At 53.8% G+C, this 109,602-nt stretch carries 116 protein-coding genes and 1 other annotated feature; of the genes, 97 read left to right on the forward strand and 19 right to left on the reverse strand.

What is annotated here, in order from left to right; translation table 11 throughout:
- Window positions 1–235 precede the first annotated feature (235 nt).
- Both ETR37_RS15840 and ETR37_RS15845 read right to left on the reverse strand, forming a co-directional pair.
- Window positions 236–1,393 carry an aminotransferase A gene (locus tag ETR37_RS15840; protein WP_129447505.1) on the reverse strand — a complete coding sequence of 386 codons (1,158 nt, stop codon included), beginning with the start codon at window positions 1,391–1,393 and terminating at the stop codon, window positions 236–238.
- A gap of 153 nt (window positions 1,394–1,546) precedes the next feature.
- Entirely contained in the window at window positions 1,547–1,774 is a 228-nt protein-coding gene (locus ETR37_RS15845) for an IDEAL domain-containing protein (protein WP_015374326.1), read from the reverse strand.
- Window positions 1,775–1,963: 189 nt separating this feature from the next.
- Between ETR37_RS15845 and corA the strand changes: the two genes are divergently transcribed.
- The 4 genes from corA (at window position 1,964) to ETR37_RS15865 (ending at window position 6,376) form a co-directional block, all read left to right on the forward strand.
- Window positions 1,964–2,962: a magnesium/cobalt transporter CorA gene (corA, locus tag ETR37_RS15850; protein WP_033005298.1), complete on the forward strand. Its 999-nt coding sequence runs from the start codon at window positions 1,964–1,966 to the stop codon at window positions 2,960–2,962.
- A gap of 76 nt (window positions 2,963–3,038) precedes the next feature.
- The gene (locus tag ETR37_RS15855; RefSeq protein ID WP_015374328.1) at window positions 3,039–3,689 is read left to right on the forward strand and encodes a glycoside hydrolase domain-containing protein; all 651 of its coding nucleotides are present in this window, start codon (window positions 3,039–3,041) and stop codon (window positions 3,687–3,689) included.
- Window positions 3,690–3,860: 171 nt separating this feature from the next.
- Entirely contained in the window at window positions 3,861–5,489 is a 1,629-nt protein-coding gene (locus tag ETR37_RS15860) for a diguanylate cyclase (protein WP_129447506.1), read from the forward strand.
- A gap of 119 nt (window positions 5,490–5,608) precedes the next feature.
- Complete coding sequence (locus tag ETR37_RS15865) at window positions 5,609–6,376, forward strand: hypothetical protein (protein WP_015374329.1); 768 nt, start codon at window positions 5,609–5,611, stop codon at window positions 6,374–6,376.
- Window positions 6,377–6,681: 305 nt separating this feature from the next.
- Here ETR37_RS15865 and ETR37_RS15870 read toward each other — a convergent pair whose 3' ends face one another.
- Both ETR37_RS15870 and ETR37_RS15875 read right to left on the reverse strand, forming a co-directional pair.
- The gene (locus ETR37_RS15870; protein WP_015374330.1) at window positions 6,682–7,116 is read right to left on the reverse strand and encodes a YkyB family protein; all 435 of its coding nucleotides are present in this window, start codon (window positions 7,114–7,116) and stop codon (window positions 6,682–6,684) included.
- Window positions 7,117–7,184: 68 nt separating this feature from the next.
- Window positions 7,185–8,054, reverse strand: coding sequence for a metallophosphoesterase (locus ETR37_RS15875; RefSeq protein WP_015374331.1), 870 nt, complete (start codon window positions 8,052–8,054; stop codon window positions 7,185–7,187).
- Between the two features lie 144 nt (window positions 8,055–8,198).
- Here ETR37_RS15875 and fadH point away from each other — a divergent pair, with 144 nt between their 5' ends.
- The 9 genes from fadH to ETR37_RS15920 all read left to right on the forward strand — a co-directional run bounded on the left by fadH (window position 8,199) and on the right by ETR37_RS15920 (window position 15,018).
- Window positions 8,199–8,966, forward strand: a complete 768-nt coding sequence (gene fadH, locus ETR37_RS15880; protein WP_013523307.1) for a 2,4-dienoyl-CoA reductase — start codon at window positions 8,199–8,201, stop codon at window positions 8,964–8,966.
- A gap of 356 nt (window positions 8,967–9,322) precedes the next feature.
- Window positions 9,323–10,540, forward strand: a complete 1,218-nt coding sequence (locus ETR37_RS15885; protein WP_015374332.1) for an EAL domain-containing protein — start codon at window positions 9,323–9,325, stop codon at window positions 10,538–10,540.
- A gap of 48 nt (window positions 10,541–10,588) precedes the next feature.
- Window positions 10,589–10,822, forward strand: a complete 234-nt coding sequence (locus tag ETR37_RS15890) for a hypothetical protein (protein ID WP_013145904.1) — start codon at window positions 10,589–10,591, stop codon at window positions 10,820–10,822.
- Window positions 10,823–11,009: 187 nt separating this feature from the next.
- Window positions 11,010–11,213 carry an antirepressor AbbA gene (gene abbA / locus ETR37_RS15895; RefSeq protein WP_013145903.1) on the forward strand — a complete coding sequence of 68 codons (204 nt, stop codon included), beginning with the start codon at window positions 11,010–11,012 and terminating at the stop codon, window positions 11,211–11,213.
- Between the two features lie 102 nt (window positions 11,214–11,315).
- Window positions 11,316–11,789, forward strand: a complete 474-nt coding sequence (cbpB, locus tag ETR37_RS15900; RefSeq protein ID WP_011230548.1) for a cyclic-di-AMP-binding protein CbpB — start codon at window positions 11,316–11,318, stop codon at window positions 11,787–11,789.
- A gap of 196 nt (window positions 11,790–11,985) precedes the next feature.
- Entirely contained in the window at window positions 11,986–12,696 is a 711-nt protein-coding gene (dapD, locus tag ETR37_RS15905; RefSeq protein ID WP_011230549.1) for a 2,3,4,5-tetrahydropyridine-2,6-dicarboxylate N-acetyltransferase, read from the forward strand.
- A 59-nt stretch (window positions 12,697–12,755) separates the two neighbouring features.
- Window positions 12,756–13,889 carry an N-acetyldiaminopimelate deacetylase gene (locus tag ETR37_RS15910; protein ID WP_015374334.1) on the forward strand — a complete coding sequence of 378 codons (1,134 nt, stop codon included), beginning with the start codon at window positions 12,756–12,758 and terminating at the stop codon, window positions 13,887–13,889.
- Window positions 13,890–13,944: 55 nt separating this feature from the next.
- Entirely contained in the window at window positions 13,945–14,187 is a 243-nt protein-coding gene (locus ETR37_RS15915; RefSeq protein ID WP_011230551.1) for a YkuS family protein, read from the forward strand.
- Between the two features lie 168 nt (window positions 14,188–14,355).
- The gene (locus ETR37_RS15920; protein WP_013145901.1) at window positions 14,356–15,018 is read left to right on the forward strand and encodes a potassium channel family protein; all 663 of its coding nucleotides are present in this window, start codon (window positions 14,356–14,358) and stop codon (window positions 15,016–15,018) included.
- A gap of 71 nt (window positions 15,019–15,089) precedes the next feature.
- On the opposite strand, the gene rnjA is transcribed toward ETR37_RS15920, so the two are convergent.
- From rnjA to ETR37_RS20045, 3 genes are all read right to left on the reverse strand, one after another.
- Window positions 15,090–16,757 carry a ribonuclease J1 gene (rnjA, locus tag ETR37_RS15925; protein ID WP_011230553.1) on the reverse strand — a complete coding sequence of 556 codons (1,668 nt, stop codon included), beginning with the start codon at window positions 16,755–16,757 and terminating at the stop codon, window positions 15,090–15,092.
- Window positions 16,754–16,969 carry a DNA-dependent RNA polymerase subunit epsilon gene (locus ETR37_RS15930; protein ID WP_013145900.1) on the reverse strand — a complete coding sequence of 72 codons (216 nt, stop codon included), beginning with the start codon at window positions 16,967–16,969 and terminating at the stop codon, window positions 16,754–16,756. Before ETR37_RS15930 ends, rnjA begins: the two co-directional genes overlap by 4 nt.
- A gap of 146 nt (window positions 16,970–17,115) precedes the next feature.
- The gene (locus ETR37_RS20045; protein WP_014195339.1) at window positions 17,116–17,250 is read right to left on the reverse strand and encodes a hypothetical protein; all 135 of its coding nucleotides are present in this window, start codon (window positions 17,248–17,250) and stop codon (window positions 17,116–17,118) included.
- A 176-nt stretch (window positions 17,251–17,426) separates the two neighbouring features.
- Here ETR37_RS20045 and ETR37_RS15935 point away from each other — a divergent pair, with 176 nt between their 5' ends.
- The gene (locus ETR37_RS15935) at window positions 17,427–18,209 is read left to right on the forward strand and encodes a Cof-type HAD-IIB family hydrolase (RefSeq protein WP_015374335.1); all 783 of its coding nucleotides are present in this window, start codon (window positions 17,427–17,429) and stop codon (window positions 18,207–18,209) included.
- Window positions 18,210–18,261: 52 nt separating this feature from the next.
- On the opposite strand, the gene def is transcribed toward ETR37_RS15935, so the two are convergent.
- Window positions 18,262–18,816 carry a peptide deformylase gene (gene def / locus ETR37_RS15940; protein ID WP_011230557.1) on the reverse strand — a complete coding sequence of 185 codons (555 nt, stop codon included), beginning with the start codon at window positions 18,814–18,816 and terminating at the stop codon, window positions 18,262–18,264.
- A 527-nt stretch (window positions 18,817–19,343) separates the two neighbouring features.
- Between def and pdhA the strand changes: the two genes are divergently transcribed.
- The 5 genes from pdhA to ETR37_RS15965 all read left to right on the forward strand — a co-directional run bounded on the left by pdhA (window position 19,344) and on the right by ETR37_RS15965 (window position 24,733).
- Window positions 19,344–20,453: a pyruvate dehydrogenase (acetyl-transferring) E1 component subunit alpha gene (gene pdhA / locus ETR37_RS15945; RefSeq protein ID WP_013523311.1), complete on the forward strand. Its 1,110-nt coding sequence runs from the start codon at window positions 19,344–19,346 to the stop codon at window positions 20,451–20,453.
- Window positions 20,454–20,456: 3 nt separating this feature from the next.
- A complete protein-coding gene (pdhB, locus tag ETR37_RS15950) occupies window positions 20,457–21,434 on the forward strand; it encodes a pyruvate dehydrogenase complex E1 component subunit beta (protein WP_011230559.1) in 978 nt (325 codons plus the stop codon).
- Window positions 21,435–21,506: 72 nt separating this feature from the next.
- Window positions 21,507–22,811, forward strand: coding sequence for a dihydrolipoamide acetyltransferase family protein (locus tag ETR37_RS15955; RefSeq protein ID WP_015374336.1), 1,305 nt, complete (start codon window positions 21,507–21,509; stop codon window positions 22,809–22,811).
- Window positions 22,812–22,815: 4 nt separating this feature from the next.
- The gene (gene lpdA / locus ETR37_RS15960; protein WP_013145896.1) at window positions 22,816–24,228 is read left to right on the forward strand and encodes a dihydrolipoyl dehydrogenase; all 1,413 of its coding nucleotides are present in this window, start codon (window positions 22,816–22,818) and stop codon (window positions 24,226–24,228) included.
- Between the two features lie 262 nt (window positions 24,229–24,490).
- A complete protein-coding gene (locus tag ETR37_RS15965; protein ID WP_011230562.1) occupies window positions 24,491–24,733 on the forward strand; it encodes a hypothetical protein in 243 nt (80 codons plus the stop codon).
- A gap of 25 nt (window positions 24,734–24,758) precedes the next feature.
- Here the strand turns inward: ETR37_RS15965 and ETR37_RS15970 are convergent, their stop codons facing one another.
- Window positions 24,759–25,139, reverse strand: a complete 381-nt coding sequence (locus tag ETR37_RS15970) for a DUF1885 family protein (protein WP_013145895.1) — start codon at window positions 25,137–25,139, stop codon at window positions 24,759–24,761.
- Window positions 25,140–25,336: 197 nt separating this feature from the next.
- Between ETR37_RS15970 and ETR37_RS15975 the strand changes: the two genes are divergently transcribed.
- Window positions 25,337–25,462, forward strand: coding sequence for a GapA-binding peptide SR1P (locus ETR37_RS15975; protein ID WP_025949695.1), 126 nt, complete (start codon window positions 25,337–25,339; stop codon window positions 25,460–25,462).
- Window positions 25,463–25,576: 114 nt separating this feature from the next.
- Here the strand turns inward: ETR37_RS15975 and ETR37_RS15980 are convergent, their stop codons facing one another.
- Entirely contained in the window at window positions 25,577–27,049 is a 1,473-nt protein-coding gene (locus ETR37_RS15980) for an aminotransferase class I/II-fold pyridoxal phosphate-dependent enzyme (RefSeq protein ID WP_011230565.1), read from the reverse strand.
- Window positions 27,050–27,206: 157 nt separating this feature from the next.
- On the opposite strand from ETR37_RS15980, the gene ETR37_RS15985 reads away from it, so the two are divergent.
- From ETR37_RS15985 to ETR37_RS15995, 3 genes are all read left to right on the forward strand, one after another.
- Window positions 27,207–28,166, forward strand: a complete 960-nt coding sequence (locus ETR37_RS15985; protein ID WP_015374337.1) for an NAD(P)H-dependent flavin oxidoreductase — start codon at window positions 27,207–27,209, stop codon at window positions 28,164–28,166.
- Window positions 28,167–28,398: 232 nt separating this feature from the next.
- Complete coding sequence (locus tag ETR37_RS15990; protein WP_013145893.1) at window positions 28,399–28,614, forward strand: hypothetical protein; 216 nt, start codon at window positions 28,399–28,401, stop codon at window positions 28,612–28,614.
- A 105-nt stretch (window positions 28,615–28,719) separates the two neighbouring features.
- On the forward strand, window positions 28,720–29,514 hold the full coding sequence (locus ETR37_RS15995; RefSeq protein WP_013523314.1) for an inositol monophosphatase family protein: 795 nt from the start codon (window positions 28,720–28,722) through the stop codon (window positions 29,512–29,514).
- Between the two features lie 50 nt (window positions 29,515–29,564).
- On the opposite strand, the gene ETR37_RS19240 is transcribed toward ETR37_RS15995, so the two are convergent.
- On the reverse strand, window positions 29,565–29,735 hold the full coding sequence (locus ETR37_RS19240) for a DUF5325 family protein (protein WP_014195347.1): 171 nt from the start codon (window positions 29,733–29,735) through the stop codon (window positions 29,565–29,567).
- 521 nt (window positions 29,736–30,256) lie between these two features.
- Here ETR37_RS19240 and typA point away from each other — a divergent pair.
- The 3 genes from typA (at window position 30,257) to ETR37_RS16015 (ending at window position 32,778) form a co-directional block, all read left to right on the forward strand.
- Window positions 30,257–32,101 carry a translational GTPase TypA gene (gene typA, locus ETR37_RS16005; RefSeq protein WP_013145890.1) on the forward strand — a complete coding sequence of 615 codons (1,845 nt, stop codon included), beginning with the start codon at window positions 30,257–30,259 and terminating at the stop codon, window positions 32,099–32,101.
- Between the two features lie 90 nt (window positions 32,102–32,191).
- Window positions 32,192–32,500: a YlaH-like family protein gene (locus ETR37_RS16010; protein ID WP_011230571.1), complete on the forward strand. Its 309-nt coding sequence runs from the start codon at window positions 32,192–32,194 to the stop codon at window positions 32,498–32,500.
- Complete coding sequence (locus ETR37_RS16015) at window positions 32,497–32,778, forward strand: hypothetical protein (RefSeq protein ID WP_013145888.1); 282 nt, start codon at window positions 32,497–32,499, stop codon at window positions 32,776–32,778. Before ETR37_RS16010 ends, ETR37_RS16015 begins: the two co-directional genes overlap by 4 nt.
- A 59-nt stretch (window positions 32,779–32,837) precedes the next feature.
- Here the strand turns inward: ETR37_RS16015 and ETR37_RS16020 are convergent, their stop codons facing one another.
- Together ETR37_RS16020 and ETR37_RS16025 are read right to left on the reverse strand one after the other, a co-directional pair.
- On the reverse strand, window positions 32,838–33,038 hold the full coding sequence (locus tag ETR37_RS16020; protein WP_013145887.1) for a YlaI family protein: 201 nt from the start codon (window positions 33,036–33,038) through the stop codon (window positions 32,838–32,840).
- 161 nt (window positions 33,039–33,199) lie between these two features.
- The gene (locus ETR37_RS16025; RefSeq protein ID WP_013145886.1) at window positions 33,200–33,799 is read right to left on the reverse strand and encodes a YhcN/YlaJ family sporulation lipoprotein; all 600 of its coding nucleotides are present in this window, start codon (window positions 33,797–33,799) and stop codon (window positions 33,200–33,202) included.
- 133 nt (window positions 33,800–33,932) lie between these two features.
- On the opposite strand from ETR37_RS16025, the gene ETR37_RS16030 reads away from it, so the two are divergent.
- A complete protein-coding gene (locus ETR37_RS16030; RefSeq protein WP_011230575.1) occupies window positions 33,933–35,264 on the forward strand; it encodes a PhoH family protein in 1,332 nt (443 codons plus the stop codon).
- A 185-nt stretch (window positions 35,265–35,449) separates the two neighbouring features.
- On the opposite strand, the gene ETR37_RS16035 is transcribed toward ETR37_RS16030, so the two are convergent.
- Window positions 35,450–35,956 (reverse strand): molybdopterin-binding protein, encoded by a 507-nt coding sequence (locus tag ETR37_RS16035; protein WP_011230576.1) that lies wholly within the window; start codon window positions 35,954–35,956, stop codon window positions 35,450–35,452.
- A 162-nt stretch (window positions 35,957–36,118) separates the two neighbouring features.
- Between ETR37_RS16035 and ETR37_RS16040 the strand changes: the two genes are divergently transcribed.
- From ETR37_RS16040 to pyc, 3 genes are all read left to right on the forward strand, one after another.
- Complete coding sequence (locus ETR37_RS16040; protein WP_011230577.1) at window positions 36,119–36,406, forward strand: Fpa/YlaN family protein; 288 nt, start codon at window positions 36,119–36,121, stop codon at window positions 36,404–36,406.
- Window positions 36,407–36,531: 125 nt separating this feature from the next.
- A complete protein-coding gene (ftsW, locus tag ETR37_RS16045; protein WP_013523316.1) occupies window positions 36,532–37,743 on the forward strand; it encodes a putative lipid II flippase FtsW in 1,212 nt (403 codons plus the stop codon).
- A 62-nt stretch (window positions 37,744–37,805) separates the two neighbouring features.
- Entirely contained in the window at window positions 37,806–41,249 is a 3,444-nt protein-coding gene (gene pyc, locus ETR37_RS16050; RefSeq protein ID WP_060788363.1) for a pyruvate carboxylase, read from the forward strand.
- A gap of 76 nt (window positions 41,250–41,325) precedes the next feature.
- Here pyc and ETR37_RS16055 read toward each other — a convergent pair whose 3' ends face one another.
- Window positions 41,326–42,279 carry a COX15/CtaA family protein gene (locus tag ETR37_RS16055; protein ID WP_015374340.1) on the reverse strand — a complete coding sequence of 318 codons (954 nt, stop codon included), beginning with the start codon at window positions 42,277–42,279 and terminating at the stop codon, window positions 41,326–41,328.
- A 380-nt stretch (window positions 42,280–42,659) separates the two neighbouring features.
- Between ETR37_RS16055 and cyoE the strand changes: the two genes are divergently transcribed.
- The 8 genes from cyoE to ETR37_RS16100 all read left to right on the forward strand — a co-directional run bounded on the left by cyoE (window position 42,660) and on the right by ETR37_RS16100 (window position 49,739).
- A complete protein-coding gene (gene cyoE, locus ETR37_RS16060) occupies window positions 42,660–43,589 on the forward strand; it encodes a heme o synthase (protein ID WP_015374341.1) in 930 nt (309 codons plus the stop codon).
- 78 nt (window positions 43,590–43,667) lie between these two features.
- On the forward strand, window positions 43,668–44,738 hold the full coding sequence (gene coxB, locus ETR37_RS16065) for a cytochrome c oxidase subunit II (RefSeq protein WP_020755433.1): 1,071 nt from the start codon (window positions 43,668–43,670) through the stop codon (window positions 44,736–44,738).
- A 22-nt stretch (window positions 44,739–44,760) separates the two neighbouring features.
- A complete protein-coding gene (gene ctaD / locus ETR37_RS16070) occupies window positions 44,761–46,632 on the forward strand; it encodes a cytochrome c oxidase subunit I (RefSeq protein ID WP_060788362.1) in 1,872 nt (623 codons plus the stop codon).
- Complete coding sequence (gene ctaE, locus ETR37_RS16075; protein ID WP_011230584.1) at window positions 46,632–47,252, forward strand: cytochrome c oxidase subunit III; 621 nt, start codon at window positions 46,632–46,634, stop codon at window positions 47,250–47,252. Before ctaD ends, ctaE begins: the two co-directional genes overlap by 1 nt.
- A gap of 4 nt (window positions 47,253–47,256) precedes the next feature.
- On the forward strand, window positions 47,257–47,589 hold the full coding sequence (ctaF, locus tag ETR37_RS16080; protein ID WP_013145877.1) for a cytochrome c oxidase subunit IVB: 333 nt from the start codon (window positions 47,257–47,259) through the stop codon (window positions 47,587–47,589).
- A gap of 102 nt (window positions 47,590–47,691) precedes the next feature.
- Entirely contained in the window at window positions 47,692–48,594 is a 903-nt protein-coding gene (gene ctaG, locus ETR37_RS16085; protein WP_020755436.1) for a cytochrome c oxidase assembly factor CtaG, read from the forward strand.
- 49 nt (window positions 48,595–48,643) lie between these two features.
- Entirely contained in the window at window positions 48,644–49,099 is a 456-nt protein-coding gene (locus ETR37_RS16090) for a DUF420 domain-containing protein (RefSeq protein WP_011230587.1), read from the forward strand.
- Window positions 49,100–49,433: 334 nt separating this feature from the next.
- Window positions 49,434–49,739 (forward strand): Asp23/Gls24 family envelope stress response protein, encoded by a 306-nt coding sequence (locus ETR37_RS16100; RefSeq protein ID WP_015374346.1) that lies wholly within the window; start codon window positions 49,434–49,436, stop codon window positions 49,737–49,739.
- 26 nt (window positions 49,740–49,765) lie between these two features.
- Here ETR37_RS16100 and ETR37_RS16105 read toward each other — a convergent pair whose 3' ends face one another.
- A complete protein-coding gene (locus ETR37_RS16105) occupies window positions 49,766–50,125 on the reverse strand; it encodes a YugN family protein (protein WP_015374347.1) in 360 nt (119 codons plus the stop codon).
- Window positions 50,126–50,300: 175 nt separating this feature from the next.
- Here ETR37_RS16105 and ETR37_RS16110 point away from each other — a divergent pair, with 175 nt between their 5' ends.
- The 7 genes from ETR37_RS16110 to ETR37_RS16140 all read left to right on the forward strand — a co-directional run bounded on the left by ETR37_RS16110 (window position 50,301) and on the right by ETR37_RS16140 (window position 53,850).
- Window positions 50,301–50,726 carry a CBS domain-containing protein gene (locus ETR37_RS16110; protein ID WP_020755440.1) on the forward strand — a complete coding sequence of 142 codons (426 nt, stop codon included), beginning with the start codon at window positions 50,301–50,303 and terminating at the stop codon, window positions 50,724–50,726.
- Between the two features lie 123 nt (window positions 50,727–50,849).
- Window positions 50,850–51,857, forward strand: coding sequence for a CAP domain-containing protein (locus ETR37_RS16115; protein ID WP_020755441.1), 1,008 nt, complete (start codon window positions 50,850–50,852; stop codon window positions 51,855–51,857).
- 80 nt (window positions 51,858–51,937) lie between these two features.
- Window positions 51,938–52,321: a YlbD family protein gene (locus ETR37_RS16120; protein ID WP_014195361.1), complete on the forward strand. Its 384-nt coding sequence runs from the start codon at window positions 51,938–51,940 to the stop codon at window positions 52,319–52,321.
- A gap of 12 nt (window positions 52,322–52,333) precedes the next feature.
- Window positions 52,334–52,567 carry a YlbE-like family protein gene (locus ETR37_RS16125; protein WP_129447507.1) on the forward strand — a complete coding sequence of 78 codons (234 nt, stop codon included), beginning with the start codon at window positions 52,334–52,336 and terminating at the stop codon, window positions 52,565–52,567.
- Between the two features lie 40 nt (window positions 52,568–52,607).
- Window positions 52,608–52,976, forward strand: coding sequence for a hypothetical protein (locus ETR37_RS16130; RefSeq protein ID WP_025949743.1), 369 nt, complete (start codon window positions 52,608–52,610; stop codon window positions 52,974–52,976).
- 140 nt (window positions 52,977–53,116) lie between these two features.
- Window positions 53,117–53,563, forward strand: coding sequence for a YlbF/YmcA family competence regulator (locus tag ETR37_RS16135; RefSeq protein ID WP_011230595.1), 447 nt, complete (start codon window positions 53,117–53,119; stop codon window positions 53,561–53,563).
- A gap of 17 nt (window positions 53,564–53,580) precedes the next feature.
- A complete protein-coding gene (locus ETR37_RS16140; RefSeq protein ID WP_025949744.1) occupies window positions 53,581–53,850 on the forward strand; it encodes a YlbG family protein in 270 nt (89 codons plus the stop codon).
- 58 nt (window positions 53,851–53,908) lie between these two features.
- Here the strand turns inward: ETR37_RS16140 and ETR37_RS16145 are convergent, their stop codons facing one another.
- A complete protein-coding gene (locus ETR37_RS16145; protein WP_013145867.1) occupies window positions 53,909–54,298 on the reverse strand; it encodes a DUF7147 family protein in 390 nt (129 codons plus the stop codon).
- A gap of 396 nt (window positions 54,299–54,694) precedes the next feature.
- On the opposite strand from ETR37_RS16145, the gene rsmD reads away from it, so the two are divergent.
- A complete protein-coding gene (gene rsmD, locus ETR37_RS16155) occupies window positions 54,695–55,291 on the forward strand; it encodes a 16S rRNA (guanine(966)-N(2))-methyltransferase RsmD (protein ID WP_129447509.1) in 597 nt (198 codons plus the stop codon).
- Window positions 55,257–55,751 (forward strand): pantetheine-phosphate adenylyltransferase, encoded by a 495-nt coding sequence (gene coaD / locus ETR37_RS16160; RefSeq protein ID WP_129447510.1) that lies wholly within the window; start codon window positions 55,257–55,259, stop codon window positions 55,749–55,751. Before rsmD ends, coaD begins: the two co-directional genes overlap by 35 nt.
- Window positions 55,752–55,890: 139 nt before the next feature.
- Here the strand turns inward: coaD and ylbJ are convergent, their stop codons facing one another.
- Window positions 55,891–57,126, reverse strand: a complete 1,236-nt coding sequence (gene ylbJ, locus ETR37_RS16165; protein ID WP_081212558.1) for a sporulation integral membrane protein YlbJ — start codon at window positions 57,124–57,126, stop codon at window positions 55,891–55,893.
- A gap of 130 nt (window positions 57,127–57,256) precedes the next feature.
- On the opposite strand from ylbJ, the gene ETR37_RS16170 reads away from it, so the two are divergent.
- On the forward strand, window positions 57,257–58,045 hold the full coding sequence (locus ETR37_RS16170; RefSeq protein ID WP_033005867.1) for a patatin-like phospholipase family protein: 789 nt from the start codon (window positions 57,257–57,259) through the stop codon (window positions 58,043–58,045).
- Window positions 58,042–59,061, forward strand: a complete 1,020-nt coding sequence (locus tag ETR37_RS16175) for a SepM family pheromone-processing serine protease (protein WP_033005868.1) — start codon at window positions 58,042–58,044, stop codon at window positions 59,059–59,061. Before ETR37_RS16170 ends, ETR37_RS16175 begins: the two co-directional genes overlap by 4 nt.
- Here ETR37_RS16175 and ETR37_RS16180 read toward each other — a convergent pair.
- Window positions 59,034–60,254 carry a nucleotidyltransferase gene (locus ETR37_RS16180; RefSeq protein WP_020755452.1) on the reverse strand — a complete coding sequence of 407 codons (1,221 nt, stop codon included), beginning with the start codon at window positions 60,252–60,254 and terminating at the stop codon, window positions 59,034–59,036. The genes ETR37_RS16175 and ETR37_RS16180 overlap by 28 nt on opposite strands.
- A gap of 308 nt (window positions 60,255–60,562) precedes the next feature.
- On the opposite strand from ETR37_RS16180, the gene ETR37_RS16185 reads away from it, so the two are divergent.
- The 48 genes from ETR37_RS16185 (at window position 60,563) to ttdB (ending at window position 109,467) form a co-directional block, all read left to right on the forward strand.
- On the forward strand, window positions 60,563–61,102 hold the full coding sequence (locus ETR37_RS16185) for a YceD family protein (RefSeq protein ID WP_020755455.1): 540 nt from the start codon (window positions 60,563–60,565) through the stop codon (window positions 61,100–61,102).
- Window positions 61,103–61,244: 142 nt separating this feature from the next.
- Window positions 61,245–61,418 (forward strand): 50S ribosomal protein L32, encoded by a 174-nt coding sequence (rpmF, locus tag ETR37_RS16190; RefSeq protein WP_011230605.1) that lies wholly within the window; start codon window positions 61,245–61,247, stop codon window positions 61,416–61,418.
- A gap of 161 nt (window positions 61,419–61,579) precedes the next feature.
- Window positions 61,580–62,335: an enoyl-CoA hydratase/isomerase family protein gene (locus tag ETR37_RS16195; protein WP_033005871.1), complete on the forward strand. Its 756-nt coding sequence runs from the start codon at window positions 61,580–61,582 to the stop codon at window positions 62,333–62,335.
- 69 nt (window positions 62,336–62,404) lie between these two features.
- Window positions 62,405–62,983, forward strand: a complete 579-nt coding sequence (locus tag ETR37_RS16200) for an RsfA family transcriptional regulator (RefSeq protein WP_020755458.1) — start codon at window positions 62,405–62,407, stop codon at window positions 62,981–62,983.
- A gap of 69 nt (window positions 62,984–63,052) precedes the next feature.
- A complete protein-coding gene (locus tag ETR37_RS16205) occupies window positions 63,053–63,973 on the forward strand; it encodes a 2-dehydropantoate 2-reductase (RefSeq protein WP_013145857.1) in 921 nt (306 codons plus the stop codon).
- Complete coding sequence (locus ETR37_RS16210) at window positions 63,966–64,352, forward strand: DUF3397 domain-containing protein (RefSeq protein WP_013145856.1); 387 nt, start codon at window positions 63,966–63,968, stop codon at window positions 64,350–64,352. Before ETR37_RS16205 ends, ETR37_RS16210 begins: the two co-directional genes overlap by 8 nt.
- Before the next feature lie 82 nt (window positions 64,353–64,434).
- On the forward strand, window positions 64,435–66,063 hold the full coding sequence (gene bshC / locus ETR37_RS16215; protein ID WP_129447511.1) for a bacillithiol biosynthesis cysteine-adding enzyme BshC: 1,629 nt from the start codon (window positions 64,435–64,437) through the stop codon (window positions 66,061–66,063).
- A 278-nt stretch (window positions 66,064–66,341) separates the two neighbouring features.
- A complete protein-coding gene (gene rsmH, locus ETR37_RS16220) occupies window positions 66,342–67,274 on the forward strand; it encodes a 16S rRNA (cytosine(1402)-N(4))-methyltransferase RsmH (RefSeq protein WP_033006876.1) in 933 nt (310 codons plus the stop codon).
- A gap of 96 nt (window positions 67,275–67,370) precedes the next feature.
- Window positions 67,371–67,727 carry a cell division protein FtsL gene (gene ftsL, locus ETR37_RS16225; protein ID WP_033006878.1) on the forward strand — a complete coding sequence of 119 codons (357 nt, stop codon included), beginning with the start codon at window positions 67,371–67,373 and terminating at the stop codon, window positions 67,725–67,727.
- 6 nt (window positions 67,728–67,733) lie between these two features.
- Window positions 67,734–69,944 carry a penicillin-binding protein gene (locus ETR37_RS16230; RefSeq protein ID WP_060787940.1) on the forward strand — a complete coding sequence of 737 codons (2,211 nt, stop codon included), beginning with the start codon at window positions 67,734–67,736 and terminating at the stop codon, window positions 69,942–69,944.
- A gap of 71 nt (window positions 69,945–70,015) precedes the next feature.
- Window positions 70,016–71,950: a stage V sporulation protein D gene (locus ETR37_RS16235; RefSeq protein ID WP_060787941.1), complete on the forward strand. Its 1,935-nt coding sequence runs from the start codon at window positions 70,016–70,018 to the stop codon at window positions 71,948–71,950.
- A gap of 113 nt (window positions 71,951–72,063) precedes the next feature.
- The gene (locus tag ETR37_RS16240; protein WP_020756474.1) at window positions 72,064–73,533 is read left to right on the forward strand and encodes a UDP-N-acetylmuramoyl-L-alanyl-D-glutamate--2,6-diaminopimelate ligase; all 1,470 of its coding nucleotides are present in this window, start codon (window positions 72,064–72,066) and stop codon (window positions 73,531–73,533) included.
- Entirely contained in the window at window positions 73,530–73,985 is a 456-nt protein-coding gene (locus tag ETR37_RS16245) for a hypothetical protein (RefSeq protein ID WP_021321508.1), read from the forward strand. The genes ETR37_RS16240 and ETR37_RS16245 overlap by 4 nt, the downstream gene beginning before the upstream one ends.
- On the forward strand, window positions 73,970–74,944 hold the full coding sequence (gene mraY / locus ETR37_RS16250; RefSeq protein WP_020756477.1) for a phospho-N-acetylmuramoyl-pentapeptide-transferase: 975 nt from the start codon (window positions 73,970–73,972) through the stop codon (window positions 74,942–74,944). The genes ETR37_RS16245 and mraY overlap by 16 nt, the downstream gene beginning before the upstream one ends.
- On the forward strand, window positions 74,945–76,300 hold the full coding sequence (gene murD, locus ETR37_RS16255) for a UDP-N-acetylmuramoyl-L-alanine--D-glutamate ligase (protein ID WP_129447512.1): 1,356 nt from the start codon (window positions 74,945–74,947) through the stop codon (window positions 76,298–76,300). It begins immediately after the preceding gene.
- 53 nt (window positions 76,301–76,353) lie between these two features.
- A complete protein-coding gene (spoVE, locus tag ETR37_RS16260) occupies window positions 76,354–77,454 on the forward strand; it encodes a stage V sporulation protein E (protein ID WP_060787945.1) in 1,101 nt (366 codons plus the stop codon).
- A 212-nt stretch (window positions 77,455–77,666) separates the two neighbouring features.
- Window positions 77,667–78,452 (forward strand): cell division protein DivIB, encoded by a 786-nt coding sequence (gene divIB, locus ETR37_RS16265; RefSeq protein WP_031205774.1) that lies wholly within the window; start codon window positions 77,667–77,669, stop codon window positions 78,450–78,452.
- Window positions 78,433–79,137, forward strand: coding sequence for a DUF881 domain-containing protein (locus ETR37_RS16270; protein ID WP_011230621.1), 705 nt, complete (start codon window positions 78,433–78,435; stop codon window positions 79,135–79,137). The genes divIB and ETR37_RS16270 overlap by 20 nt, the downstream gene beginning before the upstream one ends.
- 28 nt (window positions 79,138–79,165) lie before the next feature.
- Window positions 79,166–79,882 (forward strand): DUF881 domain-containing protein, encoded by a 717-nt coding sequence (locus ETR37_RS16275; protein ID WP_015374360.1) that lies wholly within the window; start codon window positions 79,166–79,168, stop codon window positions 79,880–79,882.
- Between the two features lies 1 nt (window position 79,883).
- Entirely contained in the window at window positions 79,884–80,246 is a 363-nt protein-coding gene (locus ETR37_RS16280) for a small basic family protein (protein ID WP_020756483.1), read from the forward strand.
- A gap of 195 nt (window positions 80,247–80,441) precedes the next feature.
- Window positions 80,442–81,710, forward strand: coding sequence for a cell division protein FtsA (ftsA, locus tag ETR37_RS16285; RefSeq protein ID WP_033006544.1), 1,269 nt, complete (start codon window positions 80,442–80,444; stop codon window positions 81,708–81,710).
- Between the two features lie 27 nt (window positions 81,711–81,737).
- Complete coding sequence (ftsZ, locus tag ETR37_RS16290) at window positions 81,738–82,871, forward strand: cell division protein FtsZ (protein WP_015374363.1); 1,134 nt, start codon at window positions 81,738–81,740, stop codon at window positions 82,869–82,871.
- Window positions 82,872–83,248: 377 nt separating this feature from the next.
- Complete coding sequence (spoIIGA, locus tag ETR37_RS16295) at window positions 83,249–84,163, forward strand: sigma-E processing peptidase SpoIIGA (RefSeq protein ID WP_129447513.1); 915 nt, start codon at window positions 83,249–83,251, stop codon at window positions 84,161–84,163.
- A 52-nt stretch (window positions 84,164–84,215) separates the two neighbouring features.
- Window positions 84,216–84,935 (forward strand): RNA polymerase sporulation sigma factor SigE, encoded by a 720-nt coding sequence (sigE, locus tag ETR37_RS16300; protein WP_013145838.1) that lies wholly within the window; start codon window positions 84,216–84,218, stop codon window positions 84,933–84,935.
- A gap of 119 nt (window positions 84,936–85,054) precedes the next feature.
- Window positions 85,055–85,834: an RNA polymerase sporulation sigma factor SigG gene (gene sigG, locus ETR37_RS16305; protein ID WP_011230628.1), complete on the forward strand. Its 780-nt coding sequence runs from the start codon at window positions 85,055–85,057 to the stop codon at window positions 85,832–85,834.
- A gap of 95 nt (window positions 85,835–85,929) precedes the next feature.
- Entirely contained in the window at window positions 85,930–86,172 is a 243-nt protein-coding gene (locus ETR37_RS16310) for a YlmC/YmxH family sporulation protein (RefSeq protein WP_013145837.1), read from the forward strand.
- 137 nt (window positions 86,173–86,309) lie between these two features.
- Window positions 86,310–87,134: a peptidoglycan editing factor PgeF gene (gene pgeF, locus ETR37_RS16315; protein WP_011230630.1), complete on the forward strand. Its 825-nt coding sequence runs from the start codon at window positions 86,310–86,312 to the stop codon at window positions 87,132–87,134.
- Window positions 87,131–87,805, forward strand: a complete 675-nt coding sequence (locus tag ETR37_RS16320; RefSeq protein ID WP_015374366.1) for a YggS family pyridoxal phosphate-dependent enzyme — start codon at window positions 87,131–87,133, stop codon at window positions 87,803–87,805. Before pgeF ends, ETR37_RS16320 begins: the two co-directional genes overlap by 4 nt.
- 13 nt (window positions 87,806–87,818) lie before the next feature.
- Complete coding sequence (locus tag ETR37_RS16325; protein WP_011230632.1) at window positions 87,819–88,247, forward strand: cell division protein SepF; 429 nt, start codon at window positions 87,819–87,821, stop codon at window positions 88,245–88,247.
- 3 nt (window positions 88,248–88,250) lie between these two features.
- Window positions 88,251–88,523 carry a YggT family protein gene (locus ETR37_RS16330; RefSeq protein ID WP_020755723.1) on the forward strand — a complete coding sequence of 91 codons (273 nt, stop codon included), beginning with the start codon at window positions 88,251–88,253 and terminating at the stop codon, window positions 88,521–88,523.
- 123 nt (window positions 88,524–88,646) lie between these two features.
- Entirely contained in the window at window positions 88,647–89,420 is a 774-nt protein-coding gene (locus ETR37_RS16335; protein WP_013145833.1) for a YlmH family RNA-binding protein, read from the forward strand.
- Between the two features lie 78 nt (window positions 89,421–89,498).
- Window positions 89,499–90,011 carry a DivIVA domain-containing protein gene (locus tag ETR37_RS16340; protein ID WP_011230635.1) on the forward strand — a complete coding sequence of 171 codons (513 nt, stop codon included), beginning with the start codon at window positions 89,499–89,501 and terminating at the stop codon, window positions 90,009–90,011.
- Window positions 90,012–90,108: 97 nt separating this feature from the next.
- Window positions 90,109–90,329 (forward strand) — a binding site (T-box leader).
- Window positions 90,330–90,381: 52 nt separating this feature from the next.
- Window positions 90,382–93,156 (forward strand): isoleucine--tRNA ligase, encoded by a 2,775-nt coding sequence (gene ileS, locus ETR37_RS16345; protein ID WP_129447514.1) that lies wholly within the window; start codon window positions 90,382–90,384, stop codon window positions 93,154–93,156.
- Between the two features lie 85 nt (window positions 93,157–93,241).
- The gene (gene lspA, locus ETR37_RS16350) at window positions 93,242–93,733 is read left to right on the forward strand and encodes a signal peptidase II (RefSeq protein WP_020755729.1); all 492 of its coding nucleotides are present in this window, start codon (window positions 93,242–93,244) and stop codon (window positions 93,731–93,733) included.
- Window positions 93,734–94,648, forward strand: a complete 915-nt coding sequence (locus tag ETR37_RS16355) for an RluA family pseudouridine synthase (protein ID WP_060787843.1) — start codon at window positions 93,734–93,736, stop codon at window positions 94,646–94,648.
- Window positions 94,649–94,901: 253 nt separating this feature from the next.
- On the forward strand, window positions 94,902–95,441 hold the full coding sequence (gene pyrR, locus ETR37_RS16360; protein ID WP_129447515.1) for a bifunctional pyr operon transcriptional regulator/uracil phosphoribosyltransferase PyrR: 540 nt from the start codon (window positions 94,902–94,904) through the stop codon (window positions 95,439–95,441).
- Between the two features lie 156 nt (window positions 95,442–95,597).
- Entirely contained in the window at window positions 95,598–96,899 is a 1,302-nt protein-coding gene (locus tag ETR37_RS16365) for a solute carrier family 23 protein (protein WP_060475730.1), read from the forward strand.
- Window positions 96,900–97,065: 166 nt separating this feature from the next.
- Window positions 97,066–97,992, forward strand: a complete 927-nt coding sequence (locus ETR37_RS16370) for an aspartate carbamoyltransferase catalytic subunit (RefSeq protein ID WP_129447516.1) — start codon at window positions 97,066–97,068, stop codon at window positions 97,990–97,992.
- On the forward strand, window positions 97,955–99,238 hold the full coding sequence (locus tag ETR37_RS16375) for a dihydroorotase (RefSeq protein WP_081133243.1): 1,284 nt from the start codon (window positions 97,955–97,957) through the stop codon (window positions 99,236–99,238). Before ETR37_RS16370 ends, ETR37_RS16375 begins: the two co-directional genes overlap by 38 nt.
- 1 nt (window position 99,239) lies before the next feature.
- Complete coding sequence (locus tag ETR37_RS16380; protein WP_129447517.1) at window positions 99,240–100,334, forward strand: carbamoyl phosphate synthase small subunit; 1,095 nt, start codon at window positions 99,240–99,242, stop codon at window positions 100,332–100,334.
- Entirely contained in the window at window positions 100,327–103,524 is a 3,198-nt protein-coding gene (gene carB, locus ETR37_RS16385) for a carbamoyl-phosphate synthase large subunit (protein ID WP_129447518.1), read from the forward strand. Before ETR37_RS16380 ends, carB begins: the two co-directional genes overlap by 8 nt.
- The gene (locus tag ETR37_RS16390; protein ID WP_129447519.1) at window positions 103,521–104,294 is read left to right on the forward strand and encodes a dihydroorotate dehydrogenase electron transfer subunit; all 774 of its coding nucleotides are present in this window, start codon (window positions 103,521–103,523) and stop codon (window positions 104,292–104,294) included. Before carB ends, ETR37_RS16390 begins: the two co-directional genes overlap by 4 nt.
- Complete coding sequence (locus ETR37_RS16395; protein ID WP_129447520.1) at window positions 104,291–105,232, forward strand: dihydroorotate dehydrogenase; 942 nt, start codon at window positions 104,291–104,293, stop codon at window positions 105,230–105,232. The genes ETR37_RS16390 and ETR37_RS16395 overlap by 4 nt, the downstream gene beginning before the upstream one ends.
- The gene (pyrF, locus tag ETR37_RS16400) at window positions 105,204–105,923 is read left to right on the forward strand and encodes an orotidine-5'-phosphate decarboxylase (protein ID WP_129447521.1); all 720 of its coding nucleotides are present in this window, start codon (window positions 105,204–105,206) and stop codon (window positions 105,921–105,923) included. The genes ETR37_RS16395 and pyrF overlap by 29 nt, the downstream gene beginning before the upstream one ends.
- Window positions 105,920–106,543: an orotate phosphoribosyltransferase gene (pyrE, locus tag ETR37_RS16405; protein ID WP_129447522.1), complete on the forward strand. Its 624-nt coding sequence runs from the start codon at window positions 105,920–105,922 to the stop codon at window positions 106,541–106,543. The genes pyrF and pyrE overlap by 4 nt, the downstream gene beginning before the upstream one ends.
- Before the next feature lie 358 nt (window positions 106,544–106,901).
- Window positions 106,902–107,645, forward strand: a complete 744-nt coding sequence (locus tag ETR37_RS16410) for a GntR family transcriptional regulator (RefSeq protein ID WP_129447523.1) — start codon at window positions 106,902–106,904, stop codon at window positions 107,643–107,645.
- Between the two features lie 314 nt (window positions 107,646–107,959).
- Complete coding sequence (gene ttdA / locus ETR37_RS16415) at window positions 107,960–108,859, forward strand: L(+)-tartrate dehydratase subunit alpha (RefSeq protein ID WP_129447524.1); 900 nt, start codon at window positions 107,960–107,962, stop codon at window positions 108,857–108,859.
- On the forward strand, window positions 108,856–109,467 hold the full coding sequence (gene ttdB, locus ETR37_RS16420; RefSeq protein ID WP_129447525.1) for a L(+)-tartrate dehydratase subunit beta: 612 nt from the start codon (window positions 108,856–108,858) through the stop codon (window positions 109,465–109,467). Before ttdA ends, ttdB begins: the two co-directional genes overlap by 4 nt.
- The last annotated feature ends 135 nt before the right edge of the window (window positions 109,468–109,602 follow it).

Genomic DNA, 109,602 nt, shown 5'->3' on the forward strand with positions numbered 1-109,602 from the left:
AAAAATCCTCCCGATTTTCGTTGGGAGGGTGCGAAATGTGAGGCAAACACAAAATATAGTGCGGAAGAATCGGTCAGTGCGTATATATAGAAACGAAAGAGGGTGTCCCGATCCTTTTGGGACACCCTTTTCTTGCATATTCCCCTAAAGCCAATGGTGAACAAAAGTCGAAAGAAAAGCAGCCTTTTTCTTATGGGGGCATGGCGGCCTAAACCGATACGATTTTTGAAAACCGTTACGGTCTGCGGCGCTTCGTTTGGATATACCGCTCGAGCCGGTCAAGCCCTTCTTTGAGCACATCGAGCGAATAAGCGTACGACAGGCGGACATGGCCTTCACCGTATTCAGAAAAGGCGCTGCCGGGAACGAGGGCGACGCCGGCGTTTTCGACGACATCGAGGGCAAAATCAAACGAAGACATGCCAAAGGCGGCGATTGACGGAAACAAGTAAAAGGCTCCATCCGGCTTCTCAACCGGCAGCCCCATGGCGGTGAGACGACTGTAGGCATACTCAAGCCGCTCGGCGTAGGCGGCGCGCATCACCTCGGCGTCGTTTTTGCCGGCGGTCAGCGCCTCCACCGCCGCTTTTTGGCTGATCGATGACGTGCACGAGACGCTGTATTGGTGCACTTTCACCATTTGTTCAACGGCGAACGCTGGAGCGAAGACAAACCCGATGCGCCAACCGGTCATGGAGTGCGATTTGCTTAAACCGTTGATGACGATCGTCTGCTCCGGCAGCCACTCGGCGATCGAGTGATGGCGTCCGTGGTAAACGAGCTCGCTGTAAATTTCATCGGAAACGATCCAAATTGGCCGTCCTTTCAAAAAGGAAGCGATGTTCTCAAGCTCTTCGGCTGACAGCGCCGTCCCGGTTGGATTTGATGGGTATGGAAGAACGAGGCAGCGCGTCTTTTCCGTCAAATAAGGCGCAATGAGCTCAGCCGAGAGACGGAAACCGTTTGGCCTTGTGTCGATGTACACCGGTTTCGCTCCGCACAGGCGGATGAGCGGTTCATAGCCAGGATAGACGGGTGCGGGAAGAAGCACTTCCGTCCCTTCCTCCAAAATCGTGCGAAATGCGATATCAAGCGCTTGGCTGGCGCCGACGGTGGCGATGACTTCGTCCGGCGTGTAGCGAAGGCCGTACTTGTCAGCGACGAATTGGCAAGCCGCCTGGCGCAGTTCCAGCAGGCCGGCGTTCGCTGTATACGTCGTGAAATCGGCGGCGATCGCCTCCTGAGCGGCTGCTTTGACATGATCGGGCGTTGGGAAATCAGGCTGGCCGATCGTCAAGGAAACAAGTCCCGGCCGGTCGGCGACAAGGTTGAAAAATTGGCGGATGCCTGATAACTGAATGGCTTGAACACGTGGTTGAATGAGGTGTTTCACGGTTGTCCACCTTTCTTTTTTGTTTCTATTGTACCATTGGCGAGGAAAACGAAAAAACAAAAATGAGCCCCTTTCCGTCCGGATGGTTCCCACAAACGGAAATGGGGCTCACTCGGTCATCGACGATTCACTTTCCAACTTCGTTCGCTCCTTTTACGCGCCGTATTTTTTCAACAGGTCGTTATATTGGGCGGAAAGCTTGAAAAACAACGGCTTGTCACCGGCCGCGAGCGCTTCATCAATTTGTTCCATCAGTTTTTTTCTTTGAAACTGGAAGATCGCTTCTTTCAGCACTTGTTCGGCCATCGGTCCGTAGCTGCTTTTTTCTTCCGGCTGGTTGAACAAAACGGTGCCTTCATTCGGGTATTGTTTTTCGTACATGATTCAGTCCCTCCCATATGGGAACGAAACAGTTCCCTTTCTTATATTATCGTCGTTTTTGATGCTAATGTAAAGAAAATTTAGATAAATATTTTTTGTCAATTTTTTCTCTACATGATTTTTATACCCGTTTTTTGTTGGGGCTTAACAGTTTTTCGGTTATGATAAGAGGAGAACAAGGCAAAGGTGATGGCGATGATTCGCACGTGTGTCGTGACAAAAGAATTTGAGATTTTGTATGATGTTGACGTAACGCTTGTCAACAGCCCGGATGTCTCATGGTATTGGGTTGACTTTCATGAGCCGACGGATGAGGAATCGGCGCTGCTCGCCTCCTTTTTCCGTTTTCACCCACTGGCGATTGAAGACTGTCTCGAATATGTGCAGCGGCCGAAGCTCGATTTTTATGACCGCTACTTGTTTGTTGTGCTTCATGCCATTGCCGGGATGACGCTGGAGGCTGAGGAAGTCGATTTGTTTGTCGGGCAAAACTTCATCGTTTCGTTTCATAAGTCGCCGATTCATGCCGTCGACGAGGTGTGGGAGCGATTGAAGCATGAAGAAGATGTTCAGCAGGGGCCGTTTCACGTCATGTACCGGCTGATCGACAAGCTTGTGGATGATTATTTTCCACCGCTTTACCATATTGAAGACGTGCTGAACGATTTAGAGGAGAATACGAACAATGAACCGATTCACGACATTATTGAAAAAGTGTTTGACATTCGCGGTGATTTATCGAAGCTGCGCCGAACGATCGTGCCGATGCGCGACTTGTTGTACCGCATCATCCACTCCGACCGGCTGCAGCGCATGAAAGAACGGCAGCTGTACTTTCATGACATTTATGATCATTTGCTGAAGCTGTCGGAAATGATTGAGACAAACCGAGAAATTACCGCGGATATCCGCGACAGCTATTTATCGCTCAACTCGAATCGAATGAACAATATTATGATGACATTTACAGCCATTACGACCATTTTCATGCCGCTCTCCTTTATTGCCGGCATTTATGGGATGAACTTTGATTATATGCCTGAATTGCACTGGAAGTACGGATACTTTGTTGTATTGGCCGCCATGGCGGTGATCGGCATGACGATGTTCGTCTGGTTTAAGCGCAACGGTTGGTTTCAGTTGTTGAAAGGAGACTGGGCGAAGGAGGAGCGAGAGCGCCGCCAGTAGCCGTATAAAACGGGCTGTTCCCCTCATATACATAATTACATCATGACGGCAGCGTAAGCGCGAAGGAGGGGAACCGATGGCAAGAGGAATTTGGGGCGTCGACTCGGCGCAAGCCGTAACGGATCAGCTGTTTCAATGCGTGCGGACGGAGCTTGGCTATCCGAAATTTTGGGGCCGTTATTTGTCGGAAGTGCCGAACGTGTCCGAAGGGTTGACACGCGACGAGATCGCCCGCATCCGCAACTATGGCGTGAAGGTGCTGCCGATTTATAACGCCTTCCGCGAAGCGGTCGGCTATGCGAACGGTCAGGTGGCGGCGCGCAACGCGGTGTTCCATGCGCGGCGGCTCGGCATTCCGAAAAATAAACTGCTGTTTGCCAACATCGAAGACTTTTTCGCTGTGGATGCCGCTTGGATCGCTGCTTGGGTGGAAACGCTCTATCCGACCGGATACCGGCCGGGGCTGTACGCGGACCCGACGAAAGGGGATTTCGCCGCTGCCTATTGCGAGGCGGTCAGCCGGAACAACCAAGTGGCGGTGCAGGCGGTCATTTGGAGCGCCGCACCAAGGCCGGGAACGACGAAAGAGCAGAAAGCGCCGCGCTATCAGCCGGCTGCCCCGCCTTGCAGCGCGAATGTCTGGGTGTGGCAGTACGGACGTGATGCAGAAGTCTGCCCGGTTGACACGAATTTAGCTGACCGACGCCTATTGGACTTTTTGTATTGAACAAAGCCGTTGCAAAAAGGCAGCGGCTTTTTTATGCGGCTAAAGAATTGTTGGCTGTTGCGCGTCTTTTCTTTTAATTTTTTTGCTTGGATTGATTATATTAGTAATAGGAAAAAAGGAGGATGTCAGTCGGTTGGGAAAAACGGAACGATGATCGAAAGGAGAGGGAATATGGATCGATCTGTCGCCTCGTTGTTGGATCGCATCCATGAACAATACGAACGATGGAGGGCGGGGCCGCCGCTTGACGGTGGGGAATTGGCCCGATTTTTCAATGCTGTCGGCCGGACGGCGGCGGTGATTGGTCGCAGCGACATCGCTGCTGAAGCAGAGCGGCTCATTCATCGATTGAACGGCCAAACAAAACGGCAATGGACAGCGGAGGAGGCGCTGATGGAGATGGTTTCTCTCCTTCGCTGCTTCTATGAAGCCGGGGAAGCGGCTTCTGCCGCCATTCCCTCTTCGCACCGCCAAGGGCCGAAAGCAGCGATTCTCCTCTGTGGAAATGATCCCCTGTTTTTTGCTTACGTCCGCGGCGCCCTGCAAACCGTGCCATGGCGTTTCACGACGATTCCCTCCCTTGAGCAGGCGGCCGCGTCGATGTTTCGTCTCAGCCCGGATTGCATCATCGTCAGCGTGAAGGAGGGAGAGTGGGAGAATCCGGACTTGACGGTTTTGCTTGAGCGCGCCGGACAGCGCCCCTATCTTCCTGTTGTCATTGTAAGGAGAGACGAGGGCAAAGAGGGGCGGTTGAAAGGTTATGAGCTTGGCGCGGATGATGTCATCACCACCCCAGCGGCAGATGAGCTGTTCGTTCGCGTTCGCCGGCTCATTGAAAAAAAACGAAAAATCGATGACCTTGTGCTCATTGACGAATTGACAGGTGTGTACAACCGGAAGTATTTGCCGCGGGTATACGCCCGCCTTCGGAGCGACCTCGAGCGTTACGGAGCGCCAAGCTGTTTGGCGTTGCTTGATTTGGACCATTTCAAACAAGTCAATGACCGTTTCGGCCACCTTGCAGGCGATGCGGTATTGCAAAAGCTGGCTGCCTTTTTGCGCCAACATACACGTGGAGTGGATACGGTCGTTCGCTTGGGGGGCGAAGAGTTTGTCGTTTGGCTGGCCAAAACGTCCAAAAGCGAGGCTCGTGCAGTGCTTGAGCGGCTGCAACGCCAGTTCGCCGCCGAAAAAGTCGAAGCGGATGGCGCACTCCTATCATGTACGTTTTCCGCCGGCCTGGTTGAGTGCGATGAACCGGATCGGCCGCTTGACTATTGGCTGCGTCTGGCCGACAAGGCGCTGTATGCGGCGAAACGAGGCGGCGGCAATCGGATCGAAGAGGCGGCGCGTGAGAAAAGCGGTTTTTCGGATGAGGCCCCAAGCCAAGCATCAACGGATCGGCGGCGATGGGCGATTGCCATCGTAGACGACGATGAACTCGTGCGGATGATGATTGCTGATCTTGTCCGCAAGCTCGTCAATGAACAGGGGAGGAAAGCAGACATTTACGAGTTTGGCGACGGCCTTTCGTTTCTCGAATCTCCGTTTTATCAAAGCGGGCGGCAATCTGTCGTCATTTTGGATCGGGTGATGCCAAAAATGGACGGCCTTGAAGTGCTGAACCGCCTCCGTCAAGAGCGAAAGCCATACAAGGTGATGATGCTGACGTCGCGCCAAGATGAGCGGGATATTGCCCATGCGCTGAACCGAGGAGCGGACGAGTATGTGACAAAGCCGTTTAAATGGCTTGAGCTTGAGGCGCGGCTGCGCCGGCTGTTGAAGGAGTTGGAGGAGTGATGGCGCTTTTTTCTGCCTTAGCCGCAACGATTGTTTTCCTTGCACTGTTAGTAAACCTCTTTCTCTATTTGGTGGTGCGAAAATGGAGGGAAAATAGACGCCAGGCAGAGATCAGGGTTTTGAAGAAGCGGTTCCATCTTCCGCTGTTTCGTTATGTGCTCGGCGAAGAGGAAGAGCTGCCGTTGCCGTCTTCGCCGCTTGAGCGTGAGGCGATGATGGAGCTTCTTGACCATTTCGCTTCGCTCTTGAAAGGAGAAAAGGTGCAGGAGAGAATCCGAACATTGGCGGAAAAGCATTTTCAAGGATGGCTGCGCCGCCGGTTGTCAAGCCGGGATTGGAGCGAGCGGATGAACGCACTGTTTCTGATCGAGGATTTGCAGATGAAGGCGATGCTGCCGGAGATGGAGCGGTTGTACCTCTCCGACCGGGTGACGAGAGGAGAAGAAGCAAAACTGTTGACGATTTTCGCCCGATTTGACTATAGCTCAGTGGTGGCCTACGTGCTTGAGCCGAAATATGAATTGACCGAGTTTGCGTACCGAGTTATTTTTGGCCATATGAGCGAGCGGCTGCTTCGACAGGTGGAACAGCGATTTGATGAGCTGACGCGGGCGGGGAAATGCGCGTTCGTGGATATGATCGGCATCCGCCGGCGCGAGGAGCGGTCGTTTTTGCTGGAGCTGTTGGCATCCGATGAGTTGGAGCTTCGCGTTCGCGCGCTCAAGGCGATGGCGGAAATCGGCATGCCGCTTGAAGCGGAGAGGCTCAAGCAGCATTTGTGCTCCTTTAGAGGACTGGTGATTGAACAGGGAAGGCGGCTCAATCCTGTTTTTCCTCAAACGGAGAAGCCTTACGGATATTGGCTCTTCACCACAACATGTACTTGACAAGCAATACGGTTTCCTGCACAAAGATGTGCAAAAATCACTGATTTGTTGATTTTCCCTCACAAGCGTAAATAGGGTATGTTCAGAAAAAATCAAGTACAACTTTTGGTGAAGAGCCACAAAAAAATTCGTCATCAGCAGAAGGATGAACATGTCCCTATATTGAGCGCTGCCACTTTACACATTTTGGAGTTCGGGTATTTTTAGGATTGGTGAAAAAACAGGGTGAAACAAAAGAGAGATCGATGTTTCTGCTGCCGGCTCGGTGCTAAGATGCCCCCCTTGTTGAAAAAACAGGCGTCCGCTTAATAGCGGTCGCCGAGTCGTTTAAATACGGGTTTTGTCAGCCGTTTCGGCTTTTGTTCCGGCTTTTCTTTTAATCCGGTGTAGGCCATGAGAATGGCTTTTGCCTCTGACAGCGGCATCCGAGCTGGAGGGTTGCGGTATGAATCGTTGAGAGCGCCAAGGTGCGGAAGGGCGGCGAAATCTTGTTTTGTCGGTGGGATGTGGAAGTAGTAGTCGCCGACGGCGACAAGCACGTCGGATTGTTGTTGGCTGTATTTCGGATTGCGGGAAAAATGGAGGCCCACTTTTTTCGCCTTCCCCTCCTCGAGCAGCTTTTCAATCGCCTTTTTCTTTAGAAGATAAAGGAATGCAGGATTCAACGCGGTTTTCGCATGGCGGTTGACGGTAAAAATCGCTTTGGCAATATTGTCGACCGTCAATTGCAACGGTTTCATCGGCATGTCTCCTTTTTTCTTTCTATTATAACATAGGAAGCAGCGTTGTTGGCCGGTTTGTCCTACTTCTAGCCGGGGGTAAGCGAAAAAACGGTCAACTCCGGCGGAGCGAAGAAGCGAAGCGGCACCCGCGTCGTGCCAAGGCCGCGGTTGACGTACAACAAGAGTCCGCCGACGTGGTAAAACCCTTCATAATACCGCTCAGACAACGGCGGCGTGATAAGCGGCCCGATAAACGGCAACTGAATTTGCCCGCCGTGGCTATGGCCAGACAGTTGAACGTGAATAGGGAAGCGGCGAGCCTCAATGGCACCGTCCGGCTCATGAACGAGGGCGATCGTATATGTCGCCCGCGGAATGCCGTTCGTCATTTTCGACCAGTCCGGGCGTCCGAGCATCATATCGTCGCTGCCGGCGATCGCGATCGCCCCGTGGCCGCGCCGGACGAGTGCATGCTCATTGACGAGAACGCGGAACCCGGCTCGTTCCATCAATCGACGGTAAATATCTGTTCCATAGCCGCCGTGATCATGGTTTCCGTAAATACAAAATTTCCCAAGAGGAGCGCGGACGCCGGCCAACGCCTCAGCGACCGCGTCGACGTGCGGATACCGGTTCGCCTCATGGAGCAGATCGCCTGTGAATACGACGAGATCGGGCCCGAGTTCGTTGATGCGGCCCATGATGCGGTAAAAGCGTTCCAAGCCGTAATAATGGCCGAGATGGAGATCACTGAACTGCAGCAGCTTGACGCCGGCAAACGACTTTGGGATCAGCGGATGCGACAGTGCATGGTGCGTCACGGTCAGCTCGGCTGGCTCAATCCAGCGGGCGTAGCCAGAGGCGGCTGCCATCGCCAGCGCTGCGCTGAAACTTGTGCGCGCCAGCTTTTTCAAAAAGGCGCGCCGGCTTAGTTTGGTTGTTTCGATATGGTGCATCGTTTCGCCGTCCTTTCACAAGTAGCTTTATTATAACGAAAAGGGGGAGAGAAGGACAATAGGGGAACAATAATGTTCGAATATTCCGCTATTTTATGATATGATAGAAATGAATGAGTAATCAGTCATTAGGAGGAGAAATGGATGAACGGAAAAGTGATCATTGTGACCGGCGGGTCGAGCGGAATGGGGAAATATATGGCGAAGCGGTTTGTTTCTGAGGGGGCCAACGTCGTCATTACGGGAAGGCGGGCCGAGGCGCTCGAAGAGGCCAAGCGGGAAATCGCCGCGCCGGATGGAGGGAAAGTGCTTACGATCCCGATGGATGTGCGCAACCCGGAACAAGTGGCGCACATGGTGGAGCGGACTGATGCGGAATTCGGCCGCATCGATGCCCTCATCAACAATGCGGCGGGCAATTTCATTTGCCCGGCGGAAAAGTTGTCGATCAACGGCTGGAACAGCGTCATTAACATTGTGTTAAACGGCACGTTTTACTGCAGCCGGGAAGTCGGCAACTACTGGATTCAGCGCGGCTTGAAAGGGAACATTATCAACATCGTTGCGACATATGCCTGGCATGCCGGCGCCGGGGTCATTCATTCAGCGAGCGCCAAGGCTGGAGTGCTGGCAATGACGCGCACGCTTGCTGTGGAATGGGGGAAAAAGTACGGCTTCCGCGTCAATGCGATCGCTCCCGGACCGATCGAACGGACCGGCGGGGCGGAGCGGCTTTGGGAATCAGAGGAAGCGGAGCGGATGACGTTGGAAAGCGTGCCGCTCGGGCGGCTCGGGACGCCGGAAGAAATCGCGGCGGTCGCCTCGTTTTTGCTTTCGGATGAAGCCGCTTACATTAACGGCGCTTGCATCACAGTCGACGGCGGCCAATGGCTGAACCGGCGGCCGTTTTAACATCTTTCCGAAAGAAGTCTCCCACTTTGAAACGAAGTGAAAGTGGGAGATGAATTCGGTTGGCGTTAGCCAACGAATAGGATAGAATATGGCTAGAANNAGCCCCCATCTCTAAGCGAAGCGTAGGTGGTGGGTAGTTCACTCAAATTTGCCGTAAAGAAAGATGGTCCTCACCCAAAAGGGATTGCAGGCGGTATTTCTTCATTTATCGCGGGCAACCGGCTCATTGCACGTAACGGCTTTTGTCACAAGCGGATTCCCTGCTGTCAGGGGAGCCGCTTTTTTTACGTCAGGAACGATTGGGCAATTATGCTATAATAAAGGCAAAGATGGTCGATGGGAATGAGGTGGGCACGATGGATGCATTAGACGTTATGGCCAACTTGCCGCAAGTGATTCCGCACTATCAACCGATTTTCAGCGCCGATGAGCATGGGGTCGTCGGCTATGAAGTGCTCGGTCGGTTTCAAACGGAAACAGGGCCGGTCAGCCTTGGGCCGTTTTTTCACGATGAAACCATTCCAGAAGAATTTCGCATCGAAGTGGATGATGTGGTTACGAAAAAGGCGCTCGACTATTTTCTGTCGCTTGATGATCAAACGTTGCTCATTTTTTTAAACCGTGATGCCAACTTGCTGATGCTTGACCGCGGCGAGTCGTTTTTGCAGCTGCTTCTCACCTACGAAGCGAAAGGGTTGGCGCTAAGCCGCATCGTTTTGGAAATCAACGAGCAGCATTTCAAGGGAGACGTCGATCAGCTCAGCCATTTATTGACGTATCTTCGTACATACGGCGTTAAAGTGGCGGTCGACAACATCGCCGAACATAGCATTCATCTTGAGCGAATCGGCGTCTTGTCGCCTGACATTTTAAAAATCGATTTGCGTGAATTGCGGAAAACGTCCGTTCATCAAGCATACCAGGAAATCGTTCACTCGATTTCGCTGTTGGCGCGCAAAATCGGAGCGACGCTCCTGTATGAGGACATCGAAACGTCATTTCAGCTTCAGTATGCTTGGCGGCATGGCGGCCGCTATTATCAAGGGTATTATTTGGCCAAGCCGGCGCCTGAGGTTGTGCCGCGCGATTTGTTGAAAGACTTGCTCCGCCAAGAGTGCCATCGCTTCATCCAGCAGGAAAAGAAAAAGCTTGAAACGCTGTATCAAATTGCTGAGCAGTTTCAGCAGCGGATCAGCGCGCTGCTTGGCAAATACAAAAAAGCCGCCGATTTTAACGAGCTCATTTCCCTGTTGGCCGGCGAGCTCGACGATGTTTGCTTCCGCATTTATGTTTGTGATGAGGACGGCTTCCAGCAGTCGGGCAATATGTTCAAGCGCGGCGGCCGGTGGGAGCTTCAGCCGCAATATTATATGAAAAACTGGAGCTGGCGCCCATATTTTTTGGAAAACATTATTCGCATGCGCTCGCGCCGAAGAGGGATTTTGTCCGATTTATACACGGATATTGAAACAGGGGAAACGATCCGGACGTATTCGTATCCGATCGATGAGCGCCATTACTTGTTTATTGACTTGTCGTACAGCTATTTGTTTGAGCATGACGCCCATTATTGACTGCATAAAATCGCCTCATTGCGGCAAAGTAAGCATGAGGTGAAACGTATGGCACAGCTGACTTTCGTATTATCTGTCCTTTCTGTATTGATTGCGGTGATTGGATTTATCTATACGGTCCGTCTCGGCCGCCAGCAGCGCTGGCAAGGAGAGCTTGACGGGCCGATCCCGAAAACGGTCGAGGAGCATGCCTATTTGCGCAACCCGATATTGCTTGCGTATGTGCTCGCCGTCTTGCTTGCTGTGTTTGCCATCGGTTATTTGGCGCTTCGATATTATTGAACGGAAGGTGTCCCAACAAGGCGGGACACCTTTTTTGATGGCCGCCATGCACAAAATATCACGCATCTGTCTGCTTTAAGGAGAGAAAACCGTTTTTTGGTCGCTTGGAAATGACGGTTTTTTCCATGACTTTTTTCCTTTGCCGGCGAATATATATGGAAGCGGAAGAGGCAAAGGGGGAATGGAGATGACGAAGCGGCTGCCGACAAGGCTGTCGGGCGAGGAAGCGGCGTTATTGCTTGACGTTTTGTTCAGCCAGCAATATGCACTCGAGCTCATCCGCTCCGAGCTGGCGGATATCGAAAACGGAGACAAGGAGGTCGATGAACACCGGTACCGGCAGCTGTTGCGTTTATACGACCGCCTGTTGACAGAGGAAGAGGAAGGATAAAAATTGTTGTGCACTATCGCTATCGCAGGAAGCGATAGTCTTTTTTATGGTATGATAACAGTGTGGAGAGGAGAAGATGCAGAAGAAAGGCGGAACATCGGCATGACATGGGAACACAATGAATTCATGCAAATGACTGTCAAGCCATTTCTGATTCCGGCGGATAAAGTGGCGCATGTGCAGCCGGGAAATTATTTGGATCATGCGCTGCTCGTCCTGACGAAAACCGGCTATTCGGCGATTCCGGTATTGGACACATCTTATAAGCTTCACGGGCTCATCAGCATGACGATGATGATGGATGCAATTTTAGGATTGGAGCGCATCGAATTTGAACGTCTCGAGACGATGAAGGTCGAAGAAGTGATGAACCGAAACATTCCGCGCCTGCGGCTTGACGACAGCCTGATGAAGGCAGTGGGGCTTATTGTCAACCATCCGTTCGTGTGTGTGGAAAATGACGACGGCTATTTTGCAGGCATTTTCACTCGACGGGAAGTACTGAAGCAACTGAATAAACAGCTGCACAGGCCTAATGGCGGCCGGAAGCTAGGCCGAAAAGAGGCTGAACAATGAGCAGAAAGGTAATCGTGTGCAATAACAAGAGCAGCTGGCTTTGGCTGATCAGTTCGGAAGCTGCGTGGCAACTTCCGCAAGTACAAGCCTTCGAGAAGATATTTACAGCATTTTGCTCGATGAATTTGTGCTTGTCACAATGATCTCTGTTTTGCTAAAGTAAAAAAGAATACAGGTGTAAAGGAGGATATCGCCCATGAAGATGATGGACGCCAATGAAATCATTTCCTTTATTCAAAACAGCAAAAAATCGACACCAGTCAAAGTATACATAAAAGGGGATCTCGAAGGCATCGATTTCGGCTCAAGCGCGAAAACGTTTATTACCGGCAACGTCGGCGTCGTGTTTGGCGAATGGCAAGACATTCAAGCGGCAATCGAAGCGAATCAAGACAAAATCGAGGACTATGTCGTCGAGAACGACCGCCGCAACTCGGCCATTCCGCTTTTGGATTTGAAAGGCATCAAGGCGCGCATTGAGCCGGGCGCTATCATCCGCGACCATGTCGAAATCGGCGACAACGCCGTCATTATGATGGGAGCGGTCATCAATATCGGCGCCGTCGTCGGCGAAGGAACGATGATCGACATGAACGCGGTGCTCGGCGGCCGGGCGACGGTCGGGAAAAACTGCCATATCGGCGCCGGCGCGGTGTTGGCAGGCGTGATCGAGCCGCCATCAGCCAAGCCGGTCGTCATTGAAGACGATGTGCTCGTCGGGGCGAATGCCGTTATTTTGGAAGGCGTCACGGTCGGCAAAGGAGCGGTTGTGGCTGCCGGCGCCGTTGTTGTCGAAGACGTGCCGCCGTATACGGTCGTGGCCGGCGTGCCGGCGCGCGTCATTAAGCAGATCGACGAGCAAACGCGGGCGAAAACGGAGATTAAGCAGGAGCTTCGCCAATTATAATCATCATAAAAGCTGTCCCTTCACACGAGGACAGCTTTTTTACCCATGGAGGAGAGACGATGTCTGCGATCAGCCCATTTGTCGCCATTCGCCGCGACTTGCATCAAATTCCGGAGCTTGGGTTTCAGGAGTTTAAGACGCAGCAATATTTGCTTCGCTATATCCAGTCCCTGCCGCAAGAGCGGCTTCAAGTCCGGACGTGGAAAACCGGGATTTTCGTCAAAGTCAACGGAACATCGCCGCGCAAAACGATCGGCTACCGCGCCGATATGGACGGGCTGCCGATTCGCGAGGAGACCGGCTTGCCGTATCGGTCGAAACATGAAGGGCACATGCACGCGTGCGGCCACGATGTGCATATGAGCATCGCTCTTGGCGTGCTCACCCATTTTGCTCATCATCCATTGGAAGATGATTTGCTGTTTGTGTTCCAGCCGGCCGAGGAAGGACCGGGCGGAGCAAAGCCAATGTTAGAAAGCGACATCATGCGGGAATGGAAGCCGGATATGATCGTCGCCTTGCATATTGCGCCGGAATATCCAGTCGGTACGATTGCAACGAAAGAAGGGTTGCTGTTTGCCAATACGTCGGAGCTGTTTATTGATTTGAAGGGAAGAGGTGGCCACGCGGCGTTTCCGCATTTAGCGAATGACATGGTCGTCGCCGCCTGCGCATTGGTGACGCAGCTGCAGTCGATCGTCGCCCGCAACGTCGATCCGCTTGACAGCGCGGTCATTACGATCGGGAAAATTGCCGGCGGGACGGTGCAAAACGTCATTGCGGAGCACGCCCGGCTCGAAGGAACGATTCGGACGCTGTCGACTGCAGCGATGCAGAAGGTGAAGCGGCGGATTGAAGCGATCGTGCATGGCATTGAAGTCGCGTACGAATGTGAAACATCCATCGATTACGGTGCCATGTACCATGAAGTGTACAATGATCCGGATCTGACAGCGGAATTTATGAAGTTTGCCAAGGCGCACGGCGGCGTGAATGTGATCCGTTGCAAAGAAGCGATGACTGGCGAAGATTTCGGCTATATGTTGGCGGAAATTCCTGGATTTATGTTTTGGCTCGGTGTTGATTCGCCATATGGGCTGCACCATGCAAAACTGGTTCCGAACGAGGAAGCGATCGACCGCGCCATCGCGTTTTTAATCGACTATTTTTCATGGAAAGGAAACGCAGAATGAAGTATAGTTCCGCCTCTAGCAACACACATTAATGAGTGTGAGGAGGTGGATTGTGATGGCGAAAATTGGTGTTGAGCCATCGTTGACGGATGTACAGGAAGCGTTGAAAGAGCGAGGATATGACGTTGTGCCGCTCCGAGGGGAGCAAGACGCAAGAGGCTGCGACTGCTGCGTCATTACCGGCCTAGACGCCAATATCGCCGGCATTCACAACATCGTGACGTCCGGTCCGGTCATTGAAGCGAGTGGGCTCACCGCAGAAGAGATTTGCCAAAAAGTCGAAGAAAAACTTCGCTGATGACGAACGTTCGGACTGTGTGCGCTGGCAGCCCGTTTTTGGCGAAATGGCGAAATCGCATAGCGTAAAGGAATGGTGGAAAAGGAACGAAGAACGTTTTCGTTCCTTTTTCTTTTTTGCTAAAATAAGGGGAAGAAACAATGCTTGATCAACGATGGAGGAGTGTCAATGAAAAAGAAACAGTTTGCCGTCATCGGCCTCGGGCGCTTTGGCGGCAGCATCTGCCGGACGCTGAGCGAACAAGGGATGGAAGTATTGGCCATTGATATTGATGAAGACCGGGTAAACGAATTTGCGTCGATCGCTTCGCACGCCGTCGTCGGCGACACGACCGATGAAAACGTGCTGAAAAGTTTAGGCATCCGCAACTTCGACCATGTCATTGTCGCGATCGGCGACAACATCCAGGCGAGCATTTTGACGACCCTGATTTTAAAAGAGCTCGGCGTCAACCATATTACGGTCAAGGCAACGAACGATTACCATGAGAAAGTGCTGAAAAAAATCGGCGCTGATCAAATCGTGCATCCAGAGCGCGACATGGGCGAGCGGATCGCTCACAATTTGATTTCCAACAACGTCCTAGATTATCTGGAGCTGTCGGACAAATACAGCATTGTCGAAATCGTGGCAAGCGAGCGGCTTGACGGCCATTCGCTTTTGGAGCTTGACATCCGCGCCCGCTATGGCATCAACATCGTCGCCATCAAGCGTGGAGCAAGCGTCATCGTCTCCCCGCTCGCTTCGGAAATCATCCGCAAAGGCGACGTGTTGGTCGTCATCGGCGCTGACAGCGACATTGACCGGTTTGAGGAAAAAGTGGTCGGTTGACGGCTGGCAGGCGGCCTGTGCATGATGATGACGGAAAAAGGGCATCCTTTTGCAAGGACGCCCTTTTTTCTTTAGATTTCCATGATGATCGGCAAAATCATTGGCCGCCGTTTCGTCCGCTCGTACAAGAACGGAGCGAGCGTTTCCGTAATTTCGTTTTTGATCTCCGACCATTGGTTCGTTTTCCGTTCCAGCACTTTTTCGAGATGCTTGGAGATCAACACTTGCGCTTCGCTGATTAAGTCACCTGACTCACGCATATAGACGAAGCCGCGAGAAATAATGTCCGGGCCGGCGGCGATTTTGAACTCTTTCATGTTGATGCTGACGACGACAATCACGAGCCCTTCCTCAGACAAAATGCGGCGGTCGCGCAAGACGATGTTGCCGATGTCGCCGACACCGCTGCCGTCGATGTAGACGGAGCCGGACGGGATCTTGCCGACGATGCGCGCTTCTTTGTCGCTGATGCCAAGCACTTCGCCGTTGTCCATAATAAAGCAGTTTTCCTCCGGCACGCCGCAGTCGATGGCGAGCTTGGCGTGCATTTTTTGCATGCGGTATTCGCCGTGGATCGGCATGAAATATTTCGGCTTCATCAGCCGGATCATCAATTTTTGTTCTTCCTGCCCACCGTGGCCGGACGTATGGATGTCGTTGAGCGGGCCATGGATGACTTCTGCACCGGCGCGGTACAGCATGTTGATTGTCCGGTTGACGCTCACCGTGTTGCCCGGAATCGGCGATGAGGAAAAGACGACCGTGTCGCCCGGGATGATTTGAATTTGCCGGTGCGTGCCGTTGGCGATGCGCGACAAGGCGGCCATCGGCTCCCCTTGGCTGCCGGTGCATAAAATCGTCACCCGGTTGGCCGGCAGGCGGTTGATTTCGTTCGCGTCGACGAACGTGCCTTTCGGACATTTGATATAGCCGAGGTCTTGTCCGATCTCAATCGCCGCTTCCATGCTTCGACCGAAGACAGCGATTTTTCGGTTGTTGGCGACGGCTGCTTCCGTCACCTGTTGGAGACGGTGGATGTTGGATGCAAATGTGGCGAAAATGATGCGTCCTTCCACCTTGCGGAAAATGTCGTGAATGCTTTCACCGACGCGCCGCTCCGACATCGTAAAATGCGGGATCTCGCTGTTCGTGCTGTCCGACAGCAGGCAAAGAACTCCCTCTTTCCCAATTTCGGCCATTTTTGTCAAATTGGCCGGCTCGCCGACCGGCGTAAAGTCGAATTTAAAATCCCCAGTGTGAACGATTTGCCCGACTGGCGTTTTCACAACAATACCGTAGCTGTCCGGAATGCTGTGTGTCGTCCGGAAAAAGGTGACGGCCGTTTTTTGGAAGCGGATGACATCGTCTTCGCGAATCTCAATGAGTTTCGCTTGGCGCAACAATCCATGTTCCTCAAGCTTATTGCGAATCAGCCCAAGCGCTAATTTGCCGCCGTAAATCGGGATGTTCACCTGCCGGAGCAAATACGGAATGCCGCCGATATGGTCTTCGTGCCCGTGGGTGATGAACAGTCCTTTCACTTTGTCCGCGTGCTTCACTAAATAGGAGTAGTCTGGAATGACATAGTCGATCCCAAGCAGCTCATCTTCCGGAAACTTAATGCCTGCGTCAATGACAATGATTTCGTCTTGGAATTGTACGCCGTATGTATTTTTTCCGATTTCACCCAGTCCGCCGAGGGCAAAAACGCCAACTTGCTGGTCTGTCAACAGCTTCATGATGAAATCTCCAATACTTGAAAGTTCGGGCTTTTCTTTTCGTATTCTAGATGCGCTCCCTCTAACGGCTGAATATACTCAATATTGATCGGACGGCCTTCGAGTTTTCGGCGTACATCCCGCTCTGATTCTGCTTCGATGTAGAGTGTTTTCGTTTTTTCTCTCACGGGCACCTCGTCTGCGTTTTCTTGGTAAAACACTTTGAAAATCATCGTGAAATCTCTCCTTATCGTACAATGGTTGCTCTATCTATTATATAAGAATGTAACGTTCTTTTCATGTATTTTGTTGCCAAAAGCAAAAAACAGGCGTGAGATGTGCCGACGATATGCATCATCTTTGATGAATGTTGCCCGCTTTATTCGCCAAAGTGGGAAAGAAGCCCTTCGAATGGAAGGGCTGTTGTTGTAACGGTCAGGCGATCAATTTTTTCCGGAGCAGGTCTTTCCACTGTTGAAGCAGCTTTTTTTTCAGCTTTTTCAACATGTTTCATCACTCCTTACCTTTTATTGTACTCATTTTGCGGTGAAAGTAAATGTTCTATTCTATATGATATGTAGGCGGAGGTTTGTTTTTCATGGGTAAAAATGGAACAGATCGTGCCTCTTGGTTGACATTCCGGGCGTTTTTCAGTACGGTAAACAATGAACAATTTTTTTACAAGGGGAAGTGAACGTGGGCAGAAAAATCGTCTTTTTCGACATCGACGGCACGCTTCTTGATGAGCAAAAGCAGCTGCCGTTGTCAACGATCGAAGCGGTTCGCCGCCTGAAGCAGTCGGGCGTTTATGTCGCCATCGCCACCGGACGCGCTCCGTTTATGTTTGAGCATGTGCGCAAACAGCTTGGCATCGATTCGTTCGTCAGTTTCAACGGCCAATACGTCGTTTTTGAAGGGAATGTGCTATACAAGCAGCCGCTCCGGCGCGAGAAAATCAGGGCGCTGACGGAGGAAGCCCACAAAAACGGCCATCCGCTCGTCTTTATGGATGCGGAGAAAATGAGAGCGAGCATCAGCGACCATCCGCACATCCACGTCAGCATGGCGAGCCTAAAATTCGCCCACCCGCCTGTCGACCCTCTTTATTATGAGAACAAAGACATTTACCAAGCGCTTCTGTTTTGCCGCGCCGAGGAAGAAGAACCGTATGTGCGCAACTATCCCGAATTTCGCTTCGTCCGTTGGCACGACGTCTCGACGGATGTGCTGCCGGCAGGGGGCTCGAAGGCGGAAGGCATCCGCATGATGATCGAAAAGCTCGGGATCGATAAGAAGGATGTGTACGCGTTCGGCGATGGATTGAATGATATTGAAATGCTGTCGTTTGTCGGAACCGGGGTGGCGATGGGCAACGCCCATGAGGAAGTGAAAAGGGTCGCCGACTTCGTTACGAAGCCGGTCGATAAGGAAGGCATTTGGTACGGATTGAAACAGCTGCAGCTCATCCGATAAAAAGCGGCCTTGGCCTTTTCGGCGAGGCCGCTCGCCATTGACAGCGGGCTTTTTAGCGCCCGATTGGAATCGCTCCGTCCGGCACTTGAAACGGGTCATCGGGGTTGATGCGGTCATAGAACATAATGCCGTTTAAATGATCGATTTCATGTTGGAAGACGATGGCCGGCAACCCTTTTAAGCGCAGTGTGACTTCTTCGCCGTCGATCGTCGTCCCAGTGACCGTGATGCGGGCATAGCGCGGCACATACCCCGGCACGTCGCGGTCGACCGACAGGCAGCCTTCCCCGGTCGTCAAGTAACATTGCTGGACGGAATGGCTGACGATTTTCGGATTGAACAAGGCGTAGCTGTACAGCGTCCCGTTTTCATCGGTGACATGGACGGCGATCATCCGCTTTGAGACGTTGATTTGCGGGGCGGCAAGGCCAATGCCGGGCCGCAGGCCGTATTTCGCTGCCAGCTCCGGGTCTTGGCTCATTTTCACGTAGTCAAGCAAGCTTTGCAAAATGCGCTTATCTTCCTCTGAAGGCGGCAACGGAACGGGTTCGGCGATTTTCCGCAATGTCGGATGCCCCTCTTTGATGATGTCCTTCATCGTGATCATTCGCTTCGTTCACTCCCTACGTTTGGCATCGCTGTCTATCGTTTAGTCTAACAAAATGAGCATCGATCGTAAATAAAAACGCAACCGCACGAATATATTATTCGAGTATAAGGAAAACAATAAGACAAATTCGAGAAAACGTTTTCATTATCTTGTCAAGCCACTGTGTGTTTTGTATTTTGTGAAAATATAATACAGGACTCATACAGATGGTGAGGGATGTAATATAACAGTTTGTGGGCGGAATATTACCAATTCCAATTTCACCCAAAAGATAAAGCGAAAAAACATGAGAAATCAAAGTCGTTGACGGTTGATCCAAGAACGTGTAAACTAAAACTTGCAAATGCGTATTGTACTAATTCAATCTTGAAAAATAGTGAAACAGATTTCGGCGCCTTTGTTGCTTGCGTTGGCGCCGGATGGCGGCCGTTTTTTATTTCTCTTTCATTTTGGGTACATTAATAGTATATGGGTGAATGTATTCTCATTTCTAAAATTTCTCATGAAAGGCAGAGGTGGATGACATGGGTGTGAAAACCTCCCAGTTTCGATTTGCGGAGCAGCTCGAGAAAGTAGCCGAGCAGTTTCCGACGTTTCAAATTTTGAATGAAGAAGGCGAAATCGTCAACGAAGAGGCGATGCCGGAGTTAAGCGATGAGCAGCTGAAAGAGCTGATGCGCCGCATGGTGTATACGCGCATCCTCGACCAGCGCTCCATTTCGTTGAACCGCCAAGGCCGACTCGGGTTTTACGCGCCGACCGCCGGGCAAGAAGCGAGCCAAATCGCCAGCCATTTTGCGCTTGAGAAAGAAGATTTCATTTTGCCGGGATATCGCGACGTTCCGCAAATCATTTGGCACGGGCTTCCGCTTTATCAAGCGTTTTTGTTCTCGCGCGGCCACTTTCATGGCAATCAAATTCCTGAAGGCGTCAACGTCTTGCCGCCGCAAATTATTATCGGGGCTCAATACATTCAAGCGGCCGGCGTGGCGCTCGGTTTGAAAATGCGGGGCAAAAAGGCGGTGGCCATTACATATACCGGCGATGGGGGCACATCGCAAGGCGACTTTTATGAAGGGATCAACTTCGCGGGGGCGTTTAAGGCACCGGCCATCTTTGTTGTGCAAAACAACCGCTTTGCCATCTCGACGCCAGTGGAGAAGCAAACGGTCGCCAAAACATTGGCGCAAAAAGCGGTCGCTGCCGGCATTCCGGGCATTCAAGTCGACGGCATGGATCCGCTTGCGGTCTACGCCGCGGTGAAAGCAGCCCGCGAACGCGCCATTAACGGCGAAGGGCCGACGCTCATCGAAACGCTTTGCTTCCGCTACGGTCCGCACACGATGTCCGGCGACGATCCGACGCGCTATCGTTCGAAAGAACTCGAAAACGAATGGGCGAAAAAAGACCCGCTTGTCCGCTTCCGCAAGTTTTTAGAAGCGAAAGGTTTATGGAGCGAAGAGGAAGAAAACCGCGTCATCGAGCAGGCGAAAGAGGACATCAAGGAAGCGATCAAAAAAGCGGACGAAACGCCGAAACAAAAAGTGACCGACTTAATCAGCATCATGTTCGAAGAGCTGCCGGCGAACTTAAAAGAGCAGTATGAAATTTATAAAGAGAAGGAGTCGAAGTAAGCCATGGCGCAAATGACAATGGTTCAAGCGATCACCGATGCGCTGCGCATCGAGATGAGAAACGATCCGAACGTGCTGGTGTTTGGCGAAGACGTTGGGGTCAACGGCGGCGTATTCCGGGTGACCGAAGGGCTGCAAGCTGAGTTTGGCGAAGAACGTGTGTTTGATACGCCGCTGGCCGAATCGGGGATTGGCGGTTTGGCGATCGGCTTGGCTTTGCAAGGGTTTCGCCCGGTGCCGGAAATTCAGTTTTTCGGGTTCGTCTATGAGGCGATGGATGCGATTTGCGGACAAATGGCGCGCATCCGCTACCGCACTGGCGGCCGCTACCATGTTCCGATTACGATTCGTTCGCCGTTTGGGGGCGGCGTCCATACGCCAGAATTGCACTCAGACAGCTTAGAAGGACTCGTCGCCCAACAGCCGGGCTTGAAAGTCGTCATCCCGTCGACGCCGTATGATGCGAAAGGATTGCTCATCTCGGCGATCCGCGACAACGACCCGGTTATTTTCCTTGAGCATTTGAAACTGTACCGTTCGTTCCGACAAGAGGTGCCGGAAGGAGAGTACACAATTCCGATCGGCAAAGCAGACATTAAGCGTGAAGGGAAAGACATTACGATTATCGCGTACGGGGCCATGGTGCATGAATCGTTAAAGGCGGCGGCAGAATTAGAGAAAGAAGGCATTTCTGCCGAAGTCGTCGACTTGCGCACCGTGCAGCCGCTCGATATTGAGACGATCATTGGTTCGGTCGAAAAAACGGGCCGCGCCATCGTCGTTCAAGAAGCGCAACGGCAAGCCGGCATCGCCGCCAACGTCGTTGCTGAAATTAACGAGCGCGCGATTTTAAGCCTTGAGGCGCCTGTATTGCGCGTCGCCGCGCCGGATACCGTCTATCCGTTCGCTCAAGCAGAATCGGTGTGGCTGCCGAACTTTAAAGACGTGATCGAGACGGCGAAAAAAGTGATCAACTTCTAATTTGGACAAGTCCGGGGGAGCGAAGCGCCTTCCCCCGCTCATTTTCGGCAAACGATAGGAGGTCGACCTACAGTGGCATTTGAATTTAAGCTGCCGGACATTGGCGAAGGCATTCACGAAGGCGAGATCGTCAAATGGTTCGTCAAGCCGGGCGATGAAGTGAACGAAGACGACGTGTTGTGCGAAGTGCAAAACGACAAAGCGGTCGTCGAGATCCCATCTCCTGTCAAGGGGAAAGTGCTTGAGATTCTCGTCCCGGAAGGAACGGTGGCGACGGTTGGGCAAACGCTCATTACGCTCGATGCGCCGGGCTATGAAAACATGACGTTTAAAGGACAAGAACACGAAGAAGTGAAAAAAGAGGAAAAAGCGGAAACGGTGTCGAAAAAGGAAATGGTTGAGACCGCTGCTCCGAGCGCACCGGCGGCCGAAGCGGAAGTCGACCCGAACCGCCGCGTCATCGCGATGCCGTCTGTGCGCAAATATGCGCGTGAAAAAGGCGTCGATATCCGCCTCGTCCAAGGCACGGGGAAAAACGGCCGCATTTTGAAAGAAGATATTGATGCCTTCCTCGCCGGCGGCGCGAAAGCCGCGGCTGAGCCGACGCCGCAAGCGGCGGAAGAGAAGGCAGCGCCGCAAGCGCCAGCGGCGAAACCGGTTATGCCGGAAGGCGAATTCCCGGAAACGCGCGAGAAAATGAGCGGCATCCGTCGGGCGATCGCCAAGGCCATGGTGCATTCGAAACATACGGCCCCGCACGTGACGCTGATGGACGAAGCCGATGTGACGAAGCTTGTTGCTCACCGAAAAAAATTCAAGGCCATTGCCGCGGAAAAAGGCATCAAGCTGACGTTCTTGCCGTATGTCGTCAAAGCGCTTGTTTCTGCGCTGCGTGAATATCCGGTGCTGAATACGTCGATCGACGATGCGACGGAGGAAATTATTCATAAGCATTACTACAACATCGGCATCGCCGCTGATACGGATCGAGGGTTGCTCGTGCCGGTCATTAAACATGCCGACCGGAAGCCGATTTTCGCGCTGGCGAAGGAAATCAACGAACTCGCTGAAAAAGCGCGCGAAGGCAAACTGATGCCAAACGAAATGAAAGGCGCATCGTGCACGATCACGAACATCGGCTCAGCCGGTGGGCAATGGTTTACGCCGGTCATCAACCATCCGGAAGTGGCGATTCTTGGCATCGGCCGCATTGCCGAAAAACCGATCGTCCGCGACGGTGAAATTGTCGCTGCTCCGGTCTTGGCGCTCTCGCTCAGCTTTGACCATCGGATGATCGACGGAGCGACAGCGCAAAAAGCGCTCAACCATATCAAGCAGCTGTTAAGCGATCCAGAATTATTATTAATGGAGGCGTAAAACGATGGTAGTTGGCGATTTTGCAATTGAAACAGAAACGCTCGTCGTTGGCGCCGGCCCTGGCGGCTATGTCGCCGCCATCCGCGCCGCACAGCTCGGCCAAAAAGTGACGATTGTGGAAAAAGGAAATTTGGGCGGCGTCTGCTTAAACGTCGGCTGCATCCCGTCCAAGGCGCTCATCTCGGCAAGCCATCGCTACGAGCAGGCGAAACATTCCGACGAGATGGGCATCAAGGCGGAAAACGTCACGGTTGATTTCTCGAAAGTGCAAGAATGGAAAGCGAGCATCGTCAAAAAATTGACGGGCGGCGTCGAAGGACTTCTCAAAGGCAACAAAGTCGACATTGTCAAAGGGGAAGCGTACTTCGTCGACGCCAATACGGTGCGCGTGGTCAACGGCGACAGCGCGCAGACGTATACGTTTAAAAACGCGATTCTGGCCACCGGTTCGCGTCCGATCGAGCTGCCGAACTTCAAGTTTTCCGGCCGCATTCTCGACTCGACCGGTGCGCTCAACCTCGGGGAAATCCCGAAATCGCTCGTTGTCATCGGCGGCGGCTACATCGGCATCGAACTCGGTACGGCTTACGCCAATTTTGGTGCGAAAGTGACGATTCTGGAAGGGGCCGGTGAGATTTTATCCGGCTTTGAAAAGCAAATGGTGTCCATCATTAAGCGCCGTCTGAAGAACAAAGGGGTCGAAGTTGTGACGAATGCGCTCGCAAAAGGAGCCGAAGAGCGTGCAGACGGCGTGACGGTCACGTATGAGGCGAACGGCGAAACGAAAACGATCGACGCCGACTATGTGTTGGTGACGGTCGGCCGCCGACCGAATACAGATGAACTTGGTCTTGAACAAATCGGCATCAAAATGACGAACCGCGGCTTGATTGAAGTGGACCAACAATGCCGGACAAGCGTGCCGAACATTTTCGCCATCGGCGACATCGTTCCAGGCCCGGCGCTCGCCCATAAAGCGTCGTATGAAGGGAAAGTGGCGGCGGAAGCCATCGCCGGCCATCCGTCGGTAGTGGATTACATCGCCATTCCGGCTGTAGTCTTCTCCGATCCAGAATGCGCCTCGGTCGGCTACTTTGAACAACAGGCGAAAGAGGAAGGCATCGACGTCATTACGGCGAAATTCCCGTTTGCCGCCAACGGCCGCGCTCTGTCACTCAACGATACGGACGGCTTCTTGAAGCTTGTCGTCCGCAAAGAAGACGGCGTTGTGATTGGAGCGCAAATCATCGGCCCGAACGCCTCGGATATGATCGCCGAGCTTGGGCTGGCCATTGAAGCCGGCATGACGGCGGAAGATATCGCCTTGACGATTCATGCCCATCCGACGCTTGGCGAAATCGCCATGGAAGCGGCGGAAGTGGCGCTTGGCACGCCGATTCATATCATTGCGAAGTAACGGAAAACGAAGGTGCCCCAAACACAGCGGGGCACCTTTTTCCTGCGGTGCAATAAGCAGGAAACATCATCCAGAAGCAAGATGATTGGCAGAAAAGAAATGAATCTGCGGCGGCAGCTGTATGTTCGCCTGTTGCTGCGCCCGGTCGACAGTCTTTTGTCCAAAGGAGCGGCCTGGTCCATTTCTTGTCCAATTTCCCATACTATTTTCCGCTCTCGCTTCATATCGTTATGGTAAAGAACAAGCGGGAGATGGAGTTGAAATGAAAGCTTACGTTGCATTTTTGATGCAGATGATGATTTGGAGCAGTTTCTCATTGATCGAGTGGCTGTCAGGAAGAGACCGCCTGTTTTTCCGCGGGCTGATGCTGTGCATCTTTATGTACATCGCGTTTTTGCTGGCCCGCCAGCTCGGCTTGGCGACGCGCAAGGCGGCGCTGACGACGATTGGGACGGCGGCGGTGTACTTTGCCGGTCAGCATGTCATTTGGCAGGCCGTTCAATAAAAAACAGCGGTCGAATGCCCGCTGTTTACGCGCTGCCAAACACCATCGTCCGGCCGCTGAACAAGTGCAGTTCACCGCCGAGCGTTTTCGCCAGCCATTTGCTGAATTCATTGGCCTTCCCTTTATCCCCATGCGTCGCCCCCGGCGGCAGTGCGATGTCAATGAATGTCTCTTCTCCAGCTGTTCGCACGGAAATCGCCATCCCTTTGTACAAACGGCCGTCGCCTTGCAAGTAGAGAACGGATTCGTGTATGCGGACCGTATACGGGAAAGCGGCCTGTTCATACGCCCAACCAAGCTGTTCCCCTGTCTTTTTGAGCGCCATCTGGTAGCGCTCGAGCAGCTGTTTGACGTCCTCGATGGTCATCGTTTTCCCCGCAGGCAGCTTTAGATCGGTGTTCATCATTCCTTCCCCTCCCACCATTTCCATTGCGTCTTTATCCTTATTGTACCATATGTTGGCGGACAATAAATGGAAAAAGAGCGGTTTCAAAAAAGTTCTTTTTTATTAAATGTGATATACAAATTAGGATTGACAATTGAAATGTGATATATTATTATGAAATCAACAAGCGAATTTATCATCACAAAGGGGTTTTGGGGATGGGCACGATCGTATGTCAAACGTGTGATGCGACGATTGCGTATTTCGAAGATGAAAAAGTGACGACGCTTTATGGGAAATGTGATTGCTGCGAGCATGACCATGAGGGCGGAGAAAAAGAATAAAACGGTCAAACCGATGGGGGAAAGGAACGGATAGAGGCGCGCATGTCGACAAGTCACATGCGCGCCGTTTATTTTGGCAAAAAAGCACAAGCCAGGCAAAACCGGCTTGTGCGATCAGCGGATCGGTTTATATTCCTTAATGACGCGCAACGTCTGCAGCGTGTCGTCTTCCGGCCCTTGGACAGGGAGGCCGGCAGCCAAGTTCGTCTCAATATACTTCAAGTTTTCTTCCGTGATGATTTCGCCTGGAATAAAAATTGGAATGCCAGGCGGATACACCATCACAAATTCGGCGATGATTCGGCCGGCCGATTCGTGAAACGGCACGACTTCCGTTTCGGCGTAAAACGCATCGCGCGGCGTCAAGGCTAAGGCCGGGATGTCCGGAAGGAGCACTTTCGGCTTGATCCCTTTCTCTGCCTGATGGCTGAACTGCTTCGACAAGCGGCGGAGCGCTTCAACGAGCAGGCTCGCCTCCCGTTCGGTATCGCCCGGGGTGATGATGCACAAAATGTTGTATAAATCGGAAAGCTCGACTTCAATGTTGTACGTTTCGCGCAGCCACCGTTCGACGTCATGGCCGGTCAGCCCGAGCTCTTTAACCGAAATGATGAGCTTTGTCGGATCGTAGTCGTACGTTGCTTCCGTGCCTAAAATCTCTTCGCCGACGCAGTACAAATATGGAATCTCGTTGATTTGCCGGCGCGTCCAGTCGGCGAGTCGAATGGCTTTGTCGATGAGTTCACGCCCTTTCGTCGCCAACTGTTTGCGGGCGACATCAAGCGAAGCGAGCAACAAGTACGACGTTGAAGTCGTCGTCAGCATGCTTAAAATCGCCTGCACGTGTTTCGCGGAGACGAGTCCTTCGCGCACATTCAAAATCGAGCTTTGCGTCAGCGATCCGCCGAGCTTATGGACGCTTGTCGCCGCCATATCGGCGCCCGCTTGCATCGCTGAGAGCGGCAAGTCCTCATGAAAATGAATGTGCACGCCGTGCGCTTCGTCGACAAGCACCGGAACGTTGTACGAGTGGGCGATATCGACGATTTTTTTCAAATCGCCGGCAATGCCAAAGTACGTCGGGTTGATGACGAGCACCCCTTTGGCGTCCGGGTGCTGGCGGAGCGCTTTTTCCACTGCTTGCGGCGTAATGCCATGGGAAATGCCAAGCTCCTTGTCGATTTCGGGATGAATGAAAATCGGCGTCGCTCCAGAAAAGACAATGGCCGACATGACCGATTTATGGACGTTGCGCGGCACGATGATTTTATCGCCCGGCCCGGCGACCGACATGACCATCGTCATGATGGCGCCGCTCGTTCCTTGCACGGAAAAAAACGTATAATCGGCGCCGAACGCTTCGGCAGCGAGCTCCTGCGCCCGTTTGATCATCCCTTTTGGATGGTGCAAGTCATCGAGCGGGCTGATGTTGATTAAATCAATCGCCAAGGCGTTGTCTCCGATGAAAGCGCGAAACTCCGGATCCATGCCGGCCCCTTTTTTATGGCCGGGAATGTGAAATTGAACCGGATTTTTTTTCATATGCTCCAACAAACCGGTAAACAATGGTGTCTCGAGTTGCGACAATGGTTTTTCACACCTCTTTATCTCGAGGATAAAACAAGTGCATTATAGCATGGATTTTTCCGTTTGCAAAGAAGAAATGAATGGACGCTGAAAAAGGAAAACAGCGGTTCAAGAGAGAAATAAAAGAAAGACAAAGCAAAAAGGGGGCGTTATCGAAATGAAATGGAGAACGAGGGTGACAGAGCTGCTCGGCATTACATATCCGATCATTCAAGGGGGGCTCGCTTACTTGGCGTACGCTGATTTGGCCGCAGCGGTCTCGAACGCCGGTGGGCTCGGACAAATTACGGCGATGTCGCTCGATGGACCGGAGCAACTGCGCGAGGAAATCCGCAAGGTGAAGGAAAAAACCGATCGGCCGTTCGGCGTCAATTTCGCCATTGGCCAGCACGGCCGCCCGTTTGCTCATATGCTTGAAGCAGCGCTTGATGAGGGGGTGCCGGTCGTTTCGGTCACCGGCGGCAATCCGGCGCCGTTTTTTGAACAATTGAAAGGAACGAACGTGAAAAAGCTCGTGCTCGTTGCCGCCGTCCGCCAGGCAGTGAAAGCAGAGGAGCTCGGTGCTGATGCGGTGATGGTCGTCGGTCAGGAAGGGGGCGGGCATCTCGGCAAATACGATACTGGCACGTTCGTCCTTATTCCGAAAGTCGTTGACTCCGTATCGATTCCGGTCATCGCCTCGGGCGGCATCGCCGATGGACGCGGGTTGATGGCGGCATTGGCGCTTGGAGCGGAAGGGATTGAGATGGGAACGCGGTTTATCGCCACGAAAGAATGCGTTCATGCTCATCCCGCATATAAAGAAATGATTCTCAACGCCACCGAAAACGATACGGTCATCATTAAACGGTCGCTCGGGGCGCCAGGGCGGGTGCTGGCCAACGCCTGGGCGGAAAAAATATTGGAAATCGAGCGCCAAGGCGGTACGTATGATGATTTAAAAGAATATATTAGCGGAGAAGCGAACCGGCGCTTCATTTACGAAGGAAAGGTGGACGAAGGATTCGCTTGGGCCGGGCAGGCGATCGGGCTCATTCACGACGTTCCGTCCGTCGCTGAGTTGTTTGCCCGCATGATGGAAGAGGCGGAACAAATTCGGCGCCGTTGGGCAAACTAACGGTGGAGGTGGAACAATGGGTTATTCCTATCCATTTTCCTACGACTGGTCAACACAAGAAATCATTGATGGTCATAGTTCCCCTGGGATTATCGCTGTGGTATCATTCGAGCCACAACGGAAGCGCGGTAGGTAAACGCACAAATTAGTTGCATACACCCCTTTTTCCACATAATATAATATAAAACAAAATGAAGCAGCACATTCGTGACGGGCGCCGGAAGTTTAGCGGATGATCGAGAAAGGGGTGCGGACGAATATGAAAAAAACCGCCAATTCGCTGAAGCGACCAGATGGAGACAAACGCATGGCGGTGTTGCGGCTCGAACTCGATTACGAATTAGCGACGCTGTACGAGGCCATGATGGAAAACGATGAAGAAAAGAAAAAAGAGTGCAAACGGCGGCTTGAAAAGCTGCGCCAAGAACTGATGCGCCTTCAAGTATGATTCTGATTCAAGGCGAACCATCTTTCCGGTTCGTTTTTTTCTTGAGCCGCATCCGCCCCCGTTCCGGTTGCGATCTATACATAACCGAAGGCAGGAGGAATCAATATGGCAGAAAAATGGGAAGAAATCGACCGATACGCCCGGCAATGGATCGACGAAGCAGGAAAGCGCATCCGCGCCTCGTTTGCCAAACAGCTGACGGTGGAAGCGAAAGAGAACCCGAACGACTTAGTGACGAATGTTGACCGCGCCATTGAGCAGTTTTTCGCCGAGCACATCCGTCGCCAGTTCCCTAGCCACCGCCTGTTGGGGGAAGAAGGATTTGGCGACCGGATCGATGCCTTGGACGGCGTTGTTTGGGTGATTGACCCGATCGACGGCACGATGAATTTCGTTCATCAGCGGCGCCATTTTGCTGTATCGATCGGCATTTTTGAAGATGGCATCGGGCAGCTCGGCTACGTGTATGACGTCGTGTTTGACGAACTGTATGCGGCGCAAAAAGGGCGGGGGGTGTTTTTGAACGGGGAGCCGCTCGGCCTCCTGCAGCCCGCGCCAGTGGCGGAGTCGATCATCGCCATCAACGGGACATGGCTCATGGAAAACAAGCGCCTCGACCATCGCCCGCTCATGAGGCTGGCGAAAGAGGCGCGCGGCACGCGCTCGTATGGTTCAGCGGCGCTTGAGCTCGCGTATGTTGCCGCCGGCCGTTTGGACGCCTACATTTCGCCGCGCCTGTCGCCGTGGGATTTCGCCGGCGGGATGATTTTGATTGAAGAAGCGGGCGGAATGGTGACGACCCTTGACGGGAAGCCGCTGGATCTGCTTGGCCGCAATTCGGTGCTTGCTGCGAAACCTGGGGTGCACGAAGAAATTTTGCGGCGCTATCTTCACGATTGATGAGGCGCGAAATCGCGAAAACGGGACAAGCATCCAGCTTGTCCCGTTTTTCAACGCGTCCGTTTTTTATGGGCGAACCCGGCGCCCATGGCGGCGATCAAGATGACCGTGGAAGCGGCGATGCCGATCAAACTTTGCTCGGCGATGAAGACGCCGATCGCCATGATGGCGGCGACGGCAAGAATGGCGAGCAACAGCGGTACAGGCTCGATCCGTTTCATCCTATTTCGCGCAGGAGACTCCCACTTCAACGACCAAAGGGAGTAAGTGGGAGAGGAATGCGCGTTCCCCCTTTCTTTTGTATATGATAGAATAAAGGCGTGGAGAAAACCGTTCAATAAAGGCACTCCAATAAACTGCTGCTCGATGTATGGAGTTGGTTGCAGGAAACGTTGCAACGTAAAACATCGAGCGTAGGTCCGTCTGTTGTGTGTGGAAGCCAAGTACTGCCAACAGACACACCGAGAGAATCGGCAACGATGCAGGCATGACCTGCGTCGTTGGGCAGTCGTCAACCTGCCCCCTGATGCAACCCCAAGTCAAGGAAGGAGGACGAAGTCCGTTTGCACTTCTGGGGAGTGGCAAGCCCCCACTTCAAGCGTTCGCGAAGTGGGGGTAGTTGACTGGGTTGACTCCTTTCTGGCAAAGTGGGCGTCTTTTTCTAGTGTACAGGAAAACATGCCGATTTTCTATCGGTTGTGATATAATAGACAAGCAGTTTGCCGAACAGGAGTGACCGACATTGACGAACAAACGAATCGATCTCCGCAATATCGCGATCATCGCTCACGTCGACCATGGGAAAACGACGCTCGTTGATCAGCTGCTTCGGCAGTCAGGGACGTTCCGCGAAAACGAACAAGTCGCGGAGCGGGCGCTTGACCGCAACGATCTGGAGCGGGAGCGCGGCATTACGATTTTGGCCAAAAACACGGCTGTCTTGTATAAAGGAACGCGCATCAACATTTTGGATACGCCGGGACACGCTGATTTCGGGGGGGAAGTGGAGCGGATCATGCGCCTTGTCGACGGCGTCTTGCTTGTCGTCGATGCGTATGAAGGCTGCATGCCGCAGACGCGGTTTGTGCTCAAAAAAGCGCTTGAGCAGCAGCTTGTGCCGATCGTCGTCGTCAACAAAATCGACCGCGAATTTGCTCGGCCGGCGGAAGTCGTTGATGAGGTGCTCGACCTGTTTATCGAACTTGGTGCTTCTGAGGAGCAGCTCGAGTTTCCAGTCGTGTACACATCGGCGCTGCGCGGGACGGCAAGCCTCGATCCGGATCGCCAGGACGGTGACATGACCGCCTTGTTTGAGACGATCATCGAGCATATTCCGGCGCCGGCGGACAACCGCAACGAACCGTTGCAGTTTCAAGTGGCGTTGCTCGACTATAATGAATATGTCGGACGCATCGGCATCGGCCGCATTTTCCGCGGCACGATGAAAACAGGCCAGCAAGTTGCTCTTTTAAAGCGCGACGGTGCCGTCAAGATGTTTCGTGTCACGAAGCTGTTTGGTTTTATTGGGTTGAAGCGGATTGAGATTGAAGAAGCGCACGCTGGCGACATCGTCGCGGTCGCCGGGATGGAGGACATCAATGTCGGTGAAACGGTTTGCCCGCCCGATCATCAAGAGCCGCTGCCGCCGCTTCGCATCGATGAGCCGACGCTCAAAATGACGTTTCTCGTCAACAACAGCCCGTTTGCGGGGCGCGAAGGCAAATACGTGACGGCGAGAAAGCTGGAGGAGCGGCTTCGCACCCAGCTGGAGACGGATGTCAGTCTGCGCGTTGAGCCGACCGAGTCGCCGGATGCGTGGATTGTCTCCGGCCGCGGGGAGCTTCATTTGGCGATTTTGATTGAAAGCATGCGCCGCGAAGGATACGAACTGCAAGTATCGAAGCCGGAAGTCATTCTAAAAGAGATTGACGGTGTCACGTGCGAGCCGATCGAGCGGGTCGTCATGGACATCCCGGAGGAATATACGGGAGCGATCATGGAGTCGCTCGGCAGCCGCAAGGGCGAGCTCGTCGATATGGTGCACGGCGACAACGGGCAAGTGCGTCTCGTCTTCCTTGTGCCGTCGCGTGGCTTGATCGGCTATCGGAGTGAATTTATGTCGTTGACGCGCGGATATGGAATTTTAAACCATTCGTTTGACCATTATGCCCCCGTGCAGCCTGGCGCAATCGGCGGCCGCCGCCAAGGGGTGCTCGTCTCGATGGAAACCGGAAAGGCGACGGCTTACAGCATTATGCAACTTGAGGATCGCGGCACCATTTTTGTTGAGCCGGGCACTGAGGTGTACGAAGGGATGATCGTCGGCGAGCATAACCGCGAAAACGACCTGGTCGTCAACATTTGCCGCGAAAAACATGTCACCAACATGCGTTCATCGACGAAAGAACAGACGGTGACGATGAAAAAGCCGCGTCTGTTGACGCTTGAAGAAGCGCTCGAGTATTTGAATGATGATGAATATTGTGAAGTGACGCCAGCCTCGATCCGGTTGCGCAAAAAAATCTTGAATAAAAGCGAGCGTGAAAAGGCGGAGAAGAAAAAGAAAGCGGTTGAGCAGGCGAAATAGCCGGAAGCGCCATGCGCGCGTCTTTGGTTTGCGAACAATCGAAAACGCCTTGGAGAAGGGCGCTATTAGGATGAACGGGAGGGGAATGGTGTGAATGTGCTCGAACGGCTCACGTTTTTCGCCTCGCTTTATAAGGTGCACGATCATCCCGAGCGCGGTATGTGGCTATTGTATGTGACAGTGTTGCTGCTTGCTGCGCTTGTGTATCGACTCGGTTTTGCCCGCCGCCTGCCGCTGTTGAAAAACGTCATCATTTACGTTTTGCTGGCGCTTGGCTGCACGGTTTTGACCTTTTTTGCTGTCTTTTTGCCGGTGGCAGAAGGATTGGCCGTCGCCGCCCTCGTATTAATCATTTATAAAGTGCGCCTGAAGCAGGCGAAAGAGGGAGAAAAGTCATGAAATCCGTGCAGGATGCCCTTTATAACTGGCTGACGATCCACATCGTCGCCAAAGCCCGTCCGCACGATGCGGCGGCGCGCGATACGGCCTCGTTTTTCCGCGCCATCTTGGAAAACGACTTTGGTGTGACGGCCGTAGACGCCGTCAAAGATGAAACGAATGGGCAATACATCGTCGAATATGTGCGCGGCGGGGAAACAAGGGCGGCGTGTTTCCCGCTTGAGCTGGCTGAGGCGATGTGGCGGCAGATCGAAGCCGAACCGGAAAAGTATGGATGATGACAACCAAAAAGGCGCGGAAAAGCGATCGCTCTTCCGCACCGTTTTTTTTTGTGGGATCACCAATCATCGTCTGCGCGGCGGCCGCGATAGAAGCGGAACTTTCCTGTTGCCAGCCGCTGTTTCGTTTTTTCGGTGATGCGGTCGTGGCATTCGCGGCACATGTACGTGTGGATCGGGCGGTTGCGCAGCCGCTTGGCGAGCGGCGATTCATCGTCGATCGTATCGATTTGGTCGCAAAGCACGCATTTGACTCTCATTGTTCACCTCAATACATCCAAACGCGAAATGGTAGAGTGTTCTTTCGTTCCCATTATACCACATTTCCCGCCATCGTTTGTTGATTCAAATGCATTTCACTCCCGCTTTCCTCGGAAATGAGCCGCGCTTTCTGTTCCATTATAACCCACACAGAAACCGTTTATCGATTTAAATGTTCATTCGATTGCTTGTTTTGCTGTTCGTTCAGTTGCCGCTCCTCCCGTTCGTTCAGCTGTCCGTCATTTTCTTCGGTCGGCTTCGGCGTCGTTTCAAATAGGTCGCTTGGCACTTCCGGCATCACTCGTCCGACGATGTCGGCGATTTCGTTCATGAACGCTTGCACCGGCCTCCCCTCATCGATTTGCCGGCCGATGTTGCGCACGCGGGTGTAAAGATCTGGGTCAGCGACAATAATAGCGTTCGCACCGTACGGATCTTTTTGCAATGCTTCGGCGACGGAATATTTGATGGTGCCGACGCGTGAGGCATCCATATTGGCGCCGACGTCAATGCCGACGATGGCATATTTGCCGACGACGATCGCGGCGGCATTGTGAACGTTTGGAACACGGTCGGCGATTTCTGCAAGCCGGCGGGCGATCTCTTGCCCGGATTTGTTCTCGACGCGTTCATCGACCGTATTTTTGACGCGCACGAGTGAACGATTGGGCTCGTTCGCTTCATGATCGTTTCCAAACGTGCAGCCGCTGAAAATCAAAAGGGGAAGGAAGAAAACGGCGAGCCAGCAGTTTCTCTTCATAATGGGCCACCTCGACTTTTTTTCTTTAGTTTGCAAATGTCCTTCTATCTTTATACATGTTTTCATATGTTGTATTACAGCCATTCCCATCCAACGGAAAAACGTGAAAAACTCACATGGGGGGAAGCGGAATTTGGGAAAAAAAATTTACGTGCTCGATACGAACGTGCTGTTGCAAGATCCGTATTCGATTTTCGCGTTTGAGGATAATGAGGTCGTCATTCCAGCGGTCGTGCTTGAGGAAGTGGATTCGAAAAAGCGGTATATGGATGAAATTGGTAGAAATGCCCGCCAAGTGTCAAAGCTCATCGACCGTCTGCGCGAAAACGGCAAGCTGCATGAAAAAATTCCGCTTGAAAACGGAGGGGCGCTGCGCATTGAGTTGAACCATCGTTCGTTTCATCAACTGCAAGAAATTTTTGTCGAAAAAACAAATGACAACCGCATTCTGGCGGTGGCGAAAAATTTATCGCTTGAAGAGCAGGCGAAGGAAGATGGACGCTCCGTCATTTTGGTGAGCAAAGATGCGCTCGTGCGCGTCAAAGCGGATGCCATCGGGCTGCAGGCAGAAGACTTTTTAAGCGACCGCGTCGTTGATGTCGACCATATTTACAGCGGATTTTTGGAGCTGTACATAGGAAAGGACCACCTGCAGCGGTTTTACGACAAAGGGGAGCTCGTGCTCGCTGATATCGCCGACCACCCGTTTTATCCGAACCAGTTCATCATTATGAAAGACGCGTTTGGCAGCTCGGCGTCAGCGATTGGCATTGTCGACCAAAACGGCAAAAAAGTGAAAAAGCTCATCTTCCATCACGAACATATATGGGGCATTCGCCCGCGCAACGTGCAGCAGACGATGGCGTTTGAGCTTCTCATGCGCGACGACATTCCGCTTGTGACGCTAATCGGCAAAGCCGGAACGGGCAAGACGTTGCTTGCCCTTGCCGCGGGGTTGATGCAAACGGAAGATTTGCGCACATACAAAAAATTGCTCGTCGCTCGGCCGATTGTGCCGATGGGGAAAGATCTCGGCTTTCTGCCGGGGGAAAAGGAAGAAAAGCTGCGCCCGTGGATGCAGCCGATTTTTGACAACTTGGAATACTTGTTCAACACGAAAAAACCGGGGGAGCTCGATGCGATTTTAGCCGGCATGAGCTCGATTGAAGTGGAGGCGCTCACGTACATCCGCGGCCGGAGCCTGCCGGAGCAGTTTATCATCATTGATGAGGCGCAAAATTTAACGAAGCATGAAGTGAAGACGATTTTGACGCGCGTCGGGGAGAAAAGCAAAATTATTTTAATGGGCGATCCGGAACAGATCGACCATCCGTATTTGGATGAATATAACAACGGGTTGACGTACGTCGTCGAAAAGTTTAAAGACCAAAAAATCGCCGGTCATATCCGGCTCGTCAAAGGGGAGCGTTCGGCGCTCGCCCAGCTTGCCGCTGATTTGCTGTAGCTAGGCGTTCCTCAGAGCATCCGCCGTTAAAGAACGGGTGCCAGGCGCGCGGCCCGCCGCCACGAACGTTTCGAAAGGCGCCCGCCGCCTGGGGCGCTGCGGAAAACATCTAGGTTCCAAGCGCTTGAGGCGGTTGAAGGCGTCAAAACCTCAAACACCGGGCCGCCCCTTCATGGGGCGGCCGGTCATCGGACGACGAGCCGACGCACATGAGTAATCGGCGCCTCACGGTTGGAGCCGTCGCCAAAATAAATGTGCACCGGACCGTCGTCGCGTAGCGGTTTTCCGTTTTGGGAAAAAGCGAAAATCAGGTCGTACGCCTTTTCCAGAGGGATCACGGTTTCTCCATGTTCCGTCTCAATGACAAGTTCAGACGCGTCTTCATGCGGCTCAGCGTTTCGCAAAAATGGGGCGAACGGCATGCCGAACGAGCCGGTGATGATTTTCTCCTTCAAAAAGCGCCGCTCCGTTTTCAACGTCGGCGGAAAAACCGCGCCCTCTTGAATTTCCCGGTCCCAAAATGCCGACAGCTTTTTGATTTCCTCGTCCTCTTGCTCCGCTTCCGTCGGCTGTGGAGCCGGCTCCGAAAAATACGCATCCATGTCCACTTTCCGGTCGTCGAAAATCCAGACGCCGGGGTCAAGCGTGATCGTAAACTTCACCTTTCCTGTCAGCACAATAATATCGTTCATGAAACACCTCTCCTCTGCATGTTCCCACCGTTTTTAGTATAATAATAATGAAAGAGCTTGTCATGTTCTAGGCCCGGTTGCTGTCAACGGTTTCAACTTGCAAAATGGCTTGTTTCACGTTAAGATGTAAAGAAGGATAGGGGAGAGAACGGAGGGATCGATGTGACGGACGAATCGATGAGCTATCGGGAGAAGGCGTACGCGCTTTTACAAGCGGATGCAGAGAAAATCATCCAACTCATCCGCGTGCAAATGGACCATTTGACGATGCCGCAATGTCCGGTGTATGAAGAAGTGCTTGACACGCAAATGTTCGGTTTGTCACGGGAAATTGATTTTGCGGTGCGCCTCGGGCTTGTGGAGGCGAAAGACGGAAAGGCGCTCCTTGACCGGCTTGAGCGCGAACTTTCCACGTTGCACGAGGCCGTGGCCAAAAAGCGCGTGCGATAAAGGATATATAAAACAACTCAAACGATTGGTTTCCCGTCGTTTGAGTTTTTCTGTTTTTCGGCAGGAAAACAGCGCGCCGCTGCGAATGATTTTATGTACATACATGTTCACAGGGAAGAGGAACGATGGAACGACAATTATGGAAAAAAGTATTGAAGTGCTATGATTATCCGCTGATCGCCGCGGTCATCATGCTGTCGTTGTTCGGATTGATTATGGTGTACAGCTCGAGCATGGTCACCGCCGTCATCCGCTTTGAAGTGCCAAGCGACTATTTTTACGAGCGGCAAAAACTGTGGCTGATTGCCGGATTCATCGCGTTCGCCATTATGATGGCGATTCCGTATAAAGTGTGGCGGGCGGAGCGATGGGTGAAACTTGTCTTTTTTGCTTCTCCATTGATGCTGATCGCCGTCGCTTTTCTCGGCCATACGGCCAACAACGCAACAAGCTGGTTTCGCGTCGGGGCGCTTTCGATCCAACCGGCGGAGCTCGCGAAGCTCGGTCTGATTTTATACTTGGCCGCAGCGTTCGCCAACAAGCGGAAGCGGCTGGCCGAGCCGGCGAAAAGCAATTTGTTCCCCATTTATTATACATTGGTGATTTGTTTCCTGATTGCCATACAGCCTGACTTCGGAACGGCGGCGATCGTGTTTGCCATCGCGATGTGCATCATTGTTTCGTCCGGTTTGCGCCTCGTGTTGCTTCTAAAGCAGCTGCTTTTTTTTACATTGATCGGGACGGTGCTGTCACCGTTTTGGCTCCCGGTTGCGGGCAAAAAAATTTTTTCTCCTGAACGGGTATCGCGTCTTTACAGCTTTTTGGATCCCTTTCAATACGCAAACGGCGATGGCTACCAGCTCGTGAATTCGTATTTGGCGATCGGGCTTGGCGGGCTGAAAGGAGTGGGGCTTGGCAAAGGCATTCAAAAATACGGCTACCTGCCAGAGTCGCACACCGATTTTATTATGGCGGTCATCGCCGAAGAGCTCGGCTTATTTGGTGTAGCGTTCACGCTTGGGTTATTGGCGTTTATCGTGCTGCGCGGGCTTTGGATTGCCCGCCGCTCCCACGATGCGTTTGGGAGCCTGCTTGCGATCGGCATCTCCGTCATGATCGGCTTTCAAACGTTCATTAACGTTGGTGGGGTCGTTGGCCTTATTCCGATTACAGGGGTGCCGCTGCCGCTCGTCAGCTATGGGGGAACGTCGCTTGTCCTGACCATGGCTTCGCTCGGTCTTTTGGTGAACATTTCGATGTTTGCAAAGTACGAACAACGGTATAAAAAAGCGGAAAAAACGATGGTCAGCAAACAGAAAAGAGGTCTGACTTTTTAGAAAGTGTATTTACAAATCGGCAAAACTTTTATACTTTTATTAAATAAAGGAGGAGGGACAGAATGAGGACAAGACGAATTCGCAAAGTGCTGGCAGCCAACCGGGGAGAGATCGCCATTCGCGTTTTCCGCGCCTGCACGGAGCTTGATATCCGCACCGTGGCGATTTATTCGAAGGAAGACACCGGATCGTACCACCGCTACAAAGCGGATGAGGCGTATTTAGTCGGGGAAGGGAAAAAGCCGATCGAAGCCTACTTGGACATCGAAGGCATCATTGAGATCGCCAAAGCCCACGATGTCGATGCCATCCACCCGGGTTATGGGTTTTTGTCGGAAAACATTCAATTTGCCAAACGGTGCCGCGAAGAGGGGATTATTTTCATCGGCCCGAACGAAGAACATTTGGATATGTTCGGCGATAAAGTGAAAGCGCGCCATGCGGCCATGAAGGCGGGCATTCCGGTCATCCCGGGCAGCGATGGACCGGTCGGCGGCCTTGAAGACGTCGTCCGTTTTGCTGAGACGCACGGATACCCGATCATCATTAAAGCGGCGCTTGGCGGCGGCGGCCGGGGCATGCGCATCGTCCGCTCAAAGTCGGAAGTGAAGGAAGCGTTTGAGCGGGCTAAGTCGGAAGCGAAAGCGGCGTTTGGCAGCGATGACGTTTATGTTGAAAAGCTGATCGAAAAGCCGAAGCATATTGAAGTGCAAATTTTGGGCGACCACGAAGGAAACATCGTTCACCTTTATGAACGCGACTGCTCGGTGCAGCGCCGCCATCAAAAAGTCGTGGAAGTCGCGCCGAGCGTCTCGTTGTCGGACGAGCTGCGCGAGCGCATTTGCGAGGCGGCGGTCCGGCTCATGAGAAGCGTCGGCTACGTCAACGCTGGCACGGTTGAGTTTCTCGTCTCCGGAGATGAGTTTTATTTCATCGAAGTCAATCCGCGCATTCAAGTTGAGCATACGATCACCGAAATGATCACCGGGATTGACATCGTCCAGTCGCAAATTTTAATCGCCGACGGATTTTCGCTCCACAGCCCGGAAGTCGGCATTCCAAAGCAGGAAGACATCCGCATCAACGGCTACGCCATTCAGTCGCGGGTGACGACGGAAGATCCGCTCAACAACTTTATGCCGGATACGGGAAAAATTATGGCGTACCGTTCCGGCGGCGGTTTTGGCGTGCGCTTGGACGCCGGCAATGGCTTCCAAGGGGCGGTCATTACGCCGTATTACGATTCGCTGCTCGTGAAAGTGTCGACATGGGCGTTGACGTTTGAGCAGGCGGCAAGAAAAATGCTCCGCAACTTGCGCGAATTCCGCATCCGCGGCATTAAAACGAACATTCCGTTTTTGGAAAACGTCGTTCAGCATCCGAAATTTTTGTCGGGGGAATACGATACGTCATTTATCGATACGACGCCGGAATTGTTTGTATTCCCGCGCCGAAAAGACCGCGGGACGAAAATGCTTACGTACATCGGCACCGTGACGGTCAACGGCTTCCCTGGCATCGGCAAAAAGAAAAAGCCGGTGTTTGACAAACCGCGCGTGCCGAAGGTGAGCCAAACGGAACCGATCCCAGCGGGAACGAAGCAAATTTTGGATGAACGCGGACCTGAAGGGCTTGTTCGCTGGATCCAAGAGCAGCCGCGCGTGCTCTTGACCGATACGACGTTCCGTGACGCTCATCAGTCGTTGTTGGCGACCCGCGTCCGCACGATCGACTTGTTGCGGATCGCTGAGCCGACGGCGCGTTTGCTGCCCAACTTATTCTCGCTTGAGATGTGGGGCGGGGCGACGTTTGATGTGGCGTACCGCTTTTTGAAGGAGGATCCGTGGGACCGCCTCCTGAAGCTGCGCGAGCGCATTCCAAACGTGCTGTTCCAGATGCTGCTTCGGTCGGCCAACGCCGTGGGGTATAAAAACTATCCCGACAACGTCATCCGCGAGTTCGTCGACAAATCAGCGCAAGCCGGCATTGATGTGTTCCGCATTTTCGACAGCCTAAACTGGGTGAAAGGGATGACGGTGGCGATCGATGCCGTCCGGCAAAGCGGCAAAATCGCCGAGGCGGCTATTTGCTATACGGGCGATATTTTAGACCCGAATCGGCCGAAGTACAATTTGGATTATTACAAAGCCTTGGCGAAAGAGCTCGAGCAAGCCGGAGCGCACATTTTAGGCATTAAGGATATGGCTGGTCTGTTGAAGCCGCAGGCGGCGTACGTGCTCATTTCCGCGCTTAAGGAGACGGTCAGCATTCCGATCCATTTGCATACGCACGATACGAGCGGCAACGGTATTTACACGTACGCCAAAGCGATCGAAGCCGGCGTCGATATCGTCGATGTCGCCGTCAGCTCGATGGCCGGCTTGACGTCGCAGCCGAGCGCCAATACGCTCTACTATGCCCTTGAAGGAACGGAGCGGGCGCCGGAGGTTGATATTTACGGCCTTGAGCAGTTGGCCCGCTATTGGGAAGACGTGCGCAAATTTTATCAAGAGTTTGAAAGCGGCATGAACGCGCCGCATACGGAAGTATACATGCATGAGATGCCAGGCGGCCAGTACAGCAACCTGCAACAGCAGGCGAAAGCGGTCGGCCTCGGCGATCGGTGGGATGAAGTGAAAGAAATGTACCGCCGCGTCAACGACTTGTTCGGCGACATCGTCAAAGTGACGCCATCATCGAAAGTCGTCGGCGACATGGCGCTTTACATGGTGCAAAACAATTTGACGGAGCAAGACATTTTTGAACGCGGCGAAACGCTTAATTTCCCAGACTCAGTCGTGGAGTTTTTCGAAGGCTATTTAGGCCAGCCGCATGGCGGGTTTCCGAAAGAGTTGCAACGCATTATTTTGAAAGGGCGCGAACCGATCACCGTTCGCCCGGGCGAGCTGCTTGAGCCGGTTGATTTCGAGCAAATCAAGCGGGAGCTGTATGACAAGCTCGGCCGCGAAGTGACCGACTTTGACGCCATTGCCTATGCGCTTTATCCGAAAGTGTTTTTGGAATATGCCGAAACGGTCGAAAAATACGGCGATATTTCCGTGCTCGATACACCGACGTTCCTGTACGGCATGCGCCTCGGCGAGGAAATTGAAGTGGAGATTGAGCGTGGGAAAACGCTCATCGTCAAACTCGTCTCCATCGGCCAGCCTCAGGCGGACGGCACACGCGTCGTTTACTTCGAGCTGAACGGCCAGCCGCGCGAAGTCATCATCCGCGATGAAAGCATCAAAGCGGCCGTTGCTGAGCGCATCAAGGCCGATCGGACGAATCCGAACCACATTGCCGCCACGATGCCGGGCACGGTGGTGAAAGTGCTCGTGGAGAAAGGGGAAAAAGTTGACAAAGGCGACCATTTGATGGTAACGGAAGCCATGAAGATGGAAACGACGGTGCAGGCGCCGTTTGCCGGCATTGTCAAAGACATTTACGTCAAAAGCGGCGACGCCATTCAGGCGGGCGATTTGCTGATTGAGCTGTCCAAATGAAACGGTCTATACCGAACAAAAAAAGGGGTGCCCAAGTTTTGGCGGGCATCCCTTTTTGTTTGCGGATGGATGGCCGTCATTTCAACGTGGCCGGCGCCGCTTCCTCGGCTGAGTGGTCGGCGGCTTTTACCGGCGCCCGGCGGGTGCGGAGCGCCAAGAGCAATAAATAGCTGAGCACGCCGAACAGGCAGGAAATGAAAAAGGCATGCGCCAAGGCAATGTATAAATTCAGCTGCGTAAAAACGACAAGCGCTCCGGTTGTCATTTGCGCGAGCACGAGCAAAAGAGCGATGAGCCATCCGTAGTAGATGACCGGCTGTTCGCGATAATGACGCACAGCGTGTATGGCGGCAGCAGCGATCCAAATGATGATGACAAGAGCGGCCAATCGATGACCCATCTGCACCCATTCATGAAACTGAGCCGGGAGGAGGCGCGTTTTCGCGCAAAGCGGCCAGCTCGGACAGGCGAGGCTGGCGTTCGTATGGCGCACGAGCGCCCCGGTGTAGACGACGATGTATGAGTATATGGTGATGCCGTAAATATGAAACCGCATTTTGCCGTCAAGCGAAAGGGAAGCGGCGGAAAACGTTTTGTCGATTTCAAAAATCAATAGCGTCAACAGCAACACAGCGGCAAACGAAATGAGCGAAATGCCGAAATGCAAGGCGAGGACGAAATCGGACTGCCCCCACACGACCGCGGCGGCGCCGATCAGCCCTTGCAAGACGAGAAAGACAAACGATATGACAGCTAAAAACTTTGTCTCCCGCACATGGCCAATGGCTCTCCACGCCCAGATGGAAAGGATGAGCACCATGATGCCGGCAAAGCCGGAAACGAGTCGATGGCTCAGCTCGATGATGAGCTCAGGCGTAATCTGATCCGGCACCCATTGGCCGTTGCACAGCGGCCATGATCGGCCGCACCCCATGCCGGAGCCGGTTTTGGTCACAAGCGCTCCACCAATTAAAACAAACAACATTGCCAACGTGGTTGCCGAGGCAAACCATTTCAGTGAACGTTGCAAAATCTTCACCTTCTTGTATTGAGAAACTGTGATTTTGTCCATATTAGTAAAGTGATGGATTTTATTGCAGCCAACCGTGCTGCCAAGCCAAATCTATTTTACACGATGGCGGCCGGAAACACAAAATGACGTTTGCATATTGAATAAGTCGATTAAGTTTGCTAGAAATATTAATGGGACAAGCGAATGAGCCGTTTTGGGTGCGCGCATTCAAAAATTTGACACAAATTATTCAAAAAAAGTTCACATGATGAGGAAAAAATGTGATTTAATATAAAGAGGAAACAGCCCGTTTTGGCTATTTGGCGTTGGAAAGAATTTCAGGCAACATCACGGCGCCGGCCGGGCAAGGAGCGGCGCAGCGAGGAGGAACAGGAGACATGGCCGAATTGAAAGCGGTGCACCAGGATGCGGCCGATGCCGGTCATCGCTCGCATGTGAGCGTCAAGACAGTTTGGAGAGAGTTATCGTCTGTTGTGAAAATCGGAATCGTCAATTCGAATTTGATTACGACGTTCGCCGGGATGTGGCTGGCGTTTTATTTTACTGGGGAACACTTTTTGGAGAACCTGCATCTTGTTTTTTTCACGCTGTTTGGGGCAGCGCTTGTCATCGCGGGTTCATGTGCGATCAACAACTACATTGACCGCGACATTGATCAATATATGGAGCGAACGAAAGCACGCCCGACCGTCACCGGGACGATGGATCCGCGGCGGGTGCTTTGGCTTGGGATTGGTCTTGTCGCAATCGGCGAGATGAGCCTGCTTATGACAACGGTTACGGCTGCTGTCGTTGGATTGATCGGTATGGTGACATACGTCTTTTTATATACGCTTTGGACGAAGCGCCATTACACGATCAACACCGTTGTCGGCAGCATTTCCGGCGCGGTGCCGCCGGTGATCGGCTGGACGGCGGTTGATCCGGATTTCCATATTGTTCCGTTCATCCTGTTTTTAATCATGTTTTTGTGGCAGCCGCCGCACTTTTTGGCGTTGGCGATGAAGCGGTGTGAAGAATACCGCACCGCCGGCATCCCGATGCTGCCGGTCGTCCATGGATTCGCCATGACGAAGCGGCAAATCATCGTTTGGGTGGCGTGTTTGCTGCCGTTGCCGTTTTACTTGTTCTCGCTTGGCGTTCCATTTTTAGTCGTGGCCACGCTGCTCAATGTCGGCTGGCTGCTGCTGGGATTGGCGGGTTTGAAAATGAAAGATGACATCAAATGGGCGAAGTGGATGTTCGTCTATTCGCTCAACTATTTGACCATTTTGTTCGTGGCAATGGTCATCGCTACGATTTGGTGAGCAGGTTAAAATTCTTTCTTTGTGAAAGAATTGACATACACATTTATCCATCAAAGGAAAGAGGGGTTTGATTAGGCTATGAACAAGGGGCTCTGTAACTGGCGCTTATTTTCCCTGTTCGGGATGATGGCGCTGTTGCTCGCCGGCTGCGGCAAGCCGTTTTTATCGACGCTCCAGCCCGCCGGTGAAGTAGCGGACATGCAGTATTCGCTCATGTTGTTGAGCACATCGATCATGGTGCTCGTCATTGTCGTCGTGGCGATCATCTTCGTTTACGTTGTCATCCGCTTCCGGCGGCGCAAGGGGGAAGAAAACAAAATCCCGAAGCAAGTGGAAGGAAGTCATAAGCTGGAAATTATTTGGACTGTCATTCCGATCATCCTCTTGCTCATTTTGGCTGTGCCGACGGTATTGACTACATTTAAACTCGCCGACGTCAAGGCGATGAACGACAAAAAACGAGATAAGGATACAGTTGTCGTCAATGTTCGCGCCAACCAATACTGGTGGGAGTTTGAATATCCGGATTACGGCATTATCACGAGCCAAGATTTGGTCGTGCCGACGAATGAAAAAGTGTATTTCAACTTGATTGCGTCGGATGTCAAACATTCGTTCTGGATTCCGGCGGTCGGCGGCAAAATGGATACGAACACCGACAACAAAAACCAATTTTGGCTTGTTTTTGATCAAAAAGCGACCGATAAGGCCGGCGGCGTCTTTTACGGCAAATGTGCGGAGCTTTGCGGTCCGTCCCATGCGCTGATGGACTTTAAAGTTCGGCCGTTGCCGCGCGACCAATTTGACGCCTGGGTGAAAAAGATGCAAAATGTGAAAAAACCGGTTGTCACCGATCCGGTTGCCAAAGAAGGCGAAGCGATTTTCAATAAAAGCTGTATTGGCTGCCATGCGGTGACGCCTGTGGACAAGCGTCCGGAACAGGCACGCACAGCGCCGAACTTGGCGAACTTTGGCGATCGCGAACGAATCGCCGGTATTTTGGAGCATAACGAAGAAAATCTGAAAAAATGGCTGAGAGACCCGAACAGCGTGAAGCCTGGAAATAAAATGGCGGGTACATATGGCCACTTGACGGAAGAGCAAATTGACGCATTGGCGAAATATTTGATGAGCTTAAAAGTGGAATAAAGCATGAGAAGGAGGTTTCACCGTGAGTACAATCGCGCGCAAAAAGGGTGTTGGCGCCGTTTTGTGGGATTATTTGACAACGGTCGACCATAAAAAAATCGCCCATCTGTACTTGATTTCCGGCGGGTTTTTCTTCCTGCTCGGTGGTCTCGAGGCGTTGTTCATCCGCATTCAGCTCGCGAAGCCGAACAACGATTTCCTTGTCGGCGGCTTGTATAACGAAGTGCTGACGATGCATGGAACGACGATGATTTTCTTGGCTGCGATGCCGCTTGTTTTCGCCTTTATGAACGCAGTCGTGCCGCTGCAGATCGGCGCGCGCGACGTCGCGTTCCCGTTTTTGAACGCTCTTGGATTCTGGATGTTTTTCTTCGGTGGTTTGTTTTTGAACTGTTCATGGTTTTTAGGCGGCGCACCGGACGCTGGTTGGACGTCGTATGCGTCGCTGTCGCTTGACTCAAAAGCGCATCATGGCATCGACTTTTATACGCTCGGGCTGCAAATTTCCGGCTTCGGAACGATCATGGGTGCCATTAACTTTCTTGTGACGATCATCAACATGCGCGCTCCGGGCATGACGTTTATGCGCATGCCGATGTTCACATGGGCGACGTTTGTGACGTCGGCGCTCATCTTGTTTGCGTTTCCGCCGCTTACGGTCGGCTTGATTTTCATGATGATGGATCGGCTGTTTGGCGGCAACTTCTTTAACCCCGCTGCCGGCGGCAATACGATCATTTGGGAGCACTTGTTCTGGGTATTCGGCCATCCGGAAGTCTACATTCTTGTTTTGCCGGCGTTCGGCATTTTCTCGGAAATTTTTGCGACGTTCTCGCGCAAGCGGCTGTTCGGCTATTCGTCAATGGTGTTTGCGACCGTGCTCATCGCGTTCTTAGGGTTCATGGTATGGGCGCACCATATGTTCACGGTCGGGATGGGGCCGATTGCGAACGCCATCTTTGCCGTCGCGACGATGACGATCGCCGTTCCGACAGGAGTCAAAATTTTCAACTGGCTGTTTACGATGTGGGGCGGAAGCATCAAATTCACAACGCCGATGCATTATGCCGTCGCCTTCATCCCGTCGTTCGTCATGGGCGGGGTGACCGGGGTCATGTTGGCGTCGGCGGCGGCGGACTATCAATACCATGACAGCTATTTCGTCGTTGCGCACTTCCATTACGTCATCGTCGGCGGGGTTGTGTTCGCTTTGCTTGCCGGCACGCATTATTGGTGGCCGAAAATGTTTGGCCGCATGCTGAATGAAACGCTCGGCAAAATGACATTCTGGCTGTTCTTTATCGGGTTCCATTTAACGTTCTTTATTCAGCACTTCCTTGGTTTGACAGGGATGCCGCGGCGCGTGTTTACGTATTTGCCGAACCAAGGATGGGAGACAGGGAACTTCGTCAGCACGGTCGGTGCGTTCTTTATGGCGGCTGCCACGATTATTTTACTTATTAACATTGTGGTAACGACAGCAAAAGGCGAAAAAGTGCCGGGCGATGCATGGGGCGACGGCCGCACGCTCGAATGGGCGATCGCTTCGCCGCCGCCGGTGTACAACTTTGCGCAAACACCGCTTGTCCGTGGCTTGGATGCTTTCTGGCTTGAAAAAATGGAAGGCAAAAAAGAATTGACGCCAGCTGAACCGCTTGGCGACATCCATATGCCGAATTCGTCGTTTTTGCCGTTTGTCATTGCGTTTGGTCTGTTTGTCGCCGCCTTCGGCTTTACGTATCATAATGACGCCGGATGGGGCTTGCCGGTCGGCATTCTCGGTCTGCTCATTACGCTCGGTTCGATGTTCTTGCGCTCGGTGATCGATGATCACGGCTTCCACATCCATAAAGAAGAAGTGCTTGAACTTGAGAAGAAGGAGGCGAACGCCTGATGCATGCAGAGGAAAAATTGACGGCCGAGACGTTTCCAGCCGCGCCGGAACGCGCCACCCTTGAGGGAAAAAATAAGTTTCTCGGCTTCTGGCTCTTTTTAGGCGGAGAGACGGTGCTGTTCGCCTCTCTCTTCGCCACCTATTTGGCGCTGAAAGATAAAACGAACGGCGGTCCTTCGGCGGAAGAACTGTTCCAAATGCCGGTTGTGTTCATGGCAACGATGCTGCTGCTAACCAGCAGCTTGACGAGCGTGTATGCCATTTATCATATGAAAAACTTTGACTTTAAAAAGATGCAGCTCTGGTTTGGCATCACTGTTTTGCTTGGCGCCGGCTTTTTGGGCTTGGAAATTTACGAGTTCAATGAATATGTGCATGAAGGCCATAAGTTTACGACCAGCGCTTTCGCTTCAGCATTCTACACGCTCGTTGGCACGCACGGAAGCCACGTCGCGTTCGGGTTGCTTTGGATTTTGACGCTCATGATTCGCAATGCTAAGCGTGGGTTGAATTTATACAACGCCCCGAAATTTTACGTCGCAAGCCTGTATTGGCACTTCATTGACGTTGTCTGGGTGTTCATTTTTACCGTTGTATATTTGATGGGAATGGTGGGGTGAACGTATGGCGAATCAAACGAATTCAGGAAATGAACGCGTCGATTTGGCGTATCGCCGGCGGAAAAACGCGGAAGAGATGCGCCATCAAATGATTGCATTCGTTTTGATGATTTTGTTGACGCTCATCGCCTTCGCCGCCGTTGGTTACGAAGAGTTTTCCCATTGGTTTGTCGTTCCGTTTATTTTGCTTTTAGCCGCCGTGCAGGTCGCATTTCAGCTGTATTATTTCATGCACATGAGCCATAAAGGCCACGAATTCCCGGCGATGTTTATTTACGGCGGTGTGGCGGTTATGCTTTTGCTCGTTTGGGCGTTTACAACAGTCATTTGGTGGTAAGAAAAGGGGGAATCGGTTTTGCGCCGGTTTCCCCTTTTTTGAATAGCTGTGGCGCGGCGTCTTGTAGTATAATGGGAAAGGACCAATCAGGAGGGGATTCGTATGTTTCAATCGCTGCAAATGTTTGGCCCCGTCGCCCTTTGGAGTCCGTTTTTTTTGCTTGTGTTAGTGGCGGTTGCATTGCTGTACATGGGGATCACCGGGCCATGGCGGCAGCGTTTCGGCCTCGGTGATGCCGTTTCGGGGAAGCAGAAAGCATATTTTTGGACCGGGATGGCGCTTCTTTATATATGCAAAGGGTCTCCGCTGGATTTGATGGGCCATTTGACGTTCACCGCCCATATGGTGCAAATGGCAGTGCTGTATTTGATCGTGCCGCAATGTTTTATTTTAGGCATTCCGGCGCCGCTTTATGAGCGAGCGTTCCGTTTCGCAGCGGTGCGCCGCGTGTTTCGGTTGTTGACAAAGCCGATTGTGGCGCTACTGCTGTTTAACGGTTTGTTTTCGCTTTATCACGTTCCATTCATTTTTGACGCTGTGAAAATGAATATGTGGCTGCATGCCTTTGTTACCTCGGTCATTTTCGTTGCTGCGTTTTGCATGTGGTGGCCGCTTGTTAATAAACTTCCTGAGTGGCAAACATTGTCCGGCTTAAAAAAAATGGGTTACATTTTCGCTGACGGCATGCTGTTGACCCCGGCTTGCGCGCTCATCATTTTTACCGATACGCCGCTTTATGCGACGTATACTGACCCGAAAGCATGGATGGCCGCGCTGGCTTTATGCGTTCCTCAAGGGACGCTGGCTTCGCTTGATTTGACCGGGCCGCAAATGTTTTTATCGATGTCGCCGCTCCATGATCAGCAGCTCGGCGGAGTGTTGATGAAAATCATCCAGGAAATCGTGTACGGGACGATGCTGTTCTTCATCTTCACCGAATGGTATCGGAAGGAGCGGGAGAAAGAGCCAAGCATGGATATGGAGCTGCGGCCGACCAAACTGTAAAGCGCGGTTGGCCGCTAAACGATGAACAAAGAAGAAAGGGAGAGAAGCGATGGCCGTTTTACCGACAATCAGCACGAGCTGCATCGTGATCAGCGCTTTGCTTGTTGCTTATGGGTGGTATTTGATCAGCCGCAGGCGGATCGAAGCGCATAAAAAGGTGATGCTGACGGCAGCGGTGTTTGCTTTGCTGTTTTTCACCATTTACATGTCGCGGACGTTGTTTATCGGCAATACGAGCTTTGGCGGGCCGGAGAACGTCAAAGTGTACTATACGCTGTTTCTTATTTTCCATATTGTGCTGGCGACAGTTGGCGCCGTATTTGGCCTTGTCACGATTTGGACGGGATTGAAAGACAAGAGGGCCCGCCATCGTCGGCTTGGGCCGATCACCAGCATCATTTGGTTTGGCAGCGCCTCAACCGGGGTCGTCGTCTACTGGTTGCTTTATGTCCTCTATCCAGGGGGCCAAACGACGTCGCTCATCAAGGCGGTGCTCGGTTTTTAACCGGCGGGCAAGGAGCAAGGGCAGGGATGGCTGCATATATATAGATGCAACCAAAACGTTTAACATATCTTGGATAGAAAAGCCACTTATCGATGTTTCGACTGTCGAGGGCAAGCCGCAGGCTTGCCCCCGTCACGCCTTGGCGTGACGGACGACCGAACAACGACTCGCTTCCCAAGACCCATTCATGGGTCTGAAAGCGGTGTTGTTCGGTCATTCGGCAGTCGGATGCAATGACCGGTAAAAACGAAAAATGTTAAAGCTTTAAATTGCATCTATATAGAATACAACACGCCTGTATAGACGTGATTTTGTGCAGCGGGAGGAGAAGGCGGTGAACACGTTTCGCTATCGGAAACGGAGCGCCGTAGAGGCGACGCTGTTGACCATTGTCATGATGTGTGTGCGCGGCCAGACGGAGGTCGCACTTGACGATTGTGAGGTGTTCATCACCGTTGCTCAAGGCGAGCGGTGCCGCGTCACGGTCAAGATGTCCATTCGATATGGGGCGCCGGTGATGGAAGTTTGCCGCCAGCTGCAACAGCATATTGCCGAGGAGATCGCCGCGATGACGCCATATGTCGCCGAGGCGGTCGACATTGTTGTCAAACGGCTTGTCATGCCGGAAAAAAACGCATGAGAACCGTGCTCTCATGCGTTTTTTGATTATTCTTTGATTTTTTCAAGCTCGCTTTTGACCTGCGCCAACACGTTTTGGCATTGGCTGACAAGAGAGGACGGAAAATGTTCATCATCGCCGTATTCGACGCCGTGTGGATAGTAATGTTTCCCTAAAATCGGCGTGAGCAGCTTAATGAGTGCATAGCGCGAATCGACATCTCCCTCAATGGCGTATCCTTGAACGCGCAAATAGTAGGTGCCTTCTTTGACGACGTATTTCCGGTCGTATGTGACCCGTTCATAATCCCATTGCGCTGCGCGGACAAAACCGTGGCGCTCCATAATGTCATCAAGGTGGGACAGTTCGACCGTCTGATTTTCCAGTCCAGTATTTTCAAACTTCATCTTTCTTCCTCCTAACAACACAATATGTAAAAGCGCCAAACAGGAAATCATCCCCTCATTTATAATAGTACGAAAACGGTTTGCTTTTCAACGAATTGTTTGCCATTGTTTCCGTTTCGCTCGCATTTTTTTGTGTGATCCGGCGCACAATACGGGTAGAAAGGAGAGACGAAGAATGCAAACGGTACGGGACGTCATGTCAACGGATGTGCAATATTGCACGCCCCTTGACAATCTCTACGAAGTGGCGGTAAAAATGCGCGATTTCAACGTCGGGGCGATTCCGATTGTCGATGACGGCCGCCTTGTCGGAATGATTACCGACCGCGATATTGTCGTGCGCGGCATGGCTGAAAAACGTCCCGGTTCGACTGCGGTGACGGAAGTGATGAGCCGCGATCTCGTCACGCTTTCCCCGGACGATTCGGTGCAAAAGGCAGCAGATATGATGGCACGTCACCAAATTCGCCGCCTCCCGGTCGTAGAAAACGGGCGTTTGGTCGGCATCATCTCGCTCGGCGATTTGGCGACGAACCGCTATTCTGATGAACGCGCGGGTCGTGCGTTAAGCGAGATTTCCGAACAAGACGCCATCCATTGACAAACGCAACGGACACGGCTTCTTTCGAGGAGGAGCGCTCTTTTTGGGTGTCCTCTTTTTTTGGCCTCTAAAAAACGGCTATAATGGCAATAAGGAGATTGCGCAGAAAGCGGGAGTTGCCGTGTGAAATGGTTTTTCCTTTTTTTGTTTTTCTTGATTGGATTGTATTATTTTGTGCCGAGTCCGCCGCCCCCGAGCCCCCCGGAGCAGCCAGAGACGAATCGATACATGTTGAAAGAGCCGAAGGCGACGGCCGGCATCGTTGCGTTGATCGGGCAATCGGCGCAAGAGGCGAAAAAACGGCTTGGCGCTCCAGACCGAATCGACCCGTCAGCTTACGGATATGACTGGTGGGTGTACAGCCGTCGACCCGAGTCGTACGTGCAGATTGGCATCTTGCGCGGTCGCGTCGTCACCGCCCTTGTCGGCGGAGAGAAGGTGAACGTTGAACCGTTTGCGGTCGGCCAGCGGTTGCAGACGATTTTTCAAACGATGCCGGTGCTATCGAACATTGAGATTAAGCTAGGCAGCGGGACATACCGGTTTGAGCTGTCTGAACAAGATTACTCATCAAGGCCGGTTGTCAAAGTTGGCAGCGTCTACGCTCAGCTGTATGTTGACCGCTTTACCGGCGAGGTGGCGGCGATCCGCCTGATGGATGCAGAAACGTTCGTCAAGTTGCGGCCGTACGAGCTCGTTTACCGCGGCAGCCTGCCGGCGGCCGCGCCGCTGTCGGAAGAAAAGCGACAGGCTGTTGATGCGGCCAACGCGAAGCAAATTTTTGACTGGACGAATTTGATCCGCCGTCGCCATGGGCTTTCCTCTCTCATGTGGGATGACAAGGCCGCTGCCGCCGCGGAAAAACATAGCCGAGATATGCATGATCACCGGTTTTTCTCCCATGAGTCGCCGCAGTATGGCGATTTATCGAAGCGGCTTGGCGCGCTTCACATTCCGTTCCAGCTTGCCGGGGAAAATATCGCCGCCCATCAAGTCGATGGCGTTGAGGCGACCATCGGATGGCTGAACAGCCAAAACCATCGGAACATGATGTTGAACGAAGAGTTCACTCACTTGGGCGTTGGCGTCTACGCCGATTACTATACGCAAAACTTCTTTACGCCGCTCTAAAAATTGGGCGCACCTCTCTGTGTTGGATGCGATATGATATGGCAGATAGGCATGAGTGGACGAAAGGGATGAGAACCGCCATGGTCAAGCCTCTGCATCCTTCCGTTGAACAGTTTAAACAGTTTGTGAAAAAACATCCAAAAATCATCCAGGAGGTGCGCAGTGGCAAAAAGACGTGGAAACAAGTGTATGAGGATTGGTATTTGTTCGGGGAAGACGATGACATATGGGAGCCGTATCGGGAAACAAACGGTGCGGCAAAAGAGGAGGAAAAAGGAACGAACAAATGGCTCGATAAGCTCGCGTCTATGCTTGGACAGATCGATGCAGCCGATGTGCAAAAACATTTGGCGAACGTCCAGCAGGCGATCGCGGCGATCCAAAGCATTCTTTCCGAATTTCAAGGGGCCGGTCAAGAACAAAGAAACAAAGAAGCGCATCCGTTTTCGTTCCGCAAAGATTAAAGGGTGGTGGCGATGAGGAAAGATGTATGGCAATACCTGCAAGGAACTCCGATGTTGCGCGCGTTTTTGCGCGAACAGCCGCGCTGGTACCGGCTCCTTGCCCGCCGTCCGCATGAACTGTCGACGTTCCAATTGGCCGCCTTGCGCCACTATGAGCTGACGATCCCTGACAAAGTGAAAAAAATCTCCCAATCGTTGCAAATGGCGTCGCTTATGTGGCAAATGTTTAAAGCCATGCGCGACTAATCGGGCGGCCAATGGCAAAGACTAGTTTCGAAAGGGAGTGATGTCTTTGCCAAAGTGGTTCGCATGGTTTGCGGCTGTCATATTGCTCGCGGCGTATGCCTTCTTTGAGCCGGCGTCGTCATCCTCCGCTCACGCCGAAGCAGTGGGCGGTCCGCTTCAGGTGAAGCATGAAGTGAAAGGAAGCGACGTATTCATTGAATGTGTTGCCGTCCACTTTCCGTTCCGCAAAGGGAGCGGCGGCGGACACATTCATGTCTATGTCAACGGGCAAAAAATGACGGAAGTATACACGGCCGCCTTTATCGTGCGCGGTTTGCCGAGCGGGAAACATACCATCCGTCTTGAGCTCGTCTACAATGATGGGAAAGCAACCGGCATGACGCACGAATTTGACGTCGCCATCCGATAGAGATGACGACGATCGTTTAAAAGGCGGACAGAGGCGATTCGGCACAGTCTGGATCGCCTTTTTTGTTTGCTTCTTTGCTATCTCTTTCCTTTTCCTTTTCTTTTCGTTCATGGTATGATGGGTAATGGAGGTGCCATTTGGTGAAGATTGCGACTCTCGAGCGCATCGAGATTTTAGATAAAGCAGAAGCGTTGGCCAAAATGATTGTCGAGTCGGACGTGGCGGACGAATACCGCCGCGCCTTTTGGCGGCTGAAGCAAGACCGCCGCGCCCAGCAGCTAATCGCTCGCTTTGTCAAGCTGAAGGAGCGCTACGAAGAAGTGCAGCGCTTCGGAAAATACCATCCTGATTACCGCGACGTGATGAAAGAAGTGCGCGAAGCGAAGCGGGAGCTCGATTTGCATGAGACGGTCGCCGCCTTTAAGGAGGCAGAGAAGGCGATGCAAGAGTTGCTTGATGAGATCAGCGTGCTGATCGGCAAAGCGGTGTCCGAACATGTGAAAGTGCCGACCGGAAATCCGTACTTTTTGTCGGCGGGCTGTTCCGGTGGCTGCGGGGCGGGCGGAAGCTGCGGCTGCCGCACATAAAAAAAGGGGAAGGGACTATGTTTCCAAAACGGCAAGGGATTATCGTTTGGCTTCATTCGCTGAAATATGGGAAACAGTTGCGCAGGTTCGGCAACATTCATTACATTTCCAAACGGCTGAAGTATGCGGTTCTGTATTGTGATATGGAGCAAGTCGACCATGTCATGAAAAAGCTCGCCTCGCTTCCGTTCGTCAAGCGGGTCGAGCCGTCGTACCGCCCATTTTTAAAACTGGAATTTGAATCGAAAGGGGAGAAGGAAAAAGACTCCCCGTATCCGCTTGGATGAAGGAAAACAGCGGGTCGAAAAAGGCCGACGCCGGCTTTTCGGCCCGCTGTTTCTTTGTTTACTGCAGCGGCGGGATGAAGCGATTCATCCGCATAATGCCGATCAAATGTTGGTAATATAAATCGAGTTCAGCGAACATCGTCGATGGCTTAACATCAAGGTGAATGACGTCCATGCCCAGCTCCTTTGCGGTTTCCATAAATAGTTCGTACCGTTTGTTTGGCTTGACGGACGGATCGGGAATGCCTTCACGGCAAATGTAAAGCGGCTGGAAATCGCCGGGGTCCGTCGGATGAAGGACAACGGCCAAGGAGACGACCGCCTGGCCTTTTTTCACCGTATGGAAGACAAAGAATCCGGACAAACGATGGCGGTTGGCCTTCGCCAATGCAATCAGCTCATATATATCCGAATATCCTTCGCCAAGTTCGATAAATCGTTGGATCATGAATCGTTCCCCCTTGCAAGCATCGTCCACCCTTAACTTTACCGGCCATCCTCGCGAATTGCAATCAAAAAAAAACCTTGCGGAAATGAACCCGCAAGGCCCTTTCCAGTTCCTTGCCTCCGCGCAGGGCGGAACAAGGATCGGAAAGAATAAAGAAAAGGGAGAGGAGAAACCGGAGGAAGAACTTATGGGGAAACGTAAGTCTTCTCCGTCACTGGCAACAACGCACGAAGCGTGTTGCCATTACTCATTATGGACCGTTTGCCGATTTCTATACATGAATGGCGAAAAAATTCCGTAGTTTGACGATCATCAACTTTATGGTAAGATTACCATGAAAACAACGAATCAAATGGATGACAAAGCCACCTTGAAACGGTGAATTGGGTGAAGGCGATGAGAGTGATTTCCGGGACATGCAAAGGACGGCGTCTGCAAGCGGTTCCAGGGATGTCGACACGGCCGACGACCGATAAAGTCAAAGAAGCGATCTTTAATATGATCGGGCCATATTTCTCAGGCGGCAACGGTCTTGATTTGTTTGCTGGCAGCGGCGGCTTGGGCATCGAGGCGCTCAGTCGAGGAATCGAGCGCGTCATTTTCGTCGATCATGACAAGAAAGCGGTGCAGACGGTCCGAAAAAACGTGGCGGCCTGCGGGCTTGAGAAGCGGGCGGAAATTTACTGCAACGACGCCGAGCGGGCGCTGAAGGCAGCAGCGAAGCGCGGCCTCCGCTTTGCGGTTATTTTCCTTGATCCGCCGTACAAAGAGAAACAGTGGCCGACGTTGCTGTCGTCGATCGCCGAGCGTCAGTTGCTGGAGCCGCACGGCGTCGTCGTCGCTGAACACTCGGCGGAGGCGGAGCTGCCGGAGGAGGTCGGCGGCCTGACACGATGGAAGCGGGAAACATACGGTATCACCGGTGTGACGATTTATAGATGGGAAGGGGATGGAAGCGATGGCGAGCATTGCGGTTTGCCCCGGGAGCTTTGACCCTGTGACGTACGGGCATTTGGATATTATTAAACGAGGGGCGAAAGTGTTTGATCAAGTGTATGTGGCGGTGTTGAACAACTCGTCGAAAAAGCCGCTGTTTACTGTCGAGGAGCGGATCGCGCTGCTTCGTGAGGTGACGCGGACGCTTCCGAACGTCCATGTCGAAGCGTTTCACGGCCTGCTTGTTGATTATGCCCGCAGCAAAAAAGCGAATGCCATTTTGCGCGGCTTGCGCGCTGTGTCCGATTTCGAATACGAAATGCAAATTACGTCGATGAACCGCGTTCTTGATGAAAACATTGAAACGTTTTTTATGATGACGAACAGCCAGTATGCGTTTTTAAGCTCGAGCATCGTCAAAGAAGTGGCGAAATACAACGGCGATATTTCCGAGCTCGTGCCCCCGGTTGTTGAGCAGGCGCTGAAGCGGAAATTTGCGTCCACGGCCGCTGATTGACGCTTCCTTATGAAAGCCGCTTAAGCGAACGTTGCAGTCGGCGCCGGCCCGGTTTTGCCGTCAAGGGCGGCTCACGGCCGAGACGACGCGAGCCGCCCCGATGGCTTTTTGCTGCCAAAAAGCTGGGCGCTCAAGCGTCTTATGAGCGCCCGCGCGGTTCACTGGCTGCCTTGATGACGAGCCATATATAAAGGCAAAGGAACAACAGTGTCAAGAGCGGCCCGTATTGCTGCAGCAACCGCCAGCCTTCATTCCAAGCGCCGTCTTTGGCGGCGTGAAGAAACGCTGGGATGTTAGTCGGCATTCCGCCGGCTGTTTTGATGTACAACGGTTTCCAAAGCAAGTATGTAAAGGAAGCGGCAAACACTCCGTGCAGCAAACGCGCGATGAAAAACGGCTGAAAGCGGATGTTCGCTTCGGCGAGAATGCTGGCGACTTGCGCTTGGACGGAAAAACCGCCGAAAGCGAGGACGAAGCTTGTGGCCACTGCTTTTTCCATCAGCATCGCCTCATCGGTTTGACTGATCATTTGGCTGCCGAGTGTAATTTCAAACAAGCCGGAAAACACTGGGATGTCAAGCTGCTCCGGCAGCTGGGCAAGGCGGAGCAGATGGCGCAGCAATGGGGCAAGCTGTTCGGTCAAATGCATCATATACAGCAGTTTATTCATAACCGAAAAGAGAATAATAAAACCGCCGATCATTAACAGTGTTTGGACAGAAGAACGCACGGCGTCGCCAAGAAGTTTGCCAAGCGGCTGTTCGTTTTTCAGTCGCGTGCGGTGCAGTGTGCGCAGCGCATACGGGAGCGAAAATGAGCGTGGCTGCCGCTTCGCTTGCCTCTGTTCTTTTCGGATGCCGTGAAAGCGCATGATCAGCCCAACGCTAATGTTTCCTAAATAGTGGGAAACGGCCAGCACAAGGCCGAGTTGCGGGTTGTTGAAAAATCCCGCTGATACAGCTCCAAAAATAAAAAGTGGGTTGGATGAATTGGTGAACGACGAGAGCCGTTCGGCTTCAATCGTCGTCAGCTGTTTTTCCTGGTACAGGCGGGCGGTCAGCTTGGCTCCAGACGGGTAGCCGGACGCCATTCCCATGGCCCAGGCGAATCCGCCGACGCCCGGGACGCGAAACAACGGGCGCATGAGCGGCTCGAGCAAGACGCCAAGGAAGCTGACGACGCCGAAGCTGATGAGCAGTTCCGAGACGATGAAAAACGGCAAAAGCGATGGAAAGACGACCTCCCACCACATATTTAAACCGCGAATGGACGCTTCAAGCGACTGTTTTGGATAGCAAATGAGCGAAAACGCAAACAAGGTGGCGGCGGAAGCGAGCAATACGGTTTTCCATTTCGCCCCCCAATTTTGTTTCACTTTTTTCCCCCCTTTTTTGCCGTGCGGTTTCTTGTAGTACAACCTCATATAACCTAATATACGAGCATAGGGGGGCGTTTTAGACCATAAGATGAAAGCGGATAGCGCTGCGACAAAGGGGGGAGGAGGCGTGCCGCCAAAAGTCGGATTGGCGCTCGGGTCGGGAGGAGCGCGCGGGTTCGCCCATCTTGGGGTATTGAAAGTGCTTGAGGAGGAGCATATTCCGATTTCCTATTTGGCCGGCAGCAGCATCGGCGCGCTTGTCGCCGTCCTTTACGCAAGCGGCCATGGCCTCCATCGTCTCTATCGGTTGGCTCAATCGTTTCGACGCAACGATTTTCTTGACTGGACGGTGCCGAAAATGGGGCTGATCGCTGGCGAGCGCATCACGCAGTTTCTTCGCTTGTTGACGAAAGGGAAACGAATCGAGGAGATGTCCCCGCCTGTGGCTGTTGTCGCCGCTGATTTGCGGACAGGAGAGAAAGTCGTGTTTCGGCAAGGGGAAGCAGCCCAGGCGGTGCGGGCGAGCATCTCAATTCCTGGCATTTTTGTGCCGGCGGAGGTGAATGGCAGACTGCTTGTCGACGGCGGCGTCGTCGACCGGGTGCCAGTGTCGGTCGCCCGAGCGATGGGAGCGGATATTGTCATCGCTGTCGATGTCTCTCCGCTCAACACAAAGGCGGAAATTGCGTCGATCGCCGATGTCATTTGGCAGAGCCTCGATATTTTGCAAGCGGAGCTGGTCGCTCACCGTCAGCTCGCCTCAGACGTTATGATCCGGCCGCGAGTCGAACAGTATAGCTCGCGGGCGTTCACAGATATTGAGGAAATCATCGCTCGCGGGGAAGAGGAAGCGCGGAAGCAAGTGGGAGCGATCCGTCAAGCGATCGAACAGTGGAAGGAGTCATCACACGAATGAAGAAACGGACGTATATTGCCCTGTTTTTCTTTGGCGCCGCCCTCATCTTTCTGCTCATTTTTATGAAGCTGCCGTATTATGTGACGATGCCGGGAAGCGCGCAAAGTTTGGAGCCGCTCGTTCACGTGGAAAACGGCGACCGCGATAAGGGAACGTTGATGCTTACGACGGTGCGGATGGGGCGGGCGAATGTGATGGCGTATTTGTTGGCCCATATCCGCCCGTTTTATGAGCTTCATCCGGTCGAGGAAATCAAGCAGGAAGGGGAGAGCGACAAGGAATATACGATGCGCCAGCTTGAGCTCATGGAACAGTCGAAGGAAGCGGCGATCATCGTCGCTTATCGCCACGCCGGAAAGCCGGTGTCGTATGAACCTCATGGCGTTTATGTCATGAGCGTCCTCCCGGATATGCCGGCCGCCGGCCGTCTAAAGACCGGTGATCGCATCGTCGCGATCGACGGAAAGCCGCTCGGCACATCGGAGCAGATGGTCAACTACATTCGCGGAAAACAAGCGGGTGATCGCGTCCGCGTCGCATTCATTCGCGGCCGGAAGCGGCAGGAAACAGAGCTCGAGCTCAAGCCGTTTCGACAGCACCCGAACCAAGTCGGCCTTGGGGTGACACTCATGACCGATTATGACGTCCGCACCGACCCGCCGGTTGACGTGGAGTCGGAACAAATCGGCGGACCGTCGGCTGGGCTCATGTTTTCACTTGAAATTTACAACCAACTTGTCGATGAAGATATTACAAAAGGTCATAAAATCGCCGGCACCGGGACGATTGATCTTGACGGAAACGTCGGGCCGATCGGCGGTGTTTCGCAAAAAGTCGTGGCCGCTGACCGCGAAGGAGCCGAGGTGTTTTTCGCCCCGAACGAACATGGTGCGCCGACGTCGAACTATCGCGAGGCGGTGCGGACGGCGAAAAAAATCGGGACGCATATGAAAATCGTCCCGGTCGATACGTTCGACGAGGCAGTTCGTTATTTGCGTTCGATGCCGGAAGCGTAAATCGGCGCCGTGGCGTATTCTTCTTTCAGCGCGGCGCTGTAGAGCGGCTCCGGAAAAGCGGCGGCGTACACAGCTGCCGCTCTTTTTTCTTGCTCATAAAGAGGGTCGCCATTGAGTTTGGATGCTCTGGCGACGAGCGGGAGCGCAGCGCTTTTTTTCACCTGCTTTAAGTAGCGGCGGCCGGTTTCACTCATGCCGAGCAGCCGGATATAGGTCGGGTTGGCCGCTTTGGCTTGCTCCTCTTTTGTGAAATTCGTCAACACATGCGCGCATAGGCGTTGCAGCCTTGTCCAGGTGTATCGCTTCGTTTTGACAGCGGCGATGAAGGCGGCAAACGTTTCGGCGTGGGCGATGTGTTGCTTCAGCCGGTGTTCGATCCCTTCCTCCACGCCGGCGATGCGGCGCAAGTCGGCCTCTGTGGCGGTCAACAGCCGATATTTTAGGAGCGGAAAATACACTTCCCAATCGTGAAAGCGCCCGTATGTCTCCCGGTATTGGCGGAGTTGTTCGAGCGCAGCGGGCGGAACGTACGCCGCGATCGACTCGAGACGACCGGTTTGTCGCAATGTTTTCCGCAGGCTGGTGGCGCTCGCAATCGACGGGTGGGAAAATGATTCGTCATGATAGCCGGCGGCCAGCCGCGGAATCGTGCGCGGCATCATCGCCAGCTTGTTTTGCCAAATGGCTTTCACATACGCGAAACCAAGCACGTTGTTTGGCTTGGACAAATCAAGCGGAGCGGCGCCGAACGTTTGCCACGCTTCAGCGGCGGCTTTCGGAAAGCTTTGTCCGCGCGAAAGCCCGGTGCGGATGAGGGAATCGAACGTTTCCTTCTGTTCAAGCCATGTTTTGGCCGCGGATAAAAAAGCGGAAATTTCCCCCGATTCGCTGCCAAAGCAAAGCTCTTGGCAGCCGATCGCCGCAAGCAGCTGCACCGCCCCATGTGCGAACTGTTCAGCCGCTTGCACAGCGAAGGCGTACGGCAGCTCGATGACCACATCTACGCCGGCGGCGAGCGCCATTTTAGCCCGCGCCCATTTGGAGACGATGGCCGGCTCACCGCGCTGCAAGAAGTTTCCGCTCATAACGGCGATCAAACAGTCCGCATCTGTCTTTTGCCTCGTTTCGTTCAAATGGTGGAAATGACCGTTGTGAAACGGGTTGTATTCCACGATCACGCCGACGGCTTTCACCTTTTTTCGCTCCTTTCATGGCGATTCGCGCGGCTTGGCCGCAACGAAATGGCTGTCTATTCTATCTGAACTTAGTATGGAATAGAAAGCGGCGAAGATCAACGGCAACATGCGGTGAGGACAGCAAAAGAAACGAAGCGGTCGACCGTTTTCCGATGTCCGCGCGCCGACCGTGCATGTTCGGAATGGCATTTGGACATGATGGGAGTATGCCGTTCTTTTCCAAGGAATGAGTGGTTGTAAAGAAAAAACATTGACAAAACTAGAAACGAAACGTATAATTTTATTCGTTGCCTTGAGGTGATGATATGAAATGGACGGTCCAACAGCTTCGCCGTTTTCAACATAAGGAAATGGCGATTGATGAGACGGTCGATGTGTCTGATTTAAAACAAATTGACACGTTGATCCGCGATATTTCGCCGGTGCACGTCCAAGGAAAAGCGGATGTCGGGTCGACAAAATTCACGTTTCATTTGACATTGTCCGGAACGATGGTGTTGCCTTGCTCGCGGACGCTTGTCGATGTGACGTATCCGTTTTCCATTCAGACGACGGAGACGTTTTTTGCGGATGGCAGCGGCATCGTGGAAACCGATGAGGACACCCATATGGTGGCGGGGGACACGATTGATTTGAACCCTATCATCCGCGAGTTGATTTTGCTTGAAATCCCGTTGCAGCTGATCGCCGAAGGACCGGTTGCCGGCGGCGCGCCGCAACATGGGGAAGGATGGGACGTTCTGTCGGAAGAAGAATGGGAGAAAGCGATGCAAGAGCGGGAAAAGAAAGTAGATCCTCGCCTTGCAGGGCTGGCCAAGTTTTTCGAGGAAAAACGAGAGGAATGATCGTGAGTCGGCGTTGCCGGCCGATGGCGCCTATGGCGCACCGTCCGGCAGCCGCCTTGTGTGCCGGCGGACGGCGGCCTCGAGGTTGACTGATCCGCCGGCATGGATATGCCAAAATGCGCCCGACAAGGAGGTGGGAATGATGGCAGTACCTTTTAGAAGAACATCGAAAACGAGAAAACGGCTGCGCCGCACGCACTTTAAACTGCAAGTGCCAGGCATGGTGCAATGCCCGAACTGCGGCGAATGGAAATTGGCGCACCGCGTCTGCAAAGCATGCGGAACATACAAAGGAAGAGATGTCGTCAACAAATAATGGCCGACATCGAACGACAGGCTGTCCGAAAAGAGGACAGCCTTTTTGATTGTCTGCAAAAAATCAACGCTGTTCGTCCAGGCGGCAGTTTTTTTCGTCGTGAGGCAGGAAATTGAAGAGAACGCGCCCAATTCATTGATGAAGAAAGGAGAGACGTGCTGATGGAAGCCATGTTGGAGCATCATGACGGCATTGCGCTGTTTACGATTTGCCGTCCAGAGAAACGGAATGCGATCAATTTTGCCGTGATGGGGGCGCTTGAGGAGGCGATGGAACAGGCGGCGGCTGATCCACAGGTGAAAGTGTTCGCCATTACCGGCGCCGGCAGCGAGGCGTTTTGCTCCGGCGGCGATTTGAGCGAGTTTGGGCATTTGCGCGGCACGGAGGCAAGACAGATGCTCATGCGCATGGGAGAGCTGCTGTACAGGCTGCTGACGTTTCCGAAGCCGACGGCCGCCCTTGTCAACGGAACAGCGATGGGGGGCGGCTGCGAGCTGGCGACCGCTTGCGATTTTCGCTTTGCCAAAGAAGGAAGCCGGATCGGATTTGTGCAAGGCCGGCTTGGCATTACAACCGGCTGGGGAGGAGCGTCGATGCTGTTTGCCAAACTTCCGTACGGGCGGGCGCTTGACTTATTGCTGCGCGCCGAGCCGATGACGGCGGAGGCGATGGAAGCGTGCGGTTGGGTTGACGCCATCCTACCAGCCGAACATTGGCGCGAACAATGGCGTGAACGGCTGGCGCCTTATGCGGAGCGATCGCTTTCCGTCTTGCAGGCATATAAGGCCGCAGCCGGCGAAAAATGGCGAACAGCTTGGTTTCGAGAGCAGTTCTTCGCCGAGATCGCCCGTTGCGCCGAGCTGTGGGGGTCGGCCGAACATGAACAGGCATTGCGTCCTTTTTTGCGTAAGAAGTAATTTTTTCCTTCTACCGTTTCTACTAGCCGCATACATATAATGACAAAGCGGCGATAAGGGGGGAAGGGGATGACGGGAGTGCGTCAAGACGCATGGACGAAAGAAGAGGATGAGTTGTTGGCGAATGTTGTGCTTCAGTATATTCGCGAAGGCGGCACCCAACTGGAGGCGTTTGCCGAAGTCGGGCGGCGCTTGTCGCGGACGGCGGCAGCGTGCGGATTTCGCTGGAATTCGTGCGTTCGCAAGCAGTACAAGGAGGAGATCGAGCAAGCCAAGCAAGAACGGAAGATGCGAAAAAAAGAAACCTCATCAACGAAGGAAAGCGAGGGGCAGGCGAAGGTGGAAGCGGCAGTCAAAAGCCATTTGTCATGGGCGGAAGTGCTGGCCTTTTTGCAAGCTGAGGAGCAAAAGGCGCGCGACGCCCGACGGACGGCCGATGAAAACCGGGCGCTCAAAAATGACATGGAGCAGCTGCAGCAAATGGTAACGAAGTTGCAAATGGAAAAAGAATCGCTGCAAAAACAACTAGCTGCGATCCAGGAGGAGTATAAAACGCTGCTTTCCATTATGGAGCGGGCGCGCAAAATGGTGACAGACAGCGGGAAACCGGCGCCGAATGCAGTGGCTGAAGGCGTCGACGAAGGGTAAAGGCTGGCTTTTCGCCGGCTTTTTTTCTTAACGGAAGAAGAAGATCTCTGCTAAAATAAGGCTAACGCCATGTTGCAAGAAAGCGGGGGAGAAGGATTGAACATTGGGATTGTCGGCGGCGGAGCAATCGGATTGCTGCTCGCCGCTTATCTTGGGCGGCGCCATGGGGTGACGGTCTATACGAGGCGTCCGTCCCAAGCAAGGCAGCTTGCCGAGCATGGTGTGGCGCTGAAAAAAGATGGCGAGACATCGGTCGTGGCGGTGCGCGCGCAGCCGTTTGCTGGAGCAGAGCTGGACGAGCCGCTCGTGTTTGTGACCGTCAAACAGTACGATCTCGCTTCCGTCTGTGCGCAAATCGACGCGTTTCGCCGCGTTCGCACGCTCGTTTTTTTGCAAAACGGCATGGGGCATCTCGAGCAGTTGACGATGTTTGCCGACAAAAATGTCCTCGTCGGCGTCGTGGAGCATGGTGCCATGAAGCTGGATGACCGGACGGTGGCGCATACGGGCGCCGGAAAGCTGACACTTGCTTCCCGCTATGGTTCATTTGGCGACGCCTGGGAGCTTCGGGAAGGGGAGCGCGGCTTTCCGATCGAATGGGCCGATGATTGGGAGCGCATTCTTGTGGACAAGCTTGTCGTCAACGCAGTCATCAATCCGCTCACCGCTCTATTGCAAGTGAAAAACGGGGCGCTGCTAGAAACGGCTCCGTACCGCGATATGATGAGGCAGCTGTTTGATGAGGTGCGGAACGTGCTGCCGCTTGAAGACGCCAATCGGGCGTGGGAGCGCGTCGTCCGCATATGCCAAAAAACAGCGGACAACTATTCGTCGATGTATATGGACTTGGCGAACGGGCGCCGGACGGAGATTGACGCCATTTTGGGCTATGTGTTGAAACAAGGGGAGGCGCGCGGCGCTATGCTGCCGGTCGTCCGCTTTGTCTTTTGCGCGGTGAAAGGGAAGGAAGGGGGAGAGACGGATGGGTGATTGGCTCGCTTCGACGCTGGCGACGTTTGTGACCGCGCCGCTTCTGCTGTTTTTGCTCGTCTACTTCGGAGCACGCTTGGTCGGCAGGCGGAGGCGGGCAGCGTTTTACGCCGCGGTCAACGCTGCGACTGCTTTTTTCATCGCCGCTGTCTATTTTTTGCTGACAGTGCTGTTTGGAAAATCGTACTTCGTTCCTCTTCTTCTCTTTTTGTTTGGTCTGCACGCGGCGATCGCGCTTGGCTATTGGCGGAAAACGGCGGACTTTCGTTTGCGGACGGTGTTCCGCGTCTTTTGGCGGGCGAGTTTTCTCATTTTTGCCTCTCTTTACGCCGGGCTGCTTGTATACGGAATGGCCATGCGCGTTGCGATGAGCCTTTAGTGTGGCCGAGCAAGCTTTTTTTCTCTTGGCCATAAACGTGCTATACTCATGAAAGAATACATAAGAAAGGGAGTTTTTCGCCATGGAAGTTCGCGAAATTCCGTTGCCAGCAGCGACGAAATTGGCGGCTGATTACATAACCGGCGCGTTTCCAGCAGAGAGCGGCTTCGCTTATGCCCAGGCGGACGATGAAGCGTTTTGTCGGCGGTTGGCCTATTTGCAAGGAAGAACCTATGACCGAGAAGGGCTTGCCGACTATTTGCGCGCTTATCACCGGCGCTTCTCGGCGAGTGTGGCTACGATGGCAAACATTGAGAAACTGCGCAACGAGCGAAGCGTCGTCATTGTCGGCGGGCAGCAAGCCGGGCTGTTGACTGGGCCGCTGTATACGATTTATAAGATCATCACCATCATCCAGCTTGCCAAAGAGCAGGAACGAAAATTGGGCGTCCCGGTCGTGCCGCTGTTTTGGATCGCCGGCGAAGATCATGACATCGCGGAAATCGATCATGTCTATGTCGTTGAGGAAGGAGAAGTAAAAAAAGCAGCGTACCCACACAAAACGAACGAAAAACGGATGGCTGCCGATGTGCTGCTGGACCGGATGGCTGCGAAAGAGTGGATCGAGCGCGTCGTCAAAACGTATGGGGAAACGGACGTGACGAATGAGCTGCTCTTCTTTTTGTCATCGTGTCTTGATGAGGCGCGCACGTTTGTCGACTTTTTTGCCGCCATTGTGCTCCGGTTGTTCGCTGATCACGGTTTAGTTGTTTTGAACGCTGGCGATGCGGCGGTGCGGCCGCTTGAGCGCCGCTTTTTCGCCGCGCTCATTGAACGCCATCGCGATGTGACGGCCGTGGTGCTCGCTCAGCAAGAGGCGTTGCGCGCGCTCGGATATGCGCCGCTGATTGAAATCGGTTGTGACGCGGCCAACTTGTTTTATTACGACGGCCGTGAACGTTCGCTTTTGCAGTATGATGAGGAACGCGGCCTGTTTCACAATAAAGCGGGAACTCTCGTTTGGACAAGAGAAGAGCTGCTTGAGCTTGCCGAAACGAATCCGGCCCGTTTCAGCAACAATGTCGTCACCCGTCCGCTCATGCAAGAGCATTTGCTGCCGACGCTCGCTTTCGTTGCCGGACCGGGGGAGATCGCTTATTGGGCGGAATTGAAAGAGGCGTTTCCGCTTTTCGACCTAGAAATGCCTCCGGTCGTGCCGCGTCTGCAGGCGACAATCGTCAGCCGTTCGCTGCAAACCGACCTGTCCGATATCGGCCTTGAGGTGGCTGATGTATTGTCCGGGCGGCTCGATGAAGCAAAGCGGGAGTGGCGGGAGGCGACCGCTCAAGCGCCGCTTGCTTCGGCGTTTGCCAAAGCGAAGGCGGACATTGACGCGGCGCACCGGCCGCTCCGTGAGCTTGGGGTGGCGATTGACCGCGGATTGGAGGGATTGGTGGCGAAAAATGCCGCCATCATTCAGGCGCAAATCGAGTTTCTTCAGCACGCGCTCGAGCGGGCGCTGTTGCGCAAACATGAGGCGGAGCGGCGGAAATTTTGGCGCATCGAGACGTCGCTTCGGCCGAACGGTGCGCTCCAGGAGCGGGTTTGGAACGTGTTTTATTACATCAACCGCTACGGATTTGATTTTGTAGAAAAACTTTTGGACATTCGCAGTCCTGGCAATGGAATGCATAAAATTGTATATATGTGAGGCTTTTTCAAAGAAAAAGTCGAAAAGAAACATCCTGCTTTGAGCAGGATTTTCTTTTTTGTGAAATGAATTGTAAAAAAACAATATTCACGAAATGGAAATAAAAGTAAAGGGGTGAAGCCGCCAGGATGGCCGTGATTGGTCCGTCCGACAAAAAGAAACAAAAAAGGACGTTTTTTTACAAAAAAAGCTAAAATTTTGTCCATCTTTGCGATATAATAAGGAGGCGGCCACTGGCCGATGTGAGTGTGGCTTTATGCAACGAAGGTGGTGGACATGTGTTTCAACATACAACCGTGTTGCTGAAAGAGGCAGTCGATGGGCTGAACATCCGACCTGACGGCATTTACGTCGATTGTACGCTGGGCGGCGGCGGCCATAGCGAGTATTTGCTCTCCCGTTTGTCGGCACGTGGGAAGCTGTTTGCCTTTGACCAAGACGAAGCCGCCATCATGCATGCGCGCGAACGGCTCGCCCGCTACGGCCGGCAAGTGCAGTTTGTGCACCGGAACTTCCGGTTTTTGCAAGAGGAGCTTTCGGCGCTTGGCGTCAAGTCCGTCGATGGCGTCTTGTTTGATTTGGGTGTTTCTTCGCCGCAGCTCGACGAACCCGAGCGCGGCTTCAGCTATCAGCACGATGCGCCGCTTGATATGCGGATGGACCGCAAGCAGCGGCTGACGGCGGCGGAGATTGTCAACCGCTGGCCATACGAGGAGCTCGTCCGCATCTTTTTCCGTTACGGCGAAGAGAAGTTTTCGAAGCAAGTGGCGCGCAAAATCGAGGAAGTGCGCCGCACGAGGCCGATTAAAACGACGGGGGAGCTCGTTGAGGTGATTAAGGAAGCGATTCCCGCTCCGGCGCGCCGCAGCGGCGGACACCCGGCCAAACGCATTTTTCAGGCGCTTCGCATCGCGGTCAACGACGAACTTGAGGCGTTTCGCGAGGCGCTCGAGCAGGCGATCGAACTGCTCGCCCCCGGCGGTCGGGTGAGCGTCATTACGTTTCATTCGCTTGAAGACCGCATTTGCAAAGAAACGTTTAAAAAGGCGAGCGAAAGCCCGCCATTGCCCCCGGGGCTTCCGGTTCTCCCCGACGACTACCGCCCCGTGCTGAAAATCATTACAAAAAAACCGATCGTTCCTTCCGAGGAAGAGCTCGAACGAAACCGTCGCGCCCGTTCGGCCAAACTCCGCATTGCCGAAAAGCTGTAGATGACGAAAATAGCGGGGAAACACAACCAAATTTCAATGCGGGCGCCGCCCATTGCGGCGAAAAACGAATGCATGGAGAAACAGGAGGGGAAAAATGTGAACGATGCAGCAGTCAAAGTCGCGCGCGAACAACGACATCCGGCGTCACCGCCAAGCCCGAAGACGCGGCGGAAGCAGCGCTTTCGCCTGTCGCTGGCTGAAAAGATGCTGTTTGTGTTGTTTTGCTTGTTTGTTTTCTATGCGGCGGTTCATATCGTCTCGAACCAAGTGCGCATTTACGAATTGAACAAAGGGGTGCAAAAGCTCGAGGCGTCGATTGACGAGCAGAAAAAGGAGAACAATGACCTATATATCGAGGTGCAACGGCTGAGCGCGTACGAGCGCATTTTGCAAAAGGCAAAAGAGCTCGGTTTGTCGCTCAACGAAAACCATGTGAAAGTTGTGCAGGAATGATCGGCGATGGAGGCAAGAAAGCATCGCAACACCCATCAGGGAGCGTTCATCCTGTTTTGCCTGTTCGGCTTTCTCTTTTCTCTGTTGTTCGCCCGCTTTGTGCAGCTTGAATGGACCGGCAAAGCGGACGGCCAAACGCTGGCTGTGATCGCGGAGCGGCAGCATCAACAAACGCGGACGATCAAGGCGAAGCGCGGAACGATTTTCGAACGCAACGGCGCCGTTTTGGCTGAAGATGTGCCGTCGTATACGGTTGTGGCCGTTTTGGATCCGAAGATGACAACCGATCCGGATCATCCGCACCATGTGGTCGATCCGAAAAAAACAGCGGAACAACTCGCCCCGTTGCTTGGCATGGACGTCGAGGCGATGGAGCGCATTTTGACCAAAAAAGCGAAGCAAGTCGAGTTTGGGTCCTACGGCCGCAACATCAGTTTTGAGCTGAAACGGAAAATCGAAGCGCTCCATTTGCCAGGCATCGCTTTCATCCGCGACACGAGCCGGTTTTATCCGAACGGCGTGTTTGCGTCGCACGTCATCGGCTACGCGCAAAAAAATGAAGCTAACGAAACGGTCGGCAAAATGGGCGTGGAAAAAGAACTTGACCGGTATTTGCGTGAAAAAGACGGCTATGTGTCGTTTGCCGGCGACGCAAACGGCTTCCGCCTCCCCGGGGGGGAAGAGCGCATTGTCAAGCCGGACAATGGGGCAAACGTCTATTTGACGATCGACGGAAAGATTCAATCGTTTTTGGAAGATGCGATGAGCAGTGTCGAGAAGCAATACAAGCCGAAAAAAATGATCGCCATCGTCGCTGATCCAAAAACAGGGAAAATTTTGGCGATGGCGACGCGTCCGAGCTTCGACCCAAACAAGCGTGATATTACGAACTTTTTAAATGACGCCATTTCCTATCCGTATGAGCCGGGATCGACGATGAAAGTGTTCACGCTCGCGGCGGCCATCAACGAAGGAGTGTATAACGGCAACGAAACGTATCGCTCCGGTTCCTACAAAGTGGGGCCGAACACGATCCGCGACCATAACGATGTCGGCTGGGGGACGATCACGTTTAATGAAGGGGTGCAGCGCTCTTCAAACGTCGCCTTTTCGATTTTAGTGAAAGAAAAGCTTGGTGAAGATCGGTTTTTGCAATATTTGCACCGTTTCCATTTTGACCGGAAAACGGGCATCGATTTGCCGAACGAAGCGGTCGGGCAAATCCGCTATCGCTACCCGATTGAACGAATTACGACCGGATTCGGCCAAGGGACATCGGTGACGCCAATCCAGCAAATCCAAGCGGCGACGGCGATCGCCAACGATGGGAAAATGATGAAGCCGTATGTCATCGAGAAAGTCGTCGACCCAGACAGCGGCAAAGTCGTGCTCGATCATGGGCCGACCGTGGTCGGCGAGCCGATTACGGCGGAAACCGCGCGCAAAGTGCGCGCCATTTTAGAGACGGTCGTCACGTCCGAGCACGGCACCGGCCGTCCGTACCAAATCAACGGCTACCGCGTCGCCGGCAAAACGGGGACGGCGCAAATTCCGTCGGCTTCCGGGGGCTATTTGACCGGACGGGAAAACTACATTTTTTCGTTTTTAGGCATGGCGCCGACGGATGATCCGAAGCTTCTCATGTATGTCGCGGTCCAACAGCCGCACCTCGATGTGACCGAAACCGGAGCGGCGCCGGTGTCGCAAATTTTTACGACGGTGATGAAAAGCAGTTTGCAATATTTGCATATTGAACCGAACGGGGAAAAACGAATGAAAGCAAAGACTGCAAAACCGCAGGCGCTTGATTCATGGATCGGCCAGCCGGCGGCTTCGGCAGCCAAGCAGCTGAAGGACAAGGGATATGTGCCGGTCGTGATCGGCCGCGGCAAATATGTTGAGCAGCAGCTTCCGCAAGGCGGCGATCACGTTCTTTTGGGCGAACGGGTCGTGTTAAAAACGGACGGGGCGGCAACGATGCCGGATTTGCGCGGCTTCTCGCTGCGCGACGCTATGAAAGTGGCTCATATACTCGGCTTGCGGCCGAGCACGAAAGGGACCGGCTATGTCGTCAGCCAAAACATTCGTCCGGGAGCGGAGGTGCGCAAAGGCGATTATTTAATTGTTGAATTGGCTCCGCCGCGCCAATGGGAGAAAGCGGCGGCGGAGAAGGAGAAAGAGGCGGCTTTACGGAAAGAAGCCGAGCCGCACGAATGATTTTTGCCGTTCTATAACGGGGCGTACAAGCATATAGTGGAACGAGCCCACCATGAAGGAGGTTCCGCCATATGCGCGTATCGTACGTTACCGTGCGCAAGCGGTTGACGATCGTGTTTTTGATCGGGATTTTGATTTTTGCCATTATCGATCTCCGTCTCGGCTACGTCCAATTTTGGCTCGGCGATCTATTAGCGGAACGGGCGAAAGGGCTATGGGGCCGGAACATTCCGTTTGAGCCGAAGCGAGGCGAAATTTTGGACCGCAACGGCGTCCCGCTGGCGACGAACATGAGCGCTCCGACGGTGTATGTCATTCCGCGGCAAGTCAAAAACCCGGCAGAGGCGGCGAAAAAGCTGGCAGGGGTGCTGGGCGGTTCGGTCGAATCCATCTATAAACAAATCACGCAAAAAACGTCGATCGTCCGCCTGAAAGAAGGGCGGAAAATTTCCGATGAAAAAGCGGCGAATGTGCGCTCCCTCGACTTGGATGGGGTGTATATCGCGGAAGATACGAAGCGCTACTATCCGTTTGGCAGCTATTTGTCGCACGTGCTCGGCTTCACCGGCATTGACAACCAAGGGCTCACCGGGTTGGAGCTGTATTATGACAAGGAACTGAGGGGCGAGCGCGGCTCCGTGCAGTTTTATTCCGATGCGAAAGGGCGGCGCATGCCCGATATCGCTGATGACTATACGCCGCCGACTGACGGCTTGAATTTGGTGTTGACGATCGATTCGCGCATTCAGACGATCATGGAGCGCGAACTTGACATCGCGGAGGCGAAATACAATCCGGACGGCATCATCGCGATCGCCATGGACCCGAACACCGGTGAAATTTTGGCGATGGCGAGCCGCCCGACGTTCAATCCAGCGGATTACCGGAGCGTTCCTCCGGAAATTTACAACCGCAACTTGCCGATTTGGAGCACGTACGAACCGGGATCGACGTTTAAAATCATTACGCTGGCCGCGGCGCTTGAGGAACATAAGGTGAATTTGCTGAAAGACCATTTCTTTGACCCGGGCTACGCCAAAGTAGCCGGCGCTACGCTTCGCTGCTGGAAAAAAGGCGGCCACGGAGATCAGACGTTTTTGGAAGTCGTGCAAAACTCGTGCAACCCGGGGTTTGTCGAGCTTGGCGAGCGGCTTGGAAAGGAGACGTTGTTTCGTTACATTAAGCAATTCGGTTTTGGTGAGAAAACGGGCATTGACTTGCAAGGCGAAGGAACAGGCATTTTGTTTGATTTGAAACGGGTTGGGCCGGTGGAACTGGCAACGACGGCGTTTGGCCAAGGAGTGTCGGTGACGCCGATCCAGCAAGTCGCTGCCGTGTCGGCGGCAATCAATGGCGGCATTTTGTACACTCCGTACATTGCCAAGCAGTGGGTCGACCCGGAAACAGGAGAGATCGTCCGCCGCAACACGCCAAAAGCGAAACGGCGCGTCATTTCCGAGGAAACATCGAAACAAGTCCGTTACGCACTTGAGAGCGTCGTCGCTCAAGGAACAGGGAAAAAGGCGTATGTCGAAGGGTACCGCGTCGGTGGAAAAACGGGAACGGCGCAAAAGGCGCAAGGCGGCCGCTATTTGCAAAACAACCATATCGTTTCGTTCATCGGCTTCGCTCCGGCGGATGACCCGAAGCTTGTCGTGTACGTCGCCGTCGACAACCCGAAAGGAACGGTTCAGTTCGGCGGCACGGTCGCTGCCCCGATTGTGGGGAAAATTATGGAAGATAGTTTGCGCACGTTGGGCGTGAAGCCCCGCAAAGACCAGCTCGAGAAGGAGCGCGACTGGAACGAGCCGAAAGTCATTGAAGTGCCAAACTTGATCGGAATGACAAAAAATGATTTGCAAGAGCAGCTTTTTGACTTAAAATTAGATGTTAGTGGCGAGGGAGATGTCGTTGTGGAACAATCCCCGAAGCCAGGGGCGAAAGTGAAAGAAGGCTCAACGGTCCGCATTTATTTGGCGAAACGCGAAGCGGCGGAAGAACGGTAAGACGAACGTGCAAGGGGCGACCGATGCGATGACACATCGGGTTGGTTGTGCCCCTTTTTCCGCTGTCTGCCTAACGGAGCGGACGATTTCGAAGCGAAAGGGATGAACGAAATATGAAACTGCTGACGCTGCTGTCACACTTGCCCGGTTTTTGGGTGCACCATGGAGGCAATCCCGATATCGTGGCGCTCGAAATGGACTCGCGCCGCGTTGCCCCCGGTTCTCTCTTTTTTTGCCTTAAAGGGTTTACAGTAGACGGACACGACTTTGCCGAGGAAGCGGTGGCGCGCAAAGCGGCGGCGATCGTGGCCGAGCGACCGCTTTCCGTTGATGTTCCCGTCGTTCTTGTGTCGGACAGCCGGCGGGCGATGGCGATTTTAGCGGACGCATTTTACGGACGGCCGACCCACCGCCTTCATTTAATTGGAGTGACAGGCACAAACGGCAAGACGACGACAACGTCGATCATCGAACAAATCGCGAGAAAAGCCGGCAAGAAAACAGGGCTCATTGGCACGGTTCACATCAAGGTCGGCGACCGCTCCTATCCGGCGGCCAATACGACGCCGGAGTCGCTCATTTTGCAGCGCACGTTTAAACAGATGGTCGATGAAGGAGTGGAGTTTGTCGCCATGGAAGTGTCGTCGCACGCGCTGCACCAAGGGCGGGTGCATGGCTGCGATTACGATGTGGCCGTCTTTACGAACTTAACGCAAGACCATTTGGATTATCACGGGACAATGGAAGAATATCGGAACGCCAAAGGGCTTTTGTTCGCCCAGCTCGGCAACCGCTACGACGAACGGCGGCCGAAATTTGCCGTTCTCAATCATGACGATCCGGTTTCGCAGTATTATAAACATATGACGGCCGCGCCGATCGTCACATACGGGATGAGGGAAAAAAGCGATGTGATGGCGGAACAGATCCGCATGACCGCCGGCGGCATGGCGTTTCGGCTGTGCACGCCGCACGGATCGGCGGCGGTCGAAACGAAACTTGTCGGCTCGTTCAATGTCTATAACATTCTCGCCGCTGCCGCTGCCTGCCTTGCCTCTGGCTTTTCGCTTGAAACGATCGCCGCGGCGCTTGCGGATGTCGAGCCGGTGCCGGGTCGGTTTGAAACGGTTGATGAAGGGCAAAACTTTACGATCATCGTCGATTACGCTCACACGCCGGACAGTTTAGAAAATGCCTTAAAAACGGTGCGCCAATTGGCGAAGCGAAACGTGTATGTCGTCATCGGCTGCGGCGGCGACCGCGACCGGTCGAAACGCCCGCTCATGGCGCAGGTGGCGGTGCGGTATGCGGATGTCGCTATTTTTACCTCCGACAATCCGCGCTCGGAAGACCCGCAGCAAATTTTGCGCGACATGGAAGCGGGAGTAAGCGCTGAGGTCGGAAAGCATGTGACGATTCCTGACCGTGAAGAGGCGATCCGCTACGCCATTGGCCAGGCGCAGGAAGGCGATGTTGTGTTGATTGCCGGCAAGGGGCATGAAACGTATCAAATCATTGGCAATGATGTGATTGAGTTTGACGATCGCGCTGTTGCCCGAGCGGCAGTGAAGGAGAGAGGATGACGATGATCGCATACAGGATGGTGCAATCGATGGCGGTGGAGGCGCGCGGCATTGTCGATGAAACGATTTGTTTTCATGCCGTGTTCGTCGATCCGATCCAGCAGGTGAAGAAAGGATTGTTCGTCCCGCTTGAGCGTGGGGCGGAAACATTGAAAACAGCGATTGAACACGGGGCGATCGGTTCGTTTTGGCCTCTTGGCGAACCGTTGCCGCGCTACATTCCTAACCAATTTCCACTTTTTTTCGTTCCGTCGCCGCTCGAGGCGGCCGCGGCATTGCTTGAACGGTATTTAGAGCAAGGCGGCGAGGGGGAGGCGCAGTTTTTCTTCGAGCTTCCCGAAGACAGCCCCATCGCTGGGGAGGCCGTGCGTCGCCGGCTGGCGAAATTGAAGAAGCGATGGCTGGACGCTCGGCCGTTTAAAGGATGTGACAATGCATGCGAGAACAAGTGATCATCATGGCCATGGCGGCTTCCTTTCTCATCACTGTCATTTTATCGCCGCTGTTCATTCCGTTTTTGCGGCGGTTGAAATTCGGACAAAGCATCCGCGAGGAAGGGCCGAAGTCGCATCAAAAAAAATCAGGCACGCCGACGATGGGCGGCATCATGATTTTGTTGGCGATTGTGGCGACGACCTTATGGATCACGCCGAAAATCGCCGGCTTGTCGACGAGGACGTATTTGCTGTTGTTGGTCACCGTCGGCTATGGGGTGCTCGGCTTCCTCGACGATATGATCAAAGTCGTGATGAAGCGAAATCTTGGCTTGACGAGCCGGCAAAAATTTATCGGCCAGCTCCTGATCGCAGCCATCTTTTTTGCCGTCTACCGCCAAAGCGGCTTTTCGACGGTGTTACATATTCCCGGCGCCGATTGGTCGGTCGACCTCGGATGGGCGTACGGCGTGCTCTTGTTGTTCATGCTTGTCGGCGGCTCGAACGCTGTCAACTTGACCGACGGGCTTGACGGGCTGCTTGCCGGAACGGCGGCGATCGCCTTTGGCGCTTATGCCGTCTTGGCTTGGAATCAAGGCCAGTACGATGTCGCTGTATTTTGCGTCGCTGTTGTTGGCGCCGTGCTTGGCTTTTTAGTGTTTAACGCCCACCCGGCGAAAGTGTTTATGGGCGACACCGGCTCGCTCGCACTTGGCGGGGCGATCGCCGCTGTCGCTGTCCTGACGAAGCTTGAACTGTTGCTTGTCATCATCGGCGGTGTGTTTGTCATCGAGACGCTGTCGGTCATCATTCAAGTGGCTTCGTTCAAAACGACGGGACGGCGCGTGTTCCGCATGAGTCCGCTTCATCATCATTATGAGCTTGTCGGCTGGTCAGAATGGCGGATCGTTGTGACGTTTTGGGCCGTCGGCCTTTTATTTGCGATGCTAGCAATTTATATCGAGGTGTGGATGTAATTGAAACCGACTCGTTTTTATCAACATCGTCGTGTGCTTGTCATTGGATTGGCGAAAAGCGGAGCGGCGGCAGCTCGGCTTCTTGCGGAGTTAGGCGCTAAGGTCGTCGTCAATGATCAAAAGCCGCTTTCGGAAAACATGGAGGCCAAGCAGCTTGAACCGCTCGGCATTCGCGTCGTTTGCGGCGGTCATCCGCTTGAACTGCTTGATGAGCCGTTTGACCTTGTCGTGAAAAACCCGGGCATTCCGTACACGAACCCGATGGTGAAAAAGGCGCTTGAGAAGGGGCTTCCGGTTGTGACCGAAGTGGAGCTTGCTTATCACATTTCCGAAGGGCCGTTTATCGGCATCACCGGGTCCAACGGAAAAACGACGACGACGACGCTCATTTACGAAATGTTAAAAGCGGATGGCCAAGATCCGCTGCTTGCCGGCAACATCGGCCTTGTCGCCTGCGAGGTGGCGAGGGAAGCGAAGCCGGGGCAATGGCTTGTCATGGAACTGTCTTCGTTCCAGCTTGCCGGCATTGACAAGTTTCGCCCAACCATTGCGGTTTTGCTCAATATTTTCGACGCCCACTTGGACTACCACGGAACGAAAGAGGCGTATGCAGCGGCAAAGGCGAACATTTTCCGCAATCAAACGGAGCGCGATTATGCCGTCGTCAATGCCGACGATCCGCTCGTGATGAACATTGCCTCCTCGGTTCGATCGCAAAAAGTGCTGTTTTCGGCGGCGAAGCTTCTTGGCGAAGGGGCGTACGTTCAAGATGGCGCCATCTATTGGAACGGTGATCCCGTTATCAGAATCGCTGACATCGTTCTTCCTGGACAGCACAATTTGGAAAACATTTTAGCGGCGGTGGCGGCCGCCAAGCTGGCCGGCGCCAGTGATGAGGCGATCCGCCAGGTGCTGGCGACGTTTTCCGGCGTGAAACATCGGCTTCAGTATGTGGCGGAAATTGACGGCCGGCGGTTTTACAACGACTCGAAAGCGACGAACATCTTAGCGACGCAAAAGGCGCTTTCAGCGTTTGCCGGCGAGCCGGTCATTTTGTTGGCCGGCGGGCTTGACCGCGGCAATGAGTTTGATGATCTTCTCCCGTATTTGCAACAGGTGAAGGCGGTCGTACTGTTCGGCCAGACGGCGGATAAAATCGGCCGCATCGCCCAAAAAGCGGGAATAGAAACGATCCGATATGTCGATAATGTGGAAAAAGCCGTCCCGGTTGCTTTCGAGCTTTCCGAGCCGGGCGACGTCATTTTGCTCTCTCCAGCATGCGCCAGCTGGGATCAATACAAAACTTTCGAGGAGAGAGGGGACATTTTTATCAATGCCGTGCATAAGTTGAAATAGAGGGAAAGGGACAGCCCTTCCCCTCTAGTTTACAAAAATAGAGGTGTTGGGCATTGCCGCGGAAAAAGTCTGCGCCAGATTTTTTGCTCATGATTTTGACGTTTTCGCTCTTGGCCATCGGACTTATTATGGTGTACAGCGCGAGCGCCATTTGGGCGGAATACAAATTCAACGATTCGTTTTTCTTCGCCAAGCGCCAGCTATTGTTTGCGGGCGTCGGCATTATCGCTATGTTTTTTGTCATGAACATCGATTATTGGGTGTGGCGCGACTGGTCGAAAGTGTTGCTTGGCGTCTGTTTTGTGCTGCTCGTTCTTGTGCTCATTCCCGGCATCGGCATGGTTCGCAACGGGTCGCGCAGCTGGATCGGCGTCGGGGCGTTTTCGATCCAGCCGTCCGAGTTTATGAAGCTGGCGATGATCGCGTTTTTAGCCAAATATTTATCGGAAAACCAAAAAAAAATTACGTCATTTAAACAAGGACTGTTGCCGGCGCTTTTGCTTGTGTTTGCCGCGTTCGGCATGATTATGCTGCAGCCGGACTTAGGAACGGGCACCGTTATGGTTGGTACGTGCGTGACGATGATTTTCGTCGCCGGCGCCCGTCTCAGCCATTTTGCCGGGCTTGGCGTTTTGGGGCTCGCTGGGCTTGCCGCCCTCATCCTGTCGGCTCCATATCGAATCAAGCGGATTACATCGTTTTTAAACCCATGGGAAGATCCACTTGGAAGCGGATTTCAAATCATCCAGTCGCTGTACGCCATTGGGCCGGGCGGCTTGTTCGGCCTTGGGCTCGGGCAGAGCCGACAAAAGTTTTTTTACTTGCCGGAGCCGCAAACCGACTTTATTTTCGCCATTTTAGCTGAAGAGCTCGGCTTTATCGGTGGTTCACTCGTTCTCCTGCTCTTTGCCCTTCTTCTTTGGCGCGGCGTGCGCATTGCCCTTGGCGCCCCTGACTTGTACGGAAGTTTTTTGGCGCTTGGCATTATTTCGATGATCGCGATTCAAGTGATGATCAATATCGGCGTTGTGACGGGACTGATGCCCGTTACCGGCATCACGCTCCCGTTTTTAAGCTACGGCGGATCGTCGCTGACGTTGATGCTGATGGCCATCGGCGTGCTGCTTAATATCAGCAGGCATGCCCGGTATTAGGCAAGCGGCGGATGTCCGCCGTTTTTTTGGCGTCTCTCGAACGCAGCCCATCGTCGAACGGTGCCGGCAAATGCGATAAAAACAGGCTCTCTCTTGCATTCATTTGTGATATAATGAAAATAAGTGCAAAAACAAAGAAACGGCAGCGGATGCCGTTTGTTTTTATACCGGTCGTTTCAGCGCGGGCGTTGAAGAAGAAAGCGGGGAATGCGATGGAAAAGGGAAAAGTCGTCGTCTTGGAGGACCGCGTGCCGAAACTGAAGGAGCGGCGCCGCCAGAAAGCGAACCGCCGGCTCATTGCGTACTTATCTTTCTTTTTTCTATTTATTTTGTGCGTCCTTTACTTCCAGTCGCCGCTTGGCGCTGTCGGGCATGTGGAAGTGAGCGGCAACCGTCATCTCACAGCGGAGCGCATCATCAGCTTAAGCGGCATTACGAAGCGGACAAGCTTTTGGAAAGTGAATGAACAAAACGTGGAAGAAAAGCTCACTCGCCATCCAGAAATTAAGGAGGCAACAGTGGAAAAACAGCTGCCGAACACGATCGCCATCCACGTCCGCGAATGGCGGCGAATCGCTTATGTGTATGACCGGCAAACGTTTTTTCCATTGCTTGAAAACGGGCGGCTGTTAAAGCAAGAAGGGACGAAGACGGCGCCAAGCGATGCGCCGGTGCTTGTCGGCTGGAAAGACGGCGACGCCATTGCTGAAATGACGGGGCAGCTCGCCGAACTGCCCGCGGCCGTGCTGGGCGCCATGTCGGAAATTCACTACAAGCCGACGAGGGAATATGAAGACCGCGTCATCGTCTACATGAATGACGGTTATGAAGTAAGCGCGACAATCCGGCAATTTGCGGACAAGCTGTCGCATTATCCGGCGATTGCCGCCGCGCTTGACCGAAACGTCAAAGGAGTCATTCATTTGGAAGTCGGCAGCTATTTTGTTCCTTACTCCCCCCCGAAAAAGGAGGATGGCGATGAAACGACAAGCCCGTAGCCGCCTCCTGCTGACGTTGATCTGCTTGATCTTCGGCGCCATGCTCGGGTTCTCGTACCAACATGCGAAAAACGAAGCATCCCGCCGCGAATGGAGCGACAGCGAGTGGAAAAAAGAGTACGAATATCGCTCGGCGCTTCTTGCTTTGCAAAAAGAAAACCGGTCGCTCAAGCAGCAGCTTGTCAAAAAGCAGGAGGAGCTGGCTGCGTGGGAGAAGAAGCTGGCCGAGGAGCAGGAGAACGAGGCCGGATTGGCAAAAGAAGCGGAACAGCTGCGCATGCATGTCGGAAAAGCGAGGGTGAAAGGGAAAGGTGTAGCAGTCACCCTTTCCGATTCCTCTTATATCCCCTCTGAAGCGAGCGCTACCAATTATATCGTTCACGAACAGCACGTATGGAAAGTTGTTCACGAGTTGCTCATTTCCGGCGCCGAAGCGGTCGCGATTAATGGGCAGCGCATTTCCCACCGTTCATACATCGTCTGCAACGGCCCAGTCATTGAGGTCGATGGAACGCAGCATGCCGCTCCGTTTGTCATTTCGGCCATTGGCAATCCGGACGTGCTCATGTCCGCTCTAGAGCTTCCCGGCGGCATCGTTGACGAACTTGTCGAAGACCATATCGACGTAAAAGTGGAAAAGCAAGGAGCGATCGTGTTGGATCCGGTGTTTGCGCCCGAGCCGTAAAACGGGCGGAAAGGGGCGGTGAAGCGCATTGGAACGGAAAAATCGATTCTATTTTGCCGGCGTAGCTGCCATATTCGGTGTGATGCTGGCCGTCGGGCTTCGGACGACGCTGCATCCGGAAGGACGCGACACGCGCGACATTTGGGAGTTGCGCGCCGATTTGACAAAAGAGCAGAAGCTTGAACAACGGCTGCTTGAGGAGCTAGAGAGTTACGAGGAAACATTGCGCCGCTACCGGCGGGAACACGAAGCGGGCGGCGCGACAGAGCTTGAAGCGACAGTCGCGAAGCTGAGGGAAGAAGCCGGGCTGACAGAAGTGAGAGGAAGCGGTCTCGTGTTGACGATCGCGCCGCTTTCGGCGGCCGGCTACGTTGGTCCGGCCGTTGCCGCCGTATCGCCCGAGCTATTGCAACGGTTAGTGAATGAGTTGAACAAATACGGGGCGAAAGAAATCGCCATCGACGGTGAACGACTGACGAACCGGACGGCCATTCGCGATGTCAATGGCGCAACGAAAGTCGGGAGCCGCTCAGTGAGGCTGCCAGTCGAAGTGAGAGCAATCGCCGATGATGCGGACAAGCTGTACAGCGGGCTCGCCGTTTCGCCGATCCGCGATGATTTCGCCGTGGAAAACTTGGAGCTGTCCATATCCAAGCCCCAGCCGCTCGTTGTCATTCCGCCCGCGGCTAGCCGCCCTGATGTGAAATACATGGAGACAGAAAACGGCGGCAAGGAGGAGAAATAGCATGTGGCTTCCGCTTCTCGGATTGCTTCTTGGGTTTGCCATCGGCGTTCTCGCCGGCTGGGAAGTTCCCGATGAATATTCCCATTATTTGTCGATTGCCATTTTGGCCGCCTTTGATACATTAATCGGAGGATGGCGCGCCCACCTGCAGCGGACGTACGACGAAACCGTATTTATAACCGGGTTTTTTTTCAACATTGTTCTGGCCGCAACTTTAACTTTTCTTGGGGTGCATCTTGGTGTAGACTTGTATTTAGCGGCTGTGTTCGCCTTCGGCGTCCGCTTGTTTCAAAACATTGCCATCATCCGCCGCCTTTGGCTTGCTGAGTGGGCCAAGCGGCGGTACAATCGCGAAAAAAGTTAGGAAAAAGACAGGGAAAGTGTTTTCGCGTGTTGAATTATATAGGGTAAAACAAAATATCGTGTTGTTGCGAAACTCGCAAACTAGACATAGACCAATAGACAAAGAGATGGGAAATTTCAGCCGAAAAAGGAGGTGTCGCTGCTTACTGAAACGCCGGCCGGCACCGGCGCGTTTTTAGTAGGCAGATGCCAAAAAATGAGCAGCAATGAGATCGTCGTTAGCCTGGATGTCGGAACATCGAGCGTGAAAGTCATCATCGGGGAAATGCTAGGCAGCTCCATCAATATTATCGGGGTGGGCAATGTCAAAGCGGAAGGGCTCAAAAAAGGGGCGATTGTTGATATAGATAAAACGGTGCAGTCGATCAGACGGGCCGTCGAGCAAGCGGAGCGGATGGTCGGTTTATCGATCCGCCGTGTGATCGTCGGGGTGGCCGGCAGCCATATTCAGCTCCATGACTGCCACGGCATTGTCGCCGTCGCGAGCGAAAACCGGGAAATCAGCGATGAAGATGTCGCCCGCGTCATCGATGCCGCGCAAGTTGTCTCTATTCCTCCCGATCGGGAAATCATCGGCGTCGTTCCGCGCCAGTTTATCGTCGACGGGTTGGACGGCATTCATGATCCGCGCGGCATGCTCGGCGTCCGCTTGGAAATGGAAGGCACTATGGTGACTGGTGCGAAGACGGTATTACATAATCTTCTTCGCTGTGTGGAGCGGGCAGGCTTGGAAATCAGCGATATTTGTCTTCAGCCGCTGGCGGCCGGTTCGCTCGTGCTGTCCGATGACGAACGGCATTTGGGGGCGGCGCTCGTTGACCTGGGAGGCGGCTCGACAACGGTCGCTGTCTTTGAGCAAGGGACGTTGCAAGCTGTCTCTTCGCTGCCGGTCGGCGGGGAGCACATTACGAAAGACTTGGCCATCGGATTGCGGACGACAACGGACGATGCCGAAAAAATCAAACTGAAGCACGGACATGCATTTTACGACTACGCTTCGGAGGAAGAAGTGTTCAGCGTGCCGATCATGGGCACCGATCAACACCAGCAGTTCAGCCAGCTGGAGATCGCCGATATTATTGAGGCAAGACTGGAAGAAATTTTGCAAATGGTTCAGCAGGAAGTGCGTCGTCTCGGGTTTCGCGATCTCCCCGGCGGCTATGTGCTGACCGGCGGCGTCGCCAATATGCCAGGGTTGCTTGAGCTGGCCCACGTCGTTTTAGGGACGAGCGTCCGCATTGCCATGCCGGATTATATCGGTGTGCGCGACCCGCAGTATACGATCGGCGTTGGCTTGCTCAAGTTCGCCTACCGGCAGGCGCAGCTGCAAGGGAAAACGGTCCCGGCTGCCGCTGCGGTGGAGCCGGTCGAGCGCTCCTCGCCAAAACAGCAGTCGAAACCGAAAAAGAAAGAAGACCATTTTGGGAAGAAGGTCAAGAGATTTTTTGGTTCTTTCTTTGAATAGAGATTGAAATTTTAGGAGGATTTGGCCATGTTGGAGTTTGAGACAACAGTCGATCAGTTGGCAACGATCAAGGTGATTGGAGTCGGGGGCGGCGGCAACAACGCCGTCAATCGGATGATTGAGCATGGGGTGCAAGGTGTAGAGTTTATTGCGGTCAATACGGATGCACAGGCGCTCAACTTGTCGAAGGCGCCGATCAAGCTGCAAATCGGGGCGAAGCTGACACGCGGCTTGGGCGCGGGGGCGAACCCAGAAGTTGGAAAAAAAGCAGCTGAGGAGAGCAAAGAGCAAATTGAAGAAGCGCTTCGCGGCGCCGATATGGTGTTTGTCACCGCTGGCATGGGCGGCGGCACGGGAACTGGGGCGGCGCCTGTCATCGCCCAAATTGCGCGCGAGTTAGGGGCGCTTACGGTCGGCGTTGTTACACGCCCGTTTACGTTTGAGGGGCGGAAGCGGGCGACGCAGGCCGCAAGCGGCATCGCCGCCATGAAAGAGGCGGTCGATACGCTCATCGTCATTCCGAACGACCGGTTGCTTGAGATTGTCGACAAAAATACGCCGATGCTTGAGGCGTTCCGCGAAGCGGACAATGTGCTGCGCCAAGGGGTGCAAGGCATTTCCGATTTGATCGCCGTGCCGGGGTTGATCAACCTTGACTTCGCTGATGTGAAGACGATCATGTCGAATAAAGGTTCGGCATTGATGGGGATTGGCATCGCCAGCGGCGAAAACCGAGCGGCTGAGGCAGCAAAAAAAGCCATTTCCAGCCCGCTGTTGGAGACGTCGATCGACGGCGCGCAAGGGGTGCTCATGAACATCACCGGCGGCATGAACTTAAGTTTGTACGAAGTGCAGGAGGCTGCCGATATCGTCGCTTCGGCGGCCGACCAAGAAGTGAACATGATCTTCGGCTCCGTTATTAATGAGGACTTAAAGGACGAGATCGTCGTGACGGTCATTGCGACCGGATTCAACGAAAACGTCGCTTCGCAGCCGCGGCCGCCGCGCATTGGCATCGGCACTGTGCCGAAAGCGGCGCCGGCGTCAAAGCGGGAAAAGCGCGAAGAGCCGATACAAGACTATGCGGCGCTCCGCTCGGGGCAAGCAGAAGATCCGCTTGACATTCCCGCTTTCTTGCGCAACCGCAACCGCCGCCGCTAGATGGCGAAACGAGGGTGTCCCAAAAGCAACGGGACACCCTTTCTTCATCACAAGATGCATGCACGAACGTGCACGAAGCACTTCGGTGAAACATATATTGTATCTCTCTTAAAGAAAGACGATCTTTTGAGACAGCCTCGCTTTTCCGATTAGGACCAAAAACTTCTCGCGTTGGCCGCCCGCTCTCTCGCAACGAAAGGGCGAAAAAGAGAAGGCGGGTTAGGCTTTCGTGCCGGCCGATTTGATCCGCCGTGGTTCCCCCTGTTTTGACAAAACATCCCCTTTTTCACCGCCACCGATTGACAGACTTTCCCCGAAGAGATGCTATATACTTGTTTCAGATAAAGCCGATGTGGGCGGGGGGAGGGGCTTGACGGTTGGTTGTCTATCTCGATGTCATTTGGCTGTTGAACGTCTGTTTTGACGCGTTGCTTCTTTGGCTGACGGCGCTCATGCTCAAGCGGCCGATCGTCTGGTGGCGCCTGTTGGCCGGGGCGTTGATCGGTTCGCTGCTCGTTGTGCTGCTGTTTACCCCGTTTTCCGCCATCGCCCAGCACCCGTTGATAAAAGCAGCCGTTTCCGTGTTGATCGTGTGGGCCGCCTTCGGCTTTAAGCGCCCGCGCTATTTGCTTGAAAATATGCTGGCGTTTTACTTTGCTACGTTCGCTGTCGGCGGCGGCATGCTGGCGGTTCATTATGTTTTCGCGCACCAACTGTCCGTCCGCCAAGGAATGCTTCTCATGCATCATCCCGGAGCGGGCGATCCGGTCAGTTGGCTGTTTGTTGTCATCGGGTTTCCGGTTTTATGGCTTTTTTCTCGCCGAAGGGTGGAGGCGATTCGCGAAAAAAAACTGCGGTTTGAATATATCATTGAGGTCAAGATCGTATGGGACGGGCGGTCGCTTATGCTGCGCGGCTTGATTGACAGCGGCAACCAGCTCGTCGATCCGTTGACAAAAACGCCGGTGATGGTAGTCGAACAGGAAAAAGCAAAGGCCGTGCTTCCTGAGGAGCTACTGGGTTGTCTCAGCTCTCCCATGATGCTGGCTTCCCCGCCGGAGCGGTGGGTCCATCGCCTCCGTCTCATTCCGTACCGTGCGGTCGGCAGCGGTCCACAAATGATGGCGGCGGTTAAGCCAGACCGCATTATGCTGCGGTACGAAAACGAATGGTTGGAAGTAGCGCAAGGGCTTGTGGCGCTAAGCGCTGATCCGCTGTCGACGGATGGGGAGTACGACTGCATCGTCCATCCGAAAATGGTGCAGGCGGGAAGAAAGCTGACCGCTTCGTAGGTTTTGTTAGTATATCATACTCGCTTTTGATCCGTTTAGAAGGGGGATTTTCATGAAAAAGTGGAAACTTCGTTTCATGTACTGGCTGTATAAGTTTTTGGCCAAGCTCGGCTTGAAGGCGGATGAAATTTATTATATCGGAGGCAGCGAAGCCCTCCCGCCGCCGCTGACAAAAGAAGAAGAGGAGCAGCTGATCGCCAGGCTCGCCGCCGGCGATGACACGGCGAGATCGCTTTTGATCGAACGCAATTTGCGTCTTGTCGTCTACATTGCGCGCAAGTTTGAAAACACCGGCATTCACATTGAAGATTTGATCAGCATTGGAACGATCGGCCTCATTAAGGCGGTCAACACGTTCAACCCAGAGAAGAAGATCAAGCTGGCGACATACGCGTCGCGCTGCATTGAAAACGAAATTTTAATGTATTTGCGCCGCAACAACAAAGTGCGGGCGGAAGTGTCGTTTGATGAACCGCTCAATATCGACTGGGATGGCAACGAGCTGTTGCTTTCCGACGTATTGGGAACGGAAGACGACGTGATTACGAAAGATTTGGAAGCGGATGTCGACCGGCGCTTGCTCTTAAACGCCTTGCGCCAGCTGAGCGACCGCGAGAAGCAAATTATGGAATTGCGTTTTGGCCTCTCCGGCGGCGAAGAAAAGACGCAAAAAGACGTCGCTGATTTGCTCGGCATTTCGCAATCGTACATATCGCGGCTCGAGAAGCGGATCATTAAACGGTTGCGCAAAGAATTCAATAAAATGATGTAGCGGGCGGCGGGAGCGAAATTCCGCCGCTTTTTCCGCGTCGGACAGGCTGTGCATATTTTTCCCTTCCAAGGAGATACTGAAAACTGACGACTTAGCATCTCCTGATGGGAGGGAACAACTTGACGAGGAACAAAGTCGAGATTTGCGGCGTAGACACTTCGAAGCTTCCCGTCCTCAAAAATGAGGAAATGCGTGAACTGTTTCGACGGATGCATGAGGGGGATTTGGAGGCGAGAGAGAAATTAGTAAACGGCAACTTGCGCCTCGTGTTGAGCGTCATTCAGCGCTTCAACAACCGAGGCGAATTTGTCGATGATTTGTTTCAAGTCGGCTGCATCGGACTTATGAAATCGATTGATAATTTTGACCTCAATCAAAACGTGAAGTTTTCCACTTACGCCGTGCCGATGATCATCGGCGAAATCCGCCGCTATTTGCGCGACAACAACCCGATCCGCGTTTCGCGCTCGCTGCGCGACATCGCCTACAAAGCGTTGCAAGTGCGAGAGCGGCTCATGAGCGAGACGGCGAAAGAACCGTCAACCGAGGAAATTGCCAAAGAACTCGGCGTCGCCCATGAGGAAGTGGTTTTTGCCCTCGATGCCATTCAAGATCCTGTTTCGTTGTTTGAGCCGATTTACAACGACGGCGGCGACCCGATTTATGTGATGGACCAGCTGAGCGATGAGCGCAACCGCGACAGCCAATGGATCGAAGAAATCGCCTTGAAGGAAGGGCTTCGGCGGTTGAATGAGCGGGAAAAAATGATCATCCGCAAACGCTTTTTCCAAGGAAAGACGCAAATGGAAGTGGCCGAGGAAATCGGCATTTCCCAAGCGCAAGTGTCCAGGCTCGAAAAAGCGGCGATCCGGCAAATGAATAAAAACATCCAAGTGTGACAGGCTGCAGGTGCAGCCTTTTTCTTTGGCACATAACTGCTCATTCGGCGTCATATAGATGAAAAAGAGGGAGAGGAAAGGCGGGGAGAAAAATCGTGATGAGAATTTCCGAATTTCAGACGAAAGATGTCGTCAATGTAGCCAATGGGAAGAAGCTTGGCAATATTGGGGACATTGATATTGATTTAGATACTGGAAAAATCCGCTCACTCATTATTTTAGGCGCCGGAAAGATGCTCGGGCTGTTCGGCCGCGAAGAGGCGGTCGTCATTCCATGGCAGAACATCGTCAAAATCGGAGCCGATGTGATTTTAGTCCGCCTTCATGATACGGATTGAATCCCGAGGATGGCCTAGGGTTGACAGCAATGTTTCGACAAAATCGCAAATAAAGGTTATCATGGACAAACAAACTATGATAAAATAGGAAAAAAAGTGATAAAAAACTACAAAAAGCAGCGTGAGGGTTGACGTGAATGCCGGACATTTTTCAACAAGAAGCCCGCGGCTGGCTCCGTTGCGGGGCGCCTCCGTTTGCTGGAGCCGTCGCTGGATTGACGACGAAACATGGCGGGGAGAGCAAAGGGCCGTTCGCTTCGCTGAATATGGGGCTGCACGTCGGCGACGATCGCACGGTTGTTGTCGCCAACCGCGGGCGTTTGGCGCAATGGCTCTCATTCCCGCTTGAGCGATGGGTATGTTGTGAACAAGTGCATGGCGCCGACATTCGGAAGGTGACGAAAAACGAACGGGGGAACGGAGCGCAAGATTTCGCCACGGCGGTTCCAGGGGTCGACGGGTTGTATACAGACGAAGCGGAGGTGTTGCTCGCGCTTTGTTTTGCCGATTGTGTGCCCATTTATTTTGTGGCGCCATCTGCTGGGTTAGTCGGCCTTGCTCATGCCGGGTGGCGGGGAACGGCGGGCGGCATCGCTGGTCACATGGTGCGGCTTTGGCAAACGCGCGAACACATCGCGCCGAGCGACATCTATGTTGCCATCGGACCTGCCATCGGTCCGTGCTGTTATACGGTTGACGACCGTGTCGTGGACAGTCTGCGCCCGACGCTTCCTCCGGAAAGCCCGTTGCCATGGCGGGAAACAAGCCCAGGGCAATATGCGCTCGACTTAAAGGAAGCCAATCGGCTTCAGTTGATCGCGGCTGGCGTTCCGAACAGCCATATTTATGTGTCGGAACGCTGTACAAGCTGTGAGGAAGCGTTGTTTTTTTCCCACCGCCGCGACCGCGGAACGACTGGAAGGATGTTGGCGTTTATCGGCCGAAGGGAGGAGACGGCATGACGGTGCGCGACAACTTGGCGGCCATTCGCCGAGAAATCGAGGCGGCCTGCGCTCGCGTCGGCCGCGATCCGGCCGGCGTGCGCATCGTGGCGGTCACTAAATATGTCGATGCCGAGCGGGCGATGGAGGTGCTTGACGCCGGCATTGCCGACCTCGGCGAAAACCGCTCCGACCAATTGATTGAAAAGCATGCACGGATCGGAAATCAAGCGACGTGGCATTTCATTGGGACGCTTCAGTCGCGCAAAGTCAAAGACATTATTGATAAAGTCGATTACATTCATTCACTCGACCGCTTGTCGCTCGCGAAAGAAATTGAAAAACGGGCGGTGCGGCCAGTAAAATGTTTTGTGCAAGTGAACGTGTCGGGGGAAGTGACCAAACACGGGCTCGCCCCCGAAGAAACGATTCCGTTTATTGAACAACTTCGCGCCTTTTCGCGCATCGAAGTCGTCGGATTGATGACGATGGCGCCGCACACGGACGACGAAGCGGTATTGCGCGCTTGCTTTCGCCAATTGCGGATGCTGAAGGAACGCGTTCAGGCGTTGGGAATGGCCCATGCCCCATGCACCGAACTGTCAATGGGCATGTCAAACGATTACACGATCGCCATCGAGGAAGGAGCGACGTTTGTGCGCATAGGCAGCGCGCTTGTTGGATCATTGTAGGAGGTGAAACCGGATGGGATTGATGAAAAAATTCCGTGATTATTTTTTAGAAGAAGACTACGAAGACTATGAAGAAGAATATGAGGCGCCACAGCCGGAAGAAGAGGCGCTGCCGAAGACGGCAGGCAAGGCGAACGTCGTCAGCCTGCAAAGCGTGCAAAAATCGGCGAAAGTCGTGCTTGCTGAGCCGAGGGTGTATGCGGAGGCGCAGGAGATCGCCGACCATTTGAAAAGCCGGCGCGCGGTCATCGTCAACTTGCAGCGCATCCAGCATGAGCAGGCGAAGCGGATCGTCGACTTTTTAAGCGGCACGGTGTACGCCATTGGCGGCGACATTCAGCAAGTCGGCACAAAAATTTTTTTATGCACCCCGGAAAACGTCGACGTCAGCGGCTCGATTTCGCTCGACGGCGAGGATGACAGACCGATGAAGAGGTGGTAGCCGTTGGATTATGTACTCACGTTTTTGACGACAGTGATTCAAGTGTACTCGTATGCGCTGATCATTTATATTTTAATGTCGTGGTTTCCCAATGCGCGCGAAACGCGGTTCGGACAGATGCTCGCCGCCATTTGCGAGCCGTATTTGGAGCCGTTTCGGCGCGTCATTCCGCCGCTTGGCATCATTGACGTCTCCCCAATCGTCGCGCTTATCGTTCTTGAATTCGCGACGAGAGGGCTTCACGCCCTGTTCGACATTCTTCAGTCGCAGTTTTAGGCTTCGTTTTGCGCGCACGGCGCCGCCGCTCTCCGTCTGGCAGGCAAAAAGGCGGAAGGGCGGAACTCGCAGAGAGGAATCCGTTGTGGGTTTCTTTCTTCCATGAAAGCAAGGTGACGTCGAGTGGAGCTGTATCAGCATTTTCGCAAAGAGGAACATCCGTTCATTGATCAAGTGCTCGAGTGGAAGGAGATGGTGAGCCGTCAGTACGCTCCGAAGCTGACCGATTTTCTCGATCCGCGTGAGCAGCAAATCGTGCAAAGCATCACGGGCGGCGATGGAGACGTGCGCGTGTTTTTTTTCGGAGGCGCCCCGTTTGTCGAGCGGAAGCGGGCGTTTCTCGCTCCGCCGTATATCGACCCTGAGGAAGAGGATTATGGCATTGTGCTGTTTGCCGTCCGCTATCCGGCGAAATTCGTTTCCCTTGAACATCGCGACGTGTTGGGGGCGCTGATGTCGCTTGGCTTGCGGCGCGGCAAGTTTGGCGATATTCTCGTTCGGGATGGGGAAATTCAGTTTTTTGTTGCTGCTGAGGTCGCCGACTACGTCCGCTTGCATGTCGAAACGATCGGCAAAGCTCCGGTTGCGCTTGAGCCGCTTCCGTTGTCGGCAGCCATGCCGCTTGCCGAAACGTGGGAGGAAGGAACGGTCACGGTGTCTTCTCTAAGGCTCGATGCTGTGCTCGCTCAGGCGTTTCGCCTTGCGCGCGAGAAAGCGCGTGCGCTTGTTGAAAGCGGGCTCGTCAAAGTGAACTGGAAGGTGGTGGACAAGCCGGATTTCCTCTGCGGACCGGGCGATGTCCTGTCGGCGCGCGGTTTTGGCCGCTGCAAGCTGTTTTCGGTGGAAGGGCCGACGAAAAAAGAGCGCTGGCTCGTTCAGATCGGCCGACAAAAATAAGCAAATGACGGCAGGAAATCGGCAAACCGTGTCGAATGAAAGTGAAGAAAAGGAATGATGGAGACGGAGGTGGCCGTTGTGCCGTTGACGCCATTGGATATTCACAACAAGGAATTCAGCCGCGGGTTTCGCGGGTACGATGAAGACGAAGTGAACGAGTTCCTCGATCAAGTCATTAAAGACTATGAAATGCTCATCCGTGAAAAAAAGCAGCTGGAAGAGAAAGTGGCCGAACTGACGGAAAAGCTGAACTACTTTGCGAACATTGAGGAGACGCTCAACAAGTCGATTCTTGTTGCTCAAGAAGCAGCGGAAGAAGTGAAGCGGAATGCGCAAAAAGAGGCGAAGCTGATCATTAAAGAGGCGGAAAAAAACGCCGAGCGCATCATCAGCGATGCATTGGCGAAATCGCGGAAAATCGCCCTCGAGATCGAGGAGCTGAAGCGGCAGTCGAAAGTGTTCCGCGCCCGTTTCCGCATGCTTGTCGAGGCCCAGCTTGATATGATCAACAGCCGCGATTGGGACGAGTTGATGGAGTATGAGGCGCCGGATTTGGAAGAAGGGGCGAGAGAACCGCTGTCACAGCCTTGACGAACCGAAGACGTTTCGGTTATAATAATTGGCAAAAATCGCCGCATCAGCCGCCGTGGGAGGCGGTTGGCTTTTTTCAGGATGAATAGCGAAATAGCCATCGACGATGAAAGGGACAGTAGCTCTTGTACGACCGGTCGCAGCGAGCCGGGGATGGTGGAAGCCTGGCATCGGCGCAAGAGTGAACATCACCCTGGAGTTCCATGCCGAACATCAAGTAGGCCATGGCGCGTCATTCCCGTTACGAATGAAAAGTGGGCTGTGCGTCGTTTGCATGGCCAAGAAGGGTGGTACCGCGAGACCGTTCTCGTCCCTTGCCGGGGGAGAACGGTTTTTTATTTGGAATCTATCGTTCGAAGGAGGAGCAAGGATGGATTACAAAGAGACGCTGCTTATGCCGCAAACCGAGTTCCCGATGCGCGGCAACTTGCCGAAGCGGGAGCCGGAGATGCAAAAAAAATGGGAGGAAATGGACATTTACCGGAAAGTGCAGGAGCGGACGAAAGGACGGCCGCTGTTTGTCCTGCATGACGGCCCGCCGTATGCCAACGGCGACATTCATATGGGCCATGCGCTGAACAAAATTTTAAAAGATATCATCGTCCGCTACAAATCGATGAACGGCTATTGCGCGCCGTACGTGCCGGGCTGGGATACGCACGGACTGCCGATCGAAACGGCGCTCGCGAAGCAAGGCGTCGACCGCAAATCGATGAGCGTCGCCGAGTTCCGCAAGCGGTGCGAGCAATACGCGTATGAACAAATCGACAACCAGCGCCGGCAGTTCAAGCGGCTCGGTGTGCGCGGCGACTGGGACAACCCGTACATTACGCTCAAACCGGAGTACGAAGCCCAGCAAATTAAAGTATTTGGCGAAATGGCGAAAAAAGGGCTCATCTACAAAGGGTTGAAGCCGGTCTATTGGTCCCCGTCAAGCGAATCGGCGCTCGCCGAAGCGGAAATCGAATATAAAGACAAGCGTTCGCCGTCGATTTATGTCGCCTTCCCGGTGAAAGAAGGCAAAGGCGTGCTTGAGGGCGATGAGCGAATCGTCATTTGGACGACGACGCCGTGGACGATTCCGGCGAACTTGGCGATCGCGGTTCATCCGGATTTGGATTACCATGTTGTCGATGTCAGCGGAAAACGGTATGTCGTCGCTGCCGCTTTGGCGGAATCGGTGGCGAAAGAAATCGGTTGGGACGCATGGTCGGTCGTCAAAACGGTCAAAGGAAAAGAGCTTGAATACGTCGTGGCGAGACATCCGTTTTATGAGCGCGACTCGCTTGTTGTGTGCGGCGAACACGTCACGACCGACGCCGGCACGGGCTGTGTCCATACGGCGCCGGGCCACGGGGAAGACGACTTTCTCGTTGGGCAAAAATACGGACTTCCGGTCCTTTGTCCGGTTGATGAACGCGGCTACATGACCGAGGAAGCGCCGGGATTTGCCGGGATGTTTTACGAAGACGCCAACAAGGCGATTACACAGAAGCTTGAGGAAGTCGGCGCTTTGTTGAAGCTTGGGTTTATCACCCACTCGTATCCGCACGACTGGCGGACAAAGCAGCCGACGATTTTCCGGGCGACAACGCAATGGTTTGCATCGATCGATAAAATCCGCAACGAGCTGCTTCAAGCGATTAAGGAAACGAAATGGATTCCGGAGTGGGGGGAAATCCGCATCCACAACATGGTGCGCGACCGCGGCGACTGGTGCATTTCCCGCCAACGCGCCTGGGGGGTGCCGATTCCGGTCTTTTACGGCGAAAACGGTGAACCGATCATCACCGATGAGACGATTGAGCATGTGTCGAACCTGTTCCGCCAATACGGGTCGAACGTCTGGTTTGAACGCGAGGCGAAAGACTTGCTGCCGGAAGGATTCACCCATCCGTCGAGCCCGAACGGCATCTTTACGAAAGAAACGGACATTATGGATGTCTGGTTTGACTCCGGTTCGTCGCACCAAGCCGTGTTGGTCGAACGCGACGATCTCGTGCGTCCGGCTGATTTGTACTTGGAAGGCTCCGACCAATACCGCGGCTGGTTCAACTCATCGCTGTCCACCGCCGTTGCCGTCACCGGCAAAGCGCCGTATAAAGGCGTGTTGAGCCACGGCTTTGTCTTGGACGGCGAAGGGCGGAAAATGAGCAAGTCGCTCGGCAACGTCGTCGTGCCGGCGAAAGTGATGGAACAGTTTGGCGCCGATATTTTGCGCCTTTGGGTCGCTTCGGTCGACTATCAAGCGGACGTGCGCATCTCCGACCATATTTTAAAACAAGTGTCGGAAGTGTACCGGAAAATCCGCAACACGTTCCGGTTTATGCTCGGCAACTTGTTCGATTTCGATCCGAACCAAAACGCCGTGCCGGTTGGGGAGCTTGGCGAAGTCGACCGCTATATGCTGGCGAAGTTGAACAAGCTGATCGCCAAAGTGAAAAAGGCCTATGACAGCTACGATTTCGCCGCGGTTTACCATGAGATGAACCATTTCTGCACCGTCGAGCTGAGCGCGTTTTACTTGGATATGGCGAAAGACATTTTGTACATCGAAGCGGCCGACTCGCGCGCCCGCCGCGCCGTGCAGACGGTGCTCTATGAAACGGTCGTCGCGTTGGCGAAGCTCATCGCGCCGATTTTGCCGCATACCGCCGATGAAGTGTGGGAGCATATCCCGAATCGAAGAGAAAACGTCGAAAGCGTCCAGCTCACCGATATGCCGGAGCCGATCGCGATCGACGGCGAAGAAGCGCTGCTGGCGAAATGGGATGCGTTTATGGACGTGCGCGATGATATTTTCAAAGCGCTCGAGAACGCCCGCAATGAAAAAGTGATCGGCAAATCGCTGACGGCCAGCGTCATCGTCTACCCGAAAGACGAGGTGCGGAAGCTATTGGCGTCGCTTGATGCCGACTTGCGCCAGCTTCTCATCGTTTCCGCCTTTTCGATCGCCGATGAGCCGTATGACGCCGCGCCGGCCGAAGCCGAGCGGCTCGACCACGTGGCCGTCCTCGTCCGCCCGGCGGAAGGCGAGACGTGCGAGCGGTGCTGGACGGTGACGAAAGAAGTCGGCGCCGATCCGTCGCATCCAACGCTTTGTCCGCGCTGCGCGCACATTGTGAACGAACATTATTCCGCGTAACAAAAAGCGGCAAGGCTGCCTTGGGGCGGCCTTGCCGCTTCATTTGTTTGCCATGGCGAATTATGCTACAATGCAAAAAGGATGAATGAGAAGGACAGGGGGACTTGGCACGGTGGCATACTATTGGATTGCAGCGGCGGTCGTCATCCTCGACCAATGGACGAAATGGCTTGTCGTCCGCTATATGCGGCTTGGGGAAAGCATCCCGATCATTGACAATGTGCTTTACATTACGTCGCACCGCAACCGCGGCGCGGCGTGGGGGATGCTCGAAGGGCAGTTTTGGCTCTTTTATTTGATTACAGTCGTTGTTGTGGCAGGTATCATCATCTATATCCGCCGTTTGAACCCTTCCGAGCGTTTGGCGGGCGTAGGGCTTGGGCTGATGCTCGGCGGGGCGGTCGGCAACTTTATCGACCGTGTGTTCCGGAAAGAAGTGGTTGACTTTATCCATACGTATATTGGCACGTACAGTTTTCCGGTGTTCAATGTCGCCGACTCGGCGCTGACCGTCGGCGTCATCTTGCTGTTTGTCCATATGTTTTTTTTCGCGACACCAGAGAAAGGGAATGAGTAGATGGACACGATCACGTTTCACATCGAAGACGAATATGACGGCGAGCGGATCGATAAAGTGATCGCGGCGCTAAATGACGAATGGTCGCGTTCGCAAGTGCAGCAATGGATCAAAAACGGGCTCGTGACGGTCAACGGCCGCACGGTGAAGGCCAATTACAAATGCGAAGCGGGCGACTCGGTCGCCATCTCGCCGCCCGAACCGGAGCCGCTTCATGTGGAACCGGAGCCGATTCCGCTGGACATTTATTATGAGGACGAGGATGTCCTTGTCGTCAACAAACCGCGCGGCATGGTCGTCCACCCGGCGCCCGGGCATATGCGCGGCACGCTTGTGAATGCGCTTCTCGCCCATTGCCGCGACTTGTCCGGGATCAACGGCGTGCTTCGCCCCGGCATCGTCCATCGCATTGACAAAGACACATCAGGACTGTTGATGGTGGCGAAAAACGACGCCGCCCACCGCTCGCTCGTCGAGCAGCTGGTGAACAAAACGGTGACGCGCCGCTACAAGGCGATCGTCCATGGCGTCATTCCGCATGATTACGGCACGATCGACGCTCCTATCGGCCGCGACAAACGCGACCGAAAAAAAATGGCGGTCACCGAAGAAAACGGCAAAGAAGCCGTCACCCATTTCCGCGTGCTCGAGCGGTTTCGCCAGTATACGTATGTCGAATGCCAGCTGGAAACGGGAAGGACGCATCAAATTCGCGTCCATATGAAATATATCGGCTACCCGCTCGCCGGCGACCCGCAATACGGACCGAAAAAAACGCTCGCCATCGACGGCCAGGCGCTGCACGCCGGGGTGCTCGGCTTCCGTCATCCAAGAAGCGGCGAGTATTTGGAATTCGAAGCACCGTTGCCTCCAGAGTTTGCCGAATTGCTCGAATGGCTGCGAAAAAACGATTGACAAACGGACGCAGCCGCTTTACAATGAAAACAAGTGAACAGGAACCTTTAAGTTCAGTCCTGTGAGGCTGAAAAGGGGTCGGAATGACAAAGAAGGGCGATGTATGCCCATCTTGTTTGGCGATAAGCGCGCCATCCCCCGCTTCACAGGCGGGGGATTTTTTTATGAAAACAGGCGGGAACGGCCTGGTTGGCGCGCCGCCTGCGGAAACACGCTGGCCGCGGCGTGCATGCGCTTTTAGGAGGTGGACGGAATGCAAAAGGCGGTCGTGATGGATGAACAGGCGATTCGCCGCGCCTTGACGCGCATCGCCCACGAAATCATCGAGAGGAACAAAGGCATTGAAAATTGCCTATTGGTCGGAATTAAAACGCGCGGCATTTACTTGGCGCGCCGCTTGGCCGAGCGGATCGAACAAATCGAAGGGGCGTCCGTTCCCGTCGGTGAGCTTGACATCACCTTGTACCGCGACGATTTGACCGTGAAGACGGACGACCATGAACCGCTTGTGAAAGGAACGAATGTGCCGTTTCCGGTGACCGAGCGGAATGTCATTTTAGTTGATGACGTGCTCTTCACCGGCCGGACGGTGCGGGCGGCGATGGATGCGGTCATGGATTTGGGCCGCCCGGCGCGCATCCAGCTCGCCGTGCTTGTTGACCGCGGCCACAGGGAACTCCCGATCCGCGCTGATTTCGTCGGCAAAAACGTGCCGACCTCTCGTTCGGAACTGATCGTCGTGGAGCTTTCGGAAGTGGACGGCATCGATCAAGTCTCCATTCATGAAAAATAGCGAAGCACCCTTTTAAGCGCAGTCCCGTGAGGCTGCAAAAGGGGCGGAATCGTTTCGGCTGTTTCTGCACCCTCTTTGTGCCTTCGCGGGCCAAGAGGGTTTTTTTGTGCACACTAGAAGATACATTCGCTTATATTGCGAAAGGAGTGGCGGAAAGTGAACAAACCGATATTGGATATTCAAGACCGCCCGACGGCCGGGCAATGGGTGACGTTAAGCTTGCAGCATTTATTCGCCATGTTCGGGGCGACGATTTTAGTGCCGTACTTAGTCGGGTTGGATCCGTCGATCGCCTTGCTCACAAGCGGGCTCGGAACATTGGCGTTTTTGCTCATTACGAAATGGCAAGTGCCGGCGTATCTTGGCTCGTCGTTCGCCTACATTGCGCCGATCATCGCGGCGAAAACGGCTGGCGGCCCGGGAGCGGCCATGATCGGCAGCTTCCTTGCCGGGCTTGTATACGGCATTGTTGCTCTCATCATTAAAAAAGCGGGCTATCGCTGGGTGATGAAACTGTTGCCGCCCGTTGTCGTCGGTCCGGTCATCATCGTCATCGGTCTCGGCTTAGCGGGCACGGCGGTCGGGATGGCGATGAACGGCCCGGACGGCAACTACAGTCTGCTCCACTTTTCCGTTGCGTTGGTGACGCTCGCCGCCACGATCATTTGCTCGGTGCTGGCGCGCGGCATATTGAGCTTAGTTCCGGTGCTTGTCGGCATTGTCGTCGGCTATGTTTACGCCCTCGCCGTCGGACTGGTCGACTTGTCGAAGGTGGCGACGGCGAAATGGTTTGAGTCGCCGGATTTCCTTCTCCCGTTTGCTGACTATCCGGTGCGCATCACCGCGGAGATTGTGATGCTCATGGTGCCGGTCGCCATCGTCACCTTGTCGGAACATATCGGCCACCAGCTCGTCTTAAGCAAAGTCGTCGGCCGCGACCTCATCCAAAAGCCGGGGTTGCACCGCTCGATTTTAGGTGACGGAACGGCGACGATGATTTCCGCGTTGCTCGGCGGGCCGCCGAAAACGACGTACGGGGAAAACATCGGCGTGCTCGCGATCACGCGTGTCTACAGCGTCTATGTGCTCGCCGGCGCCGCGGTGATCGCCATCGTGTTCGGCTTTGTCGGCAAAGTGACGGCGCTGATCAGCTCCATTCCGACACCGGTCATGGGCGGCGTCTCGATCTTGCTGTTCGGCATCATCGCCTCGTCCGGTTTGCGCATGTTGGTCGACAGCCGCGTTGATTTCGGCGAGACGCGCAACTTAGTCATCGCCTCGGTCATTTTGGTGATCGGCATCGGCGGAGCGGTGCTCAAAATCAGCGAGAGCTTCCAAATCACCGGAATGGCGCTCTCAGCGATTGTCGGCGTCCTGCTCAATTTAGTGCTGCCGGGGCGGCCGCAAGCGGCGGAAAACTTATTTGAAGAAGAAAAAAGCAGCGACCACGTCGCCTAATTCAATAAAAAACACCTTTTAATTGAGTCCCGCGAGGCTTAAAAAGGTGTGAAAAAGAAGGCGCATGGAGGGCCGTCGTCTATCCTCGGCCCCGCTATACGCCGATCATCACACCTTGCCTCGCCGGCAAGGTGTTTTTTGTAAAAAACGAAAAGGAGCGAGACCGATGACCCATCTGCTGACACTGGGAGAATTGCCTTTGACGGAAATCAACCGTTTGCTCGATGAAGCGGAAGCGTTTCGCAACGGGCGTCCGTGGCGTCCGGCGGCGCCGATGTATGTGGCCAACTTGTTTTTCGAACCGAGCACGCGCACGAAATGCAGCTTCGAGATGGCGGAACGAAAGTTAGGGCTTCACGTCATTCCGTTTGACCCCGAACACTCGAGCGTGCAAAAAGGGGAAACGCTGTACGACACGGTCAAGACGCTTGAGGCGATCGGTGTTGACGCTGTTGTCATCCGCCATCACGAAGATGCCTATTTCGAGGCGCTCCGCCATTCGGTCGGCGTTTCGATCATTAACGCCGGTGACGGCTGCGGGCACCATCCGACCCAATCGCTCCTCGATCTGCTCACGATTCGCCAAGAGTTCGGTGCGTTTGCCGGGCTGACGGTCGCGATCATCGGCGACATCCGCCACAGCCGCGTTGCCCGCTCGAATGCGGAAGTGTTGACAAGGCTGGGGGCAAACGTCCTGTTTTCCGGACCGGAAGAGTGGAAAGATGAAACGAATCCGCACGGGACGTACGTCGACATCGATGAGGCCATCGCCTGCGCCGATGTCGTGATGCTTTTGCGCATCCAGCACGAGCGCCATGGGGAAACAATGGGGCTGACGAAAGAGGAGTACCATGCGCGGTACGGGCTGACGCTTGAGCGGGCGCGGCGGATGAAATCGGGCGCCATCATCTTGCACCCGGCGCCGGTCAACCGCGGGGTCGAAATCGCGAGCGAGCTGGTCGAAGCGAAACCGTCGCGCATTTTCAAACAAATGGAAAACGGCGTCTACGTGCGGATGGCGGTCTTAAAACGGGCGATAGAAGGGAGAATCGAACATGGCCGTATGGTTGAAACATGGCATGTCGTTCAATAAAGAAGGGAAGCTCGTGCCAACCGATGTGAAAATCGAGGGCGGACGCATCGCCGCCATCGGCCGGGAGCTGCCGGTCGACGGGGAAGGGAACGTGGTGGACGTTCAAGGAAAGCTGATCGCCCCCGGTTTGATTGACGTGCACGTCCATTTGCGCGAGCCGGGCGGCGAAGCGAAAGAAACGATTGAAACAGGCACGCTCGCCGCGGCCAAAGGCGGCTTTACGACGGTGGCGGCCATGCCGAACACGAATCCGGTGCCGGATCGGAAAGAACAGATGGAGTGGCTTTCGCGCCGCATCCGCGAGACGGCGCACGTCCATGTGCTGCCGTATGCGGCGATTACGATCGGGCAAAAAGGGGAAGAGCTGACCGATTTTGCGGCGTTAAAAGAAGCGGGGGCGTTCGCCTTTACCGATGACGGCGTCGGCGTCCAGTCGGCCGGGATGATGTTCGAAGCGATGAAACGGGCCGCGGCCCTCGATATGGCGATCGTCGCTCACTGCGAAGACGATACATTGAAAAACGGCGGCGCGGTGCATGACGGCGATTTCGCCCGCCGATATGGGCTTGCTGGCATCCCGTCCGTCTGCGAGGCGGTGCACATCGCCCGCGATGTGCTGCTTGCTGAAGCAGCCGGATGCCATTATCACGTCTGCCATATCAGCACGAAAGAATCGGTGCGCGTCGTCCGCGATGCGAAGCGGGCCGGCATCCGCGTCACCGCCGAAGTGACGCCGCACCATCTGCTTTTGTGCGATGAGGACATTCCGGGGCTGGATGCGAATTACAAAATGAATCCGCCGCTGCGCAGCCGCGCGGACCGCGAGGCATTGATCGAGGGCCTGCTCGATGGGACGATCGATTTGATCGCCACCGACCACGCACCGCATACGGCGGCGGAAAAAGCAAAAGGGATCGAGGCGGCGCCGTTTGGCATCGTCGGACTCGAGACGGCGTTCCCGCTTCTGTACACCCATTTGGTCAAAAAGAACGTGTTTACGCTAAAGCAGCTTGTCGACTGGCTGACGGTGAAACCGGCGCAATGCTTCGGCCTAAACGCGGGCCGGCTTGCCGTCGGGGCGCCGGCGGACATTGCGGTCATCGATTTGGAAACAGAAGAAGCGATTGATCCCGAGACGTTTGCCTCAAAAGGAAAAAATACGCCGTTTGCTGGCTGGGTGTGCCAAGGCTGGCCGGTGATGACGTTTGTCGGCGGAACACTCGTATGGGAGAAAGGAAGGGCGTAACATGAAACGGCAGCTGATTTTGGAAGACGGTTCATTTTTTGTCGGGGATGCGTTTGGCAGTTTGAAAGAGACGACCGGGGAAGTCGTCTTTAACACCGGCATGACCGGATATCAAGAAATTTTGACCGACCCGTCGTATTGCGGGCAAATCGTGACGATGACGTATCCGTTGATCGGCAACTACGGCATCAACCGCGACGACTTTGAAGCGATCCGCCCGTACGTGCACGGGTTCATCGTCAAAGAAGCGTGCGTGAAGCCGTCCAACTGGCGCGGCGAAATGACGCTTGATGAGTATTTAAAAGAAAAAGACATTCCGGGACTCGCGGGCATTGACACGCGCAAACTGACGCGGATCATCCGCCAGCACGGAACGCTGAAAGGAATGATTTGCGGGCTGGATGTCGATCCGGCGGAAGCGGCAGCCAAGCTGCGAGCGATGGAGTGGCCGCGCGACCAAGTGCGGCGCGTCTCGACGAAAAGCGCCTATCCGAGCCCGGGGCGCGGCGAGCGCGTGGTCTTGATCGATTTTGGAATGAAGCACGGCATTTTGCGCGAGCTGAACAAGCGCCATTGCGATGTCATCGTCTTGCCGTACAACGCCACCGCTGAAGAGGTGCTCGGCTGGCATCCGGATGGGGTCATGCTTTCCAATGGACCGGGCGACCCGAAAGACGTGCCGGAAGCGATCGAGATGATCCGCGGGATTCTCGGCAAAGTGCCGCTCTTTGGCATCTGCCTCGGCCATCAGCTGTTCGCGTTGGCGTGCGGCGGGAATACGGAGAAAATGAAATTCGGCCATCGCGGCTCGAACCATCCGGTCAAAGACTTGCGCACCGGCAAAGTCGCCATCACGTCGCAAAACCATGGCTATACCGTCACGCACGAGTCGCTTTCTGGCACCCGGCTTGAGGTGACGCATATCGCCTTAAATGACGGCACGGTCGAAGGGCTGCGCCATCTCGATTTCCCGGCGTTTACGGTGCAATACCATCCGGAAGCGTCGCCGGGGCCAGAAGATGCCAATCCGCTGTTTGACGAGTTTTTGGCGCTCATCCGCCAGTTCAACAAGAAAGGAGAAGTCATCCATGCCTAAGCGCCGCGACATTGAAACGATTTTAGTCATCGGCTCGGGGCCGATCGTCATCGGCCAGGCGGCCGAGTTCGACTACGCAGGGACGCAAGCGTGCTTAGCCCTAAAAGAAGAAGGATACAAAGTCATTCTGGTGAACTCAAACCCGGCGACGATCATGACCGATACGGAAATCGCCGATAAAGTCTATATGGAGCCGCTGACGCTCGATTTTGTCGCCCGCATCATCCGCAAAGAGCGGCCGGACGCGATTTTGCCGACGCTTGGCGGCCAAACGGGCCTCAACTTGGCGGTTGAGCTCGCCAAGGCCGGCGTGCTTGAAGAGTGCGGCGTGGAAATTCTCGGCACGAAGCTCGAGGCGATCGAAAAGGCGGAAGACCGCGAACAGTTCCGCGCCCTCATGAACGAGCTTGGCGAACCGGTGCCGGAAAGCGCGATTATTCACAGCTTGGAAGAAGCGTACGCCTTTGTCGAACAAATCGGCTATCCGGTCATCGTCCGTCCGGCGTTCACGCTCGGCGGCACGGGCGGGGGCATTTGCACGAACGAAGAAGAGCTTGTCGAGATTGTGTCAACTGGCTTGAAGATGAGCCCGGTGCATCAATGCTTGCTCGAGCGGAGCATCGCCGGCTACAAGGAGATTGAATACGAAGTGATGCGCGACGCCAATGACAACGCGATCGTCGTCTGCAACATGGAAAACATCGACCCGGTCGGCATTCATACGGGTGACTCAATCGTCGTCGCCCCGAGCCAGACGTTAAGCGACCGCGAATACCAGCTTTTGCGGAACGCGTCCTTGAAAATCATCCGCGCCCTTGGCATCGAAGGCGGCTGCAACGTCCAGCTGGCGCTTGACCCGGACAGCTTCCGCTATTACGTCATTGAAGTGAACCCGCGCGTCAGCCGCTCGTCGGCGTTGGCGTCAAAAGCAACGGGGTATCCGATCGCGAAACTGGCGGCGAAAATCGCCGTCGGGTTGACGCTTGATGAAATGATCAACCCGGTTACCGGGAAAACGTACGCCTGCTTCGAGCCGGCGCTCGATTATGTCGTCACGAAAATTCCGCGCTTTCCGTTTGACAAATTTGAATCGGCGAACCGCCGCCTTGGCACGCAAATGAAAGCGACCGGCGAAGTGATGGCGATCGGCCGGACGTTTGAAGAATCGCTGTTAAAAGCGGTTCGTTCGCTCGAGATCGGCGTGCATCATCTCGAATTGAAGGAAGTGAAACACGCGGCCGACGACGTGATCGAAAAACGGATCCGCAAGGCGGGCGATGAGCGGCTCTTTTACATCGCCGAGGCGCTCCGCCGCGGGGTAACGGTCGACACCTTGCATGAATGGAGCCAAATTGACCGCTTTTTCCTGCATAAAATCCAGAACATCATCGAGATGGAAACGGTCTTGAAAAACCATCCGGGCGACCTTGACGTGCTAAAGAAGGCGAAAGCGCTTGGGTTTTCCGATGCGGCGATAGCGGCGTTATGGAACAAAACGGAGCGCGACGTTTACGCGCTGCGCCGCCAGGAAGGCATCGTGCCGGTGTACAAAATGGTCGATACGTGCGCGGCCGAGTTCACGTCGGAAACGCCGTACTACTACAGCACGTACGAGGAAGAAAACGAATCGATCGTGACGGAAAAACCGAGCGTCATCGTGCTTGGCTCCGGCCCGATCCGCATCGGCCAAGGGATCGAATTTGACTATGCGACCGTCCATTGCGTCTGGGCCATTAAGCAGGCCGGTTATGAGGCGATCATCATCAACAACAACCCGGAAACGGTCTCGACCGACTTCAGCACATCGGACAAACTGTATTTCGAACCGTTGACGGCTGAAGATGTGATGCATGTCATCGACCTCGAACAGCCGGTCGGCGTCATCGTCCAATTCGGCGGTCAGACGGCCATCAACTTGGCGGCGGAACTCGAAGCGCGCGGCGTCCGCTTGCTTGGGACGACGCTTGAAGATTTGGACCGCGCCGAAGACCGCGACAAATTTGAACAGGCGCTCTCAGAGCTTGGCATTCCGAAACCGGCCGGCAAAACGGCTGTTTCGGTCGAAGAAGCGGTTGCCATCGCCGAAGAAATCGGCTATCCGGTGCTCGTCCGCCCATCGTACGTGCTCGGCGGCCGGGCGATGGAAATCGTGTACAATCGCGGCGAGCTGCTTCATTACATGGAACATGCCGTGCGCGTCAATCCGCAGCACCCGGTGCTTGTTGACCGGTACATCACCGGCAAGGAAGTCGAAGTCGACGCCATCGCCGACGGCGAGACGGTCGTCATTCCGGGGATCATGGAACATATCGAACGGGCCGGCGTCCATTCCGGCGACTCGATCGCCGTCTATCCGCCGCAAACGTTAAGCGATGACGTCATCGCAAAAATTACGGACTATACGGTGAAACTGGCGCGCGGGCTGCATATTGTCGGGCTGTTGAACATCCAGTTCGTCGTCGCAGGAAGCGACGTCTACGTCTTGGAAGTGAACCCGCGCTCAAGCCGCACGGTGCCGTTTTTAAGCAAAATCACCGGCGTGCCGATGGCGAATCTCGCCACGAAAGCCGTTTTAGGGGCGAAGCTCGCCGACATGGGCTATGAGACGGGCGTCTGCCCGGTGCGCCCCGGCGTGTACGTGAAAGTGCCGGTGTTCTCGTTTGCGAAATTGCGCAACGTCGACATTTCGCTCGGCCCGGAAATGAAATCGACCGGCGAAGTGATCGGCAAAGACGTGACGTTTGAAAAAGCGCTCTATAAGGGGCTCGTCGCCTCCGGCATCCAGATCCAGCCGCACGGGGCGGTGCTGTTGACGGTGGCCGACAAAGACAAAGAAGAAGCCGTCGAGCTGGCGCGCCGCTTTGCCGACATCGGCTATCAGCTGCTGGCGACGAACGGCACGGCGGAAACGTTGAAAGCGGCCGGCATTCCGGTGACGGTCGTCAATAAAATCCACTCGGCGTCGCCGAACATTTTAGATGTCATCCGCCAAGGGAAGGCGCAAGTCGTCATCAACACGCTGACGAAAGGGAAGCAGCCGGAAAGCGACGGCTTCCGCATCCGCCGCGAAGCAGTCGAAAACGGCATCCCATGCTTGACGTCGCTTGATACGGCAAGGGCGATGCTGCAAGTGCTCGAATCGATGACGTTTTCAACGACGGCGATGACGGAAGGGCTGGTGCGGTCATGATCGGCCGCGAACGAATGACGGTCGCAAGCCAGCGGTTGATCGCCGAGCGGACGTATGAATTGACGCTTTCAGGCCGCCTCGTGCAAGAGATGCGCCAACCGGGCCAGTTCGTTCATGTGAAAGTGGCCGCATCCGCCGATCCGCTCCTGCGCCGCCCGCTCAGCCTTTGCCATATCGACCACAAGCAGGGGCAATGCACGATCATTTACCGCCAGGAAGGGAAAGGCACGGCGCTGTTGGCGCAAAAACAGCCGGGCGATGTGGTCGATGTGCTCGGCCCGCTCGGCAACGGCTTTCCGCTCGAGGCCGCGCCGGCGGGCAGCCGGGCGCTGCTAGTCGGCGGCGGCATCGGCGTCCCGCCGCTCTATGAACTGGCGAAACAGCTCACAAAGCGCGGCGTCAAAGTGGTGAGCGTGCTCGGGTTTCAAACGAAAGCGGCGGTCTTTTACGAAGAGGAATTTGCCGCGTTCGGCGAGACGCATGTCGCGACCGATGACGGCTCGCACGGAACGGCCGGGCGCGTCACCGATGTGATCGAAGCGCGCTCGCTCGAGTTTGACGTCTTGTACGCCTGCGGTCCGAAGCCGATGCTTCGGGCGCTTGCGGAACGGTTTCCGAACCGGCCGGTGTACTTGTCGCTCGAGGAGCGGATGGGCTGCGGCGTCGGGGCGTGTTTCGCCTGCGTCTGCCATGTGCCAGGGAGCGAGACGGCGTATAAAAAAGTATGCAGCGACGGCCCGGTGTTTCGGGCCGGGGAGGTGGTGCTATGAACCGGCTTGCGGTCGAACTGCCGGGTCTTTCGCTCAAAAACCCGATCATGCCGGCGTCCGGCTGTTTTGGATTTGGCCGCGAGTACGCCCGGTTTTACGATTTAAGCGTGTTAGGCGCCATGATGATCAAGGCGACGACAAAAGAGCCGCGCTTTGGCAACCCGACATCAAGGGTGGCAGAAACGCCGGGCGGGATGTTAAACGCCATCGGCCTGCAAAACCCCGGCCTTGACAAAGTGCTCGAAGAAGAACTGCCGTGGCTTGAACAGTTTGACGTACCGATCATCGCCAACATCGCTGGCTCGACGGTGGAAGAGTACGTCGAGGTAGCCGAAGCGATTTCCAAAGCGCCCAATGTCCATGCGTTAGAGCTCAACATTTCCTGCCCAAACGTGAAAAAAGGCGGGATTGCGTTCGGCACCGTGCCGGACGTGGCCGCGGAACTGACGCGGCTTGTCAAAGAAGTGTCCGCCGTGCCGGTGTACGTGAAGCTGTCTCCGAACGTCACCGACATCGTGGCGATGGCAAAAGCGATTGAACAGGCGGGCGCCGATGGCTTGACGATGATCAACACGCTCGTTGGCATGCGCATCGACGTGAAAACAGGCCGGCCGATTTTGGCCAACGGCACCGGGGGCTTATCCGGCCCGGCGGTCAAACCAATCGCCATTCGCATGATTTATGAAGTGAGCCAGGCGGTGTCGATTCCGATCATCGGCATGGGCGGCATTCAGACGGCGGAAGACGTGCTCGAATTTTTCTACGCCGGCGCGAGCGCGGTTGCCGTCGGAACGGCCAACTTCGTCGACCCGTTCGTCTGCCCGACGATCATCGCCGACCTGCCGGCGTTGCTCGATGAACTCGGGATCGGCCACATTTCCGAATGCATAGGAAGGAGCTGGAAGACCGGTGCACACGCCGTTCATTGTCGCGCTTGATTTTCCGTCAAAGCAAGAAGCCGCCGCCTTTTTGCGTCCATTTGCGGGAACGCCGCTGTTCGTCAAAGTCGGGATGGAGCTGTACTACCAAGAGGGCCCTGCCATCGTCGCGTTTCTCAAAGAACAAGGACATGCCGTCTTTTTAGACTTAAAACTGCACGACATCCCGAACACGGTGAAACAGGCGATGAAAGGGCTCGCCCGCGTCGGCGCCGATCTGGTGAACGTCCACGCCGCCGGCGGCCGGCGCATGATGGAAGCAGCCATGGAAGGGCTTGACACCGGCACGCCAAGCGGAACCATGCGGCCGCGCTGCATCGCCGTCACCCAGCTGACAAGCACGGACGAGCGGATGCTTCACGAGGAGCTGTGGATTGACCGCCCGCTTGCGGAAACAGTCGCCCATTACGCTGCCTTGGCGAAAGAAAGCGGGCTTGATGGCGTCGTCTGCTCGGCCAAGGAAGCCGCGCTCATGAAAGAACGGTGCGGCGCCTCGTTTCTTGCCGTCACGCCAGGCATCCGCTTTGCCGATGATGAGGCGCATGACCAAGTGCGCGTCGTCACGCCAAGGAAAGCGCGTGAGCTCGGCGCCGACTACATCGTCGTCGGCCGCAGCATCACCCGCGCCGCCGATCCGCTCGGGGCGTATGCCCGCCTGCAACACGAATGGAACGGAGGAGAGAGAGAATGAAACACGACATCGCCGCCAAACTGCTTCAAATCGGGGCCGTCGCCCTGCAGCCGAACGAGCCGTTTACATGGTCTTCGGGCTTGAAATCGCCGATTTATTGCGACAACCGCCTGACGCTCGCTTACCCCGACGTGCGCCGCACGATCGCCGACGGCCTCGCCGAACTCATCCGCACCCAGTTCCCTGAGGCAGATCTCATCGCCGGCACAGCGACCGCCGGCATCCCGCACGCCGCCTGGGTGAGCGAGCGGCTTGAGCTGCCGATGTGCTACGTCCGCAGCCAGGCGAAAGCGCACGGCAAAGGAAAACAAATTGAAGGCAAAGCCGAACCGGGCCAGCGCGTGGTCGTCATCGAAGACTTAATCTCGACGGGCGGCAGCTCGCTTGCGGCCGTCCGCGCCTTGAAAGAAGCGGGCTGCGAAGTGCTTGGCGTCGCCGCCATTTTCACATACGGGCTTGACAAAGCGAAACAGGCGTTTGCGGCGGAGAATTTGCCTGCCTACACGCTCACCGACTACGACACCCTCATCGAAACGGCCGTCCGCCTTGGCGCCGTCAGCGAACACGACTTGGCGACATTGCGAAAATGGCGGGAGAATCCGGAGGAGTGGGGGAAATAAAAACAGAAGAAAGGAGCGCGGACCGTTGGAAGGTTCGCGCTCTGTCGTTCATCAAGCGGGGGAGATGCCTCACCCGTCATACGCTTCATCCCACGCGGTGGCTGGGAGGAAGTGAATTCGTCAACGGCCATTTTATTCTGCACTTTTTGATTATTTCCTTTTTGCCATTCCCAGTATAAATGGATTTTATTACATTATATTCAAAACGTTCTTAATCCCACTTGAAGAAACGAGGTGTATCGAACACAGCCCCCTTTTCCTCGACATATCGTTTTCGGTAAAATGGAAGGAGAAAAGACAGCAGTGAAACCTACTTCGTTATTAAAACAAGCAAACTCCGAAGGAAGTGTTGTTGTCGATGTCAAAGCCGTTCATTGCAGATGGTATAAGTCAAGAGTTTGATCAAATTTCCGTTTCTAAAAGTATCCAAACATTTTTATCTTCTTTAGATCAAAAGGGAGAGTTCCGCCTGCCGCAGCGTGCGTATTTGGCTACCCGCTATGCCATTCGGAATCTTCAACTGCCTCCCGGGCAGACGGTATTAGAGAGAGAGATGGCTGAGATGTTGGGAATGAGTAGAACGCCTGTCCGCGAGGCGCTTGTGAGGTTAGAGATGGAGGGATGGGTGCGTCTCATACCGCGCCGCGGGTTTATTGTAGCGCCTATTGCGGCGGATGACCTCCGGCAAATTTATGAAGTTGTAGAAGCACTTGATGGCATTGCCGGCAATCTAGCTACTGAGCGAGCGACTCCTGAAGAATTGGACCAGCTCGAGCATTTGATTGAGGAGCAAGAAAAAGTGCTGAAGTTAGGGGATTTAATGACATGGACGGATCTTGACGAGCAATTCCATCAAAAGATTATCGATCTAGCTCAAAATTCACGCTTAAGAGGGATTATGGATAGCCAGTCCGATCAAATCTATCGTGCTCGGTTATATACCATTAAATTTCGTCCTAAGCCAATCCGCTCCATTATGGATCATAAAGCAATTGTAGCTGCTATGCGAGCAGGCGAGTCGGAGGCGGTGCGAATGTTGTTACAATCCCATCGCCACAGATCCCGGCATGAAATTTTAGAGGTGATCCAATCGATGTCCTAACTAAACAGAAAGATGGGAATAAGGCTGTAGTGATTTCTTGGGAATCATTACAGCCTTATTTTATTTTCTCTCTTGATATCAAGAGGTATTAATGTATACGTTAATCGAGACTACAAATATTGTTTTTGTGAAATTGGGGCAAGGGTATGATGTGAAAAATTTTATAAAATCGGCTTATATAGCTGTTTTTTTATATTGATTTATGGAATCAAAATAAAAAAGTAATTGACATTAATGTATACATTAATATATGATGGTGGTGAAATAGAGAAATAAAAAAATACTAAATAGTCTAACAAAAAAGGAGGGGCATTATGAAAGTAAAACAGGAAACAGAAAAAATGGTTAACTTGCTATCAAAATTTATATCCTTAGTAAGCTACAAGCTACCGGATGATGTGGAAAAGAAATTGCGGGAGTTGAGCGAGGAAGAGAATCATCCGCTTGCCAGAACGATTTATAAAACGATGTTTGAGAATCAAAAATTAGCCTATGAGTTAAAGAGACCGTCCTGTCAGGATACAGGTGTGATCCAGTTTTTTGTAAAGTGTGGTGAGAATTTTCCGTTCATTGGGCAGTTGAACACCATTCTGAAGGAAAGTGTCTATAAGGCGACACGGGAAACTCCTTTGCGCCATAATTCGGTAGAGACATTTGATGAATACAATACAGGGAAAAATATTGGTAATGGTATACCGAGCATTTTCTTAGAAGTAGAAGAAAACAGTGATAAGGTGGAAATCTATACGTACATGGCTGGAGGAGGTTGTACACTTCCGGGAGTGGCAACCGTTCTGATGCCTAGTGAAGGTTACGAGGGTGTCGTCAAGTTTGTGCTTGATCGCATGACGAGTTATGGTCTCAACGCCTGTCCGCCTCTTTTAGTCGGTGTGGGCATCGGCACTTCGGTGGAAACAGCTGCATTAAACTCAAAATTGGCACTAATGAGACCGATCGGTAGCCGGAATGAAAATGAGAATGCGGCGAAACTGGAGAAGCTTCTTGAAGATGGTATTAATGCCATTGGTCTAGGGCCTCAAGGGTTAAAAGGATCCAAATCAGTGATGGGTGTTCATATTGTGAATACAGCGCGCCATCCGTCAACCATTGGCGTTGCTGTGAATACGGGATGTTGGTCCCATCGAAGGGGAAAGATTATTTTTGATAGACATCTAAACTATGAAATACCTACTCACAAGGGGGTTGCGTTATGAATAAAAAGGTATTAACAACACCAATCAAAGATGAAGATCTAAAAGATATACGAATTGGAGATATCATCTACTTAACGGGCACATTGGTCACCTGTCGGGATGTTGCTCATAGAAGGCTCGTCGAAGAAAAGATTCCGTTGCCTATCGATCTAAGAGGCAAGGCGATTTTTCATGCTGGTCCCATTGTCAGAGACCATGGAAATGAAACGTACGAAATTGTTTCCGTTGGTCCGACAACGAGCATGAGAATGGAGAGATTTGAAAAGGAATTCATCGAACAAACAGGGGTTAAGCTCATTGTCGGAAAGGGGGGGATGGGGAAAAATACAGAGGAAGGATGCAAAACTTATAAAGCGTTGCATGTCGTTTTCCCGGCAGGAAATGCTGTTTATGCCGCAACCAAAGTGGCAAAGATCAAAGAAGTGCATTGGAAAGATCTTGGAATGCCTGAATCCTTATGGGTCTGTGAGGTCAAGGAGTTTGGTCCACTAATTGTTTCTATTGATGCGGAAGGAAATAACCTTTTTGAGGTCAATAAGGTGGAGTTTAATAAAAAGAAGGACGAACAATATGAGTTCATTAGCCAGCACGTAAAATTCATTAAGTAATAAAGTAAGTTGTTCCTATTGGTTGAAATGAAATTGAGATACAGGATTTATAGGCTAGACCTTCATTGTTTTATCGAAATAAAACAATAATCTATATAAGTTGAATTAAAGATTTACAACTGAACACACAAACGA

The organism is Geobacillus sp. PK12, from assembly GCF_004123125.1.
GTDB lineage: Bacteria > Bacillota > Bacilli > Bacillales > Anoxybacillaceae > Geobacillus > Geobacillus zalihae.

What these genes read in the sequence shown, in the direction of transcription:
- ETR37_RS15845 (WP_015374326.1), bottom strand. Translation starts at nt 1,774, where the DNA reads ATGTACGAAAAACAATACCCGAATGAAGGCACCGTTTTGTTCAACCAG.
- corA (WP_033005298.1), top strand. Translation starts at nt 1,964, where the DNA reads ATGGCGATGATTCGCACGTGTGTCGTGACAAAAGAATTTGAGATTTTG.
- ETR37_RS15855 (WP_015374328.1), top strand. Translation starts at nt 3,039, where the DNA reads ATGGCAAGAGGAATTTGGGGCGTCGACTCGGCGCAAGCCGTAACGGAT.
- ETR37_RS15860 (WP_129447506.1), top strand. Translation starts at nt 3,861, where the DNA reads ATGGATCGATCTGTCGCCTCGTTGTTGGATCGCATCCATGAACAATAC.
- ETR37_RS15870 (WP_015374330.1), bottom strand. Translation starts at nt 7,116, where the DNA reads ATGAAACCGTTGCAATTGACGGTCGACAATATTGCCAAAGCGATTTTT.
- ETR37_RS15875 (WP_015374331.1), bottom strand. Translation starts at nt 8,054, where the DNA reads ATGCACCATATCGAAACAACCAAACTAAGCCGGCGCGCCTTTTTGAAA.
- fadH (WP_013523307.1), top strand. Translation starts at nt 8,199, where the DNA reads ATGAACGGAAAAGTGATCATTGTGACCGGCGGGTCGAGCGGAATGGGG.
- ETR37_RS15885 (WP_015374332.1), top strand. Translation starts at nt 9,323, where the DNA reads ATGGATGCATTAGACGTTATGGCCAACTTGCCGCAAGTGATTCCGCAC.
- ETR37_RS15890 (WP_013145904.1), top strand. Translation starts at nt 10,589, where the DNA reads ATGGCACAGCTGACTTTCGTATTATCTGTCCTTTCTGTATTGATTGCG.
- abbA (WP_013145903.1), top strand. Translation starts at nt 11,010, where the DNA reads ATGACGAAGCGGCTGCCGACAAGGCTGTCGGGCGAGGAAGCGGCGTTA.
- cbpB (WP_011230548.1), top strand. Translation starts at nt 11,316, where the DNA reads ATGACATGGGAACACAATGAATTCATGCAAATGACTGTCAAGCCATTT.
- dapD (WP_011230549.1), top strand. Translation starts at nt 11,986, where the DNA reads ATGAAGATGATGGACGCCAATGAAATCATTTCCTTTATTCAAAACAGC.
- ETR37_RS15910 (WP_015374334.1), top strand. Translation starts at nt 12,756, where the DNA reads ATGTCTGCGATCAGCCCATTTGTCGCCATTCGCCGCGACTTGCATCAA.
- ETR37_RS15915 (WP_011230551.1), top strand. Translation starts at nt 13,945, where the DNA reads ATGGCGAAAATTGGTGTTGAGCCATCGTTGACGGATGTACAGGAAGCG.
- ETR37_RS15920 (WP_013145901.1), top strand. Translation starts at nt 14,356, where the DNA reads ATGAAAAAGAAACAGTTTGCCGTCATCGGCCTCGGGCGCTTTGGCGGC.
- rnjA (WP_011230553.1), bottom strand. Translation starts at nt 16,757, where the DNA reads ATGAAGCTGTTGACAGACCAGCAAGTTGGCGTTTTTGCCCTCGGCGGA.
- ETR37_RS15930 (WP_013145900.1), bottom strand. Translation starts at nt 16,969, where the DNA reads ATGATTTTCAAAGTGTTTTACCAAGAAAACGCAGACGAGGTGCCCGTG.
- ETR37_RS20045 (WP_014195339.1), bottom strand. Translation starts at nt 17,250, where the DNA reads ATGAAACATGTTGAAAAAGCTGAAAAAAAAGCTGCTTCAACAGTGGAA.
- def (WP_011230557.1), bottom strand. Translation starts at nt 18,816, where the DNA reads ATGATCACGATGAAGGACATCATCAAAGAGGGGCATCCGACATTGCGG.
- pdhA (WP_013523311.1), top strand. Translation starts at nt 19,344, where the DNA reads ATGGGTGTGAAAACCTCCCAGTTTCGATTTGCGGAGCAGCTCGAGAAA.
- pdhB (WP_011230559.1), top strand. Translation starts at nt 20,457, where the DNA reads ATGGCGCAAATGACAATGGTTCAAGCGATCACCGATGCGCTGCGCATC.
- lpdA (WP_013145896.1), top strand. Translation starts at nt 22,816, where the DNA reads ATGGTAGTTGGCGATTTTGCAATTGAAACAGAAACGCTCGTCGTTGGC.
- ETR37_RS15965 (WP_011230562.1), top strand. Translation starts at nt 24,491, where the DNA reads ATGAAAGCTTACGTTGCATTTTTGATGCAGATGATGATTTGGAGCAGT.
- ETR37_RS15970 (WP_013145895.1), bottom strand. Translation starts at nt 25,139, where the DNA reads ATGATGAACACCGATCTAAAGCTGCCTGCGGGGAAAACGATGACCATC.
- ETR37_RS15975 (WP_025949695.1), top strand. Translation starts at nt 25,337, where the DNA reads ATGGGCACGATCGTATGTCAAACGTGTGATGCGACGATTGCGTATTTC.
- ETR37_RS15985 (WP_015374337.1), top strand. Translation starts at nt 27,207, where the DNA reads ATGAAATGGAGAACGAGGGTGACAGAGCTGCTCGGCATTACATATCCG.
- ETR37_RS15990 (WP_013145893.1), top strand. Translation starts at nt 28,399, where the DNA reads ATGATCGAGAAAGGGGTGCGGACGAATATGAAAAAAACCGCCAATTCG.
- ETR37_RS15995 (WP_013523314.1), top strand. Translation starts at nt 28,720, where the DNA reads ATGGCAGAAAAATGGGAAGAAATCGACCGATACGCCCGGCAATGGATC.
- ETR37_RS19240 (WP_014195347.1), bottom strand. Translation starts at nt 29,735, where the DNA reads ATGAAACGGATCGAGCCTGTACCGCTGTTGCTCGCCATTCTTGCCGTC.
- ETR37_RS16015 (WP_013145888.1), top strand. Translation starts at nt 32,497, where the DNA reads ATGAAATCCGTGCAGGATGCCCTTTATAACTGGCTGACGATCCACATC.
- ETR37_RS16020 (WP_013145887.1), bottom strand. Translation starts at nt 33,038, where the DNA reads ATGAGAGTCAAATGCGTGCTTTGCGACCAAATCGATACGATCGACGAT.
- ETR37_RS16025 (WP_013145886.1), bottom strand. Translation starts at nt 33,799, where the DNA reads ATGAAGAGAAACTGCTGGCTCGCCGTTTTCTTCCTTCCCCTTTTGATT.
- ETR37_RS16035 (WP_011230576.1), bottom strand. Translation starts at nt 35,956, where the DNA reads ATGAACGATATTATTGTGCTGACAGGAAAGGTGAAGTTTACGATCACG.
- ftsW (WP_013523316.1), top strand. Translation starts at nt 36,532, where the DNA reads ATGGAACGACAATTATGGAAAAAAGTATTGAAGTGCTATGATTATCCG.
- pyc (WP_060788363.1), top strand. Translation starts at nt 37,806, where the DNA reads ATGAGGACAAGACGAATTCGCAAAGTGCTGGCAGCCAACCGGGGAGAG.
- cyoE (WP_015374341.1), top strand. Translation starts at nt 42,660, where the DNA reads ATGGCCGAATTGAAAGCGGTGCACCAGGATGCGGCCGATGCCGGTCAT.
- coxB (WP_020755433.1), top strand. Translation starts at nt 43,668, where the DNA reads ATGAACAAGGGGCTCTGTAACTGGCGCTTATTTTCCCTGTTCGGGATG.
- ctaE (WP_011230584.1), top strand. Translation starts at nt 46,632, where the DNA reads ATGCATGCAGAGGAAAAATTGACGGCCGAGACGTTTCCAGCCGCGCCG.
- ctaF (WP_013145877.1), top strand. Translation starts at nt 47,257, where the DNA reads ATGGCGAATCAAACGAATTCAGGAAATGAACGCGTCGATTTGGCGTAT.
- ctaG (WP_020755436.1), top strand. Translation starts at nt 47,692, where the DNA reads ATGTTTCAATCGCTGCAAATGTTTGGCCCCGTCGCCCTTTGGAGTCCG.
- ETR37_RS16090 (WP_011230587.1), top strand. Translation starts at nt 48,644, where the DNA reads ATGGCCGTTTTACCGACAATCAGCACGAGCTGCATCGTGATCAGCGCT.
- ETR37_RS16105 (WP_015374347.1), bottom strand. Translation starts at nt 50,125, where the DNA reads ATGAAGTTTGAAAATACTGGACTGGAAAATCAGACGGTCGAACTGTCC.
- ETR37_RS16110 (WP_020755440.1), top strand. Translation starts at nt 50,301, where the DNA reads ATGCAAACGGTACGGGACGTCATGTCAACGGATGTGCAATATTGCACG.
- ETR37_RS16120 (WP_014195361.1), top strand. Translation starts at nt 51,938, where the DNA reads ATGGTCAAGCCTCTGCATCCTTCCGTTGAACAGTTTAAACAGTTTGTG.
- ETR37_RS16125 (WP_129447507.1), top strand. Translation starts at nt 52,334, where the DNA reads ATGAGGAAAGATGTATGGCAATACCTGCAAGGAACTCCGATGTTGCGC.
- ETR37_RS16130 (WP_025949743.1), top strand. Translation starts at nt 52,608, where the DNA reads ATGTCTTTGCCAAAGTGGTTCGCATGGTTTGCGGCTGTCATATTGCTC.
- ETR37_RS16140 (WP_025949744.1), top strand. Translation starts at nt 53,581, where the DNA reads ATGTTTCCAAAACGGCAAGGGATTATCGTTTGGCTTCATTCGCTGAAA.
- ETR37_RS16145 (WP_013145867.1), bottom strand. Translation starts at nt 54,298, where the DNA reads ATGATCCAACGATTTATCGAACTTGGCGAAGGATATTCGGATATATAT.
- rsmD (WP_129447509.1), top strand. Translation starts at nt 54,695, where the DNA reads ATGAGAGTGATTTCCGGGACATGCAAAGGACGGCGTCTGCAAGCGGTT.
- coaD (WP_129447510.1), top strand. Translation starts at nt 55,257, where the DNA reads ATGGCGAGCATTGCGGTTTGCCCCGGGAGCTTTGACCCTGTGACGTAC.
- ETR37_RS16175 (WP_033005868.1), top strand. Translation starts at nt 58,042, where the DNA reads ATGAAGAAACGGACGTATATTGCCCTGTTTTTCTTTGGCGCCGCCCTC.
- ETR37_RS16185 (WP_020755455.1), top strand. Translation starts at nt 60,563, where the DNA reads ATGAAATGGACGGTCCAACAGCTTCGCCGTTTTCAACATAAGGAAATG.
- rpmF (WP_011230605.1), top strand. Translation starts at nt 61,245, where the DNA reads ATGGCAGTACCTTTTAGAAGAACATCGAAAACGAGAAAACGGCTGCGC.
- ETR37_RS16195 (WP_033005871.1), top strand. Translation starts at nt 61,580, where the DNA reads ATGGAAGCCATGTTGGAGCATCATGACGGCATTGCGCTGTTTACGATT.
- ETR37_RS16200 (WP_020755458.1), top strand. Translation starts at nt 62,405, where the DNA reads ATGACGGGAGTGCGTCAAGACGCATGGACGAAAGAAGAGGATGAGTTG.
- ETR37_RS16205 (WP_013145857.1), top strand. Translation starts at nt 63,053, where the DNA reads ATGTTGCAAGAAAGCGGGGGAGAAGGATTGAACATTGGGATTGTCGGC.
- ETR37_RS16210 (WP_013145856.1), top strand. Translation starts at nt 63,966, where the DNA reads ATGGGTGATTGGCTCGCTTCGACGCTGGCGACGTTTGTGACCGCGCCG.
- bshC (WP_129447511.1), top strand. Translation starts at nt 64,435, where the DNA reads ATGGAAGTTCGCGAAATTCCGTTGCCAGCAGCGACGAAATTGGCGGCT.
- ETR37_RS16230 (WP_060787940.1), top strand. Translation starts at nt 67,734, where the DNA reads ATGGAGGCAAGAAAGCATCGCAACACCCATCAGGGAGCGTTCATCCTG.
- ETR37_RS16235 (WP_060787941.1), top strand. Translation starts at nt 70,016, where the DNA reads ATGCGCGTATCGTACGTTACCGTGCGCAAGCGGTTGACGATCGTGTTT.
- ETR37_RS16240 (WP_020756474.1), top strand. Translation starts at nt 72,064, where the DNA reads ATGAAACTGCTGACGCTGCTGTCACACTTGCCCGGTTTTTGGGTGCAC.
- ETR37_RS16245 (WP_021321508.1), top strand. Translation starts at nt 73,530, where the DNA reads ATGACGATGATCGCATACAGGATGGTGCAATCGATGGCGGTGGAGGCG.
- mraY (WP_020756477.1), top strand. Translation starts at nt 73,970, where the DNA reads ATGCGAGAACAAGTGATCATCATGGCCATGGCGGCTTCCTTTCTCATC.
- divIB (WP_031205774.1), top strand. Translation starts at nt 77,667, where the DNA reads ATGGAAAAGGGAAAAGTCGTCGTCTTGGAGGACCGCGTGCCGAAACTG.
- ETR37_RS16270 (WP_011230621.1), top strand. Translation starts at nt 78,433, where the DNA reads ATGAAACGACAAGCCCGTAGCCGCCTCCTGCTGACGTTGATCTGCTTG.
- ETR37_RS16280 (WP_020756483.1), top strand. Translation starts at nt 79,884, where the DNA reads ATGTGGCTTCCGCTTCTCGGATTGCTTCTTGGGTTTGCCATCGGCGTT.
- ftsA (WP_033006544.1), top strand. Translation starts at nt 80,442, where the DNA reads ATGAGCAGCAATGAGATCGTCGTTAGCCTGGATGTCGGAACATCGAGC.
- ftsZ (WP_015374363.1), top strand. Translation starts at nt 81,738, where the DNA reads ATGTTGGAGTTTGAGACAACAGTCGATCAGTTGGCAACGATCAAGGTG.
- sigE (WP_013145838.1), top strand. Translation starts at nt 84,216, where the DNA reads ATGAAAAAGTGGAAACTTCGTTTCATGTACTGGCTGTATAAGTTTTTG.
- pgeF (WP_011230630.1), top strand. Translation starts at nt 86,310, where the DNA reads ATGCCGGACATTTTTCAACAAGAAGCCCGCGGCTGGCTCCGTTGCGGG.
- ETR37_RS16320 (WP_015374366.1), top strand. Translation starts at nt 87,131, where the DNA reads ATGACGGTGCGCGACAACTTGGCGGCCATTCGCCGAGAAATCGAGGCG.
- ETR37_RS16325 (WP_011230632.1), top strand. Translation starts at nt 87,819, where the DNA reads ATGGGATTGATGAAAAAATTCCGTGATTATTTTTTAGAAGAAGACTAC.
- ileS (WP_129447514.1), top strand. Translation starts at nt 90,382, where the DNA reads ATGGATTACAAAGAGACGCTGCTTATGCCGCAAACCGAGTTCCCGATG.
- lspA (WP_020755729.1), top strand. Translation starts at nt 93,242, where the DNA reads ATGAGAAGGACAGGGGGACTTGGCACGGTGGCATACTATTGGATTGCA.
- ETR37_RS16355 (WP_060787843.1), top strand. Translation starts at nt 93,734, where the DNA reads ATGGACACGATCACGTTTCACATCGAAGACGAATATGACGGCGAGCGG.
- pyrR (WP_129447515.1), top strand. Translation starts at nt 94,902, where the DNA reads ATGCAAAAGGCGGTCGTGATGGATGAACAGGCGATTCGCCGCGCCTTG.
- ETR37_RS16370 (WP_129447516.1), top strand. Translation starts at nt 97,066, where the DNA reads ATGACCCATCTGCTGACACTGGGAGAATTGCCTTTGACGGAAATCAAC.
- ETR37_RS16375 (WP_081133243.1), top strand. Translation starts at nt 97,955, where the DNA reads ATGGCCGTATGGTTGAAACATGGCATGTCGTTCAATAAAGAAGGGAAG.
- ETR37_RS16380 (WP_129447517.1), top strand. Translation starts at nt 99,240, where the DNA reads ATGAAACGGCAGCTGATTTTGGAAGACGGTTCATTTTTTGTCGGGGAT.
- carB (WP_129447518.1), top strand. Translation starts at nt 100,327, where the DNA reads ATGCCTAAGCGCCGCGACATTGAAACGATTTTAGTCATCGGCTCGGGG.
- ETR37_RS16390 (WP_129447519.1), top strand. Translation starts at nt 103,521, where the DNA reads ATGATCGGCCGCGAACGAATGACGGTCGCAAGCCAGCGGTTGATCGCC.
- ETR37_RS16395 (WP_129447520.1), top strand. Translation starts at nt 104,291, where the DNA reads ATGAACCGGCTTGCGGTCGAACTGCCGGGTCTTTCGCTCAAAAACCCG.
- pyrE (WP_129447522.1), top strand. Translation starts at nt 105,920, where the DNA reads ATGAAACACGACATCGCCGCCAAACTGCTTCAAATCGGGGCCGTCGCC.
- ETR37_RS16410 (WP_129447523.1), top strand. Translation starts at nt 106,902, where the DNA reads ATGTCAAAGCCGTTCATTGCAGATGGTATAAGTCAAGAGTTTGATCAA.
- ttdA (WP_129447524.1), top strand. Translation starts at nt 107,960, where the DNA reads ATGAAAGTAAAACAGGAAACAGAAAAAATGGTTAACTTGCTATCAAAA.
- ttdB (WP_129447525.1), top strand. Translation starts at nt 108,856, where the DNA reads ATGAATAAAAAGGTATTAACAACACCAATCAAAGATGAAGATCTAAAA.